Source organism: Spongiactinospora rosea, assembly GCF_003315795.1.
GTDB classification, from domain to species: domain Bacteria; phylum Actinomycetota; class Actinomycetes; order Streptosporangiales; family Streptosporangiaceae; genus Spongiactinospora; species Spongiactinospora rosea.
The window spans coordinates 229,246-338,327 of the sequence record NZ_QMEY01000002.1 but is presented as its reverse complement, the minus strand read 5'-3'; the positions used below and the strand labels follow the sequence as shown (position 1 = coordinate 338,327).

The 109,082-nt window shown below is 71.4% G+C and carries 114 protein-coding genes and 3 pseudogenes (2 of these 117 only partly in view); 48 read left to right on the top strand and 69 right to left on the bottom strand.

Features of this window, described 5'->3' with window-relative positions; all coding sequences use genetic code 11:
- The 16 genes and pseudogenes from DP939_RS49245 to DP939_RS06935 form a co-directional block, all read right to left on the bottom strand.
- Positions 1 to 227: pseudogene (locus DP939_RS49245) on the bottom strand (AfsR/SARP family transcriptional regulator) (its annotated part extends 43 nt beyond the left edge of the window); the annotation flags it as partial.
- Positions 228 to 767: 540 nt separating this feature from the next.
- Entirely contained in the window at positions 768 to 1,706 is a 939-nt protein-coding gene (rfbB, locus tag DP939_RS07005) for a dTDP-glucose 4,6-dehydratase (RefSeq protein ID WP_113979775.1), read from the bottom strand.
- Between the two features lie 7 nt (positions 1,707 to 1,713).
- Positions 1,714 to 2,574, bottom strand: a complete 861-nt coding sequence (locus DP939_RS07000; protein ID WP_113979774.1) for an NAD(P)-dependent oxidoreductase — start codon at positions 2,572 to 2,574, stop codon at positions 1,714 to 1,716.
- A complete protein-coding gene (locus DP939_RS06995) occupies positions 2,571 to 2,954 on the bottom strand; it encodes a SchA/CurD-like domain-containing protein (RefSeq protein WP_113979773.1) in 384 nt (127 codons plus the stop codon). The genes DP939_RS07000 and DP939_RS06995 overlap by 4 nt, the downstream gene beginning before the upstream one ends.
- On the bottom strand, positions 2,954 to 3,664 hold the full coding sequence (locus tag DP939_RS06990) for an SDR family NAD(P)-dependent oxidoreductase (RefSeq protein ID WP_113979772.1): 711 nt from the start codon (positions 3,662 to 3,664) through the stop codon (positions 2,954 to 2,956). Before DP939_RS06990 ends, DP939_RS06995 begins: the two co-directional genes overlap by 1 nt.
- Positions 3,661 to 3,987 (bottom strand): antibiotic biosynthesis monooxygenase family protein, encoded by a 327-nt coding sequence (locus DP939_RS06985; protein ID WP_113979771.1) that lies wholly within the window; start codon positions 3,985 to 3,987, stop codon positions 3,661 to 3,663. The genes DP939_RS06990 and DP939_RS06985 overlap by 4 nt, the downstream gene beginning before the upstream one ends.
- A complete protein-coding gene (locus DP939_RS06980) occupies positions 3,984 to 4,295 on the bottom strand; it encodes an antibiotic biosynthesis monooxygenase family protein (protein WP_113979770.1) in 312 nt (103 codons plus the stop codon). Before DP939_RS06980 ends, DP939_RS06985 begins: the two co-directional genes overlap by 4 nt.
- Positions 4,296 to 4,297: 2 nt before the next feature.
- On the bottom strand, positions 4,298 to 5,023 hold the full coding sequence (locus DP939_RS06975; RefSeq protein ID WP_113979769.1) for an SDR family NAD(P)-dependent oxidoreductase: 726 nt from the start codon (positions 5,021 to 5,023) through the stop codon (positions 4,298 to 4,300).
- A gap of 14 nt (positions 5,024 to 5,037) precedes the next feature.
- Complete coding sequence (locus DP939_RS06970) at positions 5,038 to 5,499, bottom strand: anthrone oxygenase family protein (RefSeq protein WP_113979768.1); 462 nt, start codon at positions 5,497 to 5,499, stop codon at positions 5,038 to 5,040.
- Positions 5,496 to 5,957, bottom strand: a complete 462-nt coding sequence (locus tag DP939_RS06965) for an SRPBCC family protein (protein ID WP_113979767.1) — start codon at positions 5,955 to 5,957, stop codon at positions 5,496 to 5,498. Before DP939_RS06965 ends, DP939_RS06970 begins: the two co-directional genes overlap by 4 nt.
- Before the next feature lie 2 nt (positions 5,958 to 5,959).
- Positions 5,960 to 7,144, bottom strand: a complete 1,185-nt coding sequence (locus DP939_RS06960) for a ketosynthase chain-length factor (RefSeq protein WP_113979766.1) — start codon at positions 7,142 to 7,144, stop codon at positions 5,960 to 5,962.
- Complete coding sequence (locus tag DP939_RS06955; protein WP_113979765.1) at positions 7,141 to 8,397, bottom strand: beta-ketoacyl-[acyl-carrier-protein] synthase family protein; 1,257 nt, start codon at positions 8,395 to 8,397, stop codon at positions 7,141 to 7,143. Before DP939_RS06955 ends, DP939_RS06960 begins: the two co-directional genes overlap by 4 nt.
- Positions 8,397 to 8,801 carry a cupin domain-containing protein gene (locus DP939_RS06950; RefSeq protein ID WP_113979764.1) on the bottom strand — a complete coding sequence of 135 codons (405 nt, stop codon included), beginning with the start codon at positions 8,799 to 8,801 and terminating at the stop codon, positions 8,397 to 8,399. Before DP939_RS06950 ends, DP939_RS06955 begins: the two co-directional genes overlap by 1 nt.
- Positions 8,798 to 9,121: a TcmI family type II polyketide cyclase gene (locus DP939_RS06945; protein WP_113979763.1), complete on the bottom strand. Its 324-nt coding sequence runs from the start codon at positions 9,119 to 9,121 to the stop codon at positions 8,798 to 8,800. The genes DP939_RS06950 and DP939_RS06945 overlap by 4 nt, the downstream gene beginning before the upstream one ends.
- Before the next feature lie 9 nt (positions 9,122 to 9,130).
- Positions 9,131 to 10,135 (bottom strand): methyltransferase, encoded by a 1,005-nt coding sequence (locus DP939_RS06940; RefSeq protein WP_113979762.1) that lies wholly within the window; start codon positions 10,133 to 10,135, stop codon positions 9,131 to 9,133.
- Between the two features lie 23 nt (positions 10,136 to 10,158).
- Positions 10,159 to 11,184: a methyltransferase gene (locus DP939_RS06935; RefSeq protein ID WP_113979761.1), complete on the bottom strand. Its 1,026-nt coding sequence runs from the start codon at positions 11,182 to 11,184 to the stop codon at positions 10,159 to 10,161.
- 236 nt (positions 11,185 to 11,420) lie between these two features.
- On the opposite strand from DP939_RS06935, the gene DP939_RS06930 reads away from it, so the two are divergent.
- Positions 11,421 to 12,182, top strand: a complete 762-nt coding sequence (locus DP939_RS06930; RefSeq protein WP_113979760.1) for an SDR family NAD(P)-dependent oxidoreductase — start codon at positions 11,421 to 11,423, stop codon at positions 12,180 to 12,182.
- 40 nt (positions 12,183 to 12,222) lie between these two features.
- Here DP939_RS06930 and DP939_RS06925 read toward each other — a convergent pair whose 3' ends face one another.
- From DP939_RS06925 to DP939_RS06910, 4 genes are read right to left on the bottom strand one after another with little or no spacing between them, the layout of a single operon-like run.
- Positions 12,223 to 13,377 (bottom strand): nucleotide disphospho-sugar-binding domain-containing protein, encoded by a 1,155-nt coding sequence (locus DP939_RS06925; RefSeq protein ID WP_113979759.1) that lies wholly within the window; start codon positions 13,375 to 13,377, stop codon positions 12,223 to 12,225.
- 19 nt (positions 13,378 to 13,396) lie between these two features.
- Entirely contained in the window at positions 13,397 to 14,572 is a 1,176-nt protein-coding gene (locus tag DP939_RS06920; protein WP_113979758.1) for a nucleotide disphospho-sugar-binding domain-containing protein, read from the bottom strand.
- A gap of 2 nt (positions 14,573 to 14,574) precedes the next feature.
- Positions 14,575 to 15,426: an LLM class flavin-dependent oxidoreductase gene (locus tag DP939_RS06915; RefSeq protein WP_113979757.1), complete on the bottom strand. Its 852-nt coding sequence runs from the start codon at positions 15,424 to 15,426 to the stop codon at positions 14,575 to 14,577.
- Positions 15,427 to 15,435: 9 nt separating this feature from the next.
- Entirely contained in the window at positions 15,436 to 17,040 is a 1,605-nt protein-coding gene (locus DP939_RS06910) for an FAD-dependent monooxygenase (RefSeq protein ID WP_199564996.1), read from the bottom strand.
- A gap of 180 nt (positions 17,041 to 17,220) precedes the next feature.
- Here DP939_RS06910 and DP939_RS06905 point away from each other — a divergent pair, with 180 nt between their 5' ends.
- Together DP939_RS06905 and DP939_RS06900 are read left to right on the top strand one after the other, a co-directional pair.
- The gene (locus DP939_RS06905) at positions 17,221 to 18,261 is read left to right on the top strand and encodes an LLM class flavin-dependent oxidoreductase (protein ID WP_113979756.1); all 1,041 of its coding nucleotides are present in this window, start codon (positions 17,221 to 17,223) and stop codon (positions 18,259 to 18,261) included.
- Positions 18,262 to 18,270: 9 nt separating this feature from the next.
- Positions 18,271 to 18,738 (top strand): hypothetical protein, encoded by a 468-nt coding sequence (locus DP939_RS06900; protein WP_147267904.1) that lies wholly within the window; start codon positions 18,271 to 18,273, stop codon positions 18,736 to 18,738.
- 62 nt (positions 18,739 to 18,800) lie between these two features.
- Here the strand turns inward: DP939_RS06900 and DP939_RS06895 are convergent, their stop codons facing one another.
- Positions 18,801 to 20,000 carry a cytochrome P450 gene (locus tag DP939_RS06895; RefSeq protein WP_113979754.1) on the bottom strand — a complete coding sequence of 400 codons (1,200 nt, stop codon included), beginning with the start codon at positions 19,998 to 20,000 and terminating at the stop codon, positions 18,801 to 18,803.
- 311 nt (positions 20,001 to 20,311) lie between these two features.
- Between DP939_RS06895 and DP939_RS06890 the strand changes: the two genes are divergently transcribed.
- The 4 genes from DP939_RS06890 to DP939_RS06875 are packed head-to-tail and all read left to right on the top strand — an operon-like array spanning position 20,312 to position 23,895.
- Positions 20,312 to 20,560: an acyl carrier protein gene (locus DP939_RS06890; RefSeq protein ID WP_225878084.1), complete on the top strand. Its 249-nt coding sequence runs from the start codon at positions 20,312 to 20,314 to the stop codon at positions 20,558 to 20,560.
- A gap of 10 nt (positions 20,561 to 20,570) precedes the next feature.
- Positions 20,571 to 22,421 carry an asparagine synthase (glutamine-hydrolyzing) gene (gene asnB, locus DP939_RS06885; RefSeq protein WP_113979752.1) on the top strand — a complete coding sequence of 617 codons (1,851 nt, stop codon included), beginning with the start codon at positions 20,571 to 20,573 and terminating at the stop codon, positions 22,419 to 22,421.
- Positions 22,422 to 22,439: 18 nt separating this feature from the next.
- Positions 22,440 to 23,435, top strand: a complete 996-nt coding sequence (locus DP939_RS06880; protein WP_113979751.1) for an acyltransferase domain-containing protein — start codon at positions 22,440 to 22,442, stop codon at positions 23,433 to 23,435.
- 4 nt (positions 23,436 to 23,439) lie between these two features.
- Entirely contained in the window at positions 23,440 to 23,895 is a 456-nt protein-coding gene (locus DP939_RS06875; RefSeq protein ID WP_113980091.1) for a DUF1772 domain-containing protein, read from the top strand.
- A 57-nt stretch (positions 23,896 to 23,952) separates the two neighbouring features.
- On the opposite strand, the gene DP939_RS06870 is transcribed toward DP939_RS06875, so the two are convergent.
- From DP939_RS06870 to DP939_RS06855, 4 genes are read right to left on the bottom strand one after another with little or no spacing between them, the layout of a single operon-like run.
- Positions 23,953 to 25,302 (bottom strand): acetyl-CoA carboxylase biotin carboxylase subunit, encoded by a 1,350-nt coding sequence (locus tag DP939_RS06870; RefSeq protein ID WP_113979750.1) that lies wholly within the window; start codon positions 25,300 to 25,302, stop codon positions 23,953 to 23,955.
- On the bottom strand, positions 25,302 to 25,766 hold the full coding sequence (locus DP939_RS06865; RefSeq protein WP_113979749.1) for an acetyl-CoA carboxylase biotin carboxyl carrier protein: 465 nt from the start codon (positions 25,764 to 25,766) through the stop codon (positions 25,302 to 25,304). Before DP939_RS06865 ends, DP939_RS06870 begins: the two co-directional genes overlap by 1 nt.
- Positions 25,745 to 27,433, bottom strand: a complete 1,689-nt coding sequence (locus DP939_RS06860; protein ID WP_113979748.1) for an acetyl-CoA carboxylase carboxyltransferase subunit alpha — start codon at positions 27,431 to 27,433, stop codon at positions 25,745 to 25,747. Before DP939_RS06860 ends, DP939_RS06865 begins: the two co-directional genes overlap by 22 nt.
- Positions 27,430 to 28,494, bottom strand: coding sequence for a glucose-1-phosphate thymidylyltransferase (locus DP939_RS06855; RefSeq protein ID WP_113979747.1), 1,065 nt, complete (start codon positions 28,492 to 28,494; stop codon positions 27,430 to 27,432). The genes DP939_RS06860 and DP939_RS06855 overlap by 4 nt, the downstream gene beginning before the upstream one ends.
- A gap of 196 nt (positions 28,495 to 28,690) precedes the next feature.
- On the opposite strand from DP939_RS06855, the gene DP939_RS06850 reads away from it, so the two are divergent.
- Positions 28,691 to 29,377: an SDR family NAD(P)-dependent oxidoreductase gene (locus DP939_RS06850; protein WP_113979746.1), complete on the top strand. Its 687-nt coding sequence runs from the start codon at positions 28,691 to 28,693 to the stop codon at positions 29,375 to 29,377.
- 52 nt (positions 29,378 to 29,429) lie between these two features.
- Here the strand turns inward: DP939_RS06850 and DP939_RS06845 are convergent, their stop codons facing one another.
- Positions 29,430 to 30,020, bottom strand: coding sequence for a dTDP-4-dehydrorhamnose 3,5-epimerase family protein (locus DP939_RS06845; RefSeq protein WP_113979745.1), 591 nt, complete (start codon positions 30,018 to 30,020; stop codon positions 29,430 to 29,432).
- A 4-nt stretch (positions 30,021 to 30,024) separates the two neighbouring features.
- Positions 30,025 to 31,131: a DegT/DnrJ/EryC1/StrS family aminotransferase gene (locus DP939_RS06840; RefSeq protein ID WP_113979744.1), complete on the bottom strand. Its 1,107-nt coding sequence runs from the start codon at positions 31,129 to 31,131 to the stop codon at positions 30,025 to 30,027.
- A gap of 119 nt (positions 31,132 to 31,250) precedes the next feature.
- Between DP939_RS06840 and DP939_RS06835 the strand changes: the two genes are divergently transcribed.
- Entirely contained in the window at positions 31,251 to 32,246 is a 996-nt protein-coding gene (locus tag DP939_RS06835; RefSeq protein ID WP_113979743.1) for an ATP-binding cassette domain-containing protein, read from the top strand.
- Between the two features lie 2 nt (positions 32,247 to 32,248).
- Positions 32,249 to 33,073 carry an ABC transporter permease gene (locus tag DP939_RS06830; RefSeq protein ID WP_199564995.1) on the top strand — a complete coding sequence of 275 codons (825 nt, stop codon included), beginning with the start codon at positions 32,249 to 32,251 and terminating at the stop codon, positions 33,071 to 33,073.
- Here the strand turns inward: DP939_RS06830 and DP939_RS06825 are convergent.
- From DP939_RS06825 to DP939_RS06790, 8 genes are all read right to left on the bottom strand, one after another.
- Entirely contained in the window at positions 33,070 to 33,945 is an 876-nt protein-coding gene (locus DP939_RS06825) for an SDR family oxidoreductase (RefSeq protein WP_113979741.1), read from the bottom strand. The two genes, DP939_RS06830 and DP939_RS06825, sit on opposite strands and share 4 nt — an antisense overlap.
- An 11-nt stretch (positions 33,946 to 33,956) precedes the next feature.
- Entirely contained in the window at positions 33,957 to 35,354 is a 1,398-nt protein-coding gene (locus DP939_RS06820; RefSeq protein ID WP_113979740.1) for an MFS transporter, read from the bottom strand.
- Positions 35,355 to 35,443: 89 nt separating this feature from the next.
- Complete coding sequence (locus DP939_RS06815) at positions 35,444 to 35,941, bottom strand: MarR family winged helix-turn-helix transcriptional regulator (RefSeq protein WP_113979739.1); 498 nt, start codon at positions 35,939 to 35,941, stop codon at positions 35,444 to 35,446.
- Positions 35,942 to 35,987: 46 nt separating this feature from the next.
- The gene (locus DP939_RS06810; protein ID WP_225878083.1) at positions 35,988 to 37,550 is read right to left on the bottom strand and encodes an amidohydrolase; all 1,563 of its coding nucleotides are present in this window, start codon (positions 37,548 to 37,550) and stop codon (positions 35,988 to 35,990) included.
- Positions 37,547 to 38,230: an ABC transporter ATP-binding protein gene (locus DP939_RS06805; RefSeq protein WP_113979738.1), complete on the bottom strand. Its 684-nt coding sequence runs from the start codon at positions 38,228 to 38,230 to the stop codon at positions 37,547 to 37,549. The genes DP939_RS06810 and DP939_RS06805 overlap by 4 nt, the downstream gene beginning before the upstream one ends.
- Positions 38,220 to 39,947 (bottom strand): branched-chain amino acid ABC transporter ATP-binding protein/permease, encoded by a 1,728-nt coding sequence (locus tag DP939_RS06800; protein ID WP_113979737.1) that lies wholly within the window; start codon positions 39,945 to 39,947, stop codon positions 38,220 to 38,222. Before DP939_RS06800 ends, DP939_RS06805 begins: the two co-directional genes overlap by 11 nt.
- Complete coding sequence (locus tag DP939_RS06795; RefSeq protein ID WP_158578490.1) at positions 39,934 to 40,791, bottom strand: branched-chain amino acid ABC transporter permease; 858 nt, start codon at positions 40,789 to 40,791, stop codon at positions 39,934 to 39,936. Before DP939_RS06795 ends, DP939_RS06800 begins: the two co-directional genes overlap by 14 nt.
- Entirely contained in the window at positions 40,791 to 41,990 is a 1,200-nt protein-coding gene (locus tag DP939_RS06790; RefSeq protein WP_199564994.1) for an ABC transporter substrate-binding protein, read from the bottom strand. The genes DP939_RS06795 and DP939_RS06790 overlap by 1 nt, the downstream gene beginning before the upstream one ends.
- A 97-nt stretch (positions 41,991 to 42,087) precedes the next feature.
- Here DP939_RS06790 and DP939_RS06785 point away from each other — a divergent pair, with 97 nt between their 5' ends.
- A complete protein-coding gene (locus tag DP939_RS06785) occupies positions 42,088 to 43,023 on the top strand; it encodes a TIGR03619 family F420-dependent LLM class oxidoreductase (RefSeq protein ID WP_199564993.1) in 936 nt (311 codons plus the stop codon).
- 65 nt (positions 43,024 to 43,088) lie between these two features.
- On the opposite strand, the gene DP939_RS06780 is transcribed toward DP939_RS06785, so the two are convergent.
- On the bottom strand, positions 43,089 to 43,481 hold the full coding sequence (locus tag DP939_RS06780) for a nuclear transport factor 2 family protein (RefSeq protein WP_113979733.1): 393 nt from the start codon (positions 43,479 to 43,481) through the stop codon (positions 43,089 to 43,091).
- A gap of 176 nt (positions 43,482 to 43,657) precedes the next feature.
- Between DP939_RS06780 and DP939_RS06775 the strand changes: the two genes are divergently transcribed.
- Both DP939_RS06775 and DP939_RS06770 read left to right on the top strand, forming a co-directional pair.
- Positions 43,658 to 44,446 carry an SDR family NAD(P)-dependent oxidoreductase gene (locus DP939_RS06775; protein ID WP_113979732.1) on the top strand — a complete coding sequence of 263 codons (789 nt, stop codon included), beginning with the start codon at positions 43,658 to 43,660 and terminating at the stop codon, positions 44,444 to 44,446.
- Positions 44,446 to 45,915, top strand: a complete 1,470-nt coding sequence (locus DP939_RS06770) for a GMC family oxidoreductase (protein ID WP_113979731.1) — start codon at positions 44,446 to 44,448, stop codon at positions 45,913 to 45,915. The genes DP939_RS06775 and DP939_RS06770 overlap by 1 nt, the downstream gene beginning before the upstream one ends.
- Here the strand turns inward: DP939_RS06770 and DP939_RS06765 are convergent.
- Positions 45,912 to 47,207, bottom strand: a complete 1,296-nt coding sequence (locus DP939_RS06765) for a cytochrome P450 (protein WP_113979730.1) — start codon at positions 47,205 to 47,207, stop codon at positions 45,912 to 45,914. The two genes, DP939_RS06770 and DP939_RS06765, sit on opposite strands and share 4 nt — an antisense overlap.
- 342 nt (positions 47,208 to 47,549) lie before the next feature.
- On the bottom strand, positions 47,550 to 48,128 hold the full coding sequence (locus DP939_RS06760) for a TetR/AcrR family transcriptional regulator (protein ID WP_113979729.1): 579 nt from the start codon (positions 48,126 to 48,128) through the stop codon (positions 47,550 to 47,552).
- Between the two features lie 100 nt (positions 48,129 to 48,228).
- On the opposite strand from DP939_RS06760, the gene DP939_RS06755 reads away from it, so the two are divergent.
- Positions 48,229 to 49,110: an NmrA family NAD(P)-binding protein gene (locus tag DP939_RS06755; protein ID WP_113979728.1), complete on the top strand. Its 882-nt coding sequence runs from the start codon at positions 48,229 to 48,231 to the stop codon at positions 49,108 to 49,110.
- Positions 49,111 to 49,196: 86 nt separating this feature from the next.
- Here DP939_RS06755 and DP939_RS06750 read toward each other — a convergent pair whose 3' ends face one another.
- Together DP939_RS06750 and DP939_RS06745 are read right to left on the bottom strand one after the other, a co-directional pair.
- Positions 49,197 to 49,805, bottom strand: coding sequence for an NAD(P)H-dependent oxidoreductase (locus DP939_RS06750; RefSeq protein WP_113979727.1), 609 nt, complete (start codon positions 49,803 to 49,805; stop codon positions 49,197 to 49,199).
- Positions 49,802 to 50,863: an LLM class flavin-dependent oxidoreductase gene (locus DP939_RS06745; protein ID WP_113979726.1), complete on the bottom strand. Its 1,062-nt coding sequence runs from the start codon at positions 50,861 to 50,863 to the stop codon at positions 49,802 to 49,804. Before DP939_RS06745 ends, DP939_RS06750 begins: the two co-directional genes overlap by 4 nt.
- Positions 50,864 to 51,063: 200 nt before the next feature.
- Here DP939_RS06745 and DP939_RS06740 point away from each other — a divergent pair, with 200 nt between their 5' ends.
- Positions 51,064 to 52,374 carry a tetratricopeptide repeat protein gene (locus tag DP939_RS06740; RefSeq protein ID WP_158578489.1) on the top strand — a complete coding sequence of 437 codons (1,311 nt, stop codon included), beginning with the start codon at positions 51,064 to 51,066 and terminating at the stop codon, positions 52,372 to 52,374.
- A 22-nt stretch (positions 52,375 to 52,396) separates the two neighbouring features.
- Here the strand turns inward: DP939_RS06740 and DP939_RS06735 are convergent, their stop codons facing one another.
- From DP939_RS06735 to DP939_RS06720, 4 genes are all read right to left on the bottom strand, one after another.
- Entirely contained in the window at positions 52,397 to 52,837 is a 441-nt protein-coding gene (locus DP939_RS06735; protein ID WP_199564992.1) for a MarR family winged helix-turn-helix transcriptional regulator, read from the bottom strand.
- A 576-nt stretch (positions 52,838 to 53,413) separates the two neighbouring features.
- The gene (locus tag DP939_RS06730; protein ID WP_113979724.1) at positions 53,414 to 53,968 is read right to left on the bottom strand and encodes a TetR/AcrR family transcriptional regulator; all 555 of its coding nucleotides are present in this window, start codon (positions 53,966 to 53,968) and stop codon (positions 53,414 to 53,416) included.
- A gap of 54 nt (positions 53,969 to 54,022) precedes the next feature.
- A complete protein-coding gene (locus tag DP939_RS06725; protein ID WP_147267903.1) occupies positions 54,023 to 55,774 on the bottom strand; it encodes an ABC transporter ATP-binding protein in 1,752 nt (583 codons plus the stop codon).
- Positions 55,775 to 55,832: 58 nt separating this feature from the next.
- Positions 55,833 to 56,738: a LysR family transcriptional regulator gene (locus DP939_RS06720; protein ID WP_113979722.1), complete on the bottom strand. Its 906-nt coding sequence runs from the start codon at positions 56,736 to 56,738 to the stop codon at positions 55,833 to 55,835.
- 119 nt (positions 56,739 to 56,857) lie between these two features.
- Here DP939_RS06720 and DP939_RS06715 point away from each other — a divergent pair, with 119 nt between their 5' ends.
- On the top strand, positions 56,858 to 58,081 hold the full coding sequence (locus DP939_RS06715; RefSeq protein ID WP_113979721.1) for an MFS transporter: 1,224 nt from the start codon (positions 56,858 to 56,860) through the stop codon (positions 58,079 to 58,081).
- 13 nt (positions 58,082 to 58,094) lie between these two features.
- On the opposite strand, the gene DP939_RS06710 is transcribed toward DP939_RS06715, so the two are convergent.
- Both DP939_RS06710 and DP939_RS06705 read right to left on the bottom strand, forming a co-directional pair.
- Positions 58,095 to 58,802, bottom strand: coding sequence for a GAP family protein (locus DP939_RS06710; RefSeq protein WP_158578488.1), 708 nt, complete (start codon positions 58,800 to 58,802; stop codon positions 58,095 to 58,097).
- Entirely contained in the window at positions 58,799 to 59,401 is a 603-nt protein-coding gene (locus tag DP939_RS06705) for a TetR/AcrR family transcriptional regulator (protein ID WP_113979719.1), read from the bottom strand. The genes DP939_RS06710 and DP939_RS06705 overlap by 4 nt, the downstream gene beginning before the upstream one ends.
- An 85-nt stretch (positions 59,402 to 59,486) precedes the next feature.
- Between DP939_RS06705 and DP939_RS06700 the strand changes: the two genes are divergently transcribed.
- Positions 59,487 to 61,154, top strand: a complete 1,668-nt coding sequence (locus DP939_RS06700; RefSeq protein WP_113979718.1) for an ABC-F family ATP-binding cassette domain-containing protein — start codon at positions 59,487 to 59,489, stop codon at positions 61,152 to 61,154.
- 131 nt (positions 61,155 to 61,285) lie between these two features.
- On the opposite strand, the gene DP939_RS06695 is transcribed toward DP939_RS06700, so the two are convergent.
- The 3 genes from DP939_RS06695 to DP939_RS06685 are packed head-to-tail and all read right to left on the bottom strand — an operon-like array spanning position 61,286 to position 62,622.
- The gene (locus DP939_RS06695) at positions 61,286 to 61,504 is read right to left on the bottom strand and encodes a DUF397 domain-containing protein (protein WP_113979717.1); all 219 of its coding nucleotides are present in this window, start codon (positions 61,502 to 61,504) and stop codon (positions 61,286 to 61,288) included.
- A 40-nt stretch (positions 61,505 to 61,544) separates the two neighbouring features.
- Positions 61,545 to 61,745 (bottom strand): DUF397 domain-containing protein, encoded by a 201-nt coding sequence (locus DP939_RS06690; RefSeq protein ID WP_113979716.1) that lies wholly within the window; start codon positions 61,743 to 61,745, stop codon positions 61,545 to 61,547.
- Complete coding sequence (locus DP939_RS06685; protein WP_113979715.1) at positions 61,738 to 62,622, bottom strand: helix-turn-helix domain-containing protein; 885 nt, start codon at positions 62,620 to 62,622, stop codon at positions 61,738 to 61,740. Before DP939_RS06685 ends, DP939_RS06690 begins: the two co-directional genes overlap by 8 nt.
- Before the next feature lie 324 nt (positions 62,623 to 62,946).
- On the opposite strand from DP939_RS06685, the gene DP939_RS06680 reads away from it, so the two are divergent.
- The 4 genes from DP939_RS06680 to hemC all read left to right on the top strand — a co-directional run bounded on the left by DP939_RS06680 (position 62,947) and on the right by hemC (position 65,356).
- Complete coding sequence (locus DP939_RS06680; RefSeq protein WP_113979714.1) at positions 62,947 to 63,387, top strand: ATP-binding protein; 441 nt, start codon at positions 62,947 to 62,949, stop codon at positions 63,385 to 63,387.
- A complete protein-coding gene (locus tag DP939_RS06675; RefSeq protein ID WP_113979713.1) occupies positions 63,375 to 63,710 on the top strand; it encodes a hypothetical protein in 336 nt (111 codons plus the stop codon). Before DP939_RS06680 ends, DP939_RS06675 begins: the two co-directional genes overlap by 13 nt.
- A 37-nt stretch (positions 63,711 to 63,747) precedes the next feature.
- Positions 63,748 to 64,041 carry a hypothetical protein gene (locus tag DP939_RS06670; protein ID WP_147267902.1) on the top strand — a complete coding sequence of 98 codons (294 nt, stop codon included), beginning with the start codon at positions 63,748 to 63,750 and terminating at the stop codon, positions 64,039 to 64,041.
- A 283-nt stretch (positions 64,042 to 64,324) separates the two neighbouring features.
- Complete coding sequence (gene hemC, locus DP939_RS06665; RefSeq protein WP_199564991.1) at positions 64,325 to 65,356, top strand: hydroxymethylbilane synthase; 1,032 nt, start codon at positions 64,325 to 64,327, stop codon at positions 65,354 to 65,356.
- On the opposite strand, the gene DP939_RS49240 is transcribed toward hemC, so the two are convergent.
- A complete protein-coding gene (locus tag DP939_RS49240; protein ID WP_158578487.1) occupies positions 65,334 to 65,546 on the bottom strand; it encodes a DUF397 domain-containing protein in 213 nt (70 codons plus the stop codon). The two genes, hemC and DP939_RS49240, sit on opposite strands and share 23 nt — an antisense overlap.
- Positions 65,547 to 65,765: 219 nt before the next feature.
- On the opposite strand from DP939_RS49240, the gene DP939_RS06655 reads away from it, so the two are divergent.
- Complete coding sequence (locus DP939_RS06655; RefSeq protein WP_113979710.1) at positions 65,766 to 67,571, top strand: alkyl/aryl-sulfatase; 1,806 nt, start codon at positions 65,766 to 65,768, stop codon at positions 67,569 to 67,571.
- 1 nt (position 67,572) lies between these two features.
- On the opposite strand, the gene DP939_RS06650 is transcribed toward DP939_RS06655, so the two are convergent.
- From DP939_RS06650 to DP939_RS06640, 3 genes are read right to left on the bottom strand one after another with little or no spacing between them, the layout of a single operon-like run.
- Entirely contained in the window at positions 67,573 to 67,875 is a 303-nt protein-coding gene (locus DP939_RS06650) for a hypothetical protein (RefSeq protein ID WP_113979709.1), read from the bottom strand.
- 59 nt (positions 67,876 to 67,934) lie between these two features.
- Positions 67,935 to 69,023 carry a DmpA family aminopeptidase gene (locus DP939_RS06645; RefSeq protein WP_113979708.1) on the bottom strand — a complete coding sequence of 363 codons (1,089 nt, stop codon included), beginning with the start codon at positions 69,021 to 69,023 and terminating at the stop codon, positions 67,935 to 67,937.
- Complete coding sequence (locus DP939_RS06640) at positions 69,023 to 69,628, bottom strand: TetR/AcrR family transcriptional regulator (RefSeq protein WP_113980087.1); 606 nt, start codon at positions 69,626 to 69,628, stop codon at positions 69,023 to 69,025. Before DP939_RS06640 ends, DP939_RS06645 begins: the two co-directional genes overlap by 1 nt.
- A 139-nt stretch (positions 69,629 to 69,767) precedes the next feature.
- Between DP939_RS06640 and DP939_RS06635 the strand changes: the two genes are divergently transcribed.
- From DP939_RS06635 to lexA, 3 genes are read left to right on the top strand one after another with little or no spacing between them, the layout of a single operon-like run.
- Positions 69,768 to 71,198: an APC family permease gene (locus tag DP939_RS06635; protein ID WP_113979707.1), complete on the top strand. Its 1,431-nt coding sequence runs from the start codon at positions 69,768 to 69,770 to the stop codon at positions 71,196 to 71,198.
- A 27-nt stretch (positions 71,199 to 71,225) separates the two neighbouring features.
- Entirely contained in the window at positions 71,226 to 72,602 is a 1,377-nt protein-coding gene (locus DP939_RS06630) for an aspartate aminotransferase family protein (protein ID WP_113979706.1), read from the top strand.
- Positions 72,603 to 72,652: 50 nt separating this feature from the next.
- Positions 72,653 to 73,312 (top strand): transcriptional repressor LexA, encoded by a 660-nt coding sequence (gene lexA / locus DP939_RS06625; protein WP_113979705.1) that lies wholly within the window; start codon positions 72,653 to 72,655, stop codon positions 73,310 to 73,312.
- On the opposite strand, the gene DP939_RS06620 is transcribed toward lexA, so the two are convergent.
- Complete coding sequence (locus DP939_RS06620) at positions 73,292 to 73,702, bottom strand: SbtR family transcriptional regulator (RefSeq protein ID WP_147267901.1); 411 nt, start codon at positions 73,700 to 73,702, stop codon at positions 73,292 to 73,294. The genes lexA and DP939_RS06620 overlap by 21 nt on opposite strands.
- Here DP939_RS06620 and DP939_RS06615 point away from each other — a divergent pair.
- Genes DP939_RS06615 through DP939_RS06605 form a run of 3 tightly spaced genes read left to right on the top strand, consistent with a single transcriptional unit; the run spans position 73,656 to position 75,846 of the window.
- Positions 73,656 to 73,985, top strand: coding sequence for an arylamine N-acetyltransferase (locus tag DP939_RS06615; RefSeq protein ID WP_147267900.1), 330 nt, complete (start codon positions 73,656 to 73,658; stop codon positions 73,983 to 73,985). The two genes, DP939_RS06620 and DP939_RS06615, sit on opposite strands and share 47 nt — an antisense overlap.
- Before the next feature lie 29 nt (positions 73,986 to 74,014).
- A complete protein-coding gene (locus tag DP939_RS06610; RefSeq protein ID WP_225878112.1) occupies positions 74,015 to 75,181 on the top strand; it encodes a sensor histidine kinase in 1,167 nt (388 codons plus the stop codon).
- A gap of 20 nt (positions 75,182 to 75,201) precedes the next feature.
- A complete protein-coding gene (locus tag DP939_RS06605; RefSeq protein WP_113980086.1) occupies positions 75,202 to 75,846 on the top strand; it encodes a response regulator in 645 nt (214 codons plus the stop codon).
- On the opposite strand, the gene DP939_RS06600 is transcribed toward DP939_RS06605, so the two are convergent.
- Positions 75,733 to 76,413 (bottom strand): DUF2306 domain-containing protein, encoded by a 681-nt coding sequence (locus DP939_RS06600; protein WP_113979701.1) that lies wholly within the window; start codon positions 76,411 to 76,413, stop codon positions 75,733 to 75,735. The two genes, DP939_RS06605 and DP939_RS06600, sit on opposite strands and share 114 nt — an antisense overlap.
- 161 nt (positions 76,414 to 76,574) lie before the next feature.
- Between DP939_RS06600 and DP939_RS06595 the strand changes: the two genes are divergently transcribed.
- The gene (locus tag DP939_RS06595; protein ID WP_113979700.1) at positions 76,575 to 77,564 is read left to right on the top strand and encodes an NAD(P)-dependent alcohol dehydrogenase; all 990 of its coding nucleotides are present in this window, start codon (positions 76,575 to 76,577) and stop codon (positions 77,562 to 77,564) included.
- Here the strand turns inward: DP939_RS06595 and DP939_RS06590 are convergent.
- From DP939_RS06590 to DP939_RS06575, 4 genes are all read right to left on the bottom strand, one after another.
- On the bottom strand, positions 77,554 to 79,602 hold the full coding sequence (locus DP939_RS06590) for a pyridoxamine 5'-phosphate oxidase family protein (protein ID WP_113979699.1): 2,049 nt from the start codon (positions 79,600 to 79,602) through the stop codon (positions 77,554 to 77,556). The genes DP939_RS06595 and DP939_RS06590 overlap by 11 nt on opposite strands.
- Positions 79,603 to 79,696: 94 nt before the next feature.
- Positions 79,697 to 80,020, bottom strand: a complete 324-nt coding sequence (locus tag DP939_RS06585; protein WP_113979698.1) for a transcriptional regulator — start codon at positions 80,018 to 80,020, stop codon at positions 79,697 to 79,699.
- Complete coding sequence (locus tag DP939_RS06580) at positions 80,017 to 80,460, bottom strand: hypothetical protein (protein ID WP_113979697.1); 444 nt, start codon at positions 80,458 to 80,460, stop codon at positions 80,017 to 80,019. The genes DP939_RS06585 and DP939_RS06580 overlap by 4 nt, the downstream gene beginning before the upstream one ends.
- A gap of 33 nt (positions 80,461 to 80,493) precedes the next feature.
- Complete coding sequence (locus DP939_RS06575) at positions 80,494 to 81,168, bottom strand: TetR/AcrR family transcriptional regulator (RefSeq protein WP_113979696.1); 675 nt, start codon at positions 81,166 to 81,168, stop codon at positions 80,494 to 80,496.
- A gap of 79 nt (positions 81,169 to 81,247) precedes the next feature.
- Here DP939_RS06575 and DP939_RS06570 point away from each other — a divergent pair, with 79 nt between their 5' ends.
- From DP939_RS06570 to DP939_RS06560, 3 genes are read left to right on the top strand one after another with little or no spacing between them, the layout of a single operon-like run.
- The gene (locus DP939_RS06570; RefSeq protein WP_113979695.1) at positions 81,248 to 82,156 is read left to right on the top strand and encodes an MBL fold metallo-hydrolase; all 909 of its coding nucleotides are present in this window, start codon (positions 81,248 to 81,250) and stop codon (positions 82,154 to 82,156) included.
- Positions 82,153 to 82,536 (top strand): carboxymuconolactone decarboxylase family protein, encoded by a 384-nt coding sequence (locus DP939_RS06565; RefSeq protein ID WP_113979694.1) that lies wholly within the window; start codon positions 82,153 to 82,155, stop codon positions 82,534 to 82,536. Before DP939_RS06570 ends, DP939_RS06565 begins: the two co-directional genes overlap by 4 nt.
- Positions 82,533 to 83,318, top strand: a complete 786-nt coding sequence (locus DP939_RS06560; RefSeq protein ID WP_113979693.1) for a maleylpyruvate isomerase family mycothiol-dependent enzyme — start codon at positions 82,533 to 82,535, stop codon at positions 83,316 to 83,318. Before DP939_RS06565 ends, DP939_RS06560 begins: the two co-directional genes overlap by 4 nt.
- On the opposite strand, the gene DP939_RS06555 is transcribed toward DP939_RS06560, so the two are convergent.
- Both DP939_RS06555 and DP939_RS06550 read right to left on the bottom strand, forming a co-directional pair.
- Positions 83,312 to 83,506: a hypothetical protein gene (locus tag DP939_RS06555; protein WP_147267899.1), complete on the bottom strand. Its 195-nt coding sequence runs from the start codon at positions 83,504 to 83,506 to the stop codon at positions 83,312 to 83,314. The two genes, DP939_RS06560 and DP939_RS06555, sit on opposite strands and share 7 nt — an antisense overlap.
- Before the next feature lie 43 nt (positions 83,507 to 83,549).
- Complete coding sequence (locus DP939_RS06550) at positions 83,550 to 84,149, bottom strand: DUF2269 family protein (protein ID WP_113979691.1); 600 nt, start codon at positions 84,147 to 84,149, stop codon at positions 83,550 to 83,552.
- Between the two features lie 240 nt (positions 84,150 to 84,389).
- On the opposite strand from DP939_RS06550, the gene DP939_RS06545 reads away from it, so the two are divergent.
- From DP939_RS06545 to DP939_RS47625, 5 genes and pseudogenes are all read left to right on the top strand, one after another.
- Positions 84,390 to 84,782 (top strand): DUF1048 domain-containing protein, encoded by a 393-nt coding sequence (locus DP939_RS06545; RefSeq protein WP_113979690.1) that lies wholly within the window; start codon positions 84,390 to 84,392, stop codon positions 84,780 to 84,782.
- 30 nt (positions 84,783 to 84,812) lie between these two features.
- Positions 84,813 to 85,616 carry an ABC transporter ATP-binding protein gene (locus tag DP939_RS06540; protein WP_113979689.1) on the top strand — a complete coding sequence of 268 codons (804 nt, stop codon included), beginning with the start codon at positions 84,813 to 84,815 and terminating at the stop codon, positions 85,614 to 85,616.
- Between the two features lie 9 nt (positions 85,617 to 85,625).
- Entirely contained in the window at positions 85,626 to 86,387 is a 762-nt protein-coding gene (locus DP939_RS06535; protein WP_113979688.1) for an ABC transporter permease, read from the top strand.
- A gap of 14 nt (positions 86,388 to 86,401) precedes the next feature.
- The gene (locus DP939_RS06530) at positions 86,402 to 87,607 is read left to right on the top strand and encodes a cytochrome P450 (RefSeq protein WP_113979687.1); all 1,206 of its coding nucleotides are present in this window, start codon (positions 86,402 to 86,404) and stop codon (positions 87,605 to 87,607) included.
- Between the two features lie 46 nt (positions 87,608 to 87,653).
- Positions 87,654 to 87,770, top strand: a pseudogene (locus DP939_RS47625) (hypothetical protein); the annotation flags it as partial.
- Here the strand turns inward: DP939_RS47625 and DP939_RS47620 are convergent.
- From DP939_RS47620 to DP939_RS06505, 4 genes are all read right to left on the bottom strand, one after another.
- Positions 87,734 to 88,828: a glycosyltransferase gene (locus tag DP939_RS47620; RefSeq protein WP_225878082.1), complete on the bottom strand. Its 1,095-nt coding sequence runs from the start codon at positions 88,826 to 88,828 to the stop codon at positions 87,734 to 87,736. The pseudogene DP939_RS47625 and the gene DP939_RS47620 overlap by 37 nt on opposite strands.
- Complete coding sequence (locus DP939_RS06515; RefSeq protein WP_113979686.1) at positions 88,818 to 89,837, bottom strand: iron-containing redox enzyme family protein; 1,020 nt, start codon at positions 89,835 to 89,837, stop codon at positions 88,818 to 88,820. Before DP939_RS06515 ends, DP939_RS47620 begins: the two co-directional genes overlap by 11 nt.
- 135 nt (positions 89,838 to 89,972) lie before the next feature.
- Positions 89,973 to 90,635: a peptide chain release factor H gene (gene prfH / locus DP939_RS06510; RefSeq protein ID WP_113979685.1), complete on the bottom strand. Its 663-nt coding sequence runs from the start codon at positions 90,633 to 90,635 to the stop codon at positions 89,973 to 89,975.
- Positions 90,632 to 91,801 (bottom strand): RNA ligase RtcB family protein, encoded by a 1,170-nt coding sequence (locus tag DP939_RS06505; protein ID WP_113979684.1) that lies wholly within the window; start codon positions 91,799 to 91,801, stop codon positions 90,632 to 90,634. Before DP939_RS06505 ends, prfH begins: the two co-directional genes overlap by 4 nt.
- Before the next feature lie 570 nt (positions 91,802 to 92,371).
- On the opposite strand from DP939_RS06505, the gene DP939_RS06500 reads away from it, so the two are divergent.
- Genes DP939_RS06500 through DP939_RS06470 form a run of 8 tightly spaced genes read left to right on the top strand, consistent with a single transcriptional unit; the run spans position 92,372 to position 95,989 of the window.
- Positions 92,372 to 92,602 (top strand): hypothetical protein, encoded by a 231-nt coding sequence (locus DP939_RS06500; RefSeq protein ID WP_113979683.1) that lies wholly within the window; start codon positions 92,372 to 92,374, stop codon positions 92,600 to 92,602.
- Positions 92,577 to 93,098: a DUF6879 family protein gene (locus DP939_RS06495; RefSeq protein ID WP_113979682.1), complete on the top strand. Its 522-nt coding sequence runs from the start codon at positions 92,577 to 92,579 to the stop codon at positions 93,096 to 93,098. Before DP939_RS06500 ends, DP939_RS06495 begins: the two co-directional genes overlap by 26 nt.
- Entirely contained in the window at positions 93,056 to 93,949 is an 894-nt protein-coding gene (locus DP939_RS06490) for a helix-turn-helix domain-containing protein (RefSeq protein WP_113979681.1), read from the top strand. Before DP939_RS06495 ends, DP939_RS06490 begins: the two co-directional genes overlap by 43 nt.
- 60 nt (positions 93,950 to 94,009) lie before the next feature.
- Entirely contained in the window at positions 94,010 to 94,171 is a 162-nt protein-coding gene (locus DP939_RS46050) for a hypothetical protein (protein WP_158578485.1), read from the top strand.
- Complete coding sequence (locus tag DP939_RS06485) at positions 94,171 to 94,518, top strand: hypothetical protein (RefSeq protein WP_113979680.1); 348 nt, start codon at positions 94,171 to 94,173, stop codon at positions 94,516 to 94,518. The genes DP939_RS46050 and DP939_RS06485 overlap by 1 nt, the downstream gene beginning before the upstream one ends.
- Positions 94,499 to 94,906, top strand: coding sequence for a hypothetical protein (locus tag DP939_RS06480; RefSeq protein ID WP_147267897.1), 408 nt, complete (start codon positions 94,499 to 94,501; stop codon positions 94,904 to 94,906). Before DP939_RS06485 ends, DP939_RS06480 begins: the two co-directional genes overlap by 20 nt.
- Positions 94,907 to 94,920: 14 nt before the next feature.
- The gene (locus DP939_RS06475; RefSeq protein WP_199564990.1) at positions 94,921 to 95,505 is read left to right on the top strand and encodes an AAA family ATPase; all 585 of its coding nucleotides are present in this window, start codon (positions 94,921 to 94,923) and stop codon (positions 95,503 to 95,505) included.
- Positions 95,506 to 95,545: 40 nt separating this feature from the next.
- Complete coding sequence (locus DP939_RS06470) at positions 95,546 to 95,989, top strand: NUDIX hydrolase (RefSeq protein WP_113979677.1); 444 nt, start codon at positions 95,546 to 95,548, stop codon at positions 95,987 to 95,989.
- 56 nt (positions 95,990 to 96,045) lie between these two features.
- On the opposite strand, the gene DP939_RS06465 is transcribed toward DP939_RS06470, so the two are convergent.
- From DP939_RS06465 to DP939_RS06455, 3 genes and pseudogenes are all read right to left on the bottom strand, one after another.
- On the bottom strand, positions 96,046 to 96,222 hold the full coding sequence (locus DP939_RS06465) for an HU family DNA-binding protein (protein ID WP_113979676.1): 177 nt from the start codon (positions 96,220 to 96,222) through the stop codon (positions 96,046 to 96,048).
- 250 nt (positions 96,223 to 96,472) lie between these two features.
- A pseudogene (locus DP939_RS06460) lies at positions 96,473 to 96,658 on the bottom strand (transcriptional regulator); the annotation flags it as partial.
- Between the two features lie 45 nt (positions 96,659 to 96,703).
- Entirely contained in the window at positions 96,704 to 97,549 is an 846-nt protein-coding gene (locus DP939_RS06455) for an SAM-dependent methyltransferase (protein WP_113979675.1), read from the bottom strand.
- Positions 97,550 to 98,137: 588 nt separating this feature from the next.
- Between DP939_RS06455 and DP939_RS06450 the strand changes: the two genes are divergently transcribed.
- From DP939_RS06450 to DP939_RS06440, 3 genes are read left to right on the top strand one after another with little or no spacing between them, the layout of a single operon-like run.
- Positions 98,138 to 101,590 (top strand): LamG-like jellyroll fold domain-containing protein, encoded by a 3,453-nt coding sequence (locus DP939_RS06450; protein WP_113979674.1) that lies wholly within the window; start codon positions 98,138 to 98,140, stop codon positions 101,588 to 101,590.
- A 52-nt stretch (positions 101,591 to 101,642) separates the two neighbouring features.
- The gene (locus tag DP939_RS06445; RefSeq protein ID WP_113979673.1) at positions 101,643 to 108,422 is read left to right on the top strand and encodes a polymorphic toxin-type HINT domain-containing protein; all 6,780 of its coding nucleotides are present in this window, start codon (positions 101,643 to 101,645) and stop codon (positions 108,420 to 108,422) included.
- The gene (locus tag DP939_RS06440) at positions 108,419 to 108,712 is read left to right on the top strand and encodes a hypothetical protein (protein WP_113979672.1); all 294 of its coding nucleotides are present in this window, start codon (positions 108,419 to 108,421) and stop codon (positions 108,710 to 108,712) included. Before DP939_RS06445 ends, DP939_RS06440 begins: the two co-directional genes overlap by 4 nt.
- 88 nt (positions 108,713 to 108,800) lie before the next feature.
- On the opposite strand, the gene DP939_RS06435 is transcribed toward DP939_RS06440, so the two are convergent.
- Positions 108,801 to 109,082, bottom strand: partial view of a dioxygenase family protein gene (locus tag DP939_RS06435; protein WP_225878081.1) — the end only. 552 nt of this gene lie beyond the right edge of the window; 282 of the gene's 834 nt are visible here — the last part of the coding sequence; its start codon lies off the right edge, out of view; it ends in the stop codon at positions 108,801 to 108,803.

The following is a 109,082-nucleotide window of genomic DNA, read 5'->3' as shown; positions in this document are numbered from 1 at the left end:
GATGATAACAGATTGCGGAGTTTATATATATAAGTTTGTAAAGTTGAAAGTGCACTTACCGGTGGATTGTCCGGCCATAGTTCGTCGATCAGCTCGGACGTCAACACAAGAGTTTGGTTACGCAGGAGAAGCAGCGCCAGCACTTCTCTGACCTTAGGTGGTGTAGGAGTCAGGTCGACGCCCTGGTGGCCGTGGACGGCCAGTGGGCCCAGCACCAGATAATCCATCACAATCCCAGTTAGCTACAGAGACGTACTGCGGCTCGCGAGCCTCAATTGTCTGTCCCAGTGCCCCCGAACTCGCAGTCCTGCAGTCGATCCCCGTGCTCTCGTCCCCCTCCTTTCCTCCCCGAATCGCATGCGTTTTTCAACAGACGGGGAGATCCGCGCGCAGCCATGGTGACGTTGGCCGATGGAATAATCGGCGGCGTGGTAGCACATGCGACGCAGCCCCGTCTCTTCGCATTGATGCCCTGATTCAAGCCATTAGGGCACAGGCGGTGAGTCTTCATCTTGTGGCGACCGCCGGTGCCTGCCGGAGATCGGCCGGCGATGTCGCCGTAGATGGTTACAACTGGAACATAAGCGGAGATGACTAATTTCGTCAACTCCCATGGATCGATAACTTGAGCAGTTCTTCACGCCAGCTAATGCCCGATCCGGAGCGTGGCCGGGGTGTGGCCGGGGCGTGACCGCGATCGGCCGGTCGGGTTGGGGTTCCCGACCGGCCGATCGATTCCTGGGCTCGCTGGAGCCGCGCTCCAGGGATCAGGGTGAGCGCGTTTTGGGTTTCCACCATGACGGGTTGTCGGCGTACCAGCGGATCGTCTCGGCGAGCCCGTCGTCGAAGGAGACGCGTGGGCGGTACCCCAGGGCCTCCAGTTTGCCGCCATCGAGCGCGTAGCGCCGGTCGTGCCCCTTACGGTCGGGCACCCGCTCCACCATGTCCCAGCTCGCGTCCAGGGCCGCCAGCAGCCTGCCGGTCAGCTCCCGGTTGGTCAGCCGGGTGCCGCCGCCGACGTGGTACACCTCGCCCGGCCGGCCGTGCTCGGCGGCCAGCATGATGGCCCGGCAGTGGTCGTCGACGTGGATCCACTCCCTGACGTTCTGGCCGTCCCCATAAAGGGGGACCTTGCGGCCCGTCAGCAGGTTCGTGACGAACAGCGGGATGATCTTCTCGGGGAACTGCCGAGGGCCGTAGTTGTTGCCGCACCTGGTGATCACCACGGGCAGGCCGTGCGTGGTCGCGTCGGCCAGGGCGATCAGGTCGCCGCCCGCCTTGGCCGCCGCGTACGGCGAGCGAGGCCGCAGCGGCGCGTCCTCGCTCCAGGCGCCCGACTCGATGCTCCCGTACACCTCGTCGGTCGAGACCTGTACCACCTTGGGAATCCCGGCGTCCAGGCACGCCCGCATGAGCGCCGAGACGCCGAGGACGTTGGTCCGGACGAACTCCCCGGCCCCGTCGATCGAACGGTCCACATGCGACTCGGCCGCGAAGTTGACCACCAGGTCGTGGCCGGGCACCACGCGTCGCAAAAGGTCCGCGTCGCAGATGTCGCCTTTGACGAAGTCCAGGGAGACGCCGTCGAGGTTCGCCGGATCGGCGGCGTAGGTGAGCCGGTCCAGCACCGTGATCCGCTCCGCGGCGGCGGTGCGGACGAAGTGCGATCCGATGAACCCGGCGCCGCCGGTGACGAGGATCCTCATGAGGCGGTCACGACCCCAGCGACGTCTCGACGACCACGGCGGCGTCCTCGTCGCCGTGCCCCGCGCCGACCGCCTCGTCCAGGCGGTCGGCGGCGGACGCGCACACGGGCAGGGTCAGCCCCGCCGAGCGCGCGTCCGAGGCGGCCAGCCGCAGGTCCTTGACCATGAGCCGGGTCCGGAACGCGGCCGGTTCGTACGACTCGCGCCGCATGAACGCGGCCCGGAAGGCCAGCGCCGGGGAGCAGAACCCGCTGGAGGTGATGGCGTTGATCAGCATGGTCCGGTCCAGCCCGGACCGCACGCCGAGCGCGACCGCCTCGGCCAGCCCCACGGTCTGCACGCCGAGCAGCAGGTTGAAGGCGAGCTTCATGGTGCAGGCCGTGCCGGGCGGGCCCAGGTAGCGCAGCTCCTCACCGATCGCCGCCAGCACGTTCTCGACCTCGGCCACGTCCTGCTGGTGGCCGGCCGCGAACAGCCGCAGCCGGCCCTGGGCGGCCATCTCCGGGTTGCCGAGCAGGCACAGCTCCACCCGCCGTACGCCGTGCGCGGCCAGCCGTTCCGAGGCCGAGTTCGCGTACGCGGCGGAGGTCGTGGAGGTGTCGATCACGACCGTGCCGGGCTTCAGCACAGGCAGCATCCGCCGGAACAGCACCTCGTCCACGGCCCGCTCGTCGCTGAGGCTGAGCATGACGACGTCGCTGTCGCGGGCCGCGTCCTGCGGCTGCGCGGCCCACTGCGCGCCCGCCTCGATCAGCGGGTCGGCCTTGGCCGCCGTCCTGTTGTGCACGGTCAGCGGGAAGCCGGAGGAGAGCAGGCGCCTGGCGATCCCGCCGCCCATGGCGCCCAGCCCCACCATCGCGAGTTTCATCGCGACTCCACCGGCTCCGGGTCGGCCGAGAGCTGGGAGATGCAGCGCATGGTGGAGTTGCGGAAGTACTCGCCGAACTTGTCGGTGGTGCTGGTGTCGCGGCGCTGCTGGAGGTAGGGGGCCAGCTCCTTCTCCAGCTTGTGCACGCCGCCGTGCTTGGCCATCGTGGCGGACACCGTCGCCAGGTCGCCCTCGTAGTGGATGACGCGGATCATGATGTCGTCCTTGATGAACACGGCGGTGCCGAGCAGCCTGCCCACCTCGTTGCCCTGCTCGTCACGCAGCACGGACGTGCCGAGCCGCTGGAAGTCGCCGAAGATCTCGGCGATCTCATCCTCGTGTCCCGGCTTGACCCGGTAGGTGATCGCGGCGTACGTCATCACATTCCTCCATCGACGTTGAGTACGGTTCCGGTGATGTATCGGGACTGGTCAGAGGCCAGGAAGAGCACGGCGTCGGCCACCTCTTCCGCGGTGCCGAGCCGGCCCAGCGCGGTCATCCCGGCCAGTCGTTCGCGCAGGTGCGGGGGCGGGCCGTCGTCCGGTCCCGCGGCGTCGATCACGCCGGGGGCGACCGCGTTCACCCGGATGCCGCGCGGGCCCAGTTCGCGGGCGAGGGAGCGGACGAGGCCGATGAGCGCGGCCTTGGCGGCGGTGTAGTGGGCGCTGGCGGGCCTGCCGCGCAGCGCCACCGAGGCGCCCAGGTTGATCACCGAGCCGCCTTCCGCCAGCAGGCCCAGGGCCTGCCGGGTGACCAGGAAGGCCGAGGTCAGGTTGGCGTCGATGATCTGCTGCCACTCCTTGCGGTCCAGCTTGTCCACCGGGCGGACGCCGTCCACCCCGGCGTTGTTGACCACGACGTCGAGCCCGCCCAGACGCTCGGCGCACCGGTCGATCAGCGCGGCGACGTCCTGTTCGCTGGTGACGTCGGCGGTGACCAGCTCGTACGGCGTGGCGGCGGGCGCCCCGCGGTGGCAGGCCAGCACCCGCGCCCCGGCGTCCGTGAACGCCTGGGCGGTGGCCGCGCCGATGCCCCGCGAGCCGCCCGTCACCAGCACCCGCCTGCCCGCGAGCGAACCGTGAAAGGTCATGATCGCTCCTCGGGGTAGGCGGCGCTGACGGTGTAGAGGGCGAAGCTGCGACCCCGGGAGCCGTCCTGGAAGGAGCGCAGCGGCGCGGTCGTCTGCCGGTGCCGGGTGCCCTCCTCCCAGGTGCGGAAGGAGTCCAGGCTGTCCCATTCGCTCATCACCAGGAACCCGCCCGGCTCGGTCAGCGAGCACAGCAGCTCGTTGCCGAGCAGGCCGGGCGTGCCCGACAGTTCCCGGCTGATGTGGTGGTAGGCGTCGGTGAGCGCGTCCTTGGAGTCGTCGGGGGCGGCGGCGTAGACGAGCACGCGCACCCTCGGGCCGGTCATGCGCGCGCGGTGGGGACCATGGCGTGGACCACGCTCATCGTGACCATGGAACCGCCGGACCGGTACGGGTGCAGCGCCGCGCGGTGGTGGACGTGCGGCTCGCTCCGCTCGAACTCCCGGAAGCGCGGCTCGTCCACCCAGTCGCTGACGATGTAGTAGACGCCGTCCTCCTCGGCGCTCCTGGCCAGCCACTGGCCCAGGTTGGCCGGGTTGCCGGTGATCGCGTTGCCGACGCGCAGCCAGGTCCGCTCGAACTCGTCCTCGACGCCCGGCTTGATCTGGAGCCGCAGCATCACTCGGAAGGCCATGGCTAGATCCCGCCGTCCACGTTGATGGTCTCGCCGTTGATGAACGCGGCCTGCTCGCCGGCCAGGAAGGTCACCACCGTCGCGATCTCCTCGGGCCGGCCCATCCGGCCGATCGCGATCATGCGCCGGTAGCGTTCGCGCACGTCGTCCGGTACGCCCGCCTCGGTCTCCACCGGACCGGGCGCGACCAGGTTGACGCGGATGCCGCGCCCGCCCAGCTCCTTGGCCAGCGACCTGGTCAGGCCGATCAGCCCGGCCTTGGCCGCGGTGTAGTGGACCCGCAGCGGCAGGCCCACGGTGGCCACCTTGGAGCCGATGTTGATGACGGACGAGCCCTCGCCCAGCAGCGGCAGCGCCCGCTGGATGACCATGGCGGTCGCGGTGAGGCCGGTGTCCACCACCTTGTGCCACTCGTGCGCCGTGAGTTCGGCGAACGGGACGTGGCTGATCGCGCCCGCGTTGTTGACCACGATGTCGAGCCGTCCCCAGCGGCGCTCGCACTCGCCGACCAGGGCGTCGATGTCCTGCGGCCGGGTCACGTCGGCGGTGGCCACGTGGTGCTCGCCGCCGATCTCGCGCAGTTCCTTCTCCAGGGTCGTCGCGGGCTCGCCGCCCTGCCGGGTGCAGGTGACGATGTTCGCGCCGGCCTTGGCCAGGTCCAGCACGATGGCCCGTCCGATGCCTCTGACACCGCCGGTGACCAGCGCCGTCTTGCCATTGAGTCGCATGAGGGTCTCCGTTGTCACATAAGGGTGGCCGCGCCCGCGCCGCCGGCCGCCAGCGCGGCCACGGCGAGGGAGGTGCGGATGAGGTTCCAGGTCCGCCAGCGGGACCTGGGGTCGCGCGCGGCCCAGTCGGCCGGCTGGTCGCCCGGGTCCAGCGACGTCACGTACTTGTTGATCGGCACGTTCTTGACCACCGAGATGCCCATGACGACCGCCAGGATGACCGCGGCGGCGGCGTAGAACACCCGGGCGGCGACCGGCGTGGCCATGAAGGCCAGCGCCGCGTTCGCCAGCATGGTCAGGACGTGCACGATCGGCATGAAGGGGTCGTAACGCGGCCACAGGAAGTGGATCGCGTGCACGTACCCCGCGTACGGCATTGCCTTGGTGTACGGCTCGATCCCGATGACGGTCGAGAGCATGACGCCCGCCGCGAGCCCGCCCCCGGCCAGGGCCAGCGGGACCAGCAGCGAGATCATTGCGGCCGGCGCGCCGCCGCGGCCTCGACGCGGCGCTTGATCAGGTCGAGCTGGACGGCCGAGTTGCCGTTGATCCGCTCGGCCATCTTCTCGTCGTCCAGCGGGGACTCCGGCTTCATCTGGAAGTCCTGCCGCCACCGCATCCGGACGCCGTCGTCGGTCTCGGTGTAGTCCCAGGTGATGTGCATGTACTCGAACCAGCCGGTCTCCACGCGGTGGGCGCGGACGATGCGCTTCTCCGGGTCGGCGGTGCGCTCCGACACCCAGCTCCAGGCGTTGCCGTTGGCGTCGGGGTGCATGGTGAGCCGGAAGCGCACGGTGTCGCCGTGCCGGTCCAGGATCTCGGCCGAGGCGTACTCGCTGAACAGCTCCGGCCAGGACTCGACGTCGTTGGTCATCGTCCAGACCAGGTCCATCGGCGCTGCGATGACGATTTCGTTGTCGGTCTGTGCGGCCATGGTCACGTCCTTCGTGCTCTGATGACGATTGCCGAGTTGAACCCGCCGTAGCCGCGCGCGAGCACCAGCGCCGCGCGCAGTTTCGCCGGCCGCGGCCGGTCGCGGACCAGGTCGAGGCCCAGCCCTTCGACGGGCCGCTCGATGCCGATCGTCGGCGGGATGACCTGGTCGCGCAGCGCCAGCAGCGCCGTTGCCAGGTCGAGTGCGCCGCCCCCCGCGTAGAGCCGGCCCGTCATGGTCTTGGGCGCGGTCACCGGGACGGCGTTCCGCCCGAAGACCCCGGCTATCGCCTCGGCCTCCTGGCGGTCGAGTTCGGGCACGCCGGCCGCGTCGGCGAAGACGACGTCGATGTCGCCGGGCGCGGCGGCGGCGTCGGCCAGCGCGCCGGTGATCGCGCGGCGCAGGGCCGGGGGCCGGTCGGACCACGGCGGCGGGTCGAACGTGGCCGCGTGACCGGCGATGTGGCCGTACTTCGCCTCCCTGACGCCGGCGGGCTCGATGGTGAGCATCGCGCCGCCCTCGCCGGGCAGGTAGCCGTCGGCCCGCTCATCGAAGGGCAGGTAGGCGCCGGAGCGGCTGAGCCTGCCATTGCTGAGCTGGGCCACCAGCCCGTACGGGCACAGCGAGGCGTCGGTGCCACCCGCCAGCGCCAGCCGTACCCCGTCGCGCAGCAGCCTGGCGGAGTGCGCGGCGGCGTCCAGCCCGCCCGCCTGCTCGGCGCAGATGACCCCGCAGGGGCCGCGCATCTTGTGCCGGATCGCGATCTGCCCCGTACTGGCCGCGTAGAACCAGGCGATGGACTGGTACGCCCCGACGTGCCGCGGCCCGTTGTGCCACAGCTTCTGGATCTCCCGCTGCCCGAAGTCGGTCCCGCCGGACGAGCTGGCCGTGGTCACCGCCATCTCGTACTCCGGCAGGGCCGCCGGGTCCACCCCGGCGTCGTCCAGCGCCATCTCGCTCATCGCCAGCGCGAGCTGGGTGAACCGGTCGGTCTCGGCGATCAGCCGCCCCGGGACCCGCCCCTTGGCGACGAACGCCGACTCCCCGCCCCTGGTCACGGGGTAGCCGCCCGCGTCGAACCGGGTGATCGGCCCCAGCCCGGTACGCCCGGCCAGGATCGCGTCCCAGTACTCCTCGGTACGGTCCCCGTTGGGCGCCACCACGCCCATCCCCGTCACCGCGCTCATGTCGCCCGCCGGAGCACCATGGCGGTCTGGAAGCCGCCGAAGCCGCTGCCGACGCTGAGCACGGCGTCCACCCGCTGGTCCCGTGCCGTCAGCGGCACGTAGTCCAGGTCGCACTCGGGGTCGGGGGTGTGCAGGTTGGCCGTGGGGGGCACCACGTTGTCCCGCATCGCCAGCAGGCAGGCCGCCGCCTCGATCGCGCCGATCGCGCCCAGCGAGTGGCCCACCATCGACTTGATCGAGCTGACCGGCACCTGGTAGGCGTGCGGGCCCAGGGCGGTCTTGAAGGCCGCCGTCTCGTGGCGGTCGTTCTGTTTGGTGCCGGAGCCGTGGGCGTTGACGTAGTCGATGGCCGTCGGGTCGAGCCTGGCCCCGTCCAGCGCGGCCCGGATGGCCTCGGCCATCTCCCGGCCGTCCGGCTTGAGGCCGGTCATGTGGTAGGCGTTGCTGCGCGAGGCGTACCCGGCGATCTCGCCGTACACGTTCGCGCCGCGCCTGCGCGCCGACTCCAGCTCCTCCAGTACCAGCACGGCCGCGCCCTCGCCCAGCACGAACCCGTCCCGATGCAGGTCGAAGGGGCGGGAGGCGTGCTCGGGGTCGTCGTTGTTGGGGGAGGTGGCCCTGATCGCGTCAAAGCAGGCCACGGTGATCGGCGAGAGCGGCGCGTCGGTCGCCCCGGCGATCACCACGTCGGCGGTGCCCTCCCTGATCAGCCCGGCCCCGAGGCCGACGGCGTCCAGGCCCGAGGTGCAGCCGGTGGAGACCACGCCCACCCGTCCCTCGGCCCCGCAGCTCCAGGCCACCTCGGCGGCCAGGGTGCTGGGGGCCATGAAGCCGTACAGGTGGGGCGTGCCGTAGTCGTGGTCGATCAGCCAGCGCCGGCCGCCGTCGCTCAGCACGACGTACTCCTCCTCCAGGCTCATCGTGCTGCCCACCGCGCTGCCCAGGCTGACGCTCAGGCGTTCCGGCGCGACCTCAAGGCCGAGCCCGCTGTCGGCCCACGCCTCCCGGGCGGCGACCACGCCGAGCTGCGCGGCCCGGTCCATCCGGCGGATCTCGCGGGGCGACAGCCCCTCCGCGGCCGGGTCGAAGTCGCACTCGGCGGCCATCCGCGAGCGGAAGCCGGACGGGTCGAAGAAGGAGATCGTGCGGGTCGCCGTACGGCCGGACGTCAGCATCTCCCAGAACGCCTTGGTGCCCGGGTCGCCGGGAGCGACGACGCCGATCCCGGTGACCACGACGCGGGCGTTTCGCATCAGGACTCTCCCGATCGTTCTTCTGTGTCGACGTGCCCGAGTTCGGGGCGCGGGGCCAGCGGGCACAGGTGGAAGACGATCTCCGCGGGCTCGGTGCCGACGTTCTCCACCCGGTGCCGGGTGAACTTCGGCGCCAGTACGCCCTGCCCGGCGCGCATCTCGATGTCCTCGCCGTCCAGCCGGGCCACGATCGTGCCCTTGGCGACGTACATGTACTCGTCGGAGTAGGGGTGGTAGTGCTCGGCCACGAAGTCGCCCGGTTCGAGCAGCGTCACGCCCATGAAGCCGGTGGTCGAGCCCACCGTCTTGGGGCTGAGCAGCACCCGCAGGTCACCGCCGCGGCGGCGGTTGGGCTCGACGTCGTCGATGTGGACGATCTTGTGCCCGGCGGTCGTCTCGCTCATCGGCTGCTCTCCCAGGTGTAGAAGGGGACGGCCATGGCGTCCCTGGGCTCGCGCCAGTTGGGGTCGTACGGGCTGACGTGCTCCGACAGGCGCCGGCTGACGTCCAGGTAGAGCGGGTGCTCGCGGGCCTTGTCCAGGCTGGGCTTGATGTCCTCGTCCGCCTCGACCAGGTGGAAGTACAGGTCGTGGAAGCGGAACAGGGTGCGGCGGGAGACGCCGACCAGGTGCGGGAGGTCCGTGGCGTCGGACTCGGCGAAGATCCCCGCGATGGCGTCGGCGTGCGATGCCTCCATGTGCGCGACGATGAGGGTTCGGTGCACGGTGTTCTCCTACTTGGTGGCGATGACGAGGGTGTCGGTCGGGCCCAGCGGCTTGACGGCGATCTCCTTGAAGCCCGCCTCGCGCAGCCAGGTCTGGCACTCGCCGGCCGTGTACTCGGCCCCGTCCGTCGTGGTGAGGATCATGTGCAGGCTGACCAGCAGGTTGTCCGCGTCGGCGGGCTCGTCCTCGATCATCCGGTCGTAGATCAGCAGTTGCCCGCCGGGGGCCAGCGCCTCATACGCCTTGCCGATGAGCATCCGCCGCTCGTCCTCCGCCCAGTCGTGCAGGACGTGGCCCATGACCAGCGTGTCGGCCTGGGGGAGCGGGTCCTTGAAGAAGTCGCCGGGCACGAAGGCGGCCCGGCCGGTCAGCCCGAGCGCGGCCAGGTGCGCGTCGAACCTGGGCTCCATCTGGGGCAGGTCGAAGACCATGCCCTTCAGGTGGCTGTGCGCCCTGACCAGGTGGGACATCAGGTTGCCGCGGGCCCCGCCGATGTCGGCCACCGAGTCGCAGGACGTCCAGTCGTGCACCTTGGCCAGCTCCGGGCCGAGATGGCCGCTGAGCGAGTCCATCATGGTCAGGAAGCGGTCCAGGAACGCCGGGTCCTCCACCAGGGCGCGGAAGTCGCCGTCGTTGGCCTGCGGGGCGCCGGTGCGCAGGGTGTCGGTGAACCGGCCCCAGGCCGGGTAGAGCATCTCGCCGGAGCGGGACAGGAAGCCGCCGACGTACGCCGGGGCGCCCTTGACCAGGAAGCGGGCCGCCGCCGGACCGTTGGCGTACCTGCCGTCCTCGCGGCGCAGCAGGCCGGTGGTGACCAGGACGTCCAGCCACTGCCCGGTGGCCCGCGGGTGCAGGCCCAGCCGGTCGCACAGCTCGGCCGCGCCGGCCGGGCCGTCCTTGAGCGCGGTGAACAGGTCGATCTCGACGGCGGTGAGCACCACCTTGGACATCGCGTACATGCTGCCCAGGCGGAAGATGTCCGCGGGGGTGCCGATGGATGTTTCGGTTGCCATGAGGCTCCTTCCGGGAGATGAGGTCATGACTCGGGTGTTTCGCCCTCGATCAGCCGCAGGTCGCCCGCCTGTCCGCGTACGCCGGTGAAGACCAGCCCGGCCCGGCGGAACAGTTCGGCGAACTCCTGCTCGGTGCGCTCCTTGCCGCCCGCCACCAGGAGCATGTGCAGGTCCATCAGCCGGCCTCGGCGCTCGGCCGGGCCGTCGCCGAGCAACTGCTCCACGACGACCACGCGGGCGCCGGGCGGGGCGGCCCGCCGGCAGTTGGCCAGGACGCGCAGGCAGGTCTCGTCGTCCCACATGTGCAGCGTCTGCTTGATCAGGTAGATGTCGCCGCCGCCGGGCGCCCTGGCGTGGCAGTCGCCGGAGACGACGCGGAACCGCGAGGCCAGGGGCTCCTCGCGCAGCGCCGGGTCCAGGGTGGCCAGCGCCTGTTCGGTCTCTACCAGGACGCCGGTGACGTACGGGTGGCGTTCCAGGACGGCCCGCAGCAGGGTGCCGCTGCCGCCCGCCAGCTCGACCACGCACTCGCCGCCCTTGACCGACAGCGCGTCCGCGACCAGCGGGTCCTCCCTCTTGGCCACGACCGACAGGCCCTGCTGGAACGCCGCGGCGGCCGGTGGGTTCTGGGCGAAGAAGGAGAAGATGTCCATGCCGTAGTGCGCCTGGAAGGCGCACTCGCCGGTCCTGACGGAGTGGGCCAGCAGGCCCCACAGGATCCAGTTCCAGTCACCGCCGAGGCGGATGACGTGGGCGGGTCCGTCCGGCGCGTCCGAGCGCAGCGCCCGCGAGGCGGGCGTGTGCTCGTAGTGGTCCTCGGTCACCTCGGTGAAGATCCCGAACGTGGTGAGCAGGCGCAGGAACCGCCTGAGCGTGTCCGGGCGCGCCCCGGACGCCGACGCGAGCGCCGCCAGGCCGGCCGGCTCGTCCCCCACGGCGTCGGGCAGGCCGAGCTGTACCGCGGCGCGGACCACCGCGCTGCCGTGGACGCCCGTGGACAGCTCGAACACCGCAGTGGCCGCCTCGTCGCGCATGACCGCCATCGCCATCTGATCCCACCTCCGGATTCGCCGGGCGGTCCGATCCGCGACGGCCCGCCGACAGCAGAAGGTGGTCTCACCGGCTGAAGGATCGCTCCACCGACGCTGGAGCACCGCCGCATGCCGCGGTCGACCGCGCGGCGAGCGGCGGCCAGCGAGCCTCAGGCCAAAATCGAGCGGCTCTCATCACCATGGGCGTCCCGGCGGGCCGGCTCCCGCCAGGCGGCAGAACAAGGGAGTGACCGATGGAACTTGGGCTCAGCGGAAAGAGCGTGCTCGTGACCGGCGCGAGCAGTGGCATCGGACGGGCGACCGCCCGTCTGTTCGCGGACGAGGGGGCCAAGGTGGCCCTGACCTATCGGGGGAACAAGGACGGCGCCCAGAGCGCGGTCGCCGAGATCGAGCGGGCGGGCGGCACCGCCTTCGCCACGCGGTACGACCTGGCCGATCCCGGCAGCATCAGGGCCGCGGTGGAGGCCGTCATCGACGCGTACGGCGGCGTGGACGTGCTCGTCGCCAACGCCTCCCCGTGGTCGGGGCCGCGCATGCCGTTCCGGGCGTTCGAGGACGTCCCGGTGGAGGAGTGGCAGGGGCAGCTCCGCGCGGAGCTGGAGGGGGCCTTCCATACCGTCCAGGCCGTCCTTCCGTCGATGAAGTCGCGCGGCTGGGGGCGGTTCGTCTTCGTCTCGGCCGCGGTGGTGCGCTCGGGCATCCCGGGGGAGGAGGCGTTCATCGCCAGCAAGGCGGGCCTTCAGGCGTTCAGCCGTACGCTGGCGCGCGAGGCCGGGGAGGACGGCGTCCTGAGCGTCGTGGTCTCGCCGGGGACGACCGCCACCGACACCATGCGGCGCGCGCTGCCCGCGGGGATGATCGAGAAGATGGCCGCCTCGGCGGCGACGGGCCGCCTCACCACGCCCGAGGAGGTGGCCAGGGCCATCGTGTTCCTCGGCTCGGCGGCCAACGGGAACATCACCGGCACGATCGTCGAGGTCACCGGCGGGACCTGAGCACGGTCCCGCCGGTGACCCCGGCGGTGACTTCGGACGGTCAGCGGCCGGCCTGGGCCAGGACCTCGCCCAGGGTGGCCGCGAGATCGGCCGGCGAGGGCAGCGCCGCGTTCTGCGCGGCGAGACCGGCGGCCCCTTCCTGGTAGGAGGGGGCCGCCAGTGTCTTTTCTGTGGCCGTGCGGAACATGCCGGCGTCCAGTTCGCGGTAGTCCAAGTGGACGGCGGCCCCGGCGGCGGACATGCGCTCGGCGTACTCGGGCTCGTCGGTGTGCGAGGGCACGATGATCATCGGTACGCCCGCGGTCAGCGCGGTCATCAGCGTCCCGGCCCCGCCGCCGTTCAGCACGGCCGAGCAGGACGGCAGCAGCAGGTTCAGCGGTACCGACTCGGCGACCCGCACGTTCGGCGGCAGGTTCTCCGGCAGCAGCCCGCGCTGGCCGGGCGCGATGGCCGCCACGACCTCCACGGGCAGGTCGCGCAGGCCCTCGACGGCCAGGTTGATCGGGTGCAGGTTGTCGGTGATCTGGGAGAACATGTGCCCCCAGGTCACGCAGACGCGCGGCGGGCCGGGCCGCTCGGCCGCCCACGGCGGCTGCACGCCCGGCCCGTTGAAGGGCACGTACCGCAGGAAGGCGCGGTTGACGTCGTCGTCCCCGGCCAGGGCGGGCGGGCAGGGCGTCAGGGTGAGGTCGCCCAGCGGGTCCACGCCGGTCAGGCCGAACCGGGCGCACAGCTCCTCGACGTACGGCCCGTCGAAGTCCCTGCGCCCGTAGTTGGTGTCGATGCCCCAGGTGTGCCGGATCGCGGGGACGCCCACGGCATGCGCGGCGACCAGACCGGCGTAGCCGCGCGCCTCGAAGACGACGGCGTCGGGCCGCCAGGCGCGGGCGAAGTCGATCAGGTCGCCGGCCGCCGCCGCGGCGATGCCGGTGAACATGACCATCGACCGGTCCATCCGCACCCGCAGGTGCTCGTCGCCGGAGGCCAGGTCGAGCGGGACGTCCTTCCAGAACGTGCGCAGATCGACGTCCTGGCCGACGGCGACGGCGGGCAGGCCGGTGGCCGCGACGGTGGCGGTGAAGCCGGGTTCGCAGGCCACCCGTACGTCGTGCCCCGCGCAGCGCAGGGCCCAGGCGAAGGGCACGACGGGGTAGAAGTGCGCCGCTGTGGCGATGGTGGAGATGAGGATACGCATGCCCGCAGGCTGCTCCGGTTCAGTGGAGACCCGGTGGACGAGCGCTGAACGCGGCGGCGACCTCCTCCAGCAGCGGCACCACGTCGGCCGGCGCGGGCCGCGCGGCGATCTCCTCGCGCAGCCTGGCCGCCGCCGCCCCGGCGCGGGCGTCGTGCAGCAGGCCCAGCGCCCGCTCGCGGAGTTCGGCGGGACCGGCCTGGTCCACGGGCAGCAGGACGGCCGCCCCGGTCCGCGCCAGCCGGGTGGCGTGGGCCTCGTGGTCGGGAAGCTGGGGCACCAGGAGTTGCGGCAGCCCGGCGGCCATGCCGGTCAGCGAGGTGCCCGCGCCGCCGTGCGCGACCAGCAGGTCGCAGCCGGGAAGCACCGCGTGCAGCGGCGCGTCCTGCACGATCCGGACGCCCTCGGGCACCGGGCCGAGCCATTCGCGCTGCGCCGCGGTCACCGCGGCCACCACCTCGACCTCCGGAGAGGCCAGCGCCCGCACCACGTCCCCCGCCAGGAACCGTTCCGGATCGACGCGGGCGATGGTGGTCCCCCAGGTCACGCAGACGCGGGGCCGGGCGGCGGGCCGCAGGCGCGGGGTGATGCCGGGCCCGTTGTAGGGCACGTACTTGAGGGGCACCGGCTCGTAGTCCACGTCCACCTGGACATCGGCGGGGTAGGGGTCGATGGTCGCCGCCCCCAGCGGGTCGAGATCCTCAAGGCCGTGCCGCTCGCCCATCGGGGCCAGCAGGCCGGCCAGGAACGGGCGGGCGGCGTGCATGAGGTCGGCCCCGTACAGGTGCCGTACGGCGGGCACGCCGATCGCCGCCGCCGCGATCGACCCCGCCCACGCCGTCGGGTCGTGCACGACCAGCCGGGGCCGCCACTCCCTGGCCAGCTCGACCAGGTCATCGACCATGGCCTCGGCGTTGACCTGGAACATCCGCAGCGCCCGGGGGCCGCGGCCGTTCGAGGGGAGCGCGGGGGGCGTGCCGAAGCGCCGGGTCGGCAGCGCGTACCCCCGGACCATGCCCACCGAGTCCACGTCGGAGCCGATCGGCGCGTACGGCAGGCCCGCGTGCGCGGCGGCGACCGCCAGCGACGGCTGACCGGCCACCAGCACCTCGTGCCCCGCCGCGCGCATCGCCCACGCCAGCGGGACCATCGCGTACAGGTGAGACGGCCAGGCCCAGGAGGTGAAGAGCACCCGCATCGCTAGCCCCGCCCCTCGTTCAGTACGGCGACGGCGATCAGGTCCGCCTGTTCCGGGTCCGCCGCGCACGGCAGCAGGATCAGCTCGTCGCAGCCCGCCTCGGCGTAGCCGCGGGCCAGGTCGCGCAGCCGGGCGGGGTCGGTGACCACGCCCGCGGCGACGTTCGCCGCCTTCGCCCCGGCGAAGGCGTAGTAGTCGCGCACGTAGCGGCCCGCCCGCTCGGCTCCGTCAGGGCCGAGGGAGACGTAGCAGAGCGACACCAGCCGGGGCGATTCGGCGCGGCCCTGCCGCTGCCATTCCGCGCGCACCCGGGCGACCTGGTCGGCGTACCGGGTGACGGAGCTGCCGCCGCTGATCCAGCCGTCGCCGGACCGGGCCGAGCGGCGCATCGCGGTGGCCGAGTGCCCGCCGATCAGCAGCGGCGGGCGGCCGTGCGGCTTGAGCCCCGGACCCGCGCCCGACCAGGCCGCGCGCAGTTCCCGGACGGTCTCGTCGAGCCGCCTGCCCCGGTCGGCGAACGACGTGCCGGTGGCGGTGAAGTCGTCCTCGCGGTCCCCGGCGGCCAGGCCGACCGTCAGCCGCCCGCCGCACAGGTGATCGAGGGTGACCAGTTGCTTGGCCAGCAGCGTGCTGTCCCGGCAGGCCGCGAGCAGGACGGTGGTGGCCAGCCTGATCCGCTCGGTGACCGCCGCCGCCGCGGCCAGCGACATCAGCGGCTCGTGGTTGGCGTACATGACGCGGTCCAGCACGCCGAGCGTGCTGAAACCGAGCCGTTCGGCGCGGCGGGCCCATTCGAGCAGGGCCGGGCCGGACACGTCCGGCACCGTGGTGGGCAGCGCGAGTCCGATCTCCATGAGCCTTCCTCACGCCCTGTCGAGGATGCGGCCGAGCACCTGTCGCAGCTCGGCGACCGGGTCGGCGGGCGGCGCGGATGCCCGCCAGGCCACGAAGCCGTCGGGGCGGACGAGCACCGCGCCCGCCGGGCCGACGCCGTACGCCTGCCGCCACCGGCCCTCCGGATCGCTCACCTCGCCCCCGCCGATCACCAGCACCTCGACGCCGGTCGCGTCGGCCGCCCGCCGCCACACGTCCGCGCCCTTGGCGTCGGTGAGCAGCACCGGACCCGCGCCGAACAGGTCCAGCGTGGAGATCCGGGCGCCGTCGCGGATGAGCGGCAGGTGCGGGGCGCGGGTGCCGGGCACGCCCAGCAGTCCCGGCTCCAGCGCGTACGGCCCGTCCGCGTCGCCGTCCCCGGGCAGCACGGCCGCCGAGCGGTACCGGTAGCCCAGGATGATCGCCGGGTAGCTGACCGACCGCCCGTCGCCCTCTGCGGTGCTGATCCGCTCGCGCATGGTGTTCATCGCGTAGTCGATGGTGTGCTCGGCGACCGCGCGGCGCTCCTGCTCGTAGGTGTCGAGCAGGCCCGGCCCGGCCGTACCGGACAGCACGGCGGCCAGCTTCCAGGCCAGGTTGTGGGCGTCCTGCACGCCGGTGGCCGCGCCGAGCGCGCCGGTCGGCGGCATGGCGTGCGCGGCGTCCCCGGCCAGGAACACCCGGCCGCTGCGGTAGCGGTCGGCGAGCTGGGCGGCGATCTCGTACCCGAGCACCTTCGCGCCGGTCCGCTCGATCTGCACCTCGATGTCGTCCACCCGCAGGTCGGGCACGCCGACGGCGGCGCGCACGGCCTCCGTGCACCACTCGTCGTCGAGGTCGTCGGCCGAGGTGGTGGCCGGGTCGTAGGGGGTGATGAACACCCAGCGCGAACCGTCCAGCGGCATCATCCGGGTGCCGCTCGCGGGCCGGTCGAAGTAGCCGAGGCCGAGGTCCCGGCCGCGCAGCGGGCCGCTGAGGTCGGCCTTGAAGACGAGGCTGACGATGTTCTGGAGCACGCCGGGGCCGCTCACGCCGATGCCCAGCCGCCCCCTGATGGAGCTGCGGATGCCGTCGGCGGCGATCAGGTAGCGCGCGCGGACGCGGCGCTCCTCGCCGGTGTCGGCGTCGCGCAGGGTCGCCGTCACGCCCGTGCCGTCCTGCTCGAACGCCACCAGCTCGGTGGAGTAGCGCACGTCCGCGCCGAGTTTGGCGGCGTGGTCGGCGACGATCTCCTCCAGCCGGTTCTGGTCGATGGAACACCAGGTGCAGGGGGTGGCGGCGGTGAGGCCGGGGGCCTCGGTCCGCATCGGCGAGGACTGGGCCTCGCGGTCGGCGAGCGTCTTGGCCCTGATCATCGTCTTGGTGCTCAGGTCCGCGCTCAGCGAGCGCGCCGCCAGAATGCCGCGCTCCAGGCCCAGCGACCGGTAGACCTCCACGGTCCTCGGGTTGATCATCCGGGCCCTGGGGTGGCGCAGCGTGCTGGGTTTGCGCTCCACGAGCATCGCCGGCACGCCGTGCCAGGCCAAGAACAGGGCTGCGGAAAGTCCGACGACGGCGCCGCCGGCGATCAGCACCTGAGTCTCTTCTTGAGGCATTGGTGGGGTCATCCCTTCGTTGTCGAGGCCGCCGTACCAGGTAGCGCGCCGGGCGTCGCGCACGGCTGGAGGACTGATCCCTTTTCGCTGAAGGCCCGGCGCGGCGCAGGTCCAGCGCGGCTCTAACCCGGCCGCCCAGGATGCTCGCGACAAGCAGGGCCGAGAGAGCTGGACTTCGACATGCGACTGGGAATCAATGTCCCGCTGGACGACGCCGACCTCGCCGTGGAAGCCGAACGGCTGGGCTTCGAGGTGGCGTTCGTACCGGAGGGCTTCCGCTCCGACGCGGCCAGCGCGCTGGGGTACATCGCGGCCAGGACCACCCGGATCCACGTGGCCTCGGGTGTGTTCCAGATGCCCGCGCGCACCCCGGCCATGACCGTGATGACCGCCGCCACGCTGGACGGCCTGTCCGGCGGCCGGTTCCGGCTGGGGCTGGGCGTCTCCAACGCGTTCATCACCGAGGGCTGGCACGGCAGGCCGTTCGGCCGCCCGCTGACCATGTCCCGTGAGTACGTGGCGATCGTGCGGGCCGGGCTGGACGGCCGGCAGGTCGATCACCAGGGCGAGCACCTGACGGTGCCGCTGCCGGGCGGCCGGGGCACCGGGTTCCGGCTGCACAACAAGCTGATCAGCCCGCGCATCCCGGTGTATCTCGCGGCGGTGGGCGACCGCGGGCTGGAACTGGCGGGCGAGATCGCCGACGGGTGGTTCGGCGTGTTCTGCTCGCCCGCGCGGGTGGCCGAGGCGGTCCGGCGGATCGGCGTGGGGCGGCTGCGCGGCGACCACGCGGGGGAGGCGTTCGAGGTGATCCCCTCGGTGCCGGTCGCCGTGGGCGAGGACCTCGCTACGGCGGCCCTGCCGGTCAAGCACCATGTGGCCAGATTCGTCAGCCTCGGGCACCGCTCGGACAACTTCTACTTCCGGCTGATGGAACGGCTCGGGCACGGCGAGGCCGCGGCCGAGATCCAGGACCGCGCGCAGGCCGGGGACATGGCCGGGGCGGTCGCCGCGGTGCCGCTGGAGTTCGCCGACGAGACCTCGCTGCTGGGCCCCGCGGACCGGCTGGCCGAACGGATGGCCGCCTACGCGGAGGCGGGCGTCACCATCCTCGCGCTGTCCCCGGTGGGCGCGGACCCGGCGGTGCGCCGCAAGTCGCTCCAGGTCGCCGCGGAAGCGGCGGAGCTGATCAGTCCCGGCCGGACCAGGCCGGACAACTAAGGAGGAACCATGACAGTGAAGGGCGCGCTGCGGCGTACGGCGCTGCGGGTGGCGGTCGGCGTCGTGGCGATGGGCACGGTGGTCGGGCTGACCGGCTCCGCCACGGGCGAGGCCGGGCGGTCCCGCTCGCCGGTGGGCACCTGGGCGGTGAAGATCACGTTCGAGGGCAGCTCCAAGGTGGAGCACATGCTGTTCGCCCTGGAGCGCGACGGCAGTTTCGAGCTGGCGGGCCTGCGGACCGGCCTCGGCACCTGGCAGCCCACCCCCACCGGCTTCCGGTACGCCTTCCGCCACTACGACTACGACGACGCCGGCGTGTTCGACTGGGAGCTGCGCGGCGTCCAGGAGGGCGCGCTCACCTCGGCGGACACGTTCACCTCCAACGGCACGGGCACGTCCGTGGACGCCGACGGGACCGTCCAGGGCGTCTTCCGCACCAAGGTCGAGGCCAGGCGCTTCAGCATCCAGTCGCCGTGAGATGTGATGAGGGCGGCGCCGCGGGGAACCGCGGCGCCGCCCTCATCATGTCCGGCGCGGCGTCACCAGGTGACGGGCAGCCGGTCCGGCCGGGCGAACGCCGTCCCGGTACGCCAGGTCAGCTCCTCCTCCGGCACCGCCAGCGCCATCCGCGGCAGCCGGCCGAGCAGCGTCTCCAGGGTGATGTGCAGCTCCATCCGGCTGAGCTGCGCGCCCAGGCAGTAGTGGATGCCGTGGCCGAAGGTGATGTGGTGGTTCGGCTCGCGTACCGGGTCGTAGGCGTCCGGCGCGGCGAAGACCCCGGGGTCACGGTTGGCGGCCGTCACCGAGGGCAGCACCGCGTCGCCCGCCTTGATCCGCACGTCGCCCAGCGTGATGTCCTCCGTCGCGATGCGCAGCGCGCCCACTCCGCCGCCCGCCTGGGAGAGCCGCAGCAGTTCCTCGGCGGCGTCGGGCAGCAGTTCGGGCCGGTCCTGAAGGGCGCGCATCCGCTCCGGCTCGCGCAGCAGCCGCAGCAGGATGTGGGTCATCGCCGCCGTGGTGGCGTGGTAGCCCGCCCCCAGCAGGGTGAACGCGAACGCGACCAGTTCCTCCTCCGAGAGCCAGTCGCCCTCGTCCCTGGCGTTGATCAGCACCATCATCAGGTCGTCGGTCGGCCGGGCGCGCTTGGCCGCGATCAGCTCGGCCAGGTAGCCGTTGAGCCGGTCGCGCGCCTCGATGACCTCCTCGCGGCGGCCGGCGTCGAAGCTGAGCATCAGGTCGGTCCACGTCTGGAACTGCTCCACGTCGGCGTAGGGCACGCCCAGCATCTCGCAGATGACCAGCATCGGCAGCGGCTGGGTGATCCCGGTGACGAGGTCGGCGGGCGGGCCCGCCTTCTCCATGGCGGCGACCAGTTCGCGGGCCCGCCGCGTGACGTGCGGGCGCAGCGCCTCCATCCGCCGCACCGAGAACGCGTGCGACACCAGACGGCGCAGCCTGCTGTGCTCCGGCGGGTCCATCACGATGATCGATTTGGCGCCCTTGGCGATCGGGAACACCCGGGGCGCGCCCGGCGCGGTGATCGCCTCCCGGCTGAAGCGGGTGTCGGAGAGCACCGTGCGTACTTCCTCGTAGCGGGTGACGAGCCAGGCCGGATCGCCGGTCGGCAGGGTGATCCGGCTCGCGGCGGCGCTCTCGCGCATCTTCGCGTACTCCTCCGGCGGCTCCAGCGGGTCCACGGCCGTGAACGGGAACCGTGGCGGTGCTTCTTCTGCGTGCATCGGCTAACTCCTTCGCGCCGCGTCGGCCTCGTCGCCTTCGTCGCTGTCATCCGGGCAGGCCCACAGCCCGGGGTCGTAGAACATCAGAGGCGGATGGTCCGCCAAGGTCCGGGCACAGGCCCGCAGCCATTCGCCCAACGGCAGCCTCATGGGGACGACCGTGGTCGCGTGATCTGTCGTCTGGCTGGAGTACGGCTGGAGCGCCGGTCGGACAACCGGTCCAGCCCTCGTTCAACGTCCGTCGAGCGGGCCGCCGGACAGTTTCCCGCAGAGAGTCATCGGTCCGACTGAAAGGGCGGAAGATGCGGGAGATGACGGTTGAGACGCTGGTCCGGCTGCTGCGCGAGAGCGCGGGCGAGGACGAGGGGGTGCGGCTGGACGGCGACATCCTGGACGTGACCTTCGAGTCGCTGGGCTATGACTCACTGGCGCTGTTCAACACGGTCGGCGCCATCGAGCGGGAGTACGACCTGGAGATCCCGGAGGAGACCGCGGGCGGCGCCAAGACGCCGGCCGACCTGCTCAACGTGGTCAACCAGGCCCTCACCGGTACCTCCTGAGGAGCGGCGGATGTGCGGAATCGCCGGCTGGGTGGACTTCACCCGTGACCTGACCCGCCACACGGCCACGGCCGAGGCGATGACGGCCACGATGAGTCACCGAGGTCCCGACGACGAGGGCCTGTGGCAGGACCGGCACGTCCTGCTCGGGCACCGCCGCCTGTCCGTCATCGACCTGGAAGGCGGCCATCAGCCGATGGCCGCCCGGGAGGACGGCAGGACCCTGGCGGCGCTGACGTTCTGCGGGGAGATCTACAACTACCGGGAGCTGCGCACCGAGCTGATCTCCTACGGGCACGAGTTCCGGACGCGCAGCGACACCGAGGTGGCGCTGCGCGCCTACCTCCAGTGGGGCGACCGGTTCGCGGAGCGGCTGAACGGCATGTTCGCCATGGGCGTGTGGGACGTGCGCGCCCAGGAGCTGCTGCTGGTCCGCGACCGGCTCGGCATCAAGCCGCTGTACTACCACCCCACCGGCGGCGGGCTGCTGTTCGGCTCGGAGCCCAAGGCCATCCTCGCTCACCCCGGCGTGCCGCGCCGGGTCGGCCTGGACGGCATGCGCGAGTTCCTGGACATGGTGAAGACGCCCGAGCGGGCGGTCTTCTCCGGCCTGCACGAGGTGCGGCCCGGCCACCTGGTACGCCTGCGCCGTAGCGGGCTGGCCAAGCAGCGGTACTGGTCGATCGAGGCCCGCGAGCACACCGACGACCTGGACACCACGGTGGGCACGGTACGCGGGCTGCTGGAGGACATCGTCGGGCGGCAGCTGCTGGCCGACGTACCGGTCTGCACGCTGCTCTCCGGCGGGCTGGACTCCTCCGCGCTGACGGCCCTGGCCGCCGACCGGCTGGCCGCGGACGGGGCCGGCCCGGTGCGGTCGTTCTCGGTGGCGTTCACCAGCGCCGAGAACGACTTCCGGCCGGACGCCGTGCGCGGCGCCCCCGACCGGCCGTTCGCCGCCGCGCTGGCCGCCCACGTCGGCGCGGAGCACACCGAGGTGCTGCTGAACAGCGCTGACCTGGTGGCCGATCCGGTGCGCGCGGCGGTGCTGCGCGCCAACGACCAGCCACCGGCGTTCTGGGGCGACATGTGGCCGTCGCTGTACCTGCTGTGCCGGGCGATCCGCGAGCGATCCACGGTCGCGCTGTCCGGCGAGGGCGCCGACGAGCTGTTCGGCGGCTACCGGTGGTTCTTCAACCAGGCGGCGGTGCACGCGGGCACGTTCCCCTGGCTGACGCCGGGCTCGGCGCGGTACTTCGGCGGGCTCGGCCTGCTGGCCGACGAGCTGAAGGACAAGCTGGACCTTCAGACCCACCGGCTGGCCCGGTACCACGAGGCGCTGGCCGAGGTGCCGGTGCTGCCCGGCGAGGACGCGCTGGAACGCCGCATGCGCGAGGTGACCTACCTCAACCTCACCCGGTTCCTGCAGACGCTGCTGGACCGCAAGGACCGGATGAGCATGGCGAGTTCCCTGGAGGTCCGGGTGCCGTTCCTGGACCACCGGCTGATCGAGTACGTCTTCAACGTCCCCTGGGCGATGAAGGTGTTCGACGGCAGGGAGAAGGGGCTGCTCCGGGCCGCCGTGGGCGACCTGCTGCCGGAGGCCGTACGGGACCGGGTCAAGACGCCGTACCCGGCGACCCAGGACCCGGCCTACGAACAGGCCCTGCGCGACGAACTCGGCGAGCTGACCGACGGCGGCGAACGGCCGATCGCCGGGCTGCTCGACCCCGAGAAGGTCAAGCGGGCCGTACAGCGGCCGGCCGGCCACGTCAGCCGGCCCTACGACCGGGGCAGCCTGGAGATGGCCCTCTGGATGACCAGGTGGTTCACCGAATACGACGTCACGCTGGACTATTGAGGTTGCTGAGAGGCGCACATGGGCGAGCCGACGAGACCGGTGGTGCTGCTGTTCCCCGGACAGGGGGCGCAGTACCCCGGCATGGCGGTCGAGCTGTACGGCGTCGAGCCGGTGTTCACCGCCGCCATGGACGAGTTCTTCGCCCTGATGGGCGAGGAGGGGCGGCGGCTGCGCGCCGACTGGCTGAGCGACGCCCCGGCGGTGCCGCTGGACGACGCGAGCCGGGCGCAGCCGCTGCTGTTCGCGGTCGGGCACGCGCTGGGCCGCACGCTGCTGGCCCGCGGCCTGCGGCCCGCCGCCCTGATCGGGCACAGCGTGGGCGAGCTGGCCGCGGCCTGCCTGGCCGGGGTGTTCGACCTGGCCGGGGCGGCCCGGCTGATGGCGGCGCGCAGCGCGGCGATGGCCACGGTCGTCCCCGGCGGGATGCTCGCCGCCGGGGTGGCGGCCGATGACCTGGAAGCCCGGATCGGCGAGCGGTACCGGGCGGCGGGCGTGGCGGTGGCGGCCATCAACGCGCCCCGGCACACGATCGTGGCGGGCCCGCAGCCATGGCTGTCCGAGCTGGCCGCCGACCTGGCCAGGGAGAACGTGATCACCCGGCCGGTCGCCGCGCTCCAGCCGTTCCACTGCCCGGCGGTGTCGGCGGCGGCGGAACGGTTCGCGGCCGGGTTCGCCGGGGTGCCGCTGGCCCCGCCGCGGGTGCCGATCAGGTCCACCGCGACCGGCCGCGCGGTCAGCCCGGCCGAGGCGGTGAACCCGGAGTTCTGGGCGGGCCAGCTCGCCCGGCCGGTCCGGTTCTGGGCGGCGCTTTCCGGCCTGCTCGCCGAGGGCGGCCACACGCTGGTGGAGGCCGGCCCCGGGCGGACCCTCACGATGTTCGCCCGGCGGCACCCGAGCCTGCGCTCGGGCCACAGCAACGCGTTCGCGCCACTGCCGTCCACCCCGGACGGCACGCTCGCCGCCTGGGAGGCGGCAATGGCCGAACTCGACCAGTTGGTCACTGAAGGAGTGTGAGGTGATGGCGGTTTCACTGCTGGCCGTGGTGGTGCTGGTGACCAGCGGGGTGGTGGCGGGGGTGCTGTTCGCGGTGGCGCTGAGCGTGGTGCCCGCGCTGATGGCGATGCCCGCCGACCGCTACCTCTACACCACCAACCTGCTCGGCCGTAACTGGGACCCGGTGATGCCGATCCTGGTGCTGGGCACCGCGCTGGCGGACCTGGCCCTGGCCGTGCTGTCCGGGCCGGGCGGCGCGAGGACGCTGTACGGGACGACGGTCGTGCTGATGATCGCGGTGGCCGGGGTGTCGCACCTGGCCAACGTGCCGATCAACCGGATCCTGCGCAAGCTGGAACCGGACTCGATCCCCGACGACTGGGCCGACCCCCGGCCGCGCTGGCGGGCCTGGCACCTGCTGCGCACCACGATCGCCGTGGTGGCCCTGACGGCCAACAGCGTGGCCCTCGCGATGAGCTGAACCCCGCGCGGCCCTCGCGGCGTGGCGTCCATCCGGACGCCACGCCGTTTCGTTCGTTCAGGCGACGCTCAGGTTCTCGATCAGCGCCGTGGTGTGCTTGCCGTCGCGGAACAGCGGGTGGGCGAGCACGCTGGTCAGGAAGCCGGTCGTGGTACGGATGCCCGGCCCGGTCACCGCGCACTCGGCCAGCGCCCGCTCCATGCGCGCGATGGCCTGCTCCCGGTCCGGGGCCCACACGCTGACCTTGGCCAGCAGCGGGTCGTAGAACGGCGGGATGCTCATCCCGGGCCGCACGTACTCGTCCACCCGGGTGAACGGCCCGGCCGGCAGCGTCAGGGACTCCACCGTGCCGGGCGAGGGCAGGAAGCCCCTGGCCGGGTCCTCGGCGTTGATCCGGCACTCGATCGCGGCCCCGGAAAGCCGGATGTCCGCCTGGGTGATGCCGGGGCTGCCGGTGGCGGCCACGTTGAGCTGTTCGCGTACCAGGTCCACGCCGGTGATCATCTCGGTCACCGGGTGCTCGACCTGGATCCGGCAGTTGACCTCGATGCAGTGGAAGCGGCCCGCGTCGTCCAGCAGGAACTCGAACGTGCCCGCCCCCACGTACCCGATCGCGCGGGCCGCCGCCACCACCTGCTCGCACAGCCGGGCCGCGTCCCGCTCGGGCAGGCCGGGCACCGGGGTCTCCTCGATGAGCTTCTGCCGCCGCCGCTGCACCGAGCAGTCCCGCGCGCCCAGGTGCAGGACCTGGCCGTCGGTCCCGGCCAGCACCTGCACCTCGACGTGCCGCGCCGACTCCACGTAGCGCTCCAGGTAGACCCGCTCGTCGCCGAACACGGCCTGCGCGGAGTTGCGGGCCTGGGCGTACGCGTCGGCCAGCTCCGACGGCCGCCTGGCGATGGCCATCCCCCGGCCGCCGCCCCCGGCCAGCGCCTTGACGATGATCGGGAAACCGATCCCGGCCGCCGCGTCGGCGGCCTCGCCCGCCGTGGCGATCGGCCGGTGGGTGCCCGGCAGGACGTCGATGCCCGCGCCCGACAGCACCCGCAGCGCCTCGGCCTTGTCGCCCAGCATGGCCAGGATCTCCGGCGGCGGCCCGATGAACGTCAGCCCCTCGGCCCGGCACATCTCGGCGAAGTCGGCGTCCTCCGACAGGAAGCCGTAGCCGGGGTGGACGGCCTGCGCGCCGGTCTGGTGGGCCGCCTGGAGCACGGCGGGCGCGTACAGGTAGCTGCGCTTGGCCTGCGGCGGGCCGATCCGCACCGCCTCGTCGGCCAGGTGGACGACGGGGGAGTCCTCGTCGGCGGAGGAGTACACCGCGATCGTGCGGATGCCCATCTCCTTGCAGGTCCGGGCGACCCGCAGGGCGATCTCCCCGCGGTTGGCGATCAGCACGCTGTCGAACATCAGCCCTCCTCCAGCGCGAACAGCGCCTGGCCGTACTCCACGGCCCCGGCGTCCTCGGCCAGGACCTTGGCGATCCGGCCCCCGGTGACGGCCTGGACCGGGTTCATCATCTTCATCGCCTCGACGATCCCGACCTGCTGGCCGGGCGTGATGATGTCGCCCTCCTTGACGAACGGCGGGGCGCCGGGCTCGGGCGACCGGTAGAACGTGCCGACCATGGGCGACTGGACGACCGACACCGCCGCCGCGGCCGGCTGCTCGGACGGCGGCGCGGGCGCGTGGTGGCCGTTGAGGTCGGCGAGATGCGGGACCAGCGGCCCCGGATCGCCGGGGGCGGGCCACTCCGCCTCCAGGCTGACCTCCCCCACCGTGACCTTCAGCCGGCGGATCGGCCCGCCGACCTCGTTGGCGAAGCCAACCGCGTGCCGGTACACCGATTCCATCAGGTCGCCGTGATCGGCCATCTCGTCTCCTCCGTAGAAGGGCTGCCATAACTGCGGAAACGCCGCCGCCGCCGTTCCACCAGCTCGGCGGGCGGCAGCGCGGCCAGGTCGTCGCAGGCCCGCCGTACGGCGGTCTGGATCAGCTCGGCGGTGCGCGCGGGCGCCGTGTGCGCGCCCTCGCCGGGCTCGGTGATGACCGCGTCGACGATGCCCTGCCGCAGCAGCTCGGGGGCGGAAAGGCGCAGCGCCTCGGCGGCCTGCGGGGCGGCGGCGGCGTCCTTCCACAGGATCGCGGCGCACCCCTCGGGACTGATCACGGAGTAGACCGCGTTGGACAGCGCGAGCACGCGGTCGGAGACCGCCAGGGCCAGCGCGCCGCCGCTGCCGCCCTCGCCGGTGATGACGGTCACCACGGGCACCGGCAGGCCGGACATCAGGCGCTGGCTCTCGGCGATGGCCCACGCCTGGCCCTCCTCCTCGGCCTCGATCCCCGGGTACGCCCCCGGCGTGTCCACCAGCGTGACCACCGGCAGGCCGAGCTTGGCGGCCAGCCGCATCAGCCGCATCGCCTTGCGGTAACCGGCGGGGGTCGGCATGCCGAAGTTGCGTCTGACGCGTTCGGCGGTGTCGTGGCCCTTCTGGTGGCCGATGAGCATCACGCCCCGGCCGCGCAGTCGCCCGATGCCGCCGACGACGGCCGGGCAGTCCTTGCCCGCCCGGTCGCCGCGCAGCTCGATGAAGTCCTCCAGGATCATCCCGGCGTAGTCCAGCGCGGTCGGCCGGGCCGCCTCCCTGGCCAGCCGTACCGCGTCCCAGGCGGCCCGCCGGGGCAGCGTGGCCGGGTCGCGCACCAGCCACTCGCCGGGCGGCACGGCGGTCCCGTCGCCGATGGCGTCGGGGCGGGCGGCGGCGAGCAGCCGGGCCAGCGTACGGCGCAGCGCCGTACGCGGCACCACCGCGTCGATCAGCCCCCGGGCCAGCAGGAACTCCGCCGTCTGGAACCCCGCGGGCAGCTCCTGCCGGATCGTCTGCGCGATCACCCGCGGCCCCGCGAAGCCCAGGTGCGCCCCCGGCTCGGCGATCAGCACGTCGGGCAGCGTGGCGAACGAGGCCGCCACCCCGCCGTAGGTGGGGTCGGTGATCAGCGCGACGGTGAGGATGCCCGCCTCGTCCAGCCGGGCCAGCGCCTGGCTGCACTTGGCCATCTGCATCAGCGACAGCGCGCCCTCCTGCATGCGCGCGCCGCCCGAGGCGGTCACGATCAGCAGCGGCACCCGTTCCGCCAGCGCCTTCTCGGCCGCGACCGTCACCAGTTCGCCGACGCCCGAGCCGAGCGAGCCGCCGACGAAGGAGAAGTCCAGGCAGGCCACCACGACCGGATGGGACTCGATGGTCCCGGAGGCGCACAGCGCGGCCTCGCGCATCCCGGTGGCCTCCCGCGCGGCGGCCAGCCGCCGCCGGTAGGGCCGGGTGTCGGTGAAGCCGAGCGGGTCGTCGTCGGCCAGCGCCGTCTCGATCGGTTTCTGCGAGCCGAGGTCCAGCAGGCCGTCCAGGCGTTCGCGGGCGGTCAGCCTGGCGTGGTGCCCGCAGCCCGGGCAGACCCGCTGGCCCCGCTCGTACTTCGGGCGGAAGACCAGGTCGGCGCAGCCGGGGCAGATCAGCCAGGTGTTCTCCACGGTGACGGTCATGAGGCCGCCCCGTGCAGCAGGGCCTGGCTGTGGTCGCCGAGGACGAGGCTGGCCGGGCGGCCGATGTCCCCGCTGACCTTGGCCTCCCGGCCGATCAGCGAGTTGCGCAGGCTGCCCCGCACGGTGCTGCCCGCGCAGACCACGGAGTTCTCGATGGCGGCCCCGGCGATGTCGCAGTCGGCGCCGATGCTGGTGTACGGGCCGACCTGGCTGTCGCGTACCACCGCCGCGACCCCGATCACCGCCGGGCCCGTGATGCGCGAGCCGCTGACCTGCGCGCCCTCCTCGATGATGACCGGCCCGTGGATCACGCAGGTGTCGTCCACCTGCCCCTTGATCGACCGTTCGGCGGTGTCCAGCACCGCCCGGTTGCACTCCAGCAGGTCCTCGGCCTTGCCGGTGTCCTTCCAGTAGCCGCCGTGCAGGTGCGACTCCACCCGCCAGCCGCTGCGCAGCAGCCAGTCGATGGCGTCGGTGATCTCCCGTTCGTTGCGCCAGCTCGGCTTGATGCTGCGCACCGCCTGGTGGATGACCGGGGTGAAGACGTACGCGCCGACCAGCGCCAGGTCGCTGCGCGGCGTGGCGGGCTTCTCCGCCAGGCCGGTCACGACACCGCCGGGGCCGACCTCGGCCACGCCGTACTCCGACGGGTTGCCGACCTTGCCGGTCATCACCATCGCGTCCGGCCGGGACCGCCAGAACGCGTCCAGCAGCGGCCCCACGCCGTCGATGATGACGTTGTCGCCGAGATAGAGCAGGAAGTCGGCGTCGCCCAGGAAGTCCTGGGCGATCATCACGCAGTGCGCCAGCCCCAGCGGGGCGTGCTGCTCGATGTAGGCGATGTTCAGGCCGAACGCCGCGCCGTCGCCGACCGCGCTCTGGATGGCCGGCCCGTGGTCGCCCACGATGATGCCGACATCGGTGATGCCCGCGGCCTTGATGGCTTCCAGGCCGTAGAAGAGCACCGGCTTGTTGGCCACCGGCACCAGTTGCTTGGGAACGGTATGGGTGAAGGGCCGCAGCCGGGTCCCCCGCCCACCCGCTAGGACAAGAGCCTTCATGAATATTCCCTGCCTGACGAGGCCATGGACAAGCGGCAGGCTCCGTCCTGCCGCTTGAGTAGCGGTTGAGCGGCACTCGTCCGGGCAGGTCGAGCGGGGCTGGAGAGGCGTCGCCCAGGTACGTCCAGCGAGAGTCGAGCGGCCGTTCAGCGGCTCCTCCGATGATCCGCACATCATGCGCGGAACGGGAGATCTCATGACGACGCAATCGCATGTCGCGCTGGTCACGGGCGCCAACCGGGGGATCGGCCGGGCGGTGAGCGCCCGGTTGCACGCGCTCGGGCACCGGGTGGTGGTGACCGCGCGCACGGCGGACGAGGCGGAGGGAGTGGCCGCGGAACTGGGCGGCGGCGCGCGCGCCGCCGTGCTCGACGTGACGGACGAGGAGGCCGCGATCCGGGTACGCGAACAGGTCGGACCCGTGGACATCGTGGTGAACAACGCCGGGATCCAGCTCGACTGGGGATGCGCGCCGTCGGCCGTCCCCGTGTCGTGGGTCGGGCGGCAACTGGACGTCAACCTGCTGGGGGCCTGGCGGGTGTGCCAGGCGTTCCTGCCGGACATGGTGCGGCGCGGGTGGGGCCGGGTGGTGATGGTCTCCAGCGGCACCGGGTCCTTCGCCAACGGGCTCTCTGCGCGTACGCCGGGCTACGCCGTCTCCAAGGCCGCGCTCAACGCGCTGACCGTGCTCCTGGCCGCCGAGACCGAGGGCACCGGGGTGCTGGTGAACGCCGTCAACCCCGGCCTGGTGCGCACCCGCATGCGGCCGGAGGCCGAGCGGGGGCCGGACGCGGCGGCGGAGGACATCGTGTGGGCCGCGACCCTCCCCGGGGACGGCCCGTCCGGCGTCTTCCTGCGTGGCCGCCGGACCATCCCCTGGTGACGGCCCTTTCCATGGGGGGCCGCCGCCGTGCGGCGGCGGCCCGGTGGCGCGCTCACGCGCTGGTGAGCGCGCCTTCGGCGTAGACGGGGAGCAGTCCGGCGGCCTCGGCCTCACGCAGGGTGGGGGCCTTGGCGTCCTTCTCCGACAGGATGCGCGGGGAGGCCGCCCACGGCAGCGCCAGCTCCGGGTCCAGCGGGTTGATGGTGATCTCCCCGGTGGGGTCGTAGGCGGTCGAGCACAGGTACACCACCGTGGCCTCCGCGCTCAGCGGCGCGAACGCGTGCCCGAGCCCTTCGGGGATGTAGACGGCGTGCCTGGCGTACTGGTCCAGCACCACCGTGACGTGCCGCCCGAACGTGGGCGACCCGACACGGATGTCCACGACGACGTCCAGGATCGCGCCGCTGACGCAGGTGACGTACCGGGCCTGGCCCGGCGGCACCGTGCGGGAGTGGACGCCCCTGATCGTCCCCCGGCGCGAGACCGAGCAGTTGACCTGGGCCACCGGCATCGGCCCGCCGGCCGGCCCGGCGACGGCCCGCTGCTGGAACAGCTCCAGGAAGTGGCCGCGGTCGTCGGGGAAGATCTCCGGCTTGATCAAGTAGGCGCCCGCGATGTCCAGCGGTTCGACCGACGTGCTCATGGGCTCACCATCCATTTCTGATCGTGTTCACGATGTGCTCCCTGTCCTGCTCCGACAGCCACCAGCCGACCGGCAGGCACACGATCCGGTCGTGGACCGCGTCCAGCTTCGGCAGTGGCTCGGCGTACTCGGCCACGCAGGAGTGCCGGTCGTTGCGCGCGTCGATGTGCCCCGCCGCGATCCCGGCCGCCGAGAGGCGGGCCACGAAGTCGTCCCTGCGCTTCACCTTCACCGGGTACACCCAGTAGGACGGCTCGCTGCCCGGCGCGGGGCGGACCCGCTCCAGCCCCTGCACGTCCTTCAGTTCCCGGTCGTAGTAGGCGGCGTTGCTCCGGTGCCGCTCCACGCGTTCCCCGGCGCCGTCCAGGTTGGCCAGGCCGATGGCCGCGCTGATGTCGTTCATGTGGAACTTCAGGCCCCACTCGGAGATGTCCTGCTCGGACCGGGGGGTCGCGTCCGGGTCCCGGTCCAGGCCGAACCAGCGGATCAGGCGTCCGCGCCGGTGGGACTCCTCGTCGGGGCAGACGACCAGGCCGCCGTCCCCGCTGGTGACCTGCTTGATGGCCTGGAAGCTGTAGACGGCGACGTTGCCGTGGTTGCCCAGGGGCCGCCCGGCGTACGTCGCGCCCCACGCCTGCGCGCAGTCCTCGATGATCATCGGCCGGGTGCCGTACCGGCGTTCGCACTCGTCGGCGATCTCGCTCACCCTGGCCAGATCGACCGGGTAACCGGCCCAGTGGACCACCATGATGGCCGCGGTGCGCGCCGACACCTTGGCCGCCATGTCATCGAGGTCGGCGTTGAGCGTCGCCGGATCGACGTCCACCCACCTGATGCGCAACCCGGCCGCCAGGATGGCCCAGTTGGTGGCCACGAAGGTCAGCGGGGTGCTCAGCACCTCGCCGCCGTTCCGCGCGGCCAGTTTCAGGGCCAGTTGCAGGCCCGAGGTGCCGCTGTTGACTGTGGATACGAAGCGGGTGCCCAGGCGCTCGCGCAGCGCGTCCTCGAACTCCTCGACCTTGGCGCCCTGCCCGATGTGCCCGCCGGCCAGTACTCCGGCCACCGCCGCCGATGCCCGTCCGGACATGGCCACCTTGAACAAGGGAATCATGGGGCGACCATGGCCGGACCGGATGGAGGCGGTCTGGACGCGCGCTTGAGCCGCGCGCGAGTACGTTTCGAGCGGCCCGCACCACCCGGACTCCAGCGGCCCCGGCCACGCTCGCACCCATGAATCTCGGTGTCACGAACAGCTCCCCCGGCCTGCACCGGGAGCGAGAGACGCATGGCGGCATCCAGGTGGAAGGGCTGACGAAGCGGTACGGCGGGGTGCACGCGCTCGACGGGCTCGACCTCTCCGCACCCGAGGGCCAGGTGCTCGGCCTGCTCGGCCCGAACGGGGCGGGCAAGTCCACGCTGGTGCGCATCCTGGCGACGCTGCTGAAACCGGACGGCGGGCGGGCCAGCGTGTGCGGCTTCGACGTCGTACGCGACCCGCAGGCCGTACGCAGGGCCGTGGGGGTCGCCGGGCAGTACGCGGCCGTCGACGAGTACCTGACGGCCAGGGAGAACCTGAACATCTTCGGCCTGCTGGCCCGGATGGGCAAGCAGGCCGCGCGCTCGCGCGCCGAGGAGCTGATCGAGCGCTTCGACCTCGGGCACGCGGCCGACCGCCCGGCCCGCACCTACTCCGGCGGCATGCGCCGCCGCCTGGACCTGGCGGTGGCGCTCATCGCCGGGCCGCGCTGCCTGTTCCTGGACGAGCCGACCACCGGCCTGGACCCGCGCGCCCGCGTGGAGGTCTGGGCGGTGCTCGGCGACCTGGTCAGGCAGGGCACCACCGCGCTGGTCACCACCCAGTACCTGGAGGAGGCCGACCAGTTCGCCGACCTGATCACGGTGATCGACCAGGGACGGGAGATCGCCACCGGCAAGCCCGCCGAACTGAAGGACCGGGTCGGCGGCGACCACCTGGACCTGGCCGTACGCCGCGCCGCCGACCTGCCGGCCGCCGTGTCCGCGCTGGCCGCGGCGGGCCTGCCCGACCCGAAGCCGGACCCGGGCACGCTGTGCGTGACGGCGGTGCTGCCCGGCGGCACGAGCCGGATGACCGAGGTACTGCGCAGGCTGGACGGCGCCGGGGTCGAGGTCGCCGACATCACGGTGCGCAGGCCCACCCTCGACGACGTGTTCTTCGCACTGACCGGGAAGGCGGATGAAGGATGACCGTGACCGAACCCCGCGTCGCGGGGTCAGGGTTCGCCCTGGCGCTGCGCGACTGCGCGGTGATGACCAGGCGCGGGATGCTGCGCCTCGGGCGCGTCCCCGACGAGCTGGCCTTCAACCTGGTCCAGCCGATCCTGTTCGTGCTGCTGTTCAGTTATGTGTTCGCCGGGGCGATCCCGCTGCCCGGCGGCGGGTCGTTCCGGGAGTACGTCGTGGTGGCGGTGTTCGCGCACTCGCTGGCGTTCATGGGGGTCGGCACCGGCACCGGGCTGGCGGTGGACATGAGCCGGGGCCTGATCGACCGGTTCCGCGCGCTGCCGATGGCGCACGTCGCGGTACCGGTCGGGCGGGCGAACGCCGAACTTCTGCGGGCGCTCCTGGTCACCGGCGTGCTGTCGATCGTGGGGCTGCTCGTGGGCTGGCGGGCGCACCTGGGGGTGCCGTCCACGCTGGCGGGCTTCGGCCTGCTGCTGCTGTTCGCCTACGCGATGGCGTGGGTGGGCGTCACCATCGGCCTGTCGGTGCGCAACCCGGAGGTGGCGGGCACGGCGGGGCTGCTGTGGGTGCTGCCGCTGGGGTTCGTCTCCAACGGGTTCGTGCCGATCTCGTCGATGCCGGAGTGGCTGCAACCGGTGGCGGCGTGGAACCCGGTCACCGCCGTGGTCACGGCCGCCCGGACGCTGTTCGGCAACCCGCTCGGGCTGGACGATCCCGGCTTCTGGCCGCTCGCGCACCCGGTCCAGGCGGCGGTGATCTGGTCCCTCGGGCTGATCGCGGTGTTCGTGCCGCTGGCCCTGCTGGCCTTCCGTTCCGCCCGCTCGCGCTAGGCCGCGGCCGGGGTGAAGGCGGCGGCGTGGTCGCGGGCGAAGTCGGTGACATCGCGGGCCGGGCGGCCGGTGAGGTCGGCGACGTCGGTGTGGACCTCGGCCGCCTCGCCCCTGGCATAGTGCGCGTAGTCCTCGACCAGGCCCTCGGCCTGCCACTCCGGCAGCAGGCCGCGCAGCGAGGCGGCGAAGACCTCGGGCGGCACGTCGGCGAACCCGATGTGGCCGCCCGTCGCGTCCGACAGCGCGCGGGCGATCTCGGCGTGGGTCACCGCGCGCGGCCCGGTCAGGGTGTACGTACGGCCGGCGTGGCCGGGCTCGGTCAGCACGACCGCCGCCGCGTCGGCGATGTCGCGAGTGTCGATGGCGCTCACCGCGGCCGTGCCGACCGGGGCGGCGAACGTCCGCTGCGCCCTGATCATCCCGGCGAAGGCCAGGATCCCCTGCATGAACAGGTTGGGGCGCAGGATGGTCCACTCGGCGAGGCCCGCGGCGCGCACGTACCGCTCCACCTCCGCGTGCCAGCGCAGGAACCGCACCGGGGATCCGGCCCGCGCCGCGTACTGCGACAGCAGCACCAGCCGGGGCACCCCGGCGCGGCGGACCTGCTCGGCGAACCGGATCTGGACGTCGGCGGCGTCGGGGGCGGACGGGCTGTTCAGGAACACCGCGTCCACGCCGTCGAACACGGCGGCGGGGAGGCCGGGGTCGCTCAGGTCCGCCACGACGGGCTCGACCCCGCCGGGGAGGGCGGCGGCGCGCTCGGGGGCGCGGGTCATCGCGCGCACCCGAGCGCCGCGCTCCCGCAGCGCGGGGAGCAGCAGCGAACCGACTCCGCCGGTCGCGCCGACCACCAGTACCGTTGAATTCCGCATGATCTTCTCCTTCAGATGGTGGAGGCCGGCGCGCGGTGGGCCGCCGGAATGAGGGACAGTGCGGTCGCGGCCAGTGCGAGCACCGCCGCGCCGAGGAACGCGCCGGCGAAGTCGGTGCTGTGACCCGCCGTGGCCATGGCGATCAGGGCGGCCAGGCCGAGCGCGCCGCCGAGCTGGCGGGTGGCGTTGATCAGGCCGCTGAGCAGGCCGGTCTCACCCGGGGTGGCCCCGGACACCGCCAGCGTGGTCGCGTACACGAAGCCGAGCCCGAGGCCCGCGCCGATCAGCAGGAACGGGCCCAGCAGGGCCGTGGCGTACTCACTGCCCGGACCGCTCTGGGCCAGCCAGAACAGCCCGCCGGCCAGCGCGGCCAGCGCGCCGATCAGCGCGGGGCGCAGCCCGACGGGCCTGGCCACCCAGGGCGCGGCGAAACCGCCCAGCGTGATCATGACGGCGATCGGCAACTGGCTCAGGCCCGTCGCGACCGGCGACATGTGAAGTACCTGCTGCTGGAACTGCGGCAGGAAGTAGAACAGGCCCACCGCCACCGCGCCGAGCAGCAGCATCACGGTGTTGGCGATGACCACGGGGGCCTGGCGGAAGACGCCGAGCGGGACGAGGGGCTGGGCGGAACGCCGCTCCGCGACCACGAACGCCCCCAGCGCGGCGACGCCGACCGCAAGGCTCACGATGGTCCGCGGTGAGCCCCAACCGGCCTCCGGAGCCGAGATCAGACCGAGGGCCAGCGCCGACGTGCCCAAGGTGATCGTGGCCGCGCCCGCCAGGTCGAACCGCCCCGGCCTGGCCGGGGACGGCGGCACCGCCTTCCAGACCGCGGCGGCCGTGAGGCCCACGATGGGCACCGGCAGCCAGAAGATCGCGGGCCAGCCCAGGGCCTGGGTGACCACGCCGCCGAGCGCGACCCCCAGCAGGCTGCCCGCGCCCGCGACCCCGCCCCAGACGCCGAGCGCGCGGCGGCGCTCCTCGGCCCCCGCGTAGAGGCCGAGCATCAGCGAGAGGGCCGCGGGCGTCAGCGCCGCCGCCCCCGCGCCCTGGACGATCCGGGCGGCGATCAGCATGGGACCGGTCGCGGCCAGGGCGCACGCCAGGGACGCGAGCACGTACACCGCGGCCCCGGACAGGAACACCCGCCGCCCGCCGAGCACGTCGGCGAGCCGCCCGCCGAGCAGCAGCAGCCCCGCGAAGGCGATCAGGTAGCCGTCCACCACCCACGAGAGTTCGGCCGTGGTGAGGCCGAGGGCGGCGCGGATCGCCGGGGTGGCCAGGTTCACCATCGAGGCGTCGAGGATCACGATGCCCGCGGCGGCGGCCAGCCCGGCCATGGCCAGGCCCCGCGAGGCGGGCGGCCGGTCATGCCGTGCCAGGGAGTCGGTCTGGGGGTTGCGCATACCCTCTCCAGGTCACTAGGACTTCTACTGAGAGAGAGTATGCAGTACTAGAAGTAGAACTTCAAGTTGTAGTTATAGCCTCTAACGGATCAGGTGCTCTCCAGGTGCGCGAGGATGTGCCGCAGGGAGGTGGCCAGGTCGCGGCGGCGTTCGCTGTCCAGCTTCTGCACCACGAACGCCTCCTGCCGGTTGAACTCCGGGAACAGGCCCAGCATCAGCCGCTCCCCGGTCGGGGTGAGCGCCAGCATCACCCGCCGCCCGTCCGTGGGATGCGGGAACCGCCGCAGGTGGCGGTAGGACTCCAGCGTCTTGACCACGCCGGTGAGCGTGCCCTTGGAGATGCCCGCCTCGGCCGCGACGTGCCGGGGCTCGCTCTCGCCCCAGATCCACACCACCCACATCACCACGAAGCCGGTCCAGGTCAGGCCGGTGTCGCGCAGGACGGTCTGCTCAAGATGGTTGCGGATCGCCGAGGAGGCGCGGTAGATGTTCGACACCGCCCACATGGCCTCGAAATCGACGTTCAGGCCGCCCAGTCGCTGGCCGATCGCCTCCTCGGTCTGACGCAAGGTGTGGTGTCCCGTCATAGCGCGGAAGTATAGTTTGGCACCTAACAACCGACTTTCGGGTGGCTCACGTACGGGACCAAACGATCCGGCCGTCGAAGACGGTCAGCTCGACCGGGGCGGCGACGAGATCGGCGGTGTCCGTCGCGCCGCTCACGAACAGGTCGGCGGCCATGCCCTCGCCGATCGTACCCTTCCAGGTCTCTGCGAAGTCCTGGCGCGCTCCCGCGGTCGTGTACGCCGCCAGCGCCTCCTCAAGCGTGATCCCCTCGCCGTCCCGCGCGATCAGCGCCGACACGCCCGCCCGCCAGTCCGGGCCGGTCACCGGGGCGTCGGAACTGCACGCCGTCAGCACGCCCGCGTCCAGCGCCGACCTGGCCGGCCACTCCCGCTCGGCCGCCTCCGGCCCGAACATGTCCCGCGTCGTGCCCGACTCCAGGCGTTGCAGCACCGGCTGGAGGTTGATCCCGTAGCCCAGCTCGCCCAGCGTGGCCAGGGCGGACTTGGACGCGTACTGCCCGTGGATCACGTAGTGCCTGGCGTCGTCCCTGGGGTGCTCGCGGGCGACCGCCGCCAGCGTGTCCACCACGGCGTCGATGCTGCGGCTGCCCACCGCGTGCACGCCCACCTGCAACCCGGCCATGTGGATCAGGCGCAGGATCTCGTCCAGCTCGGCCACCCGCTCGGTGTCGGTCGCGCCGTGCGTGCACAGCGAGCCGTGCCCGCCCGACGGGTACGCCTCCCGCATCCACGCGGTCTCCGACGGCGGGATGCCGTCGGCGAACACCTTCACGCCGAGCAGCCGGACCAGCCGCTCGTCCACGCCGTCCAGGTCCTTGGGCAGGTCGGCGAGGTAGGCCACGGTGTCCGCGACGGACGCGCCGGACATCGGGCTGGGCAGCCCGAGCACGCTCACCCGCGCGGTCAGCTCGCCCGCCCGCGCCAGCTCGGCGTACGCGGGCAGCACGCTGGCCCCCATCCCGCCCGCGAACAGCTCCCCGCCGCCGGGCCCGAGCCCCGGTTCGGTGAAGCTGGTGATGCCGTGGCCGTTCAGCTCGGCCACCACCTCGCGCAGCACCCGGATCATGCCGCCCGCCGGGGCCGGGACCAGGCGCTGCACCCGCCCCTGGTCGGCGTGGTGCAACAGCCCGTCGCCGGTCACCCCGGCCAGTTCGAGGGCCTTGGAGTTGGCCCAGGTCTCGTGGCCGGAGTAGTCCTGGAGCACCACGGGGTGGTGCGGGGCCACGTCGTCCAGGTCGGCCTTCGTCGGCAGCCGGTGTTCGGCCAGCTGACCCGGGTTCCAGCCGGTCCCGCGGATCCACTCGCCCGGCCTGGCCCGGCGTACCGCCTCGGCGACCCGCTCCCGTATCTCGGCGATCGAGCCGGCCGCGACGTCCAGGCAGAACGGCGGGCGGTGCAGGCCGTAGCCGCAGGCGTGCAGGTGGGAGTCGTTGATGCCGGGCAGCAGGAGGCGGCCACGGAGATCCACCACCTCGGTGCCGGTCCAGCCCGCGGCGTCACCGACGTGCGCGATCGTCCCGCCGCGCACCGCCACGCCGGTCGCGTACGGCCGCGCCGGGTCCATGGTGAGCACGCGCCCGTTGACGAACAGCAGATCTGCCTGGTTCACGAATCATCTCCCAGATATGCGCGCTTCAGCGCGGCGTCGGACTCGCGCAGCGGTGTGGGGTCGCCGCCGTAGGTGAGCGTTCCGTGGGCGAGCACGTACGCCGTGTCGGCCAGGGCCAGCGCCGCGTGCGCGAACTGCTCCACCAGCAGCACCGCGCAGCCCTCGTCGGCCAGCTTCCTGATCACCGGCAGCAGGCGGCGGACGATGCCGGGGGCCAGGCCCAGCGACATCTCGTCCAGCAGCAGCGCGGCGGGGCCGGTCAGGATGGCCCTGGCCAGGACGAGCATCTGCTGCTCGCCGCCGGACAGCAGGCCCGCCCGTACGTCGAGCCTGCGTTCCAGCTCGGGGAACAGTTTCACGGCGAGCGCCGGATCGCCGACCAGCGCGATGTTCTCGCGGGTGGTGAGGGTGCCGAACACGCTCCGGCCCTGCTCGACGTGCGCCAGGCCGTACCGGGCCCGGCGGGTGCGCGGCCGGCCGGTGAGCGTCCGGCCGCCCAGCTCGATCTCGCCCTTCACCGCCGGGACCACGCCCGAGATCGCTTCGAGCAGCGTCGTCTTGCCCGCGCCGTTCGGCCCGAGCAGGACCGTGACCCGGCCCTCCCCGGCGGTCAGCGTCACGTCCCTGACCACCGGCTGGCCGCCCCTGGCCACGCTGACGTCCCGCAGCTCAAGATTCATGGGTCGCCTCCTCCGGCTCCTCGCCCAGGTAGGCCCGCAGCACCCGGGGCTCGGCGAACACCTCGGCGGGCGGCCCCTCGGCGATCACCTCGCCGAAGTCGAGCACGGTCACGCCCGTGCAGGCCGCCCTGACCAGGTCCAGGTCGTGTTCGATGAGCAGCACCGCCGCGCCGTACCGGGCGGGGACCTGGGCGAGCCACGCGCCGAGCCGTTCGCTCTCGGCGTGCCCGAGCCCGGCGGCCGGTTCGTCCAGTACCGCGACGGCCGGGCGGGCCAGCAGCGTGCCCGCCACCTCCAGCAGCCGCCGGGTGCCCACGTCCAGCGCCGCGATCGGGTCGCCGGGCGCGACCGCGACCAGCCCGGCCAGCCCTTCGGCCAGCTCGGCGTCACTGAGCGGGCGGCGGGAGGCGAACCGCAGGTACTCGCGCACGGTGAGCCCCACCGGCACCCGGTCCTGCTGGAACGTCCGGCGCAGCCCGGCTCTGGCCCGCCGGTGCACGGCCAGCCCGGCCGCCTGCACGCCGCGGACCTCGACCGTGCCGCCCCCGGCGGACACGAACCCGCTGATCGCGTCCACCAGCGAGGACTTGCCCGCGCCGTTCGGACCGACCAGCCCGTGCACGCCTCCGGCGGGCACGGTGAGCGAGACGTCATCGACCGCGACGACCTGCCCGTACCGCACGCTGACCCCGGAGATCCGCAGGGCGTCCGGCCCGGTCGTGTCGGCGGGCGCGGTGACGGCGGGGGGTTCGACGGCGGTAGGCGCCGCGGGCGTACGGCGGCGTCGCCGCAGCAGCGCGCGCAGCCCGTCGCTGATCCCGGAGCCCTGGGTCATGGCCTGGACCGCGCCGACCGCGAACACCACGTTCGCCCACTGCTGCGGCACGCCGAACCGGCGCAGCAGCTCGGCCACCAGCACGCCGAGCGCGCCGCCGATCAGCGCCCCTTCGGCGTGGTGCGCCCCCGCCATGATCGCCACGGCGTACGCGACCAGGGACTGACCGGGGTCGAAGTTGCGCGACACGACCATCGCGAGCTGCCCGGCGAGCAGCGCCCCGGAAAGGCCCGCGATGAACGCGCTGACCGCGAAGGCGCTCAGCTTGGCTCCGGGCACGCTGGTCCCGGCCGCCGCCGTGGCGCGTTCGGACTCCCGCAGCGCCCGCCACGAGGCCCCGAGCCGGGTCCGCCGCACCACGGCCAGTGCCACCGCGACCAGCGCGAACACCCCGCAGCAGAACAGGAAGTACTGGCGTTCTGAGGCCAGCCCCGCGGGCCTGCCGACCACGATGCCCTGGCTCACCCCGGGGAAGGACCCGGCGGCCATCACGATGTCCACCGTGGCCGCGAAACCGAGGGTGATGATCGCCAGGTGCACGCCGCGCAGCCGCAGCGCGGGCAGGCCGATCAGCAGGCCGAACGGCACCGCGGCCAGGCCCGCCAGCGGCAGCCACACCCACAGCCCGCCGGGCACGCCCCACACGTTGAGCTGGGCCGTCGTCCACGCGCCGATGGCGGCGAAGGCCATCTGGCACAGCGAGACCATCCCGGCCTGCCCGGCGACCACCCCGAGGCTCTGCAACAGCACGCCGGAGATCACCGCGGACATGGCGAGGAACACCCAGTAGGCGGGCAGCCCGGCGGCCAGCCCGTACGCGAGCACCGCCAGCCCGGCGGCGATGCCGACCCGGCGCAGCAGCACGACATTAGCGGGACGCATCCCACACCTCCCTGCGCCGGCTCCACACGAGGATCAGCAGGATCGCCGCGAACGGCACCACGTCCCGGTACTGCTGCACCGCCGCCGACCCCGCGAGCAGCCCTTCCACCAGGCCGAGCGCGATGCCGCCCGCCAGCGCCCCGTCCAGCCGGCGCAGCCCGCCGAGCAGGGCGGCGGCGCACGCGGGCACGATCAGCATGCTCAGCGAGAGGATGTCGCTGGTGCGCACCGGTGCGACCAGCAGCAGCACCAGCGCGGCCAGCGCCCCCGCGAGCGCCCACACGGTGATGGTGAGCGCGCGGGTGCCGATGCCGAGCAGTTCGGTGGTGACCGGCCGCTCGGCCATGGCCCGCAGCCGCAGCCCGAGCGGGGTGCGGGTGAGGACCAGCGACGTGCCGGCGCCGATCACCACGGCCAGCAGCAGGAGCACCACGGCCCCCTGGGTGACGACCACGCCCGCGATCGTGGCGACCGGCCCGGCCGCCGGGTTCGGCAGCACCCGCGGCTCGTCGCCGAACGCGATGTAGGCGAGCGCGATGATGCCGATGAGCTGCGCGATCGACACCGCGGTACGCGTCTGCGGCCCGCTCTCGGCGAACCACCGGGTCATCACCAGGCCGCACCCGGCCGACACCAGCGCCCCGGCCGCCACCCCCGCGAGGGCCGCGGCCCAGTACGGCAGCCCGGTCCCGGTGAGCGCGGCCATCACGTACACGCCCGCCACGCCGGTGGCCGCGACGGCGAGGTTCACCGTCGCGGTCAGCCGGTACATGGCGGTGAGCAGCAGGCCGAGGGCGGCGAACGTGCCGCCCGCGGCCAGTCCGGAGACCAGGCCCTGGAACATCAGCCGAGCGTCCCGGGGTACTTGACCCATTCGGACGTGACGACCTGCCACTTGCCGCCCTTGAGCCGCACGATCTTGCCCGCCCGGTTGGACAGGTGCTTGGCGGCCTCGCCGAACTCGTACGGCGTGCCGGTCATCTGCGTCTGGATCGGCTTGAGCGCCTTGAACGCCGCCGCCACCGACTGCCGGGTGATCGGGCCCTTGATCGACTTCAGGGCGTCCACGAAGTATGTGGCCGCCAGGTAGCCGCCCTGCCCGAAGGAGGTCAGCGGCACGTTCTTGGCGGTCATCAGCTCCCGCCAGTCGGCGAGCGCGGGCGACTCGGCCTCCGTGAACGGCTCGAACTCGGCGTTGGCGTACATCCCGTCACCGTCCGCGCCGAGCGCCTTGGCCACCGCGTCGGTGTAGGGCGCGGTGGTCATCAGCCAGTCGATGCCGGTGATGTTCTGCTGCTTGACCACCTTCATCCAGGAGATCGCCATCGGCTCGGTGCCGTTGTAGAGGACCGCCTGGCAGCCCTCCTTCCTGGCCCGCAGCACGAACGGCGTGGGGTCGGAGTCCGGTTTGACCGTGCGGTCGTCGAGGGTGAGCTTCTTGCCGGTCAGCTTGGTCCAGCTCGTGACGGCCCCGCCGTAGGCGTCGTTGGTGTTGCCGAGGATCGCCAGGAACATGCAGACCTTGTCGCGTTTGAGCACCTCGGAGGCGTAGTACAGGTTGATCGCCATGTTCAGGTACGGCCCGGTGTTCACCGGGGAGATCGCGGGCGACTCGAAGCAGGTCGGGTCCACGCCGGTGCCCTGGATGGAGACGATGGCCGACTGCTGGTAGAACGGGGCGTTCACGGCGCAGTCGAGCAGGCTGGCCGAGCCGACCAGCGCCACCACGCCCTGGTTGGTGACCACGTCCCTGGCGGCCTGGGCGGCGGCGGCGGGGTCGCCCTTGTCGTCGGCGCTGACGTACTCGATCTTCTGGCCGTTGATGCCGCCCTGCTCGTTGACCCGGTCGAAGACCGCCTTGGCGGCGGCGGAGGAGTCCGGGAAGGTGACCGCCCCGCTCAGCGAGCTGACACCGCCCACCTTGATCGTTCCAGTGCCACCGCCACCGCCGGGGGAGGCGGCCGGGGGCTCATCGGACAGGCCGCACCCGCCGGCGGCGAGCACGGCGGCGAACAGGACGGCGAATGCCCTCTTGGGGATCATGGGCGAGCCTCTCATCGAATTTTGGACGGATCGTAAGGTGCCAAACGATTCGTTTCAAGAGCTAGATCGGTAAAGATCGTTCGGGTATGAAAGCAAGATGGAGCAACCCCGAATGCAGCTCGTGCTGTCCGAGAACTGGACGATGACCTCCGCCCGCGACCTGACCACGCTGGTCCGGTGGGCGCGCGAGGCCGAGGACGCCGGGTTCGACTCGGTGATGATCAGTGAGCACATCGTGCTCGGACCGGACGCCGGGGCGCTCGGGCGGATGGCCAACCCGCGGGAGTACGCGCTGCCCGGCAACCAGGACCCTTTCACGCCCTGGCCGTACTCGCTGAGCCTGCTGGCCGCCATCGCGTCGGTCACCACCCGGTTGCGCCTGTCGGCCACCGCGGTGCTCGCGCCGCTGCGGCACCCGCTCGCGCTGGCCCGCGAGCTGGGCACGCTCGACCTGCTCGCGCAGGGGCGGCTGATCGTGGTGCCCACGGTGAGCTGGAGCCGGGACGAGTACGCGGCGCTCGGCGTGCCGTTCGAGAAGCGCGGCAGGCTGCTGGACGAGCACCTGGAGATCTGGGAGCTGCTGTGGCGCGAGTCGCCGGTGTCCTACCACGGGGAGTTCTACCGGTTCGACGAGGTGTACTTCGAGCCGAAGGCGTACCGGGAGAGCGGGCCGGTGCTGTGGTTCGGCGGCGCGGGGGCCAGTCCGCACCTGGTGCGCAGGCTGGCCCGGTGGGGGAGCGGGTTCAACCCGCTCGGCTATCCGCCGGAGGCGGACATGAAGGCGCTGGCCGAGGGCATGCGGGCGGCCGGGCGCGACTTCGCCGAACTGGAACTCGCGGGCGGCACCCGGGCGGTCTTCCCCGACGGCACGTCCTGCGCGCCGCTCGGGCCCGCGCTGGAGCACATTCCGGAGCGCATGGCGGAGGGGTACACGACGTTCTGCATCAAGCCTTCGCAGTTCATCGACGACCCCGACAAGGTGGGCGATTTCTGCCGCGAAGTGATCCGGCGCGTCACCGCGCCGGCGTCGTGAGGGCCGCCCCGCGCGACCGGCCCCCGTCATCCGGTCGCGCAGGGTCGCCGCGCCGCGGCCATCGGCTACGGCCTGAGCGCCTCCCTGACCAGGGCCGTGTCGGTGAACTGCTCGAAACGGGTGGCGACACCGTCCTTCATGTGCCAGACGTGGGTGAACCGCACCCTCATGTGCTTGCCGGTGGCCCGGTAGGTGCCGCTGTAGTGCCCGATCGCCACGATCACGTCGCCGCCGTCCACGAACTCCTCGGGGTCGGCCCGGTAGCCCTCCCACTCGCCGCCGAGCTTGGCGAACACCTGCGACAGCACCTCGTCGGCCCCCACGTAGGTGCCCGCGTAGGGGAAACCGGCCATCTCGGTCCAGCGCGCGTCGGGTGCCAGCAGGGACACGATGCCGTTGACGTCGCCGTCGGCCGAGGCCGCGTAGGACGCGCGTACGGCGTCGAGATTGTCACTCATGCGTGTTGCTCCTCAGACCGGCCGCTCGCCGGTCGGGTAGTTGATCTGTCCCGGCGGTGTCGGGCTCGTGGTGGGCGGGCCATGGCGGTCGCGGGCGCGAAATCGGGCATGGCGGCTCCTTCTTCCACGAAGTCGTCTATGAAATCATATAGCTTTCTGGCCGGAAAGGAGAGGCGATGAGGCTCAAGGGTAAGGTCGCACTGGTCGCCGGGGCGGGTACGGGCATCGGCGCGGCGACCGCCCGCAGGTTCGTCGCCGAGGGCGCGAGCGTCGTACTCACCGGGCGCAGGCCGGGGCCGCTGGCGGAGGTCGCGGCCGACCTCGGGGAGGCGGCGCTGGCCGTCCCCGCCGACATGGCCGACACCGCCCAGGCGCGCGAGGCCGTGCGGGCGGGCGTGGAGCGGTTCGGGTCGCTGGACGTGGTGATCGCCAACGCGGGCGGGCACGGCGGCAACGCGGTCGCCGACACCGACGACGAGGACTGGCGGCTCAGCATCGAGTCCAACCTGACGACCTGCTTCGTGACCTGCCGGGAGGCGCTGCCCGCGCTGGTGGAGTCCAAGGGGGCGATCGTCGTGGTGTCGTCGATCGCGGGGCTGACGGCGGGCCCGGCCGTGGCTGGATATGTCACGACAAAGCATGCGCTGGTGGGGCTGACGCGTTCGATCGCCCGTGACTACGGGCCCCGGGGCGTACGGGTCAACTGCCTGTGCCCCGGCTGGGTGCGCACCCCGATGGCCGACGAGCAGATGGACGAACTGGTCGAACGGGACGGCATCACCAGGGACGAGGCGTACGCGCTGGTCACCAAGGACGTGCCGCTGCGCCGCCCGGCCACCGCCGAGGAGATCGCCGCGATCTGCCTGTTCCTCGCCTCGCCGGAGAGCGCGATCATGACCGGCAGCGTGATCGTCGCCGACGGCGGCGCGACCGCGGTCGATCTGCCGACCCTCGCCTTCGCCTGATGGACACCTTCGACGTCGTCGTGGTCGGCGCGGGTTCGGCCGGGGCGGCGGTGGCCGGCCGGCTCGCCGGCGACGGCATGCGCGTACTGCTGCTCGAAGCGGGCGGGCCGGACACCGACCCCGACATCCGCGACCCCGGCGGGGTGTTCCGGCTGTGGGGCGGGCCCGACGACTACAACTACTTCACCGCGCCGCAGCGCCACCTCGGCGGGCGGCGGCTGCACTGGCCGCGCGGGAAGGTGCTGGGCGGCTCCTCCTCGCTGAACGGCATGATCTTCGTCAGGGGCGCGGCGGCCGACTTCGACGGGTGGGGGCCCGGCTGGTCGTACGCCGAGGTGCTGCCGTACTTCAAGCGGCTGGAGGACTTCGACCGCGGCGCGGACGACTACCGCGGGGCCGGTGGCCCGGTGCGGGTGATCTCCGACTACACGCCGCACCCGGTGAACGCGGCGATCGTGGCCGCGGCGGTCGAGCAGGGCATCCCGTTCAACCCCGACTGCAACGGCGAGCGGGCCGACGGCGCGGGGTTCTGCCAGCTCACCATCAAGGACGGCCACCGGCACAGCACCGCCACCGCCTACCTGGGCGAGCGGCCGACACTGGAGATCCGCACGGGGGCCCGCGCCCGCAGGCTGCTGCTGCGCGGCAGGCGGTGCGTCGGCGTCGAGTACACCAAGGACGGCACGCCGCATCGGGTCGGGGCCGAACACCAGGTCGTGGTCAGCGCCGGGACCCTCGAATCGCCCCGGCTGCTGATGCTCTCCGGGCTCGGCGACCCCGCCGCGCTGCGTCAGCACGACATCCCGGTCGTCGAAAAACTCCCCGAAGTCGGGCGAAACCTGCACGACCACGCCCTCGTCCCGGTGATCGTGGCCGCCCGCCGTCCGGTGCCGCCCGCGCTGCCCGGCCTCCAGGCCATGCACAGCCAGTTGTTCTGGCGCAGCCGCCCCGGCCTGCCCGCCCCCGACGTGCAGCCGCTGTTCTTCCACATCCCGCTGTACGACGGGGAGATGACCGGCCCGGCGGACGCGTTCACGCTGATGGCCGGGATCGTACGGCCGGAGAGCCGTGGGCACCTCGCGCTGACCTCGGCCGACCCGGACGCGCCGCTGCACATCGACCCGGCCTATCTCTCGGCCGCGGCCGACCGCGCCTGCATGCGGGCGGCGGTCGAGCTGTGCCGGGAACTGGTCCGGGCCGACGCCCTGAAGGAGTGGGCGGGCGGCGAACTCCATCCGGGCGACCGCGACGTGTCAGACCACATCGCGCGGACCCTGGTGACCTACCACCACCAGGCCGGGACGTGCGCGATGGGGAGCGTCGTGGACCACCGGCTCCGGGTGCACGGCATCGAGGGGCTGCGGGTGGCGGACGTCTCGATCATGCCGACCGTCACCTCGGGGAACACCAACGCGCCCGCCATCATGATCGGGGAGCGGTGCGCGGACCTGGTACGCGAGGACCTCTAACGGTGGTGCCGCGCGGTCAGCCTGCATGACATGCCCTCGGGGATCAGCGTCGGGCCGAACAGCGGGCGGACCCGGTCCAGGCCGGGGGCGTCCAGGTCGTGGTCCGTGGCCAGGTGCGCCGCGGTGAGCAGCAGGATCGCCGTGCCCAGGTGGGTGCCGAGGCAGCCGCGTGGCCCGGCGGCGAAGGGCTGGTACGCGCCCGGCGCGTGCGGCGGGTCGCCGCGCAGCCACCGCCCCGGGTCGAACCGCTCGGGCTCCTTCCAGTGACGCTCGTCGTGGTGCAGCAGGTACGGGCTGAACATGATCGCCGTGCCGCGCGGGACCGTCCACCTGCCGAGCGTGACGTCGGTGACCGCGTCGCGGCCGAGCAGCCAGGCGGGCGGATGGAAGCGCAGCACCTCGTTCACGAACGCCTGCGTGAACGGCAGCGCGCGGTCCGGTCGGGCCGCGACCTCCTCCGCCGGGGCGGCGGCCACCTCGGCGCGGATCCGGTCGAACAGGTCGGGGCGGGCGGCCAGGTGGTACAGCAGCCAGCTCCAGGCCCCGCCCATCGTGCCGATCGCGCCCAGCACGGTGATCCCCAGCGCGGCCTGCGCGACGTCGGCGGGCACCGGCTCGTCCCTGGTGAGGAGGTGGTCGAGCAGCGTGACCGGCTCGCCCTGGGACGCCGGGCGTTCCTCGGTCAGCAGCGGCGCGATGGTGTCCCGGATGCTCTGGTCGGCGCGCTGGACGCGGCGGCGCAGCCGGCTGGGCCACCAGCTCGGGATGCGGATGGCCGCCTCCCCGGCCTTGCGGCCCTCGGTGAACGCCGTCAGCAGCGCGTCCGCCAGCCCCGGCGGCGGGTCGGGGAAGTACAGCGGCAGCATGGTGTTCACGCAGACCCGCCAGGCCCGCTCGGCCGGGTCGAACCAGCCGCCTTCCAGCGCGCGCAACTCGCCCGCCAGCGCCGCGCTCACCAGCGGCAACAGACCGGGCAGCGCGGCGGACCGCAGCACCGGCAGCGCCGCCTGGCGGGTGCGCATCCACTGCGCGGTCTGCTCCGGCGTGGGGAACCTGCCGCCGTGCAGCGGGTTGGCGTTGGGCACGCAGTCGCGGTTGGTGTGGACCAGCACCTTGGTGATCTCGGCCGGGTCGGAGATCACGACCACGTCGGTGTCGAACCTGAACACGTCACCGTATTTGCGGCGGCAGTCCTTCAGGAACTCCGCCGGATGGGATTCATAGTCGTCGAGATGACGGCCGAAAACACCATTGCGCGGCCCGGGGATCGGTTCGGCCGTACGCTTTGCCATCGCGCCCTTTCGCCACCATTGAGATAGGGCGGTGCCGGTTTTACGGCCGCCTTCAGGGGCCCCACCGGCACCGCCGCGTGCAGGGTGCTGCTAGCGGAGCCGGTAGATCGGGTAGCGACCCTTCATCTGCCCACGGTGCAGGCGCAATGCGCGCTTGATCAGCCTCGCCATGCTCTCCACCCCCTCTCCTTGACGCGACTATGCCCAGACGGTCACATATTTCGGTAAACAAAGCAATGGGCGGTGGGAGAAGAGCCGATCCGGGGCCGGTGGCATTTTCCGGGAAGCGATATCCGGGATGCCGGGAAGTCATTGATACCGGCCGCCCGAAAATCGCCCTGGTCAGGTGGTACTGGGCGGGCGGAAGCCGTCGAGGGTGAAACGGATCAGGCGGTCGCCCTGCTCGACGCCGCTCGTCTCGCGGGTCCAGGCGGCGGCGCCCATCAGGGCGGTGAGGTCGTCCGCGCGGACCTCCGGACGCAGCAGACCGGCGGCGCGGGCGGCGGCGGTGACGCGGTCGGTCAGATCGGCCATCCGCTCGCAGGACTCGTGCAGCTCCGATGCCTCGTCGTCGAGACCGGCCGCCAGCACGGCGGCCAGCCCGCGGTAGGTGGCGGCGTTGCGCACGCACTCGCGTACCCAGGTGCTCAGCGCCTCGGCCGGGTCGTGCCGGTCGAGCAGGTCCTCGCCCAGCGCGAACAGCGCCTCGTGGCGCTCGCGCAACAGGGCGGCGATCAGCGCCCGGCGGGTGGCGAAGTGGGCGTACACCGTGCCGATGGCCACCCCGGCGGCACGCGCGATCTGCCCGAGCGAGGCGTCCACGCCATGCTCGCGGAACGCGCCGTCGGCGACGGCGAGCAGCCGTTCGACGTTGCGCCGCGCGTCGGCGCGCGGGCGGCGCCGCTTCGAGGTTTCGGTCATGCGCGTACGTCCCCGGAGTAACTTGAGTGGGCCTCGACTTACTTGTACTGTCTCCGCAGGGCCCTCAATCTACTGTTCCTGGACGAAAGGGGGGCCGACCATGATCCTTGTCACCGGCGCGACCGGTTCCATCGGCCGTCACCTGGTACGCGAGCTGCTCGAACGGGACCTGCCCGTGCGGGCCTTCGTCAGAGACGCGGCCAAGGGCCGCGCGCTCGGCTGCGAGTTCGCGGTGGGCGACCTCGACGACCTGTCGTCGCTGGCCACCGCGCTGAAAGGCGTCGACCGGGTGTTCCTCAACACCGGCGGCGTGGTTCCGGTCGATGGCGAGCAGCCCATGGTGCGTCAGCAGCGGACCGCCATCGACCTGGCCCGCGAGGCGGGCGTGTCGCAGGTGGTGAAGCTGTCGGTGTGGCAGCCCGGCCCTGGCGGCAAGCTCTCCGTGGGCGCGCACTGGGCCATCGAACGGCATCTGAAGGAGTCCGGCCCGCCCTGGACGATCCTGCAGCCCAACGCCTTCATGCAGAACTTCCTGACCGGCCAGGCCGCCTTCACCATGAACGGCGACCTGCACGGGGCCTACGGCGACGGCCGCATGTCCTACATCGACTGCGCGGACATCGCGGCCTGCGCCGCGCGGCTGCTGGCGGACGGCGGCGGGATCGGCGAGACGTACGCGCTCAGCGGTCCAGAAGCGCTCGATCACCACACCGTCGCCGCCCGGCTCTCCGCCACGATCGGCAGGACGGTCCGCTACGTGGACCACGCGCCGGAGGAGTTCGCGTCCATCCTGACCGCGCAGGGCGTGCCCGCGTGGTTCGCGGCCGACGCCGCCGCCCTGTACGCCGACACGGCCGCCGGGCAACTCGCCGCCACCACCTCGGCGGTCCGCGACCTGACCGGCCGCGACCCGCGCACCTTCGACGAGTTCCTGATGGCGAACCGGGACCGGCTCCGCGCGGCCACCCACCTGGGCCGCTGAGCGCCCACCGGCCGCCCAGGTCACGGTACGACGACCGTCTAGGTGCCGCTGCCGTTGTCACGGTCGGAGCCGGTCGCGGTGGGGACTCATGTGCGCAGAGTCGCTTCTTGGATACCAATCGTATCGACAGGGTGTGCTGACCCTCCGGCGCGGGTGCGGAGCAGGTCGGCGACGTCGTTCAGGGCCATCTCGATCCGGCCGTGTACGCGCGGGTTGAGCAGGGTGGTCCCGTCGAAGTCCGCGGCGGTGGCGAAGATCGCGACCGGCACGGTCAACGCCTGGAAGAAGCCGAACAGCGGGCGCAGGGCGTGTTCGAGCACGAGCGCGTGGTGCTCGCCGCCGCCCGTGGCGGCGAGCAGGACGAGCTTGCCTGCCAGCGCGTACTGGTCCACGAGGTCGAAGAAGTGCTTGAAGATCCCTGGGTAGGAGCCCCGGAACACGGGGATCGCGGCGATCAGGAGGTCGGCGTTCTCGGCCGTCCTGAGGGCGGCCTCGACGGCGGGGGCGACCTGCTCGCGTTCGACGGCCTGGGTGAAGTCGGGGCCCAGTTCGTAGACGTCGATCCTGGACGTCTCGATGGGCATCTTCTCCGCCAGCGTCGCCAGGACCACATCGACCAGGCCCATCGTCTTGGAGGGACGGTTCGGGCTGCCGTTGACGACCGCGACGCGCAGCGCCGTTCCGGCGGCGGTCATGCCGTCCGCTCCGGCACCGCGGCGGTCTCCCGGCGCACGACGGGCGCGACCTCGGTGCCGAGCCGTTCGATCGCCGCCAGGTGCTCCTTCTGCGGCATCCCGCCGAAGCCCATCTGGATGAGGGCCCGGCTGACGCCGTACAGCTCGTGGTACGTGAGCAGCTTGTCGATGACCTCCTGCGGGCTGCCCGCCAGCAGGCCGGACCCCGGCGACACCTGCGCGTCGAAGGCGGCACGGGAGAGCGGGAACCCCTGGCCGCGCTGGTGGTTGTTCTCCAGCATCCCCTTGGCGAAGTAGGGGTACATGGTCTCCCGGGCCTCCTGGCTGGTGCGCCCGACGTACCCGTGGGTGTTGATGCTGATCGGCAGCGTGGCGGGGTCGTGCCCCGCCTGGGCGGCGGCGGCCCGGTACAGCTCGACGGTCTGCTCGTGGTAGGTCACCGGCCCGAGCAGCAGGGCCAGCGCCATCGGCAGGCCCAGCCGCCCGGTGCTGACCGCCGACGCCGGGGAGCCGCCGACCCCCACCCAGATCGGGATGGTGCCGCCGTCCGCGCGGGGCGCGATGTCGGCGTCGTGCAGCGGCGCGCGGAAGCGTCCCGACCAGGTGAGCGGGTTGCGCTCGCGGATCTTGAGCAGCAGGTCCAGCTTCTCGCGGAACAGGTCGGCGTAGTCCCGCAGGTCGTACCCGAACAGCGGGAAGGACTCGGTGTAGGAGCCCCGGCCCGCGATGATCTCGACCCGGCCCGCAGAGAGCAGGTCGATCGTGGCGAACTGCTCCCAGACGCGCACCGGGTCCTCCGAGCTGAGCACGGTGACCGCACTCGTCAGCCGGATCCGCTCGGTCGCCTCGGCCGCGGCGGCCAGCAGGATCGTCGGCGCGGACCCGACGAAGTCGGTCCGGTGATGCTCACCGACCCCGAACACGTCCAGCCCCACCTGGTCGGCGACCCGCGCCTGCTCGATCGTCTCCCGCGCCCGCTGCCGTGGGGAGGGCATCCGCCCGGTGACCGGGTCTTCCGTCACCTCGCCGAAGGTCATGATCCCGATCTCGAATGTCATCTGCCCGTTCCTCTCTGCGTTGCCGGGGCCGTTTCCGCGGCCACAGCAGTAACAAGTTATCTGCGCAGACAACTATTCCCGATGGTGACACGACCATGACACGGCGCGGACGAAGCGGGAACACGGCCCGCCGATAGTGGGTGGGCGCAAGTGATCGCGAAAGAGTTCGCGGAAGAGTTCGCGGAAGAGGAGGACACACTGTGGTTGATCGCGGAGCATGGGACCGGCGTACGCTGCTGCTGGGAGCCGCGGCGCTGACCGGTGCGGCGGCGACCGCGCCGCTGCTCGGGGGCACGGCCACGGCGTACGTCCGCAGCGGTGACGCGGACGCGCTGTTCGAGGCCGGCGAGTTCGAGCGGGCCGGCCGCGCCTACGAGCGGATCCTGAGAAAGGACCCCGCGAACATGCACGCCGCGCGCCGGCGCGGCCATGTGGCGCTGCTGAGCAACAGGTTCCCCGAGGCCGAGAAGTACCTCACGACGGCCCTGAACCTGGCCCCCGACGACAAGCGGACCAACCGCCTCCTGGCCGACTGCTACACCCGGCAGGACAAGTTCCCCCTGGCCGTACCCCGCTGGCACGCGGCCGGGGAGGAGTCCTACGCCGAGCAGTTCGCGGCGATTCAGGGCACGCCGTACCAGATCCACGGCGACACCGCGCGGGTGCCATGGCAGCAGACGGACCCGTTTCCGCTGGTGGAAGCCTCGATCAATGGCGGACCGCCGAAGAAGTTCTCCTTCTACACCCACGTTGACGCGCTGGGCTTGTCCGCGAAACTCGCCAAGGAGGCCGGGCTGAAGGCCGTGGCCAAGCAGAGGATCGACGCCTTCGGCGACGTCATCTGGCTGTACTACGGCGTGCTGGACTCCTTCCATCTGGGCGGCATCGAACTGCGCAACATCCCCGTCGGGTGGTCGGAGCGCGAATCGGGCGGGGAAGTCGCCCCCGACGCCCACGACGGCATGATCGGCACGTGGGTCTTCTACCACTTCCTCACCACCTTCGACTACGCGGGCCGGTCGCTGATCCTGCGCCGCCGTACCCCCGAGACGGCCCAGCGGGCCCGCGCCGACGCCGCCCGCGCGGGTGCCAGGCCGCTGCCGCTGTGGCTGGCCGGCGGGCACCTGCTGTTCACCGAGGGCAGCGTCACCGACGTCGCCGGCTCCAAGGCGGGGGTGGTGTCCCTGAACCTCGGCGGAACCGGCGAACAGGTCGCGGGCATCTCCGAAGAAACGGCCAAGCGGCTGGGGGTCCGCGTCGACTACGACCGCCCGTTCGCGTCCTTCGCCGCGGGCCGGCCAGTGGAGGGCTACCCCTGCTACCCCAGGGAACTGCGCCTCGGCGGCGTCACCGCCAAGAGCCTCTACAGCTACGCGGGCGGAAAGGACACGCTCGGCGACGAGGGCTTCCACAAGGTGGCCGGCTTCGACCACGCCTTCCACAAGCCCAACAACATCACCCTCGACTTCACCGACATGAACGCCTACGTCGCCCGAGGCAAAGCCGCCTGATCACCCCGGGAGCCGCCGGCGCCTACTCGGATGCGAGCCGGTCCCAGATGCCGGCGAGGGCGCGCAGGTCGTCGTCATCGAGCCGGTCGAGGAAGAGCCTGCGCAGGTCCTGGTACTGCTGACGCCACGCCTTGCGCAACAGCGCCCGCCCCTCGGTCGTCAACGTCACATCGAAGCCCCGCCCATCGACGGCCGACCGCCGCCGCTCGATGAGCCCCCGATGCTCCAGGCGATCCGCCAGCCGGGTGAACCCACCGGTGGACATCAGCCGCCGCTCGGCCAGGTCGGACATCCGCATGCCCTTCTCCCCGGCCTCGCCGAGGAGGGAGAGCACGCTGTACTCGGCCATGCTCACGTTCAGGGGCGCGAGCCCTGCCTCGATCGAGCGCCAGATCCTGTCATGGGTCACCAGGAACCCTCGCCAGGCATCGTCCTCTAGGGGCCGCAACCTCTCAGTCGCCATGACGGCACTGTAGCCCTGCCCCACCCCCTACCCGCCGCCGTACTCACCCGCACGGACAACCACCCTCCCCAACAAGCGAGCACTCCCCGAAGTACCTCCATGGCCTTCGCTTCGCTCAGCCGTGTTCTCTGTGTCGGGCTCCGCCCGACGCTTGCGCCACCGGCTTACTCGCCGCATCGCCTAGAGATCAGATAAACCCGGGAAAGGTGTATTGATCTGCCCGGCACAGACAACGGTGATGAGTCGCCGCTTCCCCAAGCCGCTCTGGATGGGGTGGGATATCGTCCTCTGTGTGCCGCTTCCTCTTCAACGGTTGGCAGATCCCCGCCCTCTGGCAGGGCTGTGCCTGATCTCGTACGTGGGTCGGCGTCGGTGTCGCGGGCCGGTTCGTGGCCGTGATCATTGCGATGGGCTGGTCCACCGGGGTGCCGGCTGAGACGATCGCCTGTCTTCCAGGAAATTGATGCCGCCCGGTGGCCGGGTCAGCCGGTGGTTGACGCGTTCTAGCAGGTAGTCCGCCATTCGGTGGGGCCACCCCGGCGAAGACGACTCTTCCGCGATCGTGGCCGGGGCAGGTCAGGTCAGGACGGCGCGGACGAGGTCGTCGAGGCCGGTGAGCATGCGGTCGGCGGTGTCGGGGGCGTGGATGATGTGGTCGGTGACGCCGTGCATGGCCGCGTACAGGATGGTGGCGGTGACCTCGGGGTCGGCAGGGGGGTGGTCGAGGGCGGCGAGGAGGTCGGCGAGGGTGGTGGTGACCGTGTCGGGGGGGTCGCTCTGGCCGCGGCTCGCCGGGTGGAAGAGCATGTCGTGGAGCCGGACGTCGCCCAGGTACTCGGCCACGCCGGCGCGGATCCACGCCTGGACGCCGGCCACGCCGTGGTGCTTGCGGGCCTCGGCGAGCTGGGCTTCCGCGAACCGCCGGACATAGCGTTCGCGAAGGGCGTCGAGCAGGTCGCCCTTGTTGGCGAAGTGCAGGTAGAAGGTGCCTTTGGCGACCCCGGCCCCGGTGGTCACGTCCTCGATGGTGAAACCGTCGACCCCCCGGCTCAGCAGGAGCGTTTCGGTGGCGTCCAGCAGGTCCGTGCGGCGCTCGACGGCCGGTTTCGTACGTGGCGTGGTTCCCTTCACGAGCCCAGCGTAGAGGTGGGAGGCGGTGTGGAGCCGCCTCCCACCGGCACGGCCTCACAAGGGCAGGGCCGCCGCATGCGGGTCGAGGCCGACGAGGCCGTCGCGTTGGGCCGCGACCAGGCGGGCGTAGTCGCCGCCGGCCGCGAGCAGTTCATCGTGGGTGCCGCTCTCCACGGCCCGGCCCTGGTCCAGGACGATGATCCGGTCCGCGCTGCGGATGGTGGAGAGCCGGTGGGCGATGACGATCGTGGTGTGCCCGTGGCGGAGGTTGCGCAGCGCGGCCTGGATGTCGCGTTCGTTCTCCGTGTCGAGGTTCGACGCGGCCTCGTCCATGACCAGCACCGTCGCGGGTGACACCAGGGCACGGGCGATGGCCAGCCGCTGGCGCTGCCCGCCGGACAGCCGAAGTCCGCGTTCGCCCACCTGGGTGGCGTAGCCGTCCGGGAGGCCGGCGATGAAGTCGTGGATGTTGGCGACCTTGGCGGCGGCGGTGACCTGTTCGTCGGACGCGGAAGGGAGGGCCATGGCGATGTTGTCGCGGATGGTCCCGCCGAACAGGTAGGTGTCCTGGGAGACCAGCGCGATCATCGAGCGGACCTGGTCCGGTGGCAGGTCCCGCAGGTCGTGCCCGCCGAGCGTGACCCGCCCGGAGCCGGGGTCGGCGAACCGGAGCAGCAGCGTCACCAGCGTGGACTTGCCCGCGCCCGAAGGACCGACCACCGCGACGGTCTCGCCCGGAGCCAGGGCGAGGGACAGGCCGCGCAGCACCGGTTCGCCTGCGACATAGGAGAAGGACACGTCCTCGAAGGCCACCGAGGGCGTCAGGTCGCGGACCGGCGTGACGCCGGGCCGCTCGGGCGCGGGCGGCTCCTGGTCGAGCAGGGTGTGGAGGACGTCCGCGGCGCTCGCGGCGTCGTAACTGGCGTGGAAGGAGGTGGCGAGTACGCCGACCGCGCGCAGCGCCTCTCCGGACAGCACCAGGACCACGAAGAGCGCCCCCACATCCAAAGAGCCGCCGGCGGCCCGGACCGTCGCGACCGCCACGGTGACGGCCACGCCGCCGACGATCACCAGCGTGTAGATCATCTGGGCGATCAGGGCGACCGCCATGACCCGGTTCCAGCCGGCGATGAGGCGGTCGGACACCTTCGCGAGCTCGTCCCGCCTGCGCCGCGCGGCGCCGAACGCCTTCAGGGTCACCAGCCCTTGAAGGGTGTCCAGAACGGTGGAACCCATGCCCAGGTAGGCCGCCATCAGCGCGTCGCCCCGGCGCTTGAGCATCCGCGACCACAGCTTGGGCAGTACGAGCGCGGCGACCACGAACCCGGCCACGATCAGCGCCGACCACGGATCGTAGCCGGCCATGACGCCCAGCACGATCAGCGGGGTGAGCCCCACGGCGATCAACGAGGGCAGGTAGCGGGCGTAGTACGCCTCCAGCGCCTCGACGCCCTCCACCAGCGCGCCCTTCACCTCTCCGGTGCGCTCGCCCGCGGTGTACGCGGGCCCCAGCTCGGCCAGTTTCGCGAACGCCCGCGCTCGCAGCTCCTGCTTGGTCGCGGCCCCGGTCAACTGCGCCACGATGTCGGAGGTCCAGGTCAGCCCGAACCGCACCACGGCCGCGCCGACCACTCCGGCCAGCGGCAGGACCTGTTCGGCGATCCCGTCCCCGGCCGGCATTCGCGCCAGCACCCTGGCGAGCAGCAGACCTTGGACGATGTAGGTGACGCTGACCGCGACGTGCAGGGCCACGCCGAGGCAGATGTAACGGCGGACCCCGGTCGCCAGGGCCATGATTCGTCTCACCGGGTACCTCCAGTCGGAGAACGGTAGGTAAGGCGAACCTTAGTTTACTGACCGACGGTCAGTCATGTGAATGGAGTGCCGGGCTCAGGAAGTCATGGATGAGGGCGATCAGGGCGCGGGAGGCGGTGCTGAGGGTGCGGTCGGTGGGGGTGGCCAGGGACAGGGGCCAGCGGAGGTCGGCTCCGGTGACCTTCAGGACGGTCACGGCTTCCTGCGCGGCGAGGACGAAGGACGGCAGCAGGGCGATCCCCAGGCCGTGGCGGACGTAGGCGACGGCTGTGGCGATGTCGGGGATCTCGATGGTGACGCGGCGGGGGACGCCCGCCGTGGCGAAGGCGCGGTCCACCACGGCGCGGTTGCCGAAGCCGATCGGGGAGTCGATGAAGTCCAGTCCGGCCAGTTCCCCGATCGGTACCGAGGCGCGGCCGGCGAGCGGGTGATCGGCGGGGACGACCAGGTCCACGCCGGAGTGGGCCAGGTCGGTGAGGTCGATGCCGGGTGGGCGGGCGCCCGGGAGGGAGACGAAGGCCAGGTCCAGGCGGCGGTCGGTGATCGCGTCGATGAGCCCCTGGGAGCCGGAGGGGGCGGCGCTGGTCCGCACGAGCACGCCGGGGTGGCGGCGGTGGAACTCGCCGAGCAGGGCGGGTACGTCGATCAGCCACACCGAGGTCATGGTGCCCAGGCGTACGGTGCCGCGCAGGCCGCCGTGTACCTCGGCGACGGCGTCGGCGGCGTCGCGGGCGGCGTCCAGCGCGACGCGGGCCTTCGGCAGCAGCGCCTGGCCGGCGTCGGTGAGCAGCACGCGTTTGGGGTTGCGGTCCAGCAGCGGTGCGCCGAGGTCGCGTTCCAGGGCCTTGACCGCGGCGGAGACCGCGGACTGCACGATGTGCAGCCGGGCCGCGGCGCGGGTGAAGTTCTGTTCCTCGGCGACGGCGACGAAGTACTCAAGATGGCGAAGCTCCACGGCTCCCAACTATCGCAGATTCAGATGATCACGAGCTGAAAGTCGCGTTGGACGCGATCGTTCGGCCTCATGAAACTGGGGTACCTGAACCTTTCGTCCTGAAGTGAGAGTGCAGCGCCATGTCCATTTCGACAGATTCGGCTAATCGAAACGCGACGCGGCCGCGCCGGAACCGGCACGGCATCGGCTTCTGGCTGATCAGCCTGGCGTTCCTCACCGCCATGTCGTTCTCGACCGTGCCGACCCCGCTCTACCCGCTGTACCAGGCACATGACGGCTTCTCCACGTTCATGATCACCGTCATCTTCGCCGTCTACGCCGTCGGGGTGGTGATCAGCCTGGTTCTCGCCGGGCACGTCTCCGACTGGATCGGCCGCAAGAAGATCCTCATCCCGGCCCTGGCGTTGCAACTGGCCGCCGCCGTGCTGTTCCTCACCAGCACGTCGCTGCCGGTGCTGCTCGTCGCCCGGCTGATCACCGGCCTGGGTGTCGGCATGATCACCGCGACCGCCACCGCGCACCTGCACGAACTGCACACCGTGCACCGGCCCGGCGCGGCCCGGCAGCGCTTCGAGGTCGTCTCCACCGCCGCCAACCTCGGCGGCCTCGGCGTCGGCCCGCTGGTGGCGGGCCTCCTCGCCCAGTACGTGGACGCGCCGCTGCGCACGCCGTACATCGTCTTCGCCGTCCTGCTGGCGCTCGCCATCGTCGCGGTGACGCTGACCCCGGAGACCGTCGAGGAGCGGATGGTCCGGCCGGCCTACCGGCCGCAGCGGGTCAGCGCCGACCACGGCGACCGGGCCGGGTACATCGCCGCGACCGCGGCGGGGTTCGTCTCCTTCTCGGTGTTCGGCCTGTTCACCTCGGTCGCCCCGGGGTTCGTCGCGGGCGCTTTGCACCAGCCGTCCCGCGCGGTGGCGGGCGGCATCGTGTTCGTCGTGTTCGGGGCCGCGGCGGCCGCCCAGACGCTCACCGGACGGCTGGGCGCGCGGGCCAAGATGACCGCCGGGCTGCTCGCCACCGCCGCCGGGATGGTCGTCTTGGTGGTCGGCATGCACACGGCGGGCCTGGCCGCGTTCCTGATCGGCGGTGCCGGCGCGGGGATCGGCGCGGGCATGCTGTTCAAGGCCGCCGTGGGGGCCGTGGCCGCGATGGCCGCACCGGCCAGGCGCGGCGAGGCCCTGGCGGGACTGTTCCTGATCTCCTACGTCGGGCTGAGCCTGCCCGCCATCGGCGTCGGCGTCGCCACCCGGTTCGTGCCCGCGACCACCGCGATGGGCTGGCTCACCGGGGTGCTGGTCGTGCTGCTCGCCGCCGTCGCCGTCCTCTCCCGCCGCAGGTGATTCCGGCCCCGGGTCAGCCTTCCAGGAAGATGCGGAGCACGGCGTTGAGGGTCACGGAGATGCCGATGCCGCCCAGTGTCCAGCCCAGAATCTTGGGGGTGTTCCTGGTCAGCCAGTCGTTGACGCGTTGGAGCAGGGGTTCCACCGTGCGGTGGGCGGCGCGGCGGGCGATGGTGAGGACGATCGCGGGAAGGATCATCACCAGGCAGTATCCGGCGAGCGAGGCCCCGGTGAGTCCCCAGCCCAGGTCGGCGTTGGCGATGAGGCCCACCGCCGCGAGGTACGGCAGCATGGTGGCCACCTCCACCAGCGCCGCCAGCAGCGCCAGGTTCATCAGCCCCCCGACGCCGCCGTCGCCCATCATCACCCTGGCCCGCCACCGCTGGATCTTGCCGGGGCCGCCCTCGCGTCGCCGGGCCTTCGCCTCCAGCCAGTAGCTCAGCGCGATGATCGCCAGGCCGAGGACCAGTTGGGCCACCTTCAGGGTGGTCGGCGGGTAGGCCGCGACCGCCGACTGGGCCGCTGTCAGCACGGCGTCGGCCCCCAGGGTGAGCAGTACGCCCACGCAGAAGTAGAACACCGCCACCGTCGCCAGGTAGACGGCGATCCGGCCGACGCGCGGCCGGCCGGGGGCGAGCAGCAGCCAGACCGGGATCAGCAGGGTGCCGAAGCTGGTGCTGTCGATCAGGCCCAGCCCGGCCAGCGCGAGTGCGAGTGTCACGCCGCCCCCCGCTTGAACAGGCGCTCGGCGTACGTGACCAGGGCCTCGCGGAGCGCGGTGGCGTCGTAGCCGTCGCCGGTCGCGGCGTGGTGGAGGCACAACCCGTCCACGAACGCCACGAACGCCGCGGCCTCCGTTCTCGGGTCGAGGTCGCCGTCCAGTTCGCCGGTGCGCTGGGCGGCGGTGAGGGCGTCGGTGATGCCGTCGATCAGCTCACTGGTCGCGGCCTGGTGGATCGCGGCCATCCGGCGGCTGGTGAGCGAGGCGGTCAGGAAGTTCAGCCAGACCCGCAGCTCCCGCTCCCGGGTCTCGTCCAGCGGGAGGAACGTCTCCATCAGCCCTACCACGACGTCTCGCACCGGAGGGACGACCTCCACCTGGTGGAGGCGGTCGGTGGCGCGCTGGTAGACGTACTCGATCCCGAAGATCAGCAGCTCCTCCTTGGTGCGGAAGTACCGCTGCACCAGGCCCACCGACACATCGGCCGCCGCCGCGACGTCGGCCAGCGTGGTGCCGCCGAGCCCGCGCTCGCTCAGCGTGCTCAGCAGGGCTTCGGCGATCTGGAGTCGCCGCGTGTCCGGGTCGGCATGTCGAGTCATAAAAAAATAATACCGAACTATTATTTCTAGATCGACGTTCAAGTACTGGAACGTCGATCCGGTAGGCTGTACCGGGGAGGATGCGATGGCGGGACATATCGAGGTGGACGGGCTCACCTACGTGCTGCCGGACGGGCGGTTGCTGCTGCACGAGGTGTCGTTCCGGATCGGCGACGGCGTCAAGGCCGGGCTCGTCGGGCCGAACGGCGCGGGCAAGACCACCCTGCTCCGGCTGGTCGCCGGTGACCTGCGGCCGGACGACGGGCGGGTGGCCTGCTCCGGCGGGCTGGGGGTGATGCGGCAGTTCATCGGCAGCGTCCGTGACGACCGGACCGTTCATGACCTGCTGCTTTCCGTCGCCCCCGACGGGGTGCGCGCCGCCGCAGGGGCCCTCGCGCGGGCCGAGGCGGCGATGGCCGTACGCGACGACGAGACGACCCAGCTGGCGTACGCGCAGGCGATCAGCGACTACGCCGACGCCGGCGGCTATGACATGGACGTGGTCTGGGACACCTGCGCGACGGCGGCCCTGGGCCTGCCGTACGACGCGGTCCGGGCCCGCCCGGTGGGCACGCTGTCCGGCGGGGAGCAGAAACGGCTCGTCCTGGAGGCCCTGTTGCGCGGGCCGGACCAGGTACTGCTGCTCGACGAACCGGACAACTACCTCGACGTCCCCGCCAAGCTGTGGCTGGAGGAGCGGCTGCACGCCACCGCCAAGACGGTGCTGCTGGTCTCGCACGACCGGCAGCTACTGGCCAACGCCACCGACCGCATCGTGACGGTGGAGGCGCGCGGCGTCTGGGTGCACGGGGGCGGCTTCGCGACGTACGCCGAGGGCCGCCAGAGCCGCATCGACCGGCTGGAGGAACGCCGCCGCCGCTGGGACGAGGAGCACGCCAAGCTCAGACGCCTGGTGCAGACCCTCCGCCAGACCGCCACCAACAACGACGCCGTGTCCTCCGCCTACCGCGCCGCGCGCACCCGGCTTTCCCGCTTCGAGGAGGCGGGCCCGCCCGAGCGCCCGCCCAGGCCGCAGAACGTACGCATGCGCCTGCGCGGTGGCCGCACCGGCAAACGCGCGGTCACCTGCGAGGATCTGGAACTGACCGGGCTGATGCGGCCGTTCGGCACGGAGATCTGGTACGGCGAGCGGGTGGGCGTCCTGGGGTCCAACGGTTCGGGCAAGTCCCACTTCCTGCGGCTGCTGGCCGAGGCGGCCGACGGCGCCGTGCCCAAGGTCGCCCACCGAGGTTCGGTGAAGCTGGGCGCACGAGTACGGCCCGGCCACTTCGTACAAACCCACACCCGCCCCGACCTGCACGGCCGCACCCCCGCCGAACTGGTCACGACCAGGCACGCCCTCACCCTGAACGAGGCCATGGCCGCCCTCGCCCGCTACGAACTCGCCCCCGCCGCCACCCAGCCCTTCGAGACCCTGTCCGGCGGCCAACAGGCCCGCCTCCAGATCCTCCTGCTCGAACTGTCCGGCGCCACCCTGCTCCTCCTCGACGAACCGACCGACAACCTCGACCTCGCCGGCGCCGAGGCCCTGCAACAGGGCCTCGCCTCCTTCTCCGGCACCGTCCTCGCCGCCACCCACGACCGCTGGTTCGCCGCCGACTTCGACCGCTTCCTCATCTTCGGCACCAACGGCCGGGTCTACGAAACCCCCGCCCCCATCTGGGACGAGTCCCGCGTCGCACGCGACCCAAAAACCTACCCAACGCCGAACGGAGCCACTGGCCACCCCTGACCGACCGGTGCATGATCGAGCCGACGTCGCCGCCGCGGGGGTTCATGGCAGGAAAAGATGGCCTGGGGACGGGGACTTCCATTCGGCCAGGCGAACCGTTCGCCTAGCAGAATCAACGATGTTCGAGTACGTCAGGCGGACGTTGAAGGGTCGAACTCCCCAAGTCTCACACCAGCAAGGAACGCCGACCATTCATCGGCACGGAAGACCAGCATCCCGCCCGCACGGTTCTTGGTATCCCGAACGGCGACCATGCCACCTGACATAGCCACCTCGACACAACTAGCGCCATTGCCGCTAAAACTGCTCTTTCTCCATGTGGCCTGCGAAAAATCGCGCTGAGGTTCCACTGGGATCCCTCCTCCGGAGGCATATCAGGGGCGCTTTTACTTAGCTGGCCTTGATGGCAGCGACGAACCGCCGCCATTCATGCTGCGTGAACATCAGCACATGAGAGGGGTCTTTGGAGTCGCGGACCGCCAGCGCATATCCGCTGGACTCCGGAAGGGGGGCCGTCTCGACGCAGTTCGCCTGCCCGTTGCTGCGGCTGCTCTTTCGCCACATCGCAGCGGAAAGATCAATGCTACGCATAGTCTCCTGCCACTTCAGTGATCAAGGCTTTCGAGGTGTGTTCATCAAGGGCTGCGTCCCAGATGCGCGTGAACGCTACACGATAGCGGTCAACTTCGTGAGGCTTGTCCAGATAGAGGGCGCCGGCAAGATTCTCAGCATAGATGGTAGGCGGCTCGCATTCATTACCCTGCCCATTACGCGGGAACTCCATCAGAACGAATGGACCCGTCATGACTCCATGGTGGAGCCCCATCTCAAAGGCAGAAACCCTTAGTGTCACGTTAGGCAGGTCGCCGATATCTATCAGGCGTTCTAGCTGCTGCTTCATGACGTGCCCACCTCCAATGGGGCGGCGTAGCACTGCTTCATTCAGCACAACCCGAAGTTGCGGCGCGGCGACGGATCTCGCGAGTAGTGTCTGGCGGGCCATGCGCAGATCAACGCGGCGCTCGATTTCCTCCTCCGCGACATCACTGTTGTCAGCCCTGATCAGGGTACGGGCATATTCGGCGGTCTGGAAGAGACCTGGGATCAGCTCGCTCTCGTACCACCACAACGACGACGCTGCCTCTTCCAGGCCGATGTACAGGTCGAAGCCTTCCGGTATGACGTCACCATACGAGTGCCACCACCCACGCGCCTTTGTCTCCTTGGCCAGCGCCATCAGCGCTTCCGTGAGGTCGGCGGGCGCGTCGTACACCTTGCACATCGCTTCCACGTCCAGACTTCGTAGCGATGTGTGACCGGTTTCGATACGCCAGATCTTGGCTTCCGACCACTCCAGGCTCATTGCTGCGGCCTTGACAGTAAGGCGCGACCGCGACCTGAGATCGCGGAGGTATCTGCCCAGTTGGCGACGCGGCACGGTCGACCCTGTGCTGCCGCTCGGGGTCATGCTGCCTCCCTCGCTATGAAGTATCTCATGACCACGCTATGAAACCACCCGGTCACTCGCCCTGCAATCGGGCAATTCATCATGAAACCCCCGCTATGAAGCCTTTCATTTTGAGGGATTGCACAACGAGGGCTCGCGATGCTTGACTGTAACGTACGCAGCGTGAGCGGCCGGACACTTTGGGCTACTCGCCGTGGGTTCGTGCACTTCCAAGTTAGAGGTGGCCGATGACTCGATCTTTAGGCGCGCTCGTACTCCCGGCTGTGGCGTCATCGGTGCCGGTGGCGACCTTCACCGCTGAGGTGGACGGGCAGGTGACCCCCTATGTCCGATCTTGAGCAGTACTCCCACCCGGACTCGCAGTTCCTGGGCAAGGTGCTGTTGCCGGGCGTGGTCACGTCGGTTCCGGTGGCGCGGGCGTTCGCGCGGGCGTTGCTCGCGGTTCACGGGCATGCCGGGGATGAGTTTCCGGTGCTGCTGGTGGTCAGTGAACTCATCGGGAACTCGGTCCAGCACTCCGATTCCGGGCGGGTGCCGGATGGGCGGGTGTGGGTGGCGTTCGAGCTGGTCGGCCCCGTGCTGCATGTCACGGTGGGCGATGGTGGCGCGGTGGCGAGTGTGCCGAAGATGTGTGATGCGGGCGGCGACGGTGAGGGCGGCCGGGGTTTGGCCCTGGTGGATGAGTACGCGACCAAGTGGGGCGTGGATGAGATCGCGACGGGCCGTTCGGTGTGGGCCGATCTGGAGCTGAAGTGGCCGGCGTGAGCGACGCGGGTGATGGCCGCTGGTGGTCGGTGGGTGAGGTCACCGTCGAATGGGCCCAGCCCGGTAATGGCGCGTGGCTGTTGGTGGGCGATACCTCACCGGCGGGCACGGCGGTGTGGGTGAGCCGGGCGCGGTGGGGTCTGTTCCTGGCGCGGGTGAAGTCGCGTGGGGTCGTGCCGGTGTCGGTGGTGGACGGTACGGACCTGGTCGTGGTGCGGGTGGGGGATGTGGTGCCGGGGGTGTGGCTGCCGGTGCTGACGACCTGGGATCACTGGAGGGAGTTTGAGGATGCGGTCAGAGGCGGCCGGTTCGATCATGTGTAGATGTGCCCGGCTGGGGGTGCAGTGGACGGTGTGAGCGGTGCGGGCCTGGCGGTGGAGCTGTCCAGCATGGGTGGCGGGGTGGCTGCGGTTCTGGGAGCGGGCCGATCAGACGAGCACTGGGGTTTTGGTGTCCCGGCTGGGGTTCGCGGGGTTCCTCCGGGAGGTACGGGAGGGGCATATGGTGCCGGTGGCGCGCGGCGGGTTGATCGTGGTGTCGGTGGGCGATGCCGATCCGGAACGTCCAGGGCGGGTGGTGACGACGGTGGATTCGTGGCGGGCGTTCGTCACTCGCGTTCATGCCAGGGAGTTCGATCGGTTCTGCCGGATGTGAGCCCTCGGCGGCGCATGCGGCGCGGCGATGATCAAAAACGAGAGGTGGTTCGCCTGCGTCTGCTTGCGCCTGAGCGCTGGAAATGACCACGCCATAGCTTCCTGGGCCGATGATCGGTTTTGGGAGGCTTTAGCCTTCTGGGCGTGGATGGGGTGTCACCGCGACGAACTGTAGCTCGTTCGGTTGAAGTGCGAGGATTTGCTTTTTGGTCTTCAGTGGGGGTGGCGCTGGAATAGCATTTCTGATGCTGGCAGGAACGGCCTTGGGCGGGTGAGGGGGCGGGATGGGCAAACCATCAGAAAAGGGAAATGTGGTGGCGACCAAAAGTGGTGGACCTGCCGCAAATGTTGCCGATTATGCCGTGATGACCCTTGGAGACCGGGTGCTCCGGGTGGGGACGCGTACCTCGCCGATGGCGCTTCATCAGGCGAACCTCGTTGCCGACATGCTCAAGGGGCTTTGTCCCGACCTGGGTGTGGAGGTCGTTGGCATCGAGACCAGCGGGGACCGCTGGCAGGGCGATCTTGCGGAGCTGGGCGGCAAGGGCGCGTTCATGAAGGAGATCGACCGGGCGCTGGTGCTGGGCGCGGTTGATGCCGCGGTCCACTGTGTCAAGGACGTTCCCGGGGATGTGCCACTGGCGATGGGTACGACGTTCGCGGCGTACCTTGCCAGAGAGGACGTGCATGATGCGGTCGTGTGGCGGGCCGGATCACGGTACGGGAAGCTGGATGAACTGCCGTCCGGTACACGCCTGGGCACTTCATCGGTGCGGCGGAAGGCGCAACTGCTGAAGTATCGGCCCGATCTTCATGTGGAGCGCATCCGGGGTAACGTCAACTCGCGCCTGGCCCGGCTGGATGCGGAGCGGCAGTATGAAGCGCTGGTCCTGGGCTGCTCAGGGCTTCGCCGGATCGGGATGGACGATCGGATCGGGCAAGTGCTTCCTTTGGACATCATGTGTCCAGCGGTCGGTGCGGGGGTGATCGGCGTTCAGTGCCGGACCAATGATCCCGGAGTACTGGAACTGCTTAGGCTGCTCGATCACGCGGAGACACGGTTGCATGTGCGGGCCGAGCGGGCGATGTTGCATGCCCTGCAAGGGCATTGCAACTCTCCGATCGCCGGGCACTGCACCACGACCATGGATGGTCAGCTTTCGTTGATCGGAATGGTGTTCACCCGAGAGGGTGGCAAGTTCGCCTACGCGCATGAGTGGGATGCGCCGACGCGTCCAGATGAGCTCGGCGGGTATGTCGCTGCCGTACTGGCCCGTAAGGGGGCTCGGAATATCATCGCGGGCATCCCGCATTGAGAGCGAGCCGCCCGTGGGGGCTGAACAGCTCAGGGGGCGCGACGGCGGGGAGGCAGCACGGCGAGGGTCGCAGGAGATAGAGCGTGCCGAAGGCTCCATGTTTTACACCGGTGAGGAACGCCGGCCATTCGTCGGCACGGAAGGTCAGCATCCCGTCTGCGCGGTTCTTGGTGTCCCGAAGGGCGATCATGCCGCCTCCTACGGGTGTCTTCTTCTGGAGTGGATGATGGTGGCTCAGGGTGCGCAACGGCGAGGTGGGAGCACGGGGAGGGTCGCAGAGATAGGGCGTGCCGAAGGCTCCTTTTGAGGGCGGAGGCTGCCGTGAGCGGCAGTCAAAGAGATGGCCACTGGAGGGCGAAGGTAGCGGCTGCCGGTGACGTCCGCTCATCGGGCAGGGAAGACCAGTGGCATGGCAGACCTTCCTTTCCATGATCGGGCCGACTTCGCCGCCGCCGATCGGGGGTTCGTGGCCGCGCTCAGGCCGGCGGTGGTCAAGGCGGGCGATGGGCGGGTCGTGTGGGATGGGGACGCGTACGGGTTTCTGGCGGGGGAGTGTCCGGGCACTGCGCATCCCAGTCTGTGGCGGCAGGGGAGGTTGTGCGCCAAGCAGGGGCTGTATGAGGTGACCGGGGAGATTTATCAGATTCGTGGGCTGGATCTGTCGAACATGACGTTGATCGAGGGCGACGATGGTGTGATCGTGGTCGATCCGCTGTTGTCCACCGAGTGTGCGGCGGCCGGGCTGGGGCTCTACCGGGAGCACCGGGGGAAGCGGCCGGTGACGGCGGTGATCTACACGCATTCGCACGCCGACCACTTCGGCGGGGTGCGCGGGGTCACCGATGGTGACGATGTGCCGATTCTGGCCCCGGCCGGGTTCATGGAGCACGCGGTCGCCGAGAACGTCTACGCCGGTACCGCGATGAACCGCCGGGCCACGTACATGTACGGGCCGGGGCTGCCCCGCTCGCCGGAGGGGCAGATCGGTACCGGCCTCGGCCTCACCACCTCGACCGGGACGATCTCCCTCATCCCGCCCACCCGCGACATCACCCGCACCGGCCAGCAGGAGACCGTCGACGGGGTGCAGCTCATCTTCCAGCTCACCCCCGGCACCGAGGCCCCGGCGGAGATGAACTTCCTCATCCCCGCCCGCCGGGCGCTGTGCATGGCCGAGAACGCCACCCACAACCTGCACAACATCCTCACTCTGCGCGGAGCCGTGGTCCGCGACGCCCGTATCTGGTCGCGCTACCTGACCGAGGCGATCACGCTGTTCGCCGGTCAGGCGGACGTGGTCTTCGCCTCGCACCACTGGCCGACCTGGGGCGAGGACGAGCTGACGACCTTCCTGACCCAGCAGCGCGACCTGTACGCCTACATCCACGACCAGACGCTGCGGATGCTGAACCAGGGCATGACCGGCACCGAGATCGCCGAAGCCATCCGGATGCCGCCCGTCCTGGAACAGGCGTGGCACACCCACGGCTACTACGGCTCGGTGAGCCACAACGTCAAGGCCGTCTATCAGCGCTACCTCGGCTGGTTCGACGGCAACCCGGCCCATCTGTGGGAGCATCCGCCGGTCGAGCAGGCACGCCGGTACGTCGCCTGCATGGGCGGGCGCGAGGGCGTACTGGCCCATGCCCGCCGTCACATCGACGACGGCGACCTGCGCTTCGCGGCCACCCTGCTCGACCACGCCGTCTTCGCCGACCCCGGCGACCGCGAGGCCCGCGCCCTGCTCGCCGAGGTCTACACCCGGCTCGGCCACGGCGCGGAGAACGGCACCTGGCGCAACTTCTACCTGGTCGCGGCGCTGGAGCTGGCCGGTGGCGCGGTACCGGCCGACCTGGACACCACCTCGCCGGAGATGATCGCGGCCCTGACCGTGGAGCAGGTCTTCGACTCCCTGGCCATCCGCATCGACGGCCCCAGGGCCTGGAACGAGAAGCTGGCCATCGACTGGCACCTGACGGACCTGGACCGGCGCCACCGCACCACGCTGTCCAACGGCGCGCTCATCCAGCAGGCCGACCCGCCGCCGCGCCCGGTGGACCTGACCCTCACGCTCACCACGGAGCGGTTGCGCGGCCTGCTCACCGGCCGCGCAACCGCCGACGGGATCGATCACGAGGGCGACATCAACGCCCTGAGCCGTCTTACCGAACTGCTCGACGCCCCGGCTCCGGCGTTCCCGATCGTGACCCCGTGACTCAGATGGTGGAGGCCAGCCAGCCGATGGTCTCGACCGCGTGGACGCCGTTGCTCTTGACGGAACCGGTGACCAGGACCTCGTTCAGGCGGATCAGGAAGCCCTGTTCGTTGACGTCGGCCAGGCGGATGCCGGGCGGGTCGGAGCCGTTGAACGTCTGCGCGAACGGCAGGACGATCACCTGGGAGCCGGACGGGAAGGGGGTGGGGAAGGTGACGCGGGTGAAGGTGGAGGTGTTGCCGCTGGCCGTCTCGACCGGGTCGTCGGAGCCGAGCTCGACGACACCGGTCTGGATCATGGACATGGGATCGCTCTCCTTTCACAGGCGTACTCGGAGAAACCATCCCTACTGTAATCGAGTGGCTACTTATCGTGTCGTGAGAGTCGTGTCACCGCGTTCACCAGGCGGTCCACGGGGATGCCCGGGGCGCGGCGGCCCTGGCGGCCGGTCATGTCGGTGGCGGCGACCAGGGAGTTGAGGACCGCCTCCTCGACGGCGTGGACGACGGCCGCGAAGAAGTCGTCGAGCCGGTTCCACGGGATGTGCCGGAGGGTGTCGTAGCCGGGCTCGCCGCGCGGGAACTCCGACGGGGTGAGCACGTTGCCGGTGGAGAACGCCAGGAAGATGTCGCCGGAGAAGTGCGAGCCGGTGGTGCCGGTGCGGGCCAGGCCGAGCGGGACCCGGCGGGCCAGGGCCGAGCACTGGCCGGGCAGCAGCGGCGCGTCGGTGGCGATGACGACGATCACCGATCCCGCGCCGGGCGGGTGCCGCCAGTCGCCCTCCTGGAACGGGTTGTCGTCGGCGAGCAGCGCGCCCACCGGCACCCCGCACACGGTCAGCTCCTTGCGGGAGCCGAAGTTGGCCTGGACGAACGCGCCGACCGTGTAGGAGTCCCGGCCGTAGCGCACCACCCGGGAGGAGGTGCCGCTGCCGGCCTTGAAGGCGTAGCAGTTCATCCCGGTGCCGCCGCCGACCGACCCTTCGGCGACCGGGCCGCCGGTCGCGGCGTCGATCGCGGCCACGGCGTGCTCGGCCCGGACGTGCGGGCCGTTGATGTCGTTGAGGTAGCCGTCCCAGGTCTCGGCCACCACGGGCAGCAGCCACTGCTCGGCGACCTGCGGTTTCTCCCGCGCCACCCAGTCGATCACGCCCCGGTGGCACGGCCCCACCGCGTGCGTGTTGGTGATCAGCACCGGCAGGCGTACCGACCCGATCTCGTCCAGCAGCGCGGTGCCGGTCATCTCGCCGTTGCCGTTGAGCGAGTACCGGCCCGCGGCGCACGGCAGGTGGATCTCCTCCCGGGCGCGCGGCAGGATCGCGGTCACGCCGGTGCGTACGGCGTCGCCCTCGATCAGCGTCGTGTAGCCGACCTCGACGCCGGGCACGTCGGTGATCGCGTTGAGCGGGCCGGTGTCCCCGGTCAGGGGCAGGCCGAGGTCGCGGGCGCGCATCAGACCTCCAGGTCGCAGCGGGTGGCGTCGGCCGCGTAGCCGATCAGCATCGACTCGGCCTCGGCCGGGGTGAACGTGGGCACGGCCTGGGTGATGTGCAGCCCGAGGCCGTCTTCCAGGGCGACGAGGCCGCGGGCGATGGCGGCGGCGTCACGGGTCAGGTCGAACACCCCGGTCGCCGCGCCCGTTTCGAGGATCGCGGTGTAGAGACCGGCCTGGCGTTCGTACAGGCGGATGTGCTGGGCGGCGTAGGCGGGGGTGCGGCGGGCGTACGCGCCCAGCTCGTAGAGCAGCACGCTCAGCTCGTCGTCCCGCCCGGTGGGCAGGCCCGCCCTGATGGTCCCGACCAGCTTTCTGCGCGGGTCGGGCTCGCGGCGCGCGGCCTCCTCGCGGCACACGCAGAACCGCTCCACGGCGTCGCGCTGCACCTCGTGCAGCAGGTCGCCGAGCGTCGGGAAGTAGTAGAGGACCGAGCCGGTGGACATCTCGGCCTGGGAGGCGACGTCGCGCAGCCGCAGGTCCAGCACGCCCCGGTCGAGAACGGCTCGACGGGCCGCGGCGACGAGTTCGCCGCGCCGGTGGTGTGCTCGGCTCGGTCGTGGCATGGCGGTCATTCTTCAGCCGATCATCAAATAACGCAAGAGCGTACTCTTCGTGACTCAGTCGTGCTCGCAGCCCTATTGACGTCGGCCCGGATCGAGTTCTTTTATGGCCAGTCAAAGAACCACGACTCAGGAGGCCGCCATGTCGGATCCGTCGTCGTCACCCTCCACCCCCTCCGCCCCGCCGCTGCGCCGCGGCCTCAAAGTACTCGGCACCCTGCTCATCACCCTGTCCGCCATCACCCCCGCCTCGTCCGTGTTCATCATCGCGCCGGGCGTGGTGGGCCAGGCGGGCAGCGGCGCGTTCTGGAGTTTCGTGATCGCGGCGGTGGTGGGCGTGTTCATGGCCTTCGTGTACGCGGAGCTGGCCTCGGCCTATCCGCTCAGCGGCGGTGAGTACGCCATCGTCGGCCGCACCCTGGGCAGGCTGCCCGGGTTCGTCATCCTCGGCCTGCTGGTGATCACCCAACTGCTGATCATCGCGGTCATCGCGCTGGGCGTCGGCACGTACCTGGCGGTGCTGATCCCGGGGGTGCCGGGGCCGGTGGTGGCCGCGGTGACGACGGCGGCGGCGACCGTGCTGGCGGTGTTCGACATCAAGCTCAACGCCTGGATCACCGGGATCTTCCTGGCCATCGAGATGATCGCGCTGGTCGTGGTGAGCGCGCTCGGGCTGCTGGACCCGGCGCGTTCGCTCGGCGAACTGCTCACCGCGCCCGTCACGGTGACCGAGGGCGTCGTCGCGCCCGCGTCGGCCGGGCTGATCGTCGGCGCGGCGGCGGTGGCGATCTTCGCGTACAACGGGTACGGCTCGGCCGTCTACTTCGGCGAGGAGACCACCGACGCCAAGCGCGGCATCGCCCGCGCCATCCTGTGGGCGCTGGCGATCACCGTCGTGGCCGAGCTGGTCCCGATCACCGCCGTACTGCTCGGCGCGCCCTCGCTCCCCGACCTGTTCGCCTCCGGCAACATGATGGGCCTGTTCGTCGCCACCAAGGCGGGCGCGACGGTGAACACCGTGATCAGCCTGGCCATCGCGCTGGCCATCGTCAACGCGGTGCTGGCGATCATCCTCATCTCGGCGCGCATGGTGTTCAGCACCGGCAGGGACACCGCCTGGCCGGGCGCGGTCAGCCGGGGGCTGGCCGCGATCCACCCCCGTACCGGCACGCCGTGGATCGCCACGCTGGTCACCGGCGGGTTCGCCACCCTGCTGTGCTTCGTCGACGAAGGACGCCTGCTGGTCGTCACCGGCACCTCGCTGGTCGCGGTGTACGCGGCGCTGTGCCTGGCGGTGCTCGCCGGGCGGCGCAACGGCACGACCGCGCACGCGGCGTACCGGATGCCGTGGTTCCCGGTCGCGCCGGTGCTCGCGCTGGCCGCGCTGGCCTACGTGATCTGGCAGAACGCGATGGACCCCGCCGTCGGGCGGACCAGCCTGCTGATCACCCTGGGCGTGTGCGCCGTCGCCGCGCTGTACTACGCACTGGTGCTGCGGGGGCGCGGGCAGTGGGTACTGCGCGGCCCTGCGGGGGAGGAGAACAGCACGCCCGAACCGGTCGAATCCGTATAGGCGAAACGTACAGGGAAGGACCGCACCATGACGTTCACCGAGCCCCATCCCCCCGTGGCAGACGTCGCCGAGGCGGGCTGGGGCAACCTGTGGCCGCACTTCACCCGGATGGCCGCCGCTCCCGGCCCGGTCATCACCCGGGGCGAGGGCGCGTACATCTGGGACGAGCAGGGCAGGCGGATGCTCGACGGGCTGTCCGGCCTGTTCGTCGTGCAGGCCGGTCACGGCCGCCGCGAACTGGCCGAGGTGATGGCCGCCCAGGCCACCGAGCTGGCGTACTTCCCGGTGTGGGGGTACGCCACCCGCCCGGCGCTCCAACTGGCCGAACGGCTGGCCGACGCCGCCCCCGGCGACCTGAACCGGGTGTTCTTCACCACCGGCGGCGGCGAGGCGGTGGAGAGCGCCTGGAAGGTGGCCAAGCAGTACTTCAAGCTGACCGGACGCCCGCTCAAGCACAAGGTGATCAGCCGGGCCGTCGCCTACCACGGCACCCCGCAGGGCGCGCTGGCGATCACCGGCCTGCCCGCGATGAAGCAGCAGTTCGAGCCGCTGACCCCGGGCGGGTTCCGGGTGCCGAACACCAACATCTACCGTGCGTCCGAGCACGGCGACGACCCGGTGGCGTTCGGCAGGTGGGCGGCCGACCGGATCGAGGAGGCCATCCTGTTCGAGGGGCCGGACACCGTCGCCGCGGTCGTACTGGAGCCGGTCCAGAACTCCGGCGGCTGCCTCACCCCGCCGCCCGGATACTTCCAGCGGGTCCGGGAGATCTGCGACGCCTATGACGTGCTGCTCGTCTCCGACGAGGTGATCTGCGCGTTCGGCAGGCACGGCACGACGTTCGCGTGCGAGAAGTTCGGCTTCGTACCGGACATCGTGACCTGCGCCAAGGGCATGAGCTCCGGCTACGCCCCGATCGGCGCGATGATCGCCACCGACCGGATCGCCGAGCCGTTCCAGCACGGCAAGACCATGTTCCCGCACGGGTACACCTTCGGCGGGCACCCGGTGGCCGCGGCGGTGTCGCTGGCCAACCTGGACATCTTCGACAGGGAAGGGCTCAACCGGCGGGTGCTGGACAACGAGGCCGCGTTCGAGGCGACCATGCGCAAGCTGCTCGACCTGCCGATCGTCGGCGACGTACGCGGCGACGGCTACTTCTGGGCGGTCGAGCTGGTCAAGGACAAGGCCACCAAGCAGACCCTGGACGCCGAGGAGCGCGACCTGCTGATCCGCGGTTTCCTGCCCGCCGCCCTGCGCGACAACGGCCTGTACTGCCGCCCGGACGACCGCGGCGACCCCGTGGTCCAGGTGGCCCCGCCGCTGATCTGCGGCCAGGCCGAGTTCGACGAGATCGAGCGCATCCTGCGGCACACCCTCACCGAGGCCGCCGCGCTGCTGTGACCGCCGGCCGTTGACCCTTCTCAGGGCCGGGACGCTCTAGCATTTCGCAGGTGACCTCCTACGGCGATCCCGACGTGTTCGAGTACCTGGACGTCTCGGCCCTGCCGCCGCGGCAGCAGCGCATCCTGGCCACCATCCGGGACTGGGTGGCCAGGCACGGCTACCCGCCGAGCACGCGCGAGATCGGTCAGGCGGTGGGGCTGCGGTCCACCTCGTCGGTGTCGCGCCACCTGAAAAGCCTGGAGGACAAGGGGTTCCTGCGCCGGGGCGCGGGGCTGTCCCGGCCGATCGACGTGCGGGACTTCATGCGGGCCGAGGCCCCGCGTCAGGCCGCCGACCTGGTGCCGGTGCCCGTGGTCGGCGACATCGCGGCGGGCAGTCCCATCACCGCCGTCGAGCACCTGGACGACACGCTGACCCTGCCCCGGGAGCTGACCGGGCGGGGCACGGTGTTCGGCCTGCGGGTGCGCGGCGACTCGATGATCGACGCGGCGATCTGCGACGGTGACATCGTCGTGGTACGCCAGCAGCCCGAGGCGCACTCGGGGCAGATCGTGGCCGCGATGATCGACGGCGAGGCCACCGTCAAGGTGTACCGCCGCCGGGGCGGCCGTGTCCTGCTCGAACCCCGCAACCCGGCCTATGCCGACATCGACGGCGAGGGCGCCGCGATCCTGGGCATCGTCGTCTCAGTCCTGCGCAACCTCTGACCGGCCCCCGAGCACGTCGGCCGCCGGGCCTCGCCCCGGCAGGGGAGTGGTGAGGCCGGGGCGCAGCCCGTCGAGGGCGATCGCCAGCGAGCGTTCGGGGTCGTCCACCCCGGAGGGCACGCCGGGCAGCGGGCGCAGCACCCGGGCCAGCAGGAGCATGAAGTCACCGCTGGTCAGGTCGGGGCGTACGGCGCCCTCGGTCAGGGCGCGCGCCCACATCCGGTCGATCGCCGCCACCAGCGACCGGCGCAGCCGTACGTTGTCGGGGTCGGGACGCAGCGCGTCCCAGGCCACGGCGAACCAGGCGGAGAGGCGGTAGGCGAGCAGCAGGTCGGCGGTGGTCGTGCGGAGGAAGCGGCGACTGACCGACTTCGCCCGGTTCGCGACCACCCGCGCCGCGGACTCTCCGCTGGAGCGGCTGCTCATCGCCTACCGCCTGAAGGGGGACCGTTCGGCGACGCTGCTGGCCCGTACGCTCACCGTCGCGACCCCCGACGGCACCGCCGAGCGCCGGGTGCTCGGCGACCGTGAGGCGTTCGCCGCCGCCCTCGCCGACGACATCGGCGTGCCCCTCGCCGGGCTCGGGCCCGATGGCATCGGTACGTTGTGGCGGCGCACGGCCCGGCAGCACGCCGAGTGGCTGTCCCGGGTGGAATCGGGGGCTTTGGACTGATCCAAAACGATGGTCGCTCTCGTACCATGATGGGCGTGCTGGGCCTTCTCCGCTCCTTGTGGACCGAGCCCCGCCCGCCTGATCCCCCGCGGCGGGTTCCACGGGACTGGGCGCTGGTGGGGGTGCTCGCCGTGGTGATCGTGCTGGAAGGCGCGCTGCGGACCGACCTCCAGTACCGGCCGCTTTCGATGAGCTTCGCTCTGGTCATGCTGGCGACGCTGCTGTGGCGGCGTACCAGGCCGCTGCTCAGCCTCGCCGTCCCGGTCGTCGCCACGACCGCGATCCAGGTGCTGACCGGGGCCGATCCGGCGGAGCTCAAGTCGATGGCGTTCCTGCTGATCCTGCTGTACGCCCTGACCCGGTGGGGGTCCGGGCGGGAGGCGCTGGCCGGGCTGGTGCTGATCTGCGGCTTGGTGGTGGTCGCCACCGTCACCGGGCGGCTGGTGGCGGGGGACATCGCCGGGGCGTTCACGGTCGTGTTCGCGGCGGCGGCCCTGGGCGGCACGTTCCGCTACCGGACGAAGGCCAGGCAGCGCGAACTCGACCAGGTCAAGCTGCTCGAACGCGAGCAACTGGCCCGTGACCTGCACGACACCGTGGCCCACCACGTCTCGGCGATGGCGATCAGGGCGCAGGCGGGCATCGCCACCGCGGCGGCCGACCCGGACACCGCCGCCGAGGCCGCCGTCGCCGCGCTGCGGGTGATCGAGGCCGAGGCGTCCCGCACGCTCGCCGAGATGCGGGCCATGGTGCTGGTCCTGCGCCGGGACGGCGCGTCCGCGCCGCTGGAGATGGCGCCCAACCCGCACCTCGACGACCTGGAACAACTCGCCGACCGGCCGCGTACCGGGCCGTCCGTGGAGGTGGCGATCGAGGGCGACCTCGACGGCGTGCCGCCGTCCGTCGGGGCGGCGATCTTCCGGATCGCCCAGGAGTCGGTCACCAACGCCCGGCGGCACGCCCGGCACGCCACCCGGATCGAGGTCAGCGTGGCGGCCGGGGCCACGTCGGTGCGGCTGCGGGTGACCGACGACGGCGACAGCACCGCGGGGCGTCCCATCGCGGCCTCCGGGTACGGCCTGCTCGGCATGACCGAACGCGCCGGGCTGCTCGGCGGCACCTGCGAGGCCGGTCCCAACCCAGGTCGCGGCTGGACCGTGACCGCCGTACTGCCCCGGACGGGAGCCCCCACGTGACCAGCGGTGATATCAGGGTGATGGTCGCGGACGACCAGGAGATCGCCCGCACCGGGCTGCGGATGATCCTCGACGCGCAGCCCGGCATCGAGGTCGTGGCCGAGGCGGGCGACGGGCTGCGGGCCGTCGAACTGGCCCGGCGGCTGCGGCCAGACGTGTGCCTGTTCGACATCCGCATGCCGCGCTGCGACGGCATCGAGGCGACCGCCCGGCTGGCCGGGCCCGGCGTGCCCGACCCGCTGGCCGTCGTGGTCATCACCACGTTCGACCTGGACGAGTACGTCTACGCCGCGCTGCGGGCCGGGGCCCGCGGGTTCCTGCTCAAGGACGCCGGGCCCGACCTGCTCTCCCAGGCCGTACGCGCCGCCGCGCGCGGGGACGCGCTGATCGCCCCGAGCATCACCGCCCGGCTGCTGGCGGCGTTCGCGGGCAACGGCCCCGCCGGGCCCCGCGCGCAGCCGATCGAGCCGCTGACCGAACGCGAGGAGGAGATCCTGCTGACCGTGGCCAGGGGGCGGACCAACAACGAGATCGCCGACGAGCTGCACATCTCACTGAGCACGGTGAAGAGCCACGTCGCCAGCCTGATGACCAAGCTCGGCGTCCGCAACCGGGTCGAGATCGCCATGTGGGCGTACGAGACCGACCGCGTGCCGCCGCGCTGAGCGCCTGCGGATGATCCACTCGGCCACGGCCACGTTGATCACCCAGCCCGCGCCGACCAGCAGTTCCCGGGTGAGCGCGCCGGGCGGGCCGTAGGCGGCGATCCAGGCGGCCTGGGTGAACGCCTGTGTCCCGGCGGCCGCCCCGATCGCGTACGCCCGGATCATCCAGGCGCGGTGCCGGCCGATGTCGCGGCGGCGGGCGGCGGCGAGGCCGAGTACCAGGCAGCCGGCCATGGCCGACCCGAACACCAGCCGGAACGCCACCAGCGGCCCCTCCCCGGCGGGTGGCAGCGTCAGCCACACCCCCGACAGGGCGCTCGCCAGGCCGAGCCCGACCAGGACCCGCCCGGCCGCGCGGTGCCACCCCGGCCTGTGCCGCCGGAACCGGGGCGCGAACTGGAAGGCCCCCACCAGGCCGTAGCCGGTCGCGGCCACGATGTGCACGGCGAGCGGGACGGGGATCTCCGCCCCGCCCCGGGCCCCCGCCAGGCGAGCGCCGCCCGCGATGACCGGGACGAGGACGAGCAGGACCAGCCCGGCGGCGGGCGCGTAGCCGTGAATCTTCATGCCCCGATGGTGTCCGCGCGGGCGATCGCGCTCATCACCCCAACGGCCCGATCCCGATGAGCCGATCGGCCGGTGCGGAGGTCGTACCTTCGGCGGTTACGCCCGCCCGGGTCCGGCCGCACACTCGGGCTTGTCGATCCGACAGCGTGAAGGAGATCACGATGAAGGCGTACGTCCTGAGTTCGTATGGTTCGCCGGAAGCCCTCCGGCTCACGGAGCTGCCCAAGCCCACCCCCGGCCCCGGCGAGGTACTGGTCCGGGTGCACGCCACCTCCGTCCAGCCCTGGGACTGGCACCTCATGCGCGGCGAGCCCTTCTTCTCCCGCCCGATGCCCGGCCACCTCGGGCTGTTCGGGCCGAAGATCACCATCCTCGGCGCGGACGTCGCCGGGCGGGTGGAGGCCGTCGGGCCGGGCGTGACGGAGTTCGGGCCGGGCGACGAGGTGTTCGGGATGCCGCCGCAGGGCGGCGGGTTCGCCGAGTACGTCTGCGTGCCGGAGCGGCATCTCGCGCCGAAGCCCGCGGCGGCGTCGTACGAGGAGGCGGCAGCGGTGCCGCTGGCGGCCAGTACGGCGCTGCTCGCGATACGCGAGGTGGGCCGGGTCGAGCCGGGGCGGCGGGTGCTGGTCAACGGGGCCTCCGGCGGGGTGGGGACGTACGCGGTGCAGCTCGCCAAGGCGTACGGGGCGCACGTCACCGCGGTGTGCAGCGGCCGGAACGCCGAGCTGGTGCGGTCGCTCGGCGCGGACGAGGTGATCGACTACACCAAGGAGGACTTCACCCGCGGCGGCGAACGCTACGACGTGCTGCTCTACATCGCCGGGAACCGGTCGTTCCGGGAGTGCCGCAGGGTGCTGACCGGCAAGGGGGTGTGCGTGCTGATCGGCGGCGCGGCCGGGCGCTGGCTGCAGCCGATGGGGCGGATGTTCGGGATCATGGCGGCGTCGGCGTTCGCGTCCCAGAAGGCGGCGCTGGCGGACGTGGTCCGCTACCCGGACGACCGGCGCAACCTGCTGGAACTGACCGGCCTCATGGCGGACGGCAGGGTGCGGCCGGTGATCGACCGCGTCTACCCGTTCGAGGACCTGCGGGCGGCGGTCCGGTACCAGGAGGAGGGACATGCGCCCGGGAAGGTCGTCGTCACGGTTTGACCGGACCCATGTCCACCTCGGTGTGGCTCAGCGGATAGGAGACGCAGGTGAGCACGCCGCCGTCCTCGACGGTGCCGTCGACCTCGCCGCGCAGCAGCCGGATGCGGCACTCGCCGCAACCGCCGACGGTGCAGGAGTGCGGCATCGGCACCCCCGCGGCCAGCCCCGCCTCCAGCATCGTCTGCCCGGCGGCGACCACCACGTCACCGACGCCCGCGATCGTCATCGTCTGCGCGGCCGTCCCTGGCGCGGCGGCGGGAACGCTGGTGTACCGCTCCTCGTGTACGTGGTCCGTGGGGACGCCGATGCCGGTGAGGTGGTCGCGGAGGTCGGTCGGCATGGCCGCCGGTCCGCAGATGTAGTAGTGGGCGCGCGGCGCGAAGGGCAGGTCGGCCGGGCCGATCCGGCCGGTGAGGCCCGTCCAGCCGGGGCCGGGGCGGGACAGCACATGGCGGACCGTGAGGCGGCCGGGATGCGCGTCCGCCAGCGCGGCGAGTTCGGCCGCGAAGATGATGTCGGCCTCCGTGCGGTTGCCGTAGAGCAGGGTGATCGTGGCGTCGGGCGAGGCGGCGAGCACCGTGCGGACGATGCTCATCAGCGGCGTGATGCCGCTGCCCGCGCCGACCAGCACGTACCTCGCCCCGGCCGCCGCCGGGTCGGCCACCCGGAAGTCGCCGGACGGCCCGAGGACGCGCAGCTCGGTGCCGGCGCGGGCATGGTCGTGCAGGTGGGAGGAGAACAGGCCGTCCCGTTTGACGGTCAGCGCGAGGTGGTCCGCGCCGGGGACGGAGGTGGCCGAGTACGCGCGGCGGACGGTACGCCCGCCGACCTCCGTGATGAGCGTGTAGAACTGGCCGGGCGCGAAGCCGGTGTCGGCCCCGGACAGCACCAGCGTGACCGCGCCGGGCGTCTCCTTGATCACCTCGGTCACCCGTACCGGCCGCCCGGGGCGCGGGTCGGGCCCGTCGCCGTAGCCCTCCTGCCGGAGCGCGCGGCGGTACGTCAGGTCCATCAACCACCGGATCGGCCGGGCGAACACCCCGAGCCACCGGGTCAGCCGGCGCAGGGCGGGCTTCCCGCCGCCGAGCTGCCGGGTCATCAGCGCCATCAGCTCCGACACGGTGGCCGCGTCCGCGCGTTCGGCGCGGTCCCAGACGTTCGCGGCGGCGACGGCCTCGTTGTGCCGTACTTCGGCGCGCTCGACCGTGACGACCAGGGCGGTCTGCGGGACGACGCCGCCCAGCGCCATGTCAGCGAGCAGTTCCGGATCGTCGGTGACCAGGGCGGTACCGGCCAGGTGCAGCACGTCGGTACGGCCGGGGACGAGGATCGCCGCGGAGAACCGGTCGTCGGCGAGCAGGTTGTGCGAGGTGTCGGCGCGCCGGTTGCCGCGCCGGTCCGGGATGGCCAGCGTGCGCCCGTCCAGTACGCGGACGAAGCCGGGCGTGTCGCCGCGCGGGCTCGTGTCGCCGCCGTCCCGGTCCCAGGAGGAGATGACCATGAACGGCGTGGCCGCCAGGAACCCGGCGACGCCCGCGCCGGACAGCGGCCCCTCGGCGACGGCGGGGATGGACACCGCCGGGACGATCGGGTCCCACAGCCGGGAGCGGAGGATCGCCCGCGCGCAGTGCACGTACGCTTGGCGGACGTCGACAACGATCCGGCCGGGGGCGCGCTCGGCGACCGAGCCGTTGACCCGTAACGTCTCGCCGACGCCGGGCAGCAGGAAGACGAAGGAGACCGGGCCCGACGCGTCGATGTCGCCGATCTCATCGATGTCGGCGGCGAAGCCGAACCGCGTCGGCGATTCGACCTCGGCGAAGCCGGGCTTCCCGCCGACCAGGGTCGTCCGGGGCCGCCCGGCGGCGTCGCGGTAGCCGAAGCCCGCGAGCGGCGCGCGGGCGAGCATGTACCGGGCCGCCGCGTCCAGCTCCGGCAGTTCCTTCTTCAGCACGAGCGCCGCCGGGTGACCGATGATCGCTTCGAGCCGGGCGGTGGTCGTGATCCGGTTCGTGGCCGCCGAAGGGATGGTTCGCATGGCGTTGAGACCTTTCCAGGGCAGGGCTCCAGGGCACGGGCTCCAGGGCATGGGCGAACACCGCCCGCCGCACGGCGGGCGCGGGGTGGCGGCTTTACTCCGGTGCCGTCTCCGGGAATCCGATGGGGATGGGGGGAGTGTCGAGAAGTGCCTTGAGTGCCGCGACATGTCCGGCATAGGCGCGCCGGCCCTGCGGGGTGAAGCTCACCCAGGTCTTCACCCGGCCGCGGCCGGTCGGCTTGGAGATGGAGACGTAACCGGCGTCCTGGAGTGCTTTGAGGTGCTTGCTGAGCACGGAGTCGGCCACGCCGAGGATGTCGCGCAGCATCGCGAACTCGGCGGTGGTCGAGGCGGCGAGCAGCGCGCAGATCCGCAGCCGGTTGGGCGCGTGCACGAGTTCGTCGAAGCGCTCGGTCATGCGCCCGCCCTCAGGTGGGCGCGCAGCGCGGCGGCGAACCGGCGGCCCATCACGATGATGGCGGCGTAGACCGCCGCGGCCAGGCACCACACCGGCCAGCGCAGGCCGGTCCAGCCGACGATGCCGAAGGCCGCGACGATGCAGGCGAACGTCATCGCGCCCATCGCGCCGACCCACCGCCCGGCCGGGCCCGCGTGGCCGCCGGACACCCAGAACCCGGTCAGGCGGCGGTAGGCGTCGGTGAGCACGGCGCAGCCGGCCACGAGCAGCACGATGGCCCCGATCCTGACGGGGGTGCCGCCGAGCCCGATCGCGACGACGCAACCGGCGAGCAGCAGCCCGAGGCCCGTGTGGTACCACCACGGGATGATCAGCCGGTCGGCGAGGGCCGCGCGGGCCTCAGCGATGACGGCCAGGCCGTCGGCAACGTTGCTTTCCATGGCGGAAAGTCAACCACTTTCCGATGTGGAAAGTCAACGCCGTTCGCCGGTGGTGTGGCGGGCCAGGCGTTCGGTGTGGGCGGAGCGGGCGGCCGGGCGGTCCGCGGGGGTGGTCTCGCAGGCCAGGCCGTTGAGCGTGGCGCGGACCACCCGCTCGGTCTGGGCATCGACCGCCACCGGGTCGTCGATGCGTACCAGGCCGTCGGCGAGCAATATGGCCAGCCCGTGGATCGCCGCCCACAGCACGAACTCCGCGCCGGGGCGGGTGAAGGCGGGCAGGCCCCCGGCCCCGGTGAGCCGGTCGAGTTCGGCCGTGAGCACGTCGTGCGGGTGGGGGGTGATGGCGGAGTCGGGGCCGGTCGCGCCGCCGCGCAGGACCAGCCTGGCCATCGCAGGGTCGCCGAGCGCCCAGGTCACGTAGCCGCGGCCGAGGGCGATCAGGCGTCGCTGCGGGTCGTCCGCCTGGCCCGCCTGCTCGCACTCCTCGCCGAGCCGCTCGCCGAGCCAGCCGAGCGTGCGTTCGGACAGGGCGCGGACCAGCGCGTCGCGGGAGGCGAAGTGGTGGTAGGCCGCGCTGGGGCTGACGCCGACCCGCGCCGACGCCTCCCGCAGGGACCAGTCGTCGGCTCCGCGCTCGCGTACGAGTGCTTCGGCGGCGTCCAGCAGCGCGCTGCGCAGGTCGCCGTGGTGGTATCGCCCCTTTGCCATCGGACCATCTTAACGCCGCTCAGATGTCTGCTAGGCTCGTCATCATCTAAGCAGCGTTCAGATTGGAGGTGCGGAGGTCATGTGCCCTGCCGCCGCCCAGCCCGACATCAGCACGAGCCCGCCGCCGATCGTGCGGGGGGAGCCCGTCAAGGTGTCCGAGGGGGTGTACGTCATCCCCGACCGCCGGGTCGAACTCGTTCCCAACGTCGGCATCGTCGTGGGCCGGCACTCCGCGCTGGTCATCGACACCGGCCTCGGTCCGCGCAACGGCGCGTACGTCCTGGAGCAGGCCCGCCGCCTGGCCGGTGACCGGCACCTGTACCTCACCGTCACGCACTTCCACCCAGAGCACGGGTTCGGGGCGCAGGTGTTCAAGGGGGCCGCGACGATCGTCTACAACGCCGCCCAGCGCGGGGAGCTGCACCGCAAGGGCGCGGGCTACCTGGACATGTTCAAGGGGCTGAGCCCCGCCGCCGCGACCGAACTGCACTATGCCGAGCTCGTCGATCCCGATGTGGTCTACGAGGGCGCGGCCGAGATCGACCTGGGCGGGCGCACGGCGGTGCTGCGTTCGGTCGGGCCCGCGCACACGGCGTCCGACCAGGTGATCCTGATCGACGGCCAGGTGCTGTTCGGCGGCGACCTGTTCGAGACGCGGATCTTCCCGATCATGCCGTACTTCCCGCCGCACGACACGGACGTGGACGGCGGGCGCTGGATCGGCGTGCTGGAAGAGCTGATCGCCCTCGACGCCGAGATCGTCGTGCCCGGCCACGGCGAGGTGGCCGGTACCTCGCTGATCCGCGACGTCCGCGACTACCTGATCTACATGCGCGCGGAGGTCGAGCGGCTGCGCTCGGCGGGCGCGTCCGCCGACGAGACCGTGGCGGCGATCGACACCGCCGCCCGCACCCGCTGGCCCACCTGGGAACGCCCGGAGTGGATCGCCCTCGGCGCCCGCGCCTTCTACGAGGGCGGCGCACGGTGACAGCGGAGGGGCGGCGGGAGCGCGGCATCGCCGCCTATGCCAGGATCTTCGATATGCCCGAGCGGGAGGTGCTCGCCGCGTTCGCCGAGCGCGTCGGCCCGGTGTTCACCGAGGAGGCGCTGCACGCCGCCGGCGGCGCGGCCTGGTCGCACCCCGCCCTCACCGGGCGCGACCGCAGCGTGGCCATCATCACCGCGCTGGTCGCCCAGGGCGTTTCCGGCGACCGGCTGCGCACCCACCTGCGGCTGGCCCGCGAGCACGGGCTCGGCGACGACGCGCTGGCCGCCCTGATGACGCTGCTGGCGGGCTACATCGGATACCCCAGGGCCTCCCAGGCCATGGAGATCGTCCACGCCCTATCGGAACAGGAGCACACATGAGCAGCCCCGACCCGGTGATCGCCGCGATGCGCGCCGAGCACGACCGCCTGGCCGTACTGGTGCGCACGTTCGACGACGCGGCCCTGGCCGGGCCGTCCGGCGCGGCCGAATGGGACATCTCGCAGGTGCTGAGCCACCTGGGCAGCGGCGCCGAGATCGGCCGGGCCATCCTCCTGGCCGCCCTCGGCGAGGGGACGCGGCCCGAGCGGGAGGAGGTGGAGGGCATCTGGCAGACCTGGAACGACATGACCCGCAGGCGGCGCGCCGACGGGTTCCTCCAGGCGGGCGAGGCCCTGGTCGCGCTGTATGAGTCGCTGGACGCGCCGACCCGCGAGAGCCTGCGCATCGAGATGGGCTTCCTGCCCGCCCCGGTGGAGGTACAGGTCGCGGCCCGGCTGCGCCTGAGCGAGCTGGCCCTGCACGCCTGGGACGTACGCGCGGGCCTCGACCCGCACCCGACGCTGCCCCCGGCCACCGCCGCTGAGCTCCTGCACGGCGAACCCGACATGATCGGCTGGATCGGCAGACCGGCCGAGGGGGTACGCGCGGTGATCAAGGTCACCACGACCGAGCCCGCGTCGGTCTTCGCCCTGCGCCTGCTGGACCGGATCAGCGTGGACTTCGACGTCCCGGACGAGCCCGACGGCACCCTCACCCTCCCCGCCGAAGCCTGGCTCCGCCTGGTGGCGGGCCGCCTCGGGCCGTCGCACATCCCCGCCGACGTCGTCGCGACCGGCGTCGCCGACCTCGGCCTGCTTCGCAAGGTCTTCCCCGGCTACTGATACCTGATGTTGTCGAGGACGACGACGGGCGCCTCCTCCAGCCCCAGTACCTCGCTGATACGGCCCCCGACGACGAAATCCCGGACCTCCGCGCGGGTCCGGCCGTCGGCGGCGTAGCGGAGCGTTTCACCGCCCCGGAAATGCCAGGTCGTCATCCACAGCCGCGCCCACAGGTATACGTGCGCCACGGGCGGGGCCGCTGACTGCGGCAACATCCGCGCGGAACCGACATCACGGGCTCCCGGCGCGGCTCGCGCCGGACAGCGCGAGGCGGCGTCTGCCGAAGGGCGTCCGGCCCCACGGTTTGTAGATCGACAGAACCGCGCAGGTCACGTACATCGTGGTGGACACGAAACCCGCGCCGACCTGGCCCACGCCGTCCCGGGGGATGGCGGCGAACGTCCCGGGCGGCGTGCTCGCCACCGCCTCGGCCGCCGCGTGCAGGCCCGGCAGCAGCGAGGCCGGGATGAGGACGACGGCGATCAGCGTCAGCGCGAACTTCGCGATCACCCAGTAGTGCCGCAGCAGTCCCCAGGTGGTCATCAGGGACAGCAGCACGCCGGTGATGAAGGCGGTCAGGCTCAGCGGGATGAGGTACAGGTCGCCGAGCAGGCCGAGCACGCGGTAGACGGCGTGCTGCACCTCGGGGTCCGCGGTCGTCATGCCGGTGATCGCGAGGGCGGGCACGCCCAGGTTCAGCCCGAGCCAGCCGACCGACGACACGACGTGCAGCAACAGGACGAACCTGCGTACCTGCGGGGCCGCGTACCACGCCTTACGGCGGACGGCCTGGCCGCCGATGGAGCCGGTCGTCACTTCTTCCGAACGCATGCGCCCATGCTCGCGCCGCCCGCCCGGGTCCACATCCGCCCGGCGATGACGGCCGCACTACACCCCTGGGCGCACCTGGCGGCCGTGTCAGCACGGCGACGGTCCGGTGTCAGCGCGGTCGGCGAGGGTGGATCCCATGAACCCGACGCTCACGTCCTCCGGCACGACGGGGCTTGCGTCAGCACTATTCAGTGTTACTATCTACCAGTAGTTAGCGTTACCGAGTAGCTGGAGACTTGCATGACCACGGAGCAGAACGAGCCCAGGCGGGGGTACCGGCACTACCTGGAAATGGTCACCGGCTCGCTCGAACAGAAGAAGCGCTACAAGCAGTACAAGGCGCGGGTGCAACGACTCCCCGCAGGCCATGGCGAGGCGGTCGAAGCGCTCCAGCGCTACATGTCGCACTTCGGCCCGGGTGATTCGGAAAGCCTGGTGGTGATGCTCGAAGACCTCGTCGACCTCTTCGAGCAGAGCGCGGCGGACGGGACCTCGATCCGCGAAATCGTCGGGGAGAACCCGGTGGAGTTCGCCGAGGAGTTCCTGCGCAACTACCCGGACGGCCAGTGGATCGGCCGGGAACGGGAGCGGCTGACCAAGGCCCTCGACGACGCCGCGCGCGACGAGACCTGACCGGTGAGAACGAGAGAACGGACGATCCAGATGAGCGGCGATCGGGCCCAGGGGCCGGCCATTCAGGTGAAGGGCCTGAAGAAGTCGTACAAGACGCTACAGGTGTTGCGCGGAGTGGACTTCGAGGTCGCGCCGGGCGGCATCTTCGCCCTGCTCGGCTCCAACGGGGCGGGCAAGACCACGGCGGTGCGGATCATGTCCACGCTGCTCAAGGCCGACGCGGGGACCGTCCGTGTGAACGGCTTCGACGTCGCCACCGAGGCCGCGAAGGTGCGCGGGTCGATCAGCCTGACCGGGCAGTTCGCGGCCGTCGACGAGATCCTCACCGGCCGGGAGAACCTGGTGCTGGTCGCCAGACTGCGGCGGCTCAAGGACCCGGGCCGGGTCGCGGACGACCTGCTGGCCCGCTTCTCGCTGACCGACGCGGCCGACCGCAAGGTCTCGACGTACTCCGGCGGCATGCGCCGCCGCATCGACATCGCGATGAGCCTCATCGGCGACCCGCCGGTGATCTTCCTCGACGAGCCGACGACCGGGCTCGACCCCCAGGCGCGCATCGAGGTGTGGGAGACCGTCAAAGAACTCGCCGGCCGGGGCACGACGGTGCTGCTCACCACGCAGTATCTGGACGAGGCCGAACAACTCGCCGACCGGATCGCGATCCTGCACGAGGGCCGGATCATCGTGAACGGCACCCTCGACGAACTCCGGCAGATGCTGCCGCCCGCCAAGGTCGAGTACATCGAGAAGCAGCCGACCCTCGAAGAGATATTCCTCGCGCTCGTCGGCCCCAGCGCCGGCACGGAAAAGCCGGAACCGGCCACCAAAAGGTAAGGAACGACGATGACGAGCCATTTCTTCGGTGACACGAGCGCCCTGCTCGGACGATCCCTGCGGCACATCACGCGCAGCATGGACACCATCATCACCACCACGGTCATGCCGATCGCCATGATGCTGATGTTCGTCTACGTCTTCGGCGGCGCGATCAGGACGAGTTCCGATTCGTACGTCAATTACATGCTGCCCGGCATTCTGCTGATCACGGTCGCCTCGGGCATCGCCTACACCGCGTTCCGGCTGTTCACGGACATGAAGAGCGGCATCTTCGAACGCTTCCAGTCGATGCCGATCGCGCGGTCGTCCGTCCTGTGGGCGCACGTGCTGACCTCGCTTGTCGCCAACCTGATCTCGCTGGTGGTCGTCGTGCTCGTCGCCCTGCTCATGGGCTTCCGCTCCAGCGCGGGACTGGCGGCGTGGCTCGCGGTCGGCGGCATCATGATCCTGTTCACCCTCGCGCTGACCTGGATCGCCGTGATCCCCGGCCTGACCGCGAAGTCCGTGGACGGCGCGAGCGCGTTCTCCTACCCGCTCATCTTCCTGCCGTTCCTCAGCTCGGCGTTCGTGCCGACCACCACCATGCCCGGCCCGGTGCGCGCCTTCGCCGAGCACCAGCCGGTGACCTCCATCGTCAACGCCATCCGCGCGCTGTTCACCGAGCAGCCGGTCGGCACGAGCATCTGGACCGCCCTCGCCTGGTGCGTCGGCATCCTCGTCGTCGCGTACTTCTTCGCCATGAACACCTACCGCCGCAAGATCTCCTGACCCGGAGGATTGAGATGACCGTCGAACACACCTTCGCCGCGATGCCGGCCGAGCGTCAGCCCGGCTGCCCCTTCGACCCGCCCAAGGAGTTCATCGAGGCCCGCGAGCAGAGCCCGATCAGCCGCTTCACCTTCGCCGACGGCCACGAGGGCTTTCTGGTCACCGGTTATGACCTGGTTCGTGCGGTGCTGGCCGACACCCGGTTCAGCTCCCGCAGGGAGCTGATGGTCCACCACCCGACCGTCGACTACGGCGGCATGGAGGTCCCTCCGGCCCCGCCCGGTGAGTTCCTGATGATGGACGGGGCCCGGCACAGCCGCTACCGCAAGCCGCTGGTGGGCAAGTTCACCGTACGGCGGATGCGGCTGCTGACCGAACGCGTCGAGCAGGTCACCGCCGAGCGGCTGGACGCCATGGAGAAGGCCGGCCCGCCGACGGACCTGGTGGCCGCGTTCGCCAAGCCCATCCCCGGCATCATGATCTGTGAGCTGCTGGGCGTGCCGGAGGAGGACCGCGACTACTTCCAGGAGCGGGTCGACAAGTTCCACAGCGGCGAGACCAGCGACGAGGAGCTGATGGCGGCCTACACCGCCACCACGGACTACCTGGCCGAACTCGTGGTCGCCAAGCGCGCCAACCCGACCGACGACGTGCTCAGCGAACTCACCGACAGCGACCTGGACGACGAGGAGCTGAAGGGCATCGCGCTGATCCTGATGGCGGCCGGGCTGGACACCACCGCCAACATGATCGGGCTGGGCACCTTCGCGCTGCTGCGGCACCCGGAGCAACTGGCCGCGCTGCGCGCCGACCCGTCGATCGCCGACCAGGCGGTGGAGGAGCTGCTGCGGTACCTGAGCGTCGCCAAGCAGTTCCAGCGGGTCGCGCTGGAGGACATCGAGCTGGGCGGGCACATCGTCCCGGCCGGTACGACGGTCGTCTTCTCCATCAGCACCGCCAACCGCGACCCCGAGCGCTTCCCCGAGCCGCACCGGCTGGACCTGCGGCGGCAGAACGGCGGCCACCTGGCCTTCAGCCACGGCGTCCACCAGTGCCTGGGCCAGCAACTGGCCCGCGTGGAGATGCGGGCGGCGTTCCCCGCGCTGGTCACCCGGTTCCCCACGTTGCGCCTGGCGGTACCCGCCGAGGAGGTCCCGCTGCGTCCGGAGCTCGCGGACATCTACGGGGTCAAGAGCCTCCCGGTCACCTGGGACGTGTGATCATCGGACGCCGTTTCCCGCGCTGGCCTGGGGGCAGGTGACGCTGATGAACAGTGCGGCTGGGGTGACGGTGACCCTCTGCGAGGACGGTCCGCTGCTGGTGCGGGGTGCGTTCTCGGTGGTCACTCAGGACGGGGCGGTCATCGAACCGGGGCGGGCGACCGTGGCGCTGTGCCGCTGCGGGGCCTCCGCCACCAAGCCGTTCTGCGACGGCTCGCACAAGGCGATCGGGTTTCGCGCCGCGGGGGAGCCGGACCCGCAGAGCTGAGCCCGCCGCCGCAGCGTCCGGCCGGAATGCGCGGCGACCAGCAGGCGGCGGCCCGCGTACCGGACCCCGCCCCGCAGCGCCGCCGCCACGGCCGGCCAGACGCAGACGGCTCGCTCCAGCACCCACACGGGGGCGAACAGCGACGCCGTCCAGGGGAAGACCCGGCGGCCCCCGGCGCGGCGGCGGCCGGTCTCGGCCAGTGCGACGGTCACCATCGCACCCGCGGCCAGCGGCGCGTACCGCCGCCTGCGCACCAGCGCGGCCACCGCCGGAAGCACGGCCAGGAACGTCACCAGCCTGAGGGGCTGCGCGAGGTCGTCGTACGCCTGCCGCACGCGTTGCCCCCAAAACCGCGCCGCCTCCGGGGGCAGGCGGCGCACGTAGAGGCCGAGCGGGCGGGCTTCGGTGCCGCCGTGGGCGCGTACGGTACGGATCAGCTCAAGATTCTCGAACAGTACGTCGCCGTCATAGCCCCCCATCTTCTCGAAGAAGGCGCGGCGGATGCCGAACGTGCCCGGGTAGTCCGCGCCGAGGCTCCGGTTGAGCAGGGTGCGGGAGGTGTCCCACAGGGCGTGCCAGGGCGTCGGGGCGAAGTGGTTCTGGGGCCGGACGAGGTCGGCGCGGCCCAGCAGCGCGGTCACGGCGGCCAGCGCGGCCCGGTCGTAGCGTACGTCGTCGTCGGCGATCACCACGCGTTCGGCCCTGGCCAGCCGCAGCCCGGTCGTCACCCCGGCCACCTTGCCGTTGGCGTGGCCGAGCGCGGGGTCGGGGCGTACGTGGGTCACCAGGCCGCGCCAGCGGCGAGCGTGCCGGGCGTACAACGCGGGCGGGCTGCCGTCCACCACGATCACCCGGGCGTGCCGGGTGAGAAAGCGCAGGTAGCCGGTCAGCTCGTCCAGACCGGCGTCGTCCTCCCAGCGCAGCGGGAGCACGTAGTCCGGTTCACCCGGCATGGCGGTTCCTTTCGGGCGAGCCGCCATCGAGCGAGCTGATGCCGCGCCGCCAGCACTCCAGCACATGCTCGGCCCAGCGGCGGTCGACGGCCAGCGCGCAGGCCGCGCCGTACAGGATGTCGCCGCCCAGCGACGGCTCCTGGGCGGCGAGGCCCGCGCACAGGTCGTGCGCGGCGACCTGCTCGTGCACCGCGTCGGCCTGTACGTGCTCGTCGTAGAAGCGGGCGGTGGCCGCGTCGCCGCCGAGCCGCCGCAGGGCCAGCGCGTAACGGCGGTTGGGCAGCGAGGAGGTCATCTCCAGCGCCGCCAGGTGCCCGGCCAGCGCGCCGCGCAGCCGCCGGTGCAACCCGAACAGCGACATGACGTTCGAGACGGCCAGCGTGATCCCGGGAACCAGCGGCAGGTAGGCCCCGTAGGAGTCGTCCAGGCCGAGGCCGGTCATGGTGGTGCGGAACAGCGTGGCGTGCATGCGCTCGGGCCGTCCGCCGCCGTACTCGTCGGCCTGGATCTCGACCAGCGCCGCCTTCGGGCCGTCGTGCAGGCGCGGTATCGCCCAGGTGTGCGGGTCGGCCTCTTTCAGGTGGTAGATCGAGCGGTGGACGACGAACTCGCGGAACCGCCCGAGGTCGCCCTCGTCCTGGAGGCAGGCCGCCAGGGACGGGCCGCTCGCCGTGTCCTTGGCGACCAGTTCGGTCAGCGCGCGCCGCACCTGGTCCGGCGGCACGGCCGGTGGCCGCGGCACGGCGGCGGCGAGCCCGGCCCGCATGGCACGTTCCAGCTCGTGGCGGGCGGCCAGCAGCGACGGCTGCCACTCCCAGCGGTCGTCCACGTCGTCGAACCCGCGATAGTGCAGCTCGTAGCAGGCGAAGAGGGCGAGCTGAAGATCGTCGTCGTCCAGCGCCGAGGCCCCCGCCGACGTGACCGGCGGCGGGTCCACCTCGCCCGGCGGGCCGGTGAGGCGGGCGAACAATCCGGCCGTGATCGGGCCGCGGGCGGCGGGAAGGCGCATCACCGGCACCGTATGTTCCGCGCGCCGCCATGGACGTTCGATGTCCGCACGTGCCCTCCAGATGTCCCCCGCGTTCGTGGCCCTCGACTGCCCTGGTCACCCCCCTCCAAACCGCACCCGATCATGGACGCTCGGCTAGGACCGGGCCCGGCGGCGTGTGCCCGCTTTCGGGGCCGGGTCCTGGCCGGAGGTCTCCGGGCGTTCGACGCGGACGGGGTCGCCGCGGACCAGTTCGTCGTGGATGTGCCTGCGGGCGGAGGTGACGGCCCGCTCGGCCAGCTCGTCGCCGTGCTCGATGCGCTCGCGCAGCAGCCGCATCGCGATGCGGCGGTTGAGGCTGAACTGGCGCTCGGTGTCGACCACCACGACGATGCCCGTGGGCCGGTGGGTGGCCCGTACCGCCGTCTCGGCCTTGTTGCGGTGCTGGCCGCCGGGGCCGCCGGTGCGGCAGGCGACGACATCGACGTCCCGCTCCGCGAACGCCGTGCGCTCGACGTCCACCTGACACGGCCGGGCGATGACGTACCAGTTCTTCCGGCTGGTGGCCCGGTACGGGCTGGGGGCCTGCCAGCAGAGCGTGCCGGTCCAGGAGGCGGCGAACGCCTCGGCGTCGTCGCCCTCGATCCGGACGAGGACGGAAAGGTAGGTGCCGGGCCGGTCACCGGGCACGGTCTCGGCCCGATGGGCCTGTAGCCGCCGCCGGGCGGCGTCGGTCTCCAGGCGGCGCACCAGCCGGGCCACGGCCCACGCGCACTCCTGCGGGCCGCGCCCGGCCGACACGAGCAGGTGGACGCTCACGGCCGGCCCCCCTTGCGGCGGCGCTCCCGGTGATCCTTCCCGTGGGCCGGGCCGAGGTCGGGCGTCTTGTAGGTGACCAGCGGGATCGTGGTGGCCACCGGCGTGGCCAGGTCGTACGCGACGAGGTCGGCGATCACCTGCTCGATGCGCTTGTACGCCGATGGCGCCTCCTCGAACAGCAACTGCCGGTCGCCGCACACCACCAGCGACCCCATCGGGGTTCGGCGCAGCTCCTCCACCGTGTGCTTGGCCCGGCCCCGGCGCAGCGCGTCCGCGCGGGACATCTTGCGGCCCGCGCCGTGCGCCACGGAATGACCGGCCTCCGGCCCCGCGTGCGCGGCCACGAGGTAGGAAGGGGTGCCCCGGGTGCCCGCGATGAGCACGTCACGGCCGTCGCCGGGAGCCGCGCCCTTGCGGTGCAGGTAGCTCCCATCGTCGCGGACCTCGACCAGGTTGTGGCACTGGTCGACGATCGGCTCGGTGGGCCGCGCGCCCAGCGCGTGGGCGACGCGGGCGGCCAGCAGCCGCCGGTTGAGCGATCCCCAGCGTACGGCGTCGTCGTGCATCGCCAGGTAGGCGGCGGGATCGGCGGCCGGGCCCGCGCCGTGGGCCTCGGTGTGCGCCCGCAGAATGCGCTCGCCGAGCCCCCGGGAGCCGCTGTGGACGACGAGGACCAGGTCACCGGCGGCGAGGCCGAGCCGGTCGGCGTGCTCCGGCGCGAACACCGACCCGATCCGCGCCAGCTCGACGAAGTGGTTGCCCCGGCCGACCGTGCCCAGGCCCTCGACGTGACCGGCGGGGATGTCGCCTTCCAGCACGGCCCAGGCGGGGTCGTCGGCGTCGTGCTCGGGGTGCAGCGCGCGGTCGAGGTCGGGGAACCGGGCGGCGAGCTTCTCAGGTACGGCCCGCTTGAGCTGGATGGGGAACACGGCGATGCCGCAGCCGATGTCGGAGCCCACCAGGAACGGATACAGGACGCTCGACGTCATGGCGGCGCCGATCGGGGCGCCCTTACCGGGGTGCAGGTCCGGCATGGCGGCGACGTGCGTCATGCCGTCGAGGGCGGCCACCTGGTGGCACTGCGCGACGGCGTCGGACTCGATCCAGCTCGTGGGCGAGGCGAACACGGTGACGGTGGCCGACTGCAGGGAGGACTGCTCAGACAAGGATGCTCTCTTCGCTGAAGCGGGGCATGGGCGGGCGGCATCACGGCACGAACCGGTGCCGTGGCATCGTCGAGTGCGGGGTGCTGTCCGTCAGAGCCTCATGAGCACCACACTGGCCGAGCCCCGGCGGCACGGGCAACTGATTTTCAGACCCGTGGCGGAGCCGGTAAGGCGGCGACGGCGCAGCCGGAGCGCGGCCAGGCGCAGCGTGCCGGGCGGACTCATCGGCCGGCCGGCCGGCGCAACGCCTCGCCCCCTCCCCTCAGGTGCTTCCGGCGTTGTCCTCCAGCAGCTCGCTGAGCAGTTCGTGCTGCCCGGACAGCTTGTCGGCGAGCAGCTCGCGGGCCGCTCTCGCCGTTGATGGGTCTTAAAGCCCGATATGGTGCATTCTTTTTGACGCGCGCCAGCGTGACCGGGCTGGATGGCAGGCGACCTGTCAATCTCAAAGGCGCGAGCGGTCGAATTCCACTTTCGCATGGTTAGCTCCAGGGAGTTGACGGTGCCAAGCCCCGCAGGCGACGATTGGCCTGTACTGGCAAAGTACGGCAAAAGCCCAGGAAGGCCGAGTAGGTGAAGATAAGATTCCTTGGCAAGACGACAACGGGCGACCAGTCGCCCACCCTCTATGACACCGACCAGGACATGTACCTGGTCCAGGGATGGATAGTCTCTGATCAAGCGGTGCTGGATCAGCTCGATCTCCCTGCCCACGAGACGGCTGTCCTCGTCCCGAAGAAGCTCATGTCGTACCTACCGAAGGCGGCCCAGAACCCCGATGGAGAGCCAACGCCTCACTCGTGACCAGTTCCGCGGGCTGTTCCCCGGCCGGCAGCGCGCATTCCACCTCGAACTGCGAGATGAGTACGGAGTGGCTGACGAGATCGGGCCGTTCCAGAGCTGGCTCAAGGGAGAGCCGGATGACCATCGCTGGCACGATTCGTGGCTGCGATTCGTGCGGGCCGCCGTAGGGCGAGGAACCAGTATCCAGCGCGCCCGGGTAGTGACGGAACCCTGGAGCGACTACGTTCGATGGGCGATGACCATCGATCCCCTCAACCTCGAAGCGGGAGAGGAGATCGGCTACCTGCCCCGGCAGACAGTTGCCGATATCTCACTACCGGACGAGGACTACTGGCTGATCGACGATGACACGCTCGTCCTCAGTCTGTTCGAGCCTGACGGATCGTCAGGCGGACTCGTTCTCGTCCGTGACGAGGCATTGATCAACCAGTGTGTGCAAGTTCGTGACCTTACGTGGCCGCGCGCGGTGCCGTACGTGCAGTACGTCGCCGCATAGCCCCTGCCGCAGTCGTGTCCACACCTGCCCGTCAGGCGATAGAAGCGCTGGGAGAGCGCCTCAAACAGATCCGCATAGGCGCTGGCCTGACGGGCGTAGGGCTGGCGGAGCTTGCCGGATGGCATAGCTCCAAGGTGAGCCGATTCGAGTACGGGCGGCGTACCCCCACAGAAGACGATCTCCGGATCTGGTGTCGCTGCTGTGACGCAACCGATGAGCTACCTGATCTCTTGGCGGCGGTGCAGTCCATTGAGACCATGTACGTCGAGTGGCGTCGCAGCCTCAAAGCCGGTACGCGGAAACGCCAGCGTGAACGCGTGGCGATGGAGGCGGAAACTCGCCACTTCCGTATGTTCGAGACCTTCTACATCCCCGGGCTGTTCCAAACTCCCGACTATGCAGCCTCAGTGATGACCAGCGTCGTGGAACTGCACCACCTGCCTGACGATGTCGAACAAGGCATCAAAGCTCGTATGGAGCGCCGCCACCTCCTTTTCACAAGAGGCCACCGATTCCATGCTGTGATCTGTGAGGTAGCCCTGACTGCCGGAGTAGTGCCCGCCACCGTTCACGTGCGGCAGCTCGACCAGCTACTCGGGGACGTGACTCTGCCGAACGTGCGGTTCGGCATCATCCCCACCACTGCAACGCACCACAGCCTGCCTCTGACCGGTTTCTGGATCTTAGATCGCAGAGTGGTGCAGATCGAGACGTTGGCGGCGAGCTTGGCCCTCACCCAGTCGCACGAGATCACGCTGTATGAGAGGGCCTTCGACGGCTTGGCGGCATCGGCCGTTTACGGCAAGGCGGCTCGCGATCTCATCAGCGATGCACGAGCCGGTCTCGGCTAGTGCTGGCAAAGTGCGGCAAACTCCTTGGGTAGAGGAAGTTCCGGGCTCTAGCGTCGGAGCATGGCCCACGGCGCTCCCCATTCCGTCTTCACCTCGCACGAAGCGAGTATCGCCTGTGACCACGACGCCTCCCTCGGCGGCAAGGACGACTTCAACGTTGGCCGCACCAAAGGGGATGCCGTCGTGGAGCGAGCCCCGGAAGTCCTCGGGATGACTGTTTGATGGACGCCTTCATGCTCCCGTACGCGGCGGTTCGTCCGGCGTCTCCAGCACCTCCGTCTCCTCGGGAGACCGCCGGCAGCCTCAAGAAGGCGCTCGCCGCGCACGGCATCAGCGCCGACCTCATCGAGGACATGGACAGGGTTCAGCTTTCGCTCTGTCACGGCCTCATCGCGGTCGTCCAGGACGACGGGATCTGGTGGCACAGCCCGCGCCATCTGCCTCCGGGCATCCCATTGTGCGTCCACCGCGGCACTGTTCAGGGGGCCGCCGAAGCACTGGCCATCGACTACCTGCTGCTGAACCCGCCTCGGCCTGTGGAGGAGCCCCATGAAGCACCTTCTGCCTGACCGTTCTGCGCTCGAATGTACGGTGCGCCCGCTGCTCGCGGTCTGGGAGACCGAGGGCGATGAGCGCGGCGCGGGTGGGGCGAGTGACTCGGAGTTGGCGGCCGAAACCAGCATGTTCGACGCCCTCGAAACCTTCCCGGCAGGTCGTGGCCGGGTACGCTACGCGCACCGCCGCTGGATCACGGACGGCGACCAGCAGGCGCGGGAACGGATCACCGTGCTCAACCTGCGGCACAGCTTGTCCACCGCACTGCTCACCACGCTCACCACACCACCACCGCCGAACAGCAGCGTAATGAACGTCAACGGCCTGCTCGCCCGCCACCTGCCGGACACGATCGGCTGGACCCGCACCCCCGCCTTCACGTGCCTTCTGGAGCACCCATGATCCGCGATTGCCTGGTGATCGCCGTCGAAGGAACCCACGCCTCCGGCAAGACCACCCTCGTCCACGCCCTGACCAGCACGTTACGCGAACACGGCATCAACGCCGCCTGCACCGGCGAGCCCGCCCGCTCCTCCCCGTTCATCGAGGACATCGTCATCCATGGTCGCGGTGGCTTCGACCTTGCCGCCGAAGTCGATCTGTTCGGTGCCCAGCTCACCACCCAGCTCCGCGCGGCACGTCACCACACTGTCCTGATCACCGACAAAACGTTGTTCAACGTCGTCGCCTATGCCCGGCTGCTGCTCCCGGCCGCTGACCGCCCCGCCGTGGAGGCGATGACGACCTTGTGCATGGCGCTGGCCGGATGGTACGACTCGGTCCTGTACTGCTCCGACATCTTCGACCCCCGGCAGCCCGGCGACGATTTTCGCGTCAAGGTGGCCGACCGGCAGCGCGATGTGGATCAAGCGCTATGCGATCTGTTGCGGCTGGCCGGGTCGCCGTTGACCGAGATCCCCGCCGCATTGAGCACGAGCGATCGAGTGCAATGGATACTTACCCGACTGGCTGAAGACGGGCTGCTCACCGCGCTATCGTGACCGCCGGGACAGGTGGCATGAGTGACTGGGAGAAGACCGCGTGGGCCGGTATCGCACGATCGTGGACGTCATGATGATCCTGGCCCGTGATGGTCACATCCTGCTCGCCCAGCGGCGGGGCACCGGGTACGCGGACGGCTGGTGGAACCTGCCGTCCGGGCACCTGGAGGAGGGTGAGACCATCGACCAGGCCGCGATCCGCGAAGCCCGTGAAGAGGTCGGTATCGACGTCCGCCCGGACGACCTGCGGTTCGTGCACGTGTGCCACTACCGCAACCCCGAAGGCGAAGGCCGCGTCGGCGTCTTCTTCGAGGCCGGATCATGGGATGGCGAACCCCGCAACGCTGAACCGCATAAGTGTGCCCGAATCACCTGGTTCCCCGCCGACCGGCTACCGGCGAGCACGTTCCCGTACACCGTCGCGGGAGTTCAGGCGTACATCAAGGGAGCCTCCTATGCCGCTGTCGGCTGGCCCGATCAGTGAGCGCTGCCTGTGGCGTGAGCCGATGTAGCCCCTGCCACAGGCAGCCCAGGGCGCGGCTAGCGCGCCTCAATCGTCAGACCACTCGCGCGAACGGCCTCCTTGAAGCCATTGCCGGGCGTCCACATGGGAACCCAATATGCGGGCTTCGGCAGCGGCTCGCCGGTGCCCGGCTTGCGCCGCACCGTCGCCTTGCGGTGGGTCAGCTTCCAAGCGCCGAAGCCCACGAAGGTCACCCGCCCCTGCCTGCGACGGTGTTACGGCGGGAGGGATCAGACGGCGAGGCGGCGGGGGTAGCCGGTGCTGGAACGGCGGGGTACCACGGCGCATGGGAGATGCCGGGCACTAGGCTGTTACTGAGGACGGTGGGCGGCGAGAGGCGGCGTGCCGTACCAGGCGGAGCCGGGGCCTGGGAAAAGCAGGCCGAGCGCTAGCGAGGTCCACTTCCCGCCGGAGGCGGGCCCCTGGCGCGGTAGCGCCTCATTCCGTGTACCAGGACACCCCGACCCCGGCCAGTAGGGCGACCTCCTCACGGCGCAGGCCCGGGGTCCGCCGCCTGCCCCCGGCAGCGAGGCCGACGTCGGCGGGCGTGAGCCCGGCCCGGCGGGCGCGCAGGAAGTCGCGGAGCTGTTCGCGGCGTCGCTGCTGCACCGTGGAGGATTCGCTGGTCATGGCAGATGGAACAACGACGCCCAGCGGACACTTCCGTGGGTGGAATCAGGCTTTGACGGCCAGCCCGCCGTACATCGAGACCATCTTGTCGTCCACGGGGGCGGCCTTGTCGTCAGGCCGCCAGCGGTGGACCGGCACCACGCCCGGCTCGACCAGCTCGAACCCGTCGAAAAGCCCCTCGATCTGCGCCCTGGTGCGGGCCTTGGACATGATGCCGCGGCGGTTGTACTGGGCGACGGCCTCGCTCACCAGCTTGCCGGGCGCGCTGTCCAGCGCGATGGTGGACAGGGTCAGGAAGCTGCCCGCGGGCAGCGGCTCCATCAGGCGCGCGATGATCGAGCGCACCTCGTCGTCGTCGTGGATGAAGTGGACCACGGCGATCAGGCACAACGCGACCGGGCGGCTGAAGTCGAAGGTCTCGCGGACCTCGGGGGAGCCGATGATGGCGGCCGGGTCGTTGAGGTCGGCCTGGATGTAGCGGGTCCGGCCCTCCGGCGTGCTGGTGAGCAGCGCGCGGGCGTGGACGAGGACGAGCGGGTCGTTGTCCACGTAGATGATGCGCGCGGCCGGGTCGGCCTGCTGGGCCACCTCGTGCAGGTTGGGCGAGGTGGGCAGGCCGGTGCCGATGTCGATGAACTGGTCGACGCCGCGCACGGTCGCCAGGTGGCGGATCACCCGGGTCATGAAGTCGCGGTTGGCGCGGACCGAGGTCGGCATGTACGGCGCGATCTTGATGACGTCCTCGGCCGCCGTGCGGTCGGCCTCGAAGTTGTCCTTGCCGCCCAGGAAGTAGTCATAGACGCGTGCCGAATGCGGCACGTTCGTCCGGAGATTGACTCCCACCTGCCTGTCGCCGGCCAACCTCGCACCTCCGCGTCGATCTACCGCCATTATGGCCTACGGCAGCGGGATTCAGGTACGGGATTCAAGCATCGGGATCTCGCGATTTCATCCTCCCGGTGGCCGTCCGGCGTGGGCCCGTCCCAGGCCCGGACTCCCCGGCCGTTACGCCGCCCCGTCAGGCCGTCACGTCCGGTGACCGCGCGACGCGAAAACGAATTCGTGAATTACCGCGGCGGGCCCCCGAATGGGCCCCCCTAAAAGTCGAATCGGGGATTGCCGGTCAACTCATCATGATGTCAATATGACCGAGCCGCCCAGCGGCGACAGGGGATCTTTCGGGGGGTGTGTTGGCCCGAGTGAAGGAACACCGTAGCCGAGCAGTCGTCCCGGCCGTGCCCAGGCCACGAATCACGCGAGGGCTGTTCCTCCCTACCGGTAAACGGCGCTGACGCGGAGTGCCCGGAAAACCACGCCGGTTTCGCCGTTCACGACGGCCCGGCGTACACCATGGCCGCCGCCGAGAGTATTGCGCGCCCGTCAAGTCACCTGGGAAACGGCATGTGTCCCTGACGCGGCCGAAACCACCTGCACTTCCTCAAAACAACGCAGGCAACAAGCGGATTGTCTGGAGGCGTAATGCGCCGCACCCCCCGCGGTCTCCTGATCGTGGCCATGTCGCTGCTGGCCGGTCCCCTCACGGTGGTCGGCGTCCCACCCGCCGCCCCGCCCGCGCGGGCGGCGACGGTACGGCCCCCGGCCCAGACGGAACAGCAGGCCCTCGCGCGGGCGCGTGACGACGAGCGGCCGGTCGAGGTGCTGTCCCAGCGGACCGAGACCCGTCAGGTGTTCGCCAACCCGGACGGGTCGTTCACCTCCGAGACGTCCGCGCTGCCCGAGCGGGTACGGCGCGGCGGCGGCTGGGCCGACGTCGATCCGCGGCTGGTGTTCGCCGCGGACGGCAGCGTGCGGACCGTGGCCACCCCGCTGGACCTGACGTTCTCCGGCGGCGGGACGGCCCCGCTGGCCACGATCGGCGACCGCGGCCGTTCGGTCGCGATGACCTGGCCGCGCAGCCTGCCCAAGCCGGTCCTCGCGGGGGACACCGCGACGTACGCCGAGGTGCTGCCGGGCGTGGACCTGAAGGTGACCGCGTCGGTGCTCGGCTTCTCCGAGGTACTGGTGGTCAAGTCCAGAAAGGCCGCCGCCGACCCGGCGCTGCGCGAACTGGGCTTCGGCCTGCGCGCGACCGGCGTGCGCATACGCGAGACGGCGACCGGCGGCCTGAGCGCGGCCACCGAGTCGGGGACCGAGGTGTTCCACGCGCCCGCGCCCCGCATGTGGGACTCCACCAAAACGCAGAACACCACACTGACAGCACCGGCGGCCCAGGCCAAGCAGGCCGTCATGGGCGTGAAACTGACCCGCGACCGCCTGGTGATCAAACCGGACGAGAGCCTGCTGACCTCCCCCGGCACGACGTACCCCGTCTACATTGACCCCCAGTGGTCCGGGTCGAAGCTCGCCTGGACGTACGTGGACAAGGCGTACCCCTCCCAGGAGTACTGGAACTCCAGCCACATGCCCGAAGCGGGCAACTACGGCAGCGGCCTCAAACGCTCCTACTTCCGGATGGACTCCGACAACGTCAACGGCAAGCACATCCTGAAGGCGACCTTCCGCATCACCCAGGTCAAGTCGTGGGGCTGCACCTCGGACCCGCAGGCCGTGCAGCTCTGGCTCACCGGCGGCATCTCCAAGTCCACCAACTGGAGCCGTCAGCCCTCCTGGAGCCAGCACCAGGGCAGCGTCGCCTCCGACGCCGGTTACAGCTCCTCCTGCCCGGACAAGGGCATCGAGTTCAACGCGACCCCCGCGATCGTCCAGGCCGCCAAGAACGGCTGGCCGAACACCACCTTCGGGCTGAAGGACAGCAACGACACCAGCAGCGGCGTGTGGGGCTGGAAGGGCTTCAGCTCCGCGCCCAAGCTGGTGATCGACTACAACACCCCGCCCGCGGCCCCGTCCGGCATCGGCACGTACCCGGCCACCCCGTGTGTCGTCGGGGACGCCAGGCCCACGGTCAACGCGGGCGACGCCGCCGGCCCGCTCCAGCTCAAGGCCAAGATCTACGACCCGGACAAGGCCAACGACGGCGTGCGGGCCGAGTTCGTCCTGCACCACTACAACACCGCCACCGGTGTCTGGGACGACATCACCTCGACCATGCCGGGCGGCGGCAAGACCGCCTACAAGTACACCACCGCGGCCACCGACCACTCGGTCCAGCTGGCCGGGCTGCTCACCGGGCACAGCTACTCCTACAAGGTCAAGGCGTACGACGGCACCGACTCCAGCGCGTGGAGCAAATGGTGCGAGTTCACCGTGGACACGATCGACCCCGCCGGCCTGCCCAAGGTGACCTCGGCGGACTACCCGGCCGACACCCCGGACGCCTGGCAGGGCAGCGTGGGCTGGGCGGGCGCGTTCACGCTGGCCGCCGCCGAGGGGGAGACCGACGTGGCGGCGTTCCGCTGGGCGCTGGACGACCCGGCGCTGGCCACCGCCGCCACCCAGGTGGCGATCCCGGCCGGGCAGACCTCCGTCGACATCCGCCTCGCGCCGCGCCACGACTGGCTGAACGCCCTGTACGTCTTCCCGGTGGACCGGGCGGGCAACGTCGGCAAGGTCCCGGCCGTGTACGGCTTCTACGTCAGTGCCGGGTTCGGCCCGGAAGGGCACTGGAAGCTGGACGAGACCTCGGGCACCACGGCGGCCGACTCGGGCGCGACGACGCACCCGGCGACGATCACCGGCGGCGCGAGCTGGGCCGGCGCCCGCGTGGCCGGTGGCCTGCGCCTGAACGGCACCACGGGCTACGCCGCCACGGACGGCCCGGTGGTGCGCACCGACCAGAGCATGAGCGTCTCGGCCTGGGCGCTGCTGAACGACAAGAGCAAGAACTACACCGTGGCCAGCCAGGACGCCGTCCGCGGCGCGGGCTTCCAGCTCTACTACGCCTCCCACTCCAAGCGCTGGGTCTTCAACAAGTTCGACGCCGACGTCGATGACAAGACCATCGTCTACGCGATCGGCACCAGCGAGGCGATGACCGGCATCTGGACCCACCTGACCGGCGTGTACGACGCGCCGCGCAAGCAACTGCGCCTGTACGTCAACGGCATCCTGGAGGCCACCGGGCACTACCCGTACACGCCCTTCGACGCGACCGGCCCGCTGCAGATCGGGCGGGTGCGGTGGCACGGCACCTACATCGAGAACTTCGCGGGCGACATCGACGACGTGAAGGTCTGGAAGCGGGAGCTTTCGGACGACCCGCGTACCGTCAACGACCCCGCGCTCGGCAACGAGATCGCCGCCATGGCCAAGCAGCCGCCCATCCAGCGCGGCGTGTGGCCGTTCGAGGAGGGCACCGGCACCACCGCCGCCAACCCCATCGACAGCCGCTGGCCCGCGACACTGAACGGCGGCGCGGCCTGGTCCGACGACGGTTTCGACGGCGGCGGCGTGCTCAGCCTCAACGGGACCACCGCCTACGCGGCCACCCCGTCGGCCCCGCTGCGCACCGACCACAGCTTCGCGGTGACGGCCTGGGTGCGGCTGGCCGGTGACGACACCTGCACTCTGCCCGGCCGGACGATGACCGTCCTCGCCCAGGACGGGGCCACCTACAGCTCCTTCTACCTCGGCCATCGCATCTTCGGCGAGAACGGCGTGCGGGTGCCGCGCTGGTCGTTCTCGACGTCGCCGGCCGCCACCGTGGGCGCGCTCACGCACGCCTCCTCGGCCGAGCCGGTGGACTGCTCGGCGCTCAACACCTGGACGCACCTGGCCGGGGTGTACGACGAGCAGGCCGAACAGATCCGCCTGTACGTCAACGGCCAGCTCAACGACCAGCGGACCGTCACCGGCGGCTGGGCGGCCGGGGCGATGCAGATCGGCCGGGCCAGGTACAACAGCGCCGCCGTGGACTACTTCGGCGGCGAGATCGACGACGTCCGCGCCTACACGGGCACGCTGACCGACCGCCAGGTCCTCAACATCGCGATGAACCTCCCGATCGACTCATAGACCTCCGGGTCTGCGACGTACGTACACGTTCGACCGACTCCCGGAGGAAGCCGTGCCCGGTTCCAAGCGAGGCTGGACCAAGGTCGCCGCCATCCTGGCCGTCGTGGTACCGGCCACGCTGGCCGGCCCGATCAACGCGCGGGCCACCGCCGCCGAGCCGCCCTGGCAGAAGGCCCAGCAGCAACGCGCGGTGCCCGGCCGCGCGGTCCAGGCGCGCGGGCCGCTGCGGGACCCGGGCACGGCGTACGACCTGAAGGGCGCACCGCCGGTCCGCTGGACGGCGGCGGTGAACCTGAAAGCCGCCGCGAAGAACGGCTTCAACAGCGTCCAGGCGCACACGATGGACCCCGCCACCGCGAGCAGATCCGGCATCACCGGTCTCGGCATCCGGCTCGCCCCGCAGGCCAAGCCCCCGCGCGGGACCCGCGTGACGGTCGAGGTGGACTACTCCGGCTTCCGGTACGCCTACGGCGGCGACTGGGCCTCCCGGCTGCGCCTGGTCCAGTTGCCCGCCTGCGCCGCCACCACCCCCGACCAGCCACGATGCCAGGTCAAAAAGCCGCTCCCGACCCGCAACGACGTCAAGACCGGCCGCCTGACCGCCGAGGTCGGCCTGGCGGCCACCGGCCCGACGACGCTGGCCGCCGTGGCGGGGCCGTCCGGCGCGGCCGGCACGTACGAGGCCACGTCGTTGTCCCCATCGGCGACCTGGGGCGTCAGCAACCAGAGCGGCGCGTTCTCCTGGACCTATCCGCTGCGGCTGCCGCCGAGTCCGGGCGGCCCGACGCCCAACATCGACTTCGTCTACTCCTCCGGCAGCGTGGACGGCCGCACGGTCGCCACCAACAACCAGGCGTCCTGGATCGGCGAGGGCTTCGACTACTGGCCCGGGTTCATCGAGCGCAGGTACAAGGCGTGTGCCGACGACAACGTCACCCCCAAGCGCAACGACCAGTGCTGGGGCACCCAGAACGCCACCCTCTCCCTCAACGGCCAGGCCACCGAGCTGGTCCTGGACGACGAGACCGGCACCTGGCAGCCGAAGGAGGACGACGGCTCCAAGATCGAGAAGTTGTCCGGGGCCGGCAACGGCGCCGAGGGGGGCGAGCACTGGCGGGTCACCACCCCTGACGGCACCCAGTACCACTTCGGCCTGAACCACCTGCCGCGCTGGGCGGAGGGCAAGGCCGAGACGCAGTCCACCTGGACCGTCCCGGTGTTCGGCGACGACGAACGCGAGCCCTGCCACGAGGACACCTTCTCCGCGTCCTGGTGCAGGCAGGCGTGGCGGTGGAACCTCGATTACGTCGTGGACCCGCACGGCACGGTCAGCACCTTCTGGTACGGCAAGGAGACCAACCACTACCGCCGCGACGTCACCACCCTGACCGACGGCGTGCCGAACGGCACCCCCACCTCCTACGACCGGGGCGGCTACCTCAAGCGCATCGACTACGGCCAGCGCGCCGACGCGATCTTCACCTCGCCGGCCCCGGCCCGGGTCGTCTTCGACGTCAAGGAGCGGTGCATCCCCTCGGCGGGCTTCGACTGCGCCGAGGGCAAGTTCACCAAGGACAACGCCAAGTACTGGCCCGAGGTCCCCTTCGACCAGCACTGCGACGCGGGCGACAAGTGCGTCGACCGGTACTCGCCGACGTTCTGGACGCGCAAGCGGCTGGCGGCGGTCACGACGCAGGTGGCGTCGGGGAGCGCGTACAGGGACGTGGACACCTGGACCCTCGACCAGCAGATGCGCGCGCCCGGGGACGGCACCGCGGCGGCGCTGTGGCTGGCCGGGATCCAGCACACCGGGAAGGTCGGCGGGTCGGCGTCGCTGCCGCAGGTCAAGTTCGCCGGGGTGCAGCGCCCCAACCGGGTGGACGCCCTGGAGGGACGCCCGCCGCTGACCAAGTGGCGCGTCTCGGCGATCGACAACGAGACCGGCGGCGCGCTGTCGGTCACCTACTCCGACGAGGACTGCGTCGCCGGGCACACGCCCGAGGCCGACTCCAACACCCGCCGCTGCTACCCGCAGTACTGGTCGCCGGAGGGCGCGACCTCCCCGAAACCGGACTGGTTCCACAAGTACGTCGTCACGCAGGTCCAGCAGATCGACCGGACCGGCGGCGCGCCCGACGTACTGGAGACGTATGAGTACCTCGGCGGCGGGGCCTGGCACCACGATGACGACGACGGGCTGACCAAGGAGAAGTACAAGACCTGGTCGCAGTGGCGCGGGTACGGCAAGGTGCGGGTGCTGCGCGGCGCGCCCGGCGAGCAGCGCTCCAAGGCCGAGTTCACCTACTTCCGCGGCATGGACGGCGACGAGCTGTCCGGCGGCGGCAGGCGCGATGTCAAGGTCACCGACTCCACCGGCACGGCCGTTGAGGACGCCGAGTGGTTGCAGGGCAAGGTCCGTGAGGAGATCCGCTACGACGGCCCGTCGGGGCCCGCGCTGACCGGCACCATCACCGGGTACTGGAGCAAGCAGACCGCCAAGCGCGTCCGTGACTGGGCGACGACCACCGCGCACATGGTCCGCGCCGACAAGGTCCGCACGCGTACCGCGCTGGCCGCGGGCGGCTGGCGGCACACCACCACCGACACCGACTACAACGCCGACGGCCTGCCCGCCAAGGTCGACGACCTCGGCGACGACGCCACCGCCGACGACGACCAGTGCATCACCACCACCTACGCCCGCGACACGGCCCGCTGGCTGGTCTCCTACGCGGCCCGGGTGGAGACCGTCACCAAGGCGTGCGCCGCCACCCCCGAACGTCCCGCCGACGTGGCCTCCGACGTGCGCAAGTACTACGACGGCAAGGCGTTCGGGGTCGCGCCGGTCAAGGGGGACGTGACCAAGACCGAGAAGCTGGGCTCCTGGGACGGCGGGCCGCGGTACGTGACCGCCGGTTCCACGACCTTCGACGTCTACGGGCGTCCGCTGGTGGTCACCGACCCCAACGGCACCACCACCAAGACCGTCTACACCCCGGCCACGGGCCTGCTCACCGGCAAGCAGGAGACCAACGCGCTCGGCCACGTCACCACCACCGAGATCGAGCCCGCCTGGGGCCTGGCCACCGCGACGACCGACGCCAACGGCAAGCGCGCCGACCTGGCCTACGACCCGCTCGGCCGGCTGACCGGCGTGTGGCTGCCCGGCCACGCCAAAACCGGGTACGCCTCGACGCCGAACATGAAGTTCGGCTACCACGTCCGCGCCGACGGCCCGACCACCGTCACCACCTCGACCCTGCGCGCCGACAACGCCACCTACACCACCGGCTACGCCCTGTACGACGGGCTGTTACGCGCCCGCCAGACCCAGCAGCCGGCCCCCGGCGGCGGCCGCCTGATCAACGACACCCTGTACGACACCCGCGGCCTGGTGTACAAGACCAACTCCGACTACTACGCCGAAGGCGACCCCGGCGACACGCTGTGGGTGCCCGGCAGCGACGACGACGTACCCGGCCAGAACGTCACCGTCTACAACGGCATGGAATGGCCGACCGCGGAGATCTTCCGCAAGCGCGGCACCGAGCAGTGGCGCACCACGACCACCTACGGCGGCGACCGCATCAGCGTCGATCCGCCGCCGGGGTCCACGCCGACCACCACGATCACCAACGGGCAGGGCGAGACGGTCGAGGTCCGCCAGTACAAGGGCGACGCCCCGACCGGCGACTACGACGCCGTCAGGTTCACCTACACCCGGGCCGGGAAGCCCGCCACCATCACCGATGCGGCGGGCAACTCCTGGGCCTACCGCTACGACCTGCGCGGCCGGATGATCCAGGTGGACGATCCGGGCAAGGGCACCGCCAAGCTCGCCTACGACGACAAGAGCGACCTGCTCACGACGGTCACCGACGCGCGCGGCGGCAGCCTGTTCTTCACCTACGACGCCCTCGGCCGCAAGACCGCCGAGTACGCGGGCACCTCGGCCGCGGGCACCAAGCTCGCCGAGTGGACGTTCGACGAACTGCCCGACGGGACCGTGGTCAGGGGCCAGCCGACCGGCTCGACCCGGTACGTCAAGAACGCCGCCACCGGCGCGATGGACGCCTACAGCAGCGCGGTGACCGGCTACGACAACGCCTACCGGGCCACCGGCACCCAGACGGTCATCCCGGCCGCCGAGGGCGCGCTCGCGGGCACGTACAAGACCGCCACCGACTACAACCCGGACGGCACCGTCCACCGGACCGTGCTGCCCGCCGCGGGCGACCTGCTCGGCGAGACCCTGCTGTACGACTACGACGACCTGGGCAACCCGGTCACGATGCGGGGCCTGACCAACTACGTCACCTCGACGACGTACTCCAAGCTGGGCCAGATCCTCGACACCACGATGAGCACGGGCCTGAAGCGGGTCAAGGAGACCAACTTCTACGAGGAGGGCACCGGGCGGCTCACCCGCTCGGTGTTCGAGCGGGAGACCGCCCCGATCTCGGTCGCCGACACCAACTACACCTACGACCCTTCGGGCAACATCACCAAGATCGCGGACACGCCGTCCGGGCAGACGCCCGACGTCCAGTGCTTCCGCCAGGACCACCTGCAACGCCTGACCGACGCCTGGACCACCTCGACCGGCGACTGCGCCGCCGACCCCACCCAAAGCGTCGTCGGCGGGCCCGCGCCCTACTGGCAGTCCTTCGCCTACGACGTCGCCGGCAACCGCACCAAGGAGATCGACCACCGGGCAGGCGGCGACATCACCAAGACCTACACCTACGCCGGGCAGGGCAAGCCGCGACCGCACACGCTGACCTCCGTGGAGTACGAGGGCGGCACCCGCGACGGCCAGATCGACACCTACGCCTACGACCAGGCGGGCAACACCACCGAACGCGGCTCGGGCCGCCTGTTGGAATGGGACGTCGAAGGCCATCTGGCCAAGTCCACCGACCCGAGCGGCGTCAGCACCTTCGTCTACGACGCGGGCGGCGACCGGCTCATCCGCCGCGACCCCACCTCCACCACCCTCTACCTGGCGGGCATGGAGATCCGGCTGGACACCAGGACCGGAGCCAAGAACAGCACCCGCTACTACGAGTTCGCCGGGCAGACCATCGCCACCCGTACGCGCAGGGGCGTGACCTGGCTCGGCGCCGACCACCACGGCACCGCCGACGCCTCCGTCGAGGACACCGCCGCCCAGGCGACCAACCGCCGCCGCTTCACCCCCTTCGGGCAGCAACGCGGCCTTCCTCCGAGCTTCTGGCCGGGCCAGAAGGGCTTCGTCGGCGGCATGATCGACGAGGCCACCGCCCTGACGCACCTCGGCGCACGCGAGTACGACGCCGAGATCGGCCGCTTCATCTCCGTCGATCCCGTCTTCGACATCGGCGACCCACAGAGCTGGAACGGCTACGCCTACGCCGACAACGACCCGGTCACCGGCTCCGACCCCACGGGCCTGATGTACGACGGCGGCGCCCAGCCCTGCCCGTCCTGCCGCGTCACCCCCATCAAGAACCCGGGCGGCAGCGGCGGCGGCATCCACTTCGTCTCCTACCCGCCGCCGCCCCCGCCGAGCAACCCGCCCGCCTGCGGGCGCTGGAGCTTCGGTTGCAAGGCCAAGAAGATCTGGCAGGAGCACAAGGCCACCATCGTCAACGTCACGGTGTCGGTCGTCGTCACGGGCGGCTGCCTGGTGGCCACCGGAGGCGCCGGCAGCGTCGGCTGCGCCGCCGCCGGTGGGGCCGCGGGCAACCTGGCGGGCTATCTGGTCTCCACCCCCCGCGACGAATGGAGCGCGGGAGGCGCCGTCAAGGCCGCCGCCGTCGGAGCCATCGCCGGCGCGGCGGGCGGCGTCGTCGGCAAGGGCGCGGGCGCGGTACTCGGCAAACTCGCCACCACCGCGACCGGCCGCGTCGTCGCCGCAGCAGCGGGCAAAGCCGCGGGCAAGGCCAAAAGCGCCCTCGGCCGCGGCGGCGGCGCGGCCGCCGGAGGCGGAGAAGCGGCGGGCACCGCGGCCGCCAGATCAGCGGGGACCAAGGTGGCGGGCAAGGCGAAGGCCGCGTCCGGGGCACGATCCTCCTGCAACAGCTTCACCGCGGGCACCATGGTCAAACTGGCCGACGGCACCTACAAGGCGATCGAACTGATCAGGCCCGGCGACAAGGTCCTCGCCACCGACCCGAAGACCGGCGAGACCGCACCCAAGCCGGTCTTGGCCACCGTCTCCGGTGCGGGCTACGCCAAGCTGCTCCAGATCACAGTGGACACCGACGGCGGCAAGGGCGACGCGACTGGTGTCATTGTGGCCACTGAACACCACTTGTTCTGGGACGCTGATGACCGCGCATGGATTCGTGCCGATCAATTGACGAAGGGTGATCTTCTACGCGCCCCCGACGGTACGACGGTTCCGCTCTCCCGCGTCGATGAGCGGCAGGCCCACCCTGCCGTCTACGACCTGACCGTCGCCGGCAGCCACACATATTATGTCCTGGCAGGGGTCTCCCCGGTACTTGTCCATAACTGCGGGAGCGGGACCATCTCAGATGAGGTGATGAACGGACATATCCTTCCGAGGCATGACCCGAACCATCCAGACGCCTGGCAATGGGCATCGAAGTCAAAATTTGCAGAATGGGTCACGCCGGATCACATCCGCAACTGGGCCAGACTGGCGATGAGGAAGCCGATCGACAGAATGAACCTCGGTACCGGCGGCGGACATTCGCATGTCCTTGATCTGAGCAGGAGCAACAATCCGATCGGCTACGACCAAGCGGAGAATGGGCTGTTCAGGATCGTGGTCTGGGTAGAGAACGGCCGGGTCACGGGCCTGCACCCTGGTGGTGCCCCATGATCGACCTCCAGGTGCGCGAGGAGGGCGGCGAGATCGTGTGTCAGGGATCCGTCGGGATCGACTGGAGAGTGCTCCAGCGCATAGATGAGGATAGTTTCCCATTCCTGGGAAGCCTGCTGCCGTATGCGGACACGATGTTTAATTCACGGCAAGTTGTCAGACTTCTTCGGGAAATAGCCGATCCGTCTGTCCGTCGGATTCTGGGGCACGAAGTAGTGGAGGAGATCGAAAGGCTGTGCGCGCAGGTCGAGCGCGGGACGCTGCTCTATCTGTGGTTTCTAGGGGACTAGAGAGCACCTGCGCTGATCGCCTCCGCCTGAACGCCGTTAGCGGAACTGTGCCGGCGCCGCCCGGGAGGGGCGGCGCCGGGGGCGGGGGTCAGCCGACGCGGGTCCACAGGGTGGGGACCCTGGGGGGTTCCCAGCCGACGCGGGAGGTGTGGGTGAGGGCGCAGCGGTAGGTGACGTTCTGGTAGACGACCGTCTGGCCCACCTGGTAGAGGACGTTCGGGCGCCAGGTGGTCGGCTGGGCCGTGCCGGTGGGGCCGCCGGTCGGGCCGCCGGCGATGTTCAGCACGAAATCGAACGCGCCCTGGCGCTGACCGCCGGATGAGCTGATCGTCATCAGCAGGCGGGGGTCGTAGATCGTGTCGGTGTTGTT

Bases quoted from the DNA above. Each gene is read 5' to 3' on its own strand.
- DP939_RS06485 (WP_113979680.1), top strand. From the start codon at position 94,171: ATGGACGCCTTCATGCTCCCGTACGCGGCGGTTCGTCCGGCGTCTCCA.
- DP939_RS06540 (WP_113979689.1), top strand. From the start codon at position 84,813: ATGAGCGGCGATCGGGCCCAGGGGCCGGCCATTCAGGTGAAGGGCCTG.
- DP939_RS06550 (WP_113979691.1), bottom strand. From the start codon at position 84,149: ATGCGTTCGGAAGAAGTGACGACCGGCTCCATCGGCGGCCAGGCCGTC.
- DP939_RS06635 (WP_113979707.1), top strand. From the start codon at position 69,768: ATGTCGGATCCGTCGTCGTCACCCTCCACCCCCTCCGCCCCGCCGCTG.
- DP939_RS06560 (WP_113979693.1), top strand. From the start codon at position 82,533: ATGAGCAGCCCCGACCCGGTGATCGCCGCGATGCGCGCCGAGCACGAC.
- DP939_RS06715 (WP_113979721.1), top strand. From the start codon at position 56,858: ATGTCCATTTCGACAGATTCGGCTAATCGAAACGCGACGCGGCCGCGC.
- DP939_RS06815 (WP_113979739.1), bottom strand. From the start codon at position 35,941: ATGACGGGACACCACACCTTGCGTCAGACCGAGGAGGCGATCGGCCAG.
- DP939_RS06600 (WP_113979701.1), bottom strand. From the start codon at position 76,413: ATGAAGATTCACGGCTACGCGCCCGCCGCCGGGCTGGTCCTGCTCGTC.
- DP939_RS06795 (WP_158578490.1), bottom strand. From the start codon at position 40,791: ATGTTCCAGGGCCTGGTCTCCGGACTGGCCGCGGGCGGCACGTTCGCC.
- DP939_RS06655 (WP_113979710.1), top strand. From the start codon at position 65,766: ATGGCAGACCTTCCTTTCCATGATCGGGCCGACTTCGCCGCCGCCGAT.
- DP939_RS06825 (WP_113979741.1), bottom strand. From the start codon at position 33,945: ATGCGGAATTCAACGGTACTGGTGGTCGGCGCGACCGGCGGAGTCGGT.
- DP939_RS06745 (WP_113979726.1), bottom strand. From the start codon at position 50,863: ATGACATTCGAGATCGGGATCATGACCTTCGGCGAGGTGACGGAAGAC.
- DP939_RS06860 (WP_113979748.1), bottom strand. From the start codon at position 27,433: ATGACCGTCACCGTGGAGAACACCTGGCTGATCTGCCCCGGCTGCGCC.
- DP939_RS06785 (WP_199564993.1), top strand. From the start codon at position 42,088: ATGGAGCAACCCCGAATGCAGCTCGTGCTGTCCGAGAACTGGACGATG.
- DP939_RS06990 (WP_113979772.1), bottom strand. From the start codon at position 3,664: ATGACCTTTCACGGTTCGCTCGCGGGCAGGCGGGTGCTGGTGACGGGC.
- DP939_RS06780 (WP_113979733.1), bottom strand. From the start codon at position 43,481: ATGAGTGACAATCTCGACGCCGTACGCGCGTCCTACGCGGCCTCGGCC.
- DP939_RS06630 (WP_113979706.1), top strand. From the start codon at position 71,226: ATGACGTTCACCGAGCCCCATCCCCCCGTGGCAGACGTCGCCGAGGCG.
- DP939_RS06650 (WP_113979709.1), bottom strand. From the start codon at position 67,875: ATGTCCATGATCCAGACCGGTGTCGTCGAGCTCGGCTCCGACGACCCG.
- DP939_RS06875 (WP_113980091.1), top strand. From the start codon at position 23,440: ATGGCGGTTTCACTGCTGGCCGTGGTGGTGCTGGTGACCAGCGGGGTG.
- DP939_RS06935 (WP_113979761.1), bottom strand. From the start codon at position 11,184: ATGGCGATGGCGGTCATGCGCGACGAGGCGGCCACTGCGGTGTTCGAG.
- DP939_RS06855 (WP_113979747.1), bottom strand. From the start codon at position 28,494: ATGAAGGCTCTTGTCCTAGCGGGTGGGCGGGGGACCCGGCTGCGGCCC.
- DP939_RS06735 (WP_199564992.1), bottom strand. From the start codon at position 52,837: ATGGCGACTGAGAGGTTGCGGCCCCTAGAGGACGATGCCTGGCGAGGG.
- DP939_RS06770 (WP_113979731.1), top strand. From the start codon at position 44,446: ATGGACACCTTCGACGTCGTCGTGGTCGGCGCGGGTTCGGCCGGGGCG.
- DP939_RS06515 (WP_113979686.1), bottom strand. From the start codon at position 89,837: ATGCGCCTTCCCGCCGCCCGCGGCCCGATCACGGCCGGATTGTTCGCC.
- DP939_RS06760 (WP_113979729.1), bottom strand. From the start codon at position 48,128: ATGACCGAAACCTCGAAGCGGCGCCGCCCGCGCGCCGACGCGCGGCGC.
- DP939_RS06960 (WP_113979766.1), bottom strand. From the start codon at position 7,144: ATGAGCGCGGTGACGGGGATGGGCGTGGTGGCGCCCAACGGGGACCGT.
- DP939_RS06800 (WP_113979737.1), bottom strand. From the start codon at position 39,947: ATGCGTCCCGCTAATGTCGTGCTGCTGCGCCGGGTCGGCATCGCCGCC.
- DP939_RS06845 (WP_113979745.1), bottom strand. From the start codon at position 30,020: ATGAGCACGTCGGTCGAACCGCTGGACATCGCGGGCGCCTACTTGATC.
- DP939_RS06645 (WP_113979708.1), bottom strand. From the start codon at position 69,023: ATGCGCGCCCGCGACCTCGGCCTGCCCCTGACCGGGGACACCGGCCCG.
- DP939_RS06840 (WP_113979744.1), bottom strand. From the start codon at position 31,131: ATGATTCCCTTGTTCAAGGTGGCCATGTCCGGACGGGCATCGGCGGCG.
- DP939_RS49240 (WP_158578487.1), bottom strand. From the start codon at position 65,546: ATGATCGCCCTTCGGGACACCAAGAACCGCGCAGACGGGATGCTGACC.
- DP939_RS06835 (WP_113979743.1), top strand. From the start codon at position 31,251: ATGAATCTCGGTGTCACGAACAGCTCCCCCGGCCTGCACCGGGAGCGA.
- DP939_RS06925 (WP_113979759.1), bottom strand. From the start codon at position 13,377: ATGCGTATCCTCATCTCCACCATCGCCACAGCGGCGCACTTCTACCCC.
- DP939_RS06680 (WP_113979714.1), top strand. From the start codon at position 62,947: ATGTCCGATCTTGAGCAGTACTCCCACCCGGACTCGCAGTTCCTGGGC.
- DP939_RS06940 (WP_113979762.1), bottom strand. From the start codon at position 10,135: ATGGCAACCGAAACATCCATCGGCACCCCCGCGGACATCTTCCGCCTG.
- DP939_RS06905 (WP_113979756.1), top strand. From the start codon at position 17,221: ATGCGACTGGGAATCAATGTCCCGCTGGACGACGCCGACCTCGCCGTG.
- DP939_RS06930 (WP_113979760.1), top strand. From the start codon at position 11,421: ATGGAACTTGGGCTCAGCGGAAAGAGCGTGCTCGTGACCGGCGCGAGC.
- DP939_RS06530 (WP_113979687.1), top strand. From the start codon at position 86,402: ATGACCGTCGAACACACCTTCGCCGCGATGCCGGCCGAGCGTCAGCCC.
- DP939_RS06755 (WP_113979728.1), top strand. From the start codon at position 48,229: ATGATCCTTGTCACCGGCGCGACCGGTTCCATCGGCCGTCACCTGGTA.
- DP939_RS06870 (WP_113979750.1), bottom strand. From the start codon at position 25,302: ATGTTCGACAGCGTGCTGATCGCCAACCGCGGGGAGATCGCCCTGCGG.
- DP939_RS06880 (WP_113979751.1), top strand. From the start codon at position 22,440: ATGGGCGAGCCGACGAGACCGGTGGTGCTGCTGTTCCCCGGACAGGGG.
- DP939_RS06995 (WP_113979773.1), bottom strand. From the start codon at position 2,954: ATGACGTACGCCGCGATCACCTACCGGGTCAAGCCGGGACACGAGGAT.
- DP939_RS07000 (WP_113979774.1), bottom strand. From the start codon at position 2,574: ATGAAACTCGCGATGGTGGGGCTGGGCGCCATGGGCGGCGGGATCGCC.
- DP939_RS06965 (WP_113979767.1), bottom strand. From the start codon at position 5,957: ATGGCCGCACAGACCGACAACGAAATCGTCATCGCAGCGCCGATGGAC.
- DP939_RS06640 (WP_113980087.1), bottom strand. From the start codon at position 69,628: ATGCCACGACCGAGCCGAGCACACCACCGGCGCGGCGAACTCGTCGCC.
- hemC (WP_199564991.1), top strand. From the start codon at position 64,325: ATGGGCAAACCATCAGAAAAGGGAAATGTGGTGGCGACCAAAAGTGGT.
- DP939_RS06545 (WP_113979690.1), top strand. From the start codon at position 84,390: ATGACCACGGAGCAGAACGAGCCCAGGCGGGGGTACCGGCACTACCTG.
- DP939_RS06805 (WP_113979738.1), bottom strand. From the start codon at position 38,230: ATGAATCTTGAGCTGCGGGACGTCAGCGTGGCCAGGGGCGGCCAGCCG.
- DP939_RS06915 (WP_113979757.1), bottom strand. From the start codon at position 15,426: ATGGAGATCGGACTCGCGCTGCCCACCACGGTGCCGGACGTGTCCGGC.
- rfbB (WP_113979775.1), bottom strand. From the start codon at position 1,706: ATGAGGATCCTCGTCACCGGCGGCGCCGGGTTCATCGGATCGCACTTC.
- DP939_RS06975 (WP_113979769.1), bottom strand. From the start codon at position 5,023: ATGCGACTCAATGGCAAGACGGCGCTGGTCACCGGCGGTGTCAGAGGC.
- DP939_RS06765 (WP_113979730.1), bottom strand. From the start codon at position 47,207: ATGGCAAAGCGTACGGCCGAACCGATCCCCGGGCCGCGCAATGGTGTT.
- DP939_RS06605 (WP_113980086.1), top strand. From the start codon at position 75,202: ATGGTCGCGGACGACCAGGAGATCGCCCGCACCGGGCTGCGGATGATC.
- DP939_RS06455 (WP_113979675.1), bottom strand. From the start codon at position 97,549: ATGGCGGTAGATCGACGCGGAGGTGCGAGGTTGGCCGGCGACAGGCAG.
- DP939_RS06535 (WP_113979688.1), top strand. From the start codon at position 85,626: ATGACGAGCCATTTCTTCGGTGACACGAGCGCCCTGCTCGGACGATCC.
- DP939_RS46050 (WP_158578485.1), top strand. From the start codon at position 94,010: ATGGCCCACGGCGCTCCCCATTCCGTCTTCACCTCGCACGAAGCGAGT.
- DP939_RS06590 (WP_113979699.1), bottom strand. From the start codon at position 79,602: ATGCGAACCATCCCTTCGGCGGCCACGAACCGGATCACGACCACCGCC.
- DP939_RS06775 (WP_113979732.1), top strand. From the start codon at position 43,658: ATGAGGCTCAAGGGTAAGGTCGCACTGGTCGCCGGGGCGGGTACGGGC.
- DP939_RS47620 (WP_225878082.1), bottom strand. From the start codon at position 88,828: ATGCCGGGTGAACCGGACTACGTGCTCCCGCTGCGCTGGGAGGACGAC.
- DP939_RS06690 (WP_113979716.1), bottom strand. From the start codon at position 61,745: ATGCGTAGCATTGATCTTTCCGCTGCGATGTGGCGAAAGAGCAGCCGC.
- DP939_RS06820 (WP_113979740.1), bottom strand. From the start codon at position 35,354: ATGCGCAACCCCCAGACCGACTCCCTGGCACGGCATGACCGGCCGCCC.
- DP939_RS06910 (WP_199564996.1), bottom strand. From the start codon at position 17,040: ATGCCTCAAGAAGAGACTCAGGTGCTGATCGCCGGCGGCGCCGTCGTC.
- DP939_RS06750 (WP_113979727.1), bottom strand. From the start codon at position 49,805: ATGACCGCCGCCGGAACGGCGCTGCGCGTCGCGGTCGTCAACGGCAGC.
- DP939_RS06705 (WP_113979719.1), bottom strand. From the start codon at position 59,401: ATGACTCGACATGCCGACCCGGACACGCGGCGACTCCAGATCGCCGAA.
- DP939_RS06980 (WP_113979770.1), bottom strand. From the start codon at position 4,295: ATGGCCTTCCGAGTGATGCTGCGGCTCCAGATCAAGCCGGGCGTCGAG.
- DP939_RS06895 (WP_113979754.1), bottom strand. From the start codon at position 20,000: ATGCACGCAGAAGAAGCACCGCCACGGTTCCCGTTCACGGCCGTGGAC.
- DP939_RS06985 (WP_113979771.1), bottom strand. From the start codon at position 3,987: ATGACCGGCCCGAGGGTGCGCGTGCTCGTCTACGCCGCCGCCCCCGAC.
- DP939_RS06585 (WP_113979698.1), bottom strand. From the start codon at position 80,020: ATGACCGAGCGCTTCGACGAACTCGTGCACGCGCCCAACCGGCTGCGG.
- DP939_RS06440 (WP_113979672.1), top strand. From the start codon at position 108,419: ATGATCGACCTCCAGGTGCGCGAGGAGGGCGGCGAGATCGTGTGTCAG.
- DP939_RS06580 (WP_113979697.1), bottom strand. From the start codon at position 80,460: ATGGAAAGCAACGTTGCCGACGGCCTGGCCGTCATCGCTGAGGCCCGC.
- DP939_RS06920 (WP_113979758.1), bottom strand. From the start codon at position 14,572: ATGCGGGTGCTCTTCACCTCCTGGGCCTGGCCGTCTCACCTGTACGCG.
- DP939_RS06850 (WP_113979746.1), top strand. From the start codon at position 28,691: ATGACGACGCAATCGCATGTCGCGCTGGTCACGGGCGCCAACCGGGGG.
- DP939_RS06685 (WP_113979715.1), bottom strand. From the start codon at position 62,622: ATGACCCCGAGCGGCAGCACAGGGTCGACCGTGCCGCGTCGCCAACTG.
- DP939_RS06610 (WP_225878112.1), top strand. From the start codon at position 74,015: ATGGGCGTGCTGGGCCTTCTCCGCTCCTTGTGGACCGAGCCCCGCCCG.
- DP939_RS06890 (WP_225878084.1), top strand. From the start codon at position 20,312: ATGACGGTTGAGACGCTGGTCCGGCTGCTGCGCGAGAGCGCGGGCGAG.
- DP939_RS06790 (WP_199564994.1), bottom strand. From the start codon at position 41,990: ATGATCCCCAAGAGGGCATTCGCCGTCCTGTTCGCCGCCGTGCTCGCC.
- DP939_RS06595 (WP_113979700.1), top strand. From the start codon at position 76,575: ATGAAGGCGTACGTCCTGAGTTCGTATGGTTCGCCGGAAGCCCTCCGG.
- DP939_RS06700 (WP_113979718.1), top strand. From the start codon at position 59,487: ATGGCGGGACATATCGAGGTGGACGGGCTCACCTACGTGCTGCCGGAC.
- DP939_RS06900 (WP_147267904.1), top strand. From the start codon at position 18,271: ATGACAGTGAAGGGCGCGCTGCGGCGTACGGCGCTGCGGGTGGCGGTC.
- DP939_RS06950 (WP_113979764.1), bottom strand. From the start codon at position 8,801: ATGAGCGAGACGACCGCCGGGCACAAGATCGTCCACATCGACGACGTC.
- DP939_RS06480 (WP_147267897.1), top strand. From the start codon at position 94,499: ATGAAGCACCTTCTGCCTGACCGTTCTGCGCTCGAATGTACGGTGCGC.
- DP939_RS06495 (WP_113979682.1), top strand. From the start codon at position 92,577: ATGGAGAGCCAACGCCTCACTCGTGACCAGTTCCGCGGGCTGTTCCCC.
- DP939_RS06575 (WP_113979696.1), bottom strand. From the start codon at position 81,168: ATGGCAAAGGGGCGATACCACCACGGCGACCTGCGCAGCGCGCTGCTG.
- DP939_RS06865 (WP_113979749.1), bottom strand. From the start codon at position 25,766: ATGGCCGATCACGGCGACCTGATGGAATCGGTGTACCGGCACGCGGTT.
- DP939_RS06970 (WP_113979768.1), bottom strand. From the start codon at position 5,499: ATGATCTCGCTGCTGGTCCCGCTGGCCCTGGCCGGGGGCGGGCTCGCG.
- DP939_RS06570 (WP_113979695.1), top strand. From the start codon at position 81,248: ATGTGCCCTGCCGCCGCCCAGCCCGACATCAGCACGAGCCCGCCGCCG.
- DP939_RS06955 (WP_113979765.1), bottom strand. From the start codon at position 8,397: ATGCGAAACGCCCGCGTCGTGGTCACCGGGATCGGCGTCGTCGCTCCC.
- asnB (WP_113979752.1), top strand. From the start codon at position 20,571: ATGTGCGGAATCGCCGGCTGGGTGGACTTCACCCGTGACCTGACCCGC.
- DP939_RS06450 (WP_113979674.1), top strand. From the start codon at position 98,138: ATGCGCCGCACCCCCCGCGGTCTCCTGATCGTGGCCATGTCGCTGCTG.